General features: G+C 69.0%; 96 protein-coding genes and 3 pseudogenes (2 of these 99 only partly in view). 51 read left to right on the top strand and 48 right to left on the bottom strand.

The genetic code is table 11. The features are described from left to right. From GTY96_RS38765 to GTY96_RS38750, 3 genes and pseudogenes are all read left to right on the top strand, one after another. Positions 1-1,927: pseudogene (locus tag GTY96_RS38765) on the top strand (condensation domain-containing protein) (its annotated part extends 1,562 nt beyond the left edge of the window); the annotation flags it as partial. 114 nt (positions 1,928-2,041) lie between these two features. After that, positions 2,042-3,406 (top strand): annotated as a pseudogene (locus GTY96_RS38760) (amino acid adenylation domain-containing protein); the annotation flags it as partial. Positions 3,407-3,418: 12 nt separating this feature from the next. Further along, positions 3,419-6,991, top strand: a complete 3,573-nt coding sequence (locus tag GTY96_RS38750; protein WP_456318755.1) for an amino acid adenylation domain-containing protein — start codon at positions 3,419-3,421, stop codon at positions 6,989-6,991. A 159-nt stretch (positions 6,992-7,150) separates the two neighbouring features. On the opposite strand, the gene GTY96_RS05495 is transcribed toward GTY96_RS38750, so the two are convergent. Beyond that, complete coding sequence (locus tag GTY96_RS05495) at positions 7,151-8,179, bottom strand: hypothetical protein (protein ID WP_161664048.1); 1,029 nt, start codon at positions 8,177-8,179, stop codon at positions 7,151-7,153. 247 nt (positions 8,180-8,426) lie between these two features. Here GTY96_RS05495 and GTY96_RS05490 point away from each other — a divergent pair, with 247 nt between their 5' ends. The 3 genes from GTY96_RS05490 to GTY96_RS05480 all read left to right on the top strand — a co-directional run bounded on the left by GTY96_RS05490 (position 8,427) and on the right by GTY96_RS05480 (position 11,660). Continuing rightward, the gene (locus tag GTY96_RS05490) at positions 8,427-9,449 is read left to right on the top strand and encodes a hypothetical protein (protein ID WP_143898936.1); all 1,023 of its coding nucleotides are present in this window, start codon (positions 8,427-8,429) and stop codon (positions 9,447-9,449) included. Between the two features lie 230 nt (positions 9,450-9,679). Continuing rightward, positions 9,680-10,057 carry a COG4315 family predicted lipoprotein gene (locus tag GTY96_RS05485; protein ID WP_143898935.1) on the top strand — a complete coding sequence of 126 codons (378 nt, stop codon included), beginning with the start codon at positions 9,680-9,682 and terminating at the stop codon, positions 10,055-10,057. A gap of 190 nt (positions 10,058-10,247) precedes the next feature. Next, the gene (locus GTY96_RS05480; RefSeq protein ID WP_143898934.1) at positions 10,248-11,660 is read left to right on the top strand and encodes an aminotransferase class V-fold PLP-dependent enzyme; all 1,413 of its coding nucleotides are present in this window, start codon (positions 10,248-10,250) and stop codon (positions 11,658-11,660) included. A gap of 52 nt (positions 11,661-11,712) precedes the next feature. On the opposite strand, the gene GTY96_RS05475 is transcribed toward GTY96_RS05480, so the two are convergent. The 9 genes from GTY96_RS05475 to GTY96_RS05435 all read right to left on the bottom strand — a co-directional run bounded on the left by GTY96_RS05475 (position 11,713) and on the right by GTY96_RS05435 (position 21,385). Then, a complete protein-coding gene (locus GTY96_RS05475; RefSeq protein WP_143898933.1) occupies positions 11,713-12,609 on the bottom strand; it encodes a sulfotransferase in 897 nt (298 codons plus the stop codon). Between the two features lies 1 nt (position 12,610). Beyond that, complete coding sequence (locus tag GTY96_RS05470; protein ID WP_143898932.1) at positions 12,611-13,603, bottom strand: cupin domain-containing protein; 993 nt, start codon at positions 13,601-13,603, stop codon at positions 12,611-12,613. Positions 13,604-13,670: 67 nt separating this feature from the next. Then, complete coding sequence (locus GTY96_RS05465; RefSeq protein WP_143898931.1) at positions 13,671-14,714, bottom strand: MAC/perforin domain-containing protein; 1,044 nt, start codon at positions 14,712-14,714, stop codon at positions 13,671-13,673. 57 nt (positions 14,715-14,771) lie between these two features. Continuing rightward, positions 14,772-15,614, bottom strand: coding sequence for a hypothetical protein (locus tag GTY96_RS05460; protein WP_143898930.1), 843 nt, complete (start codon positions 15,612-15,614; stop codon positions 14,772-14,774). A gap of 354 nt (positions 15,615-15,968) precedes the next feature. Further along, entirely contained in the window at positions 15,969-16,541 is a 573-nt protein-coding gene (locus tag GTY96_RS05455; RefSeq protein ID WP_235685345.1) for a GNAT family N-acetyltransferase, read from the bottom strand. Between the two features lie 150 nt (positions 16,542-16,691). Further along, complete coding sequence (locus GTY96_RS05450) at positions 16,692-18,578, bottom strand: chloride channel protein (RefSeq protein ID WP_161664047.1); 1,887 nt, start codon at positions 18,576-18,578, stop codon at positions 16,692-16,694. After that, positions 18,565-19,047 (bottom strand): MarR family winged helix-turn-helix transcriptional regulator, encoded by a 483-nt coding sequence (locus GTY96_RS05445; protein ID WP_161664046.1) that lies wholly within the window; start codon positions 19,045-19,047, stop codon positions 18,565-18,567. Before GTY96_RS05445 ends, GTY96_RS05450 begins: the two co-directional genes overlap by 14 nt. 544 nt (positions 19,048-19,591) lie before the next feature. Further along, positions 19,592-19,957, bottom strand: coding sequence for a hypothetical protein (locus tag GTY96_RS05440; protein WP_235685344.1), 366 nt, complete (start codon positions 19,955-19,957; stop codon positions 19,592-19,594). A gap of 498 nt (positions 19,958-20,455) precedes the next feature. Beyond that, positions 20,456-21,385, bottom strand: a complete 930-nt coding sequence (locus GTY96_RS05435; protein ID WP_161664045.1) for a metallophosphoesterase family protein — start codon at positions 21,383-21,385, stop codon at positions 20,456-20,458. Between the two features lie 104 nt (positions 21,386-21,489). Here GTY96_RS05435 and GTY96_RS05430 point away from each other — a divergent pair, with 104 nt between their 5' ends. Beyond that, the gene (locus tag GTY96_RS05430) at positions 21,490-22,482 is read left to right on the top strand and encodes a tetratricopeptide repeat protein (protein ID WP_161664044.1); all 993 of its coding nucleotides are present in this window, start codon (positions 21,490-21,492) and stop codon (positions 22,480-22,482) included. On the opposite strand, the gene wzy is transcribed toward GTY96_RS05430, so the two are convergent. Further along, entirely contained in the window at positions 22,464-24,008 is a 1,545-nt protein-coding gene (gene wzy, locus GTY96_RS05425; RefSeq protein WP_161664043.1) for an exopolysaccharide repeat unit polymerase, read from the bottom strand. The two genes, GTY96_RS05430 and wzy, sit on opposite strands and share 19 nt — an antisense overlap. 236 nt (positions 24,009-24,244) lie before the next feature. On the opposite strand from wzy, the gene GTY96_RS05420 reads away from it, so the two are divergent. The 4 genes from GTY96_RS05420 to GTY96_RS05405 all read left to right on the top strand — a co-directional run bounded on the left by GTY96_RS05420 (position 24,245) and on the right by GTY96_RS05405 (position 32,001). Continuing rightward, entirely contained in the window at positions 24,245-25,621 is a 1,377-nt protein-coding gene (locus tag GTY96_RS05420; protein ID WP_143898923.1) for a sigma-54-dependent transcriptional regulator, read from the top strand. A 10-nt stretch (positions 25,622-25,631) separates the two neighbouring features. Then, positions 25,632-27,500, top strand: a complete 1,869-nt coding sequence (locus GTY96_RS05415; protein WP_161664042.1) for a HAMP domain-containing sensor histidine kinase — start codon at positions 25,632-25,634, stop codon at positions 27,498-27,500. Between the two features lie 244 nt (positions 27,501-27,744). Then, on the top strand, positions 27,745-28,509 hold the full coding sequence (locus tag GTY96_RS05410) for a hypothetical protein (RefSeq protein ID WP_143898921.1): 765 nt from the start codon (positions 27,745-27,747) through the stop codon (positions 28,507-28,509). A gap of 390 nt (positions 28,510-28,899) precedes the next feature. After that, positions 28,900-32,001: a hypothetical protein gene (locus tag GTY96_RS05405; protein ID WP_161664041.1), complete on the top strand. Its 3,102-nt coding sequence runs from the start codon at positions 28,900-28,902 to the stop codon at positions 31,999-32,001. Between the two features lie 91 nt (positions 32,002-32,092). Here the strand turns inward: GTY96_RS05405 and GTY96_RS05400 are convergent, their stop codons facing one another. Continuing rightward, positions 32,093-32,917: an alpha/beta fold hydrolase gene (locus GTY96_RS05400; protein WP_161664040.1), complete on the bottom strand. Its 825-nt coding sequence runs from the start codon at positions 32,915-32,917 to the stop codon at positions 32,093-32,095. 391 nt (positions 32,918-33,308) lie between these two features. Here GTY96_RS05400 and GTY96_RS05395 point away from each other — a divergent pair, with 391 nt between their 5' ends. Then, on the top strand, positions 33,309-33,716 hold the full coding sequence (locus tag GTY96_RS05395) for a hypothetical protein (protein ID WP_143898918.1): 408 nt from the start codon (positions 33,309-33,311) through the stop codon (positions 33,714-33,716). A gap of 138 nt (positions 33,717-33,854) precedes the next feature. Here the strand turns inward: GTY96_RS05395 and GTY96_RS05390 are convergent, their stop codons facing one another. Beyond that, positions 33,855-34,517 carry a TetR/AcrR family transcriptional regulator gene (locus GTY96_RS05390; RefSeq protein ID WP_161664039.1) on the bottom strand — a complete coding sequence of 221 codons (663 nt, stop codon included), beginning with the start codon at positions 34,515-34,517 and terminating at the stop codon, positions 33,855-33,857. An 82-nt stretch (positions 34,518-34,599) separates the two neighbouring features. On the opposite strand from GTY96_RS05390, the gene GTY96_RS05385 reads away from it, so the two are divergent. From GTY96_RS05385 to GTY96_RS05370, 4 genes are all read left to right on the top strand, one after another. After that, entirely contained in the window at positions 34,600-35,451 is an 852-nt protein-coding gene (locus tag GTY96_RS05385; protein WP_161664038.1) for an SDR family NAD(P)-dependent oxidoreductase, read from the top strand. 256 nt (positions 35,452-35,707) lie between these two features. Beyond that, positions 35,708-36,913 carry a hypothetical protein gene (locus GTY96_RS05380; RefSeq protein ID WP_161664037.1) on the top strand — a complete coding sequence of 402 codons (1,206 nt, stop codon included), beginning with the start codon at positions 35,708-35,710 and terminating at the stop codon, positions 36,911-36,913. 84 nt (positions 36,914-36,997) lie between these two features. Further along, positions 36,998-37,624, top strand: coding sequence for a DUF2306 domain-containing protein (locus GTY96_RS05375; protein WP_143898914.1), 627 nt, complete (start codon positions 36,998-37,000; stop codon positions 37,622-37,624). 79 nt (positions 37,625-37,703) lie between these two features. Further along, positions 37,704-38,222, top strand: a complete 519-nt coding sequence (locus GTY96_RS05370) for a putative immunity protein (RefSeq protein WP_143898913.1) — start codon at positions 37,704-37,706, stop codon at positions 38,220-38,222. 141 nt (positions 38,223-38,363) lie between these two features. Here the strand turns inward: GTY96_RS05370 and GTY96_RS05365 are convergent, their stop codons facing one another. The 3 genes from GTY96_RS05365 to GTY96_RS05355 all read right to left on the bottom strand — a co-directional run bounded on the left by GTY96_RS05365 (position 38,364) and on the right by GTY96_RS05355 (position 40,759). Beyond that, positions 38,364-39,086: an ArsR/SmtB family transcription factor gene (locus GTY96_RS05365; RefSeq protein ID WP_201755786.1), complete on the bottom strand. Its 723-nt coding sequence runs from the start codon at positions 39,084-39,086 to the stop codon at positions 38,364-38,366. Beyond that, positions 39,080-39,718: a DUF6058 family natural product biosynthesis protein gene (locus tag GTY96_RS05360; RefSeq protein WP_143898912.1), complete on the bottom strand. Its 639-nt coding sequence runs from the start codon at positions 39,716-39,718 to the stop codon at positions 39,080-39,082. Before GTY96_RS05360 ends, GTY96_RS05365 begins: the two co-directional genes overlap by 7 nt. Positions 39,719-39,850: 132 nt before the next feature. Next, complete coding sequence (locus tag GTY96_RS05355) at positions 39,851-40,759, bottom strand: helix-turn-helix domain-containing protein (RefSeq protein WP_235685343.1); 909 nt, start codon at positions 40,757-40,759, stop codon at positions 39,851-39,853. Between the two features lie 111 nt (positions 40,760-40,870). On the opposite strand from GTY96_RS05355, the gene GTY96_RS05350 reads away from it, so the two are divergent. Next, positions 40,871-41,851, top strand: coding sequence for an alpha/beta hydrolase (locus GTY96_RS05350; RefSeq protein WP_161664036.1), 981 nt, complete (start codon positions 40,871-40,873; stop codon positions 41,849-41,851). Here the strand turns inward: GTY96_RS05350 and GTY96_RS05345 are convergent. Further along, a complete protein-coding gene (locus tag GTY96_RS05345; protein ID WP_201755785.1) occupies positions 41,811-42,731 on the bottom strand; it encodes a LysR substrate-binding domain-containing protein in 921 nt (306 codons plus the stop codon). The two genes, GTY96_RS05350 and GTY96_RS05345, sit on opposite strands and share 41 nt — an antisense overlap. Before the next feature lie 144 nt (positions 42,732-42,875). On the opposite strand from GTY96_RS05345, the gene GTY96_RS05340 reads away from it, so the two are divergent. Together GTY96_RS05340 and GTY96_RS05335 are read left to right on the top strand one after the other, a co-directional pair. Next, positions 42,876-43,754, top strand: a complete 879-nt coding sequence (locus GTY96_RS05340; protein WP_143898909.1) for a PhzF family phenazine biosynthesis protein — start codon at positions 42,876-42,878, stop codon at positions 43,752-43,754. A gap of 22 nt (positions 43,755-43,776) precedes the next feature. Further along, entirely contained in the window at positions 43,777-44,202 is a 426-nt protein-coding gene (locus GTY96_RS05335; RefSeq protein ID WP_143898908.1) for a nucleoside deaminase, read from the top strand. Here the strand turns inward: GTY96_RS05335 and GTY96_RS05330 are convergent. Both GTY96_RS05330 and GTY96_RS05325 read right to left on the bottom strand, forming a co-directional pair. Continuing rightward, the gene (locus GTY96_RS05330; protein ID WP_143898907.1) at positions 44,199-45,671 is read right to left on the bottom strand and encodes a condensation domain-containing protein; all 1,473 of its coding nucleotides are present in this window, start codon (positions 45,669-45,671) and stop codon (positions 44,199-44,201) included. The genes GTY96_RS05335 and GTY96_RS05330 overlap by 4 nt on opposite strands. A 516-nt stretch (positions 45,672-46,187) precedes the next feature. Further along, complete coding sequence (locus GTY96_RS05325; protein ID WP_201755784.1) at positions 46,188-47,609, bottom strand: hypothetical protein; 1,422 nt, start codon at positions 47,607-47,609, stop codon at positions 46,188-46,190. A gap of 185 nt (positions 47,610-47,794) precedes the next feature. On the opposite strand from GTY96_RS05325, the gene GTY96_RS37475 reads away from it, so the two are divergent. From GTY96_RS37475 to GTY96_RS05310, 4 genes are all read left to right on the top strand, one after another. Continuing rightward, positions 47,795-47,974, top strand: a complete 180-nt coding sequence (locus tag GTY96_RS37475; RefSeq protein ID WP_235685342.1) for a hypothetical protein — start codon at positions 47,795-47,797, stop codon at positions 47,972-47,974. 5 nt (positions 47,975-47,979) lie between these two features. Further along, entirely contained in the window at positions 47,980-48,213 is a 234-nt protein-coding gene (locus tag GTY96_RS37470) for a hypothetical protein (RefSeq protein ID WP_235685341.1), read from the top strand. A gap of 173 nt (positions 48,214-48,386) precedes the next feature. Beyond that, positions 48,387-49,451: an alpha/beta fold hydrolase gene (locus GTY96_RS05315; protein WP_161664033.1), complete on the top strand. Its 1,065-nt coding sequence runs from the start codon at positions 48,387-48,389 to the stop codon at positions 49,449-49,451. Then, complete coding sequence (locus GTY96_RS05310; RefSeq protein ID WP_143898904.1) at positions 49,448-50,275, top strand: MerR family transcriptional regulator; 828 nt, start codon at positions 49,448-49,450, stop codon at positions 50,273-50,275. The genes GTY96_RS05315 and GTY96_RS05310 overlap by 4 nt, the downstream gene beginning before the upstream one ends. A gap of 354 nt (positions 50,276-50,629) precedes the next feature. On the opposite strand, the gene GTY96_RS05305 is transcribed toward GTY96_RS05310, so the two are convergent. The 3 genes from GTY96_RS05305 to GTY96_RS05295 form a co-directional block, all read right to left on the bottom strand. Further along, complete coding sequence (locus GTY96_RS05305) at positions 50,630-51,424, bottom strand: GNAT family N-acetyltransferase (RefSeq protein WP_161664032.1); 795 nt, start codon at positions 51,422-51,424, stop codon at positions 50,630-50,632. A gap of 81 nt (positions 51,425-51,505) precedes the next feature. Then, complete coding sequence (locus GTY96_RS05300; RefSeq protein ID WP_235685340.1) at positions 51,506-52,480, bottom strand: RNA polymerase sigma-70 factor; 975 nt, start codon at positions 52,478-52,480, stop codon at positions 51,506-51,508. After that, entirely contained in the window at positions 52,477-53,073 is a 597-nt protein-coding gene (locus GTY96_RS05295; RefSeq protein WP_161664031.1) for a carboxymuconolactone decarboxylase family protein, read from the bottom strand. Before GTY96_RS05295 ends, GTY96_RS05300 begins: the two co-directional genes overlap by 4 nt. Positions 53,074-53,506: 433 nt before the next feature. On the opposite strand from GTY96_RS05295, the gene GTY96_RS05290 reads away from it, so the two are divergent. The 3 genes from GTY96_RS05290 (at position 53,507) to GTY96_RS05280 (ending at position 57,556) form a co-directional block, all read left to right on the top strand. After that, positions 53,507-54,397, top strand: a complete 891-nt coding sequence (locus GTY96_RS05290; RefSeq protein WP_161664030.1) for a zinc metalloprotease — start codon at positions 53,507-53,509, stop codon at positions 54,395-54,397. A gap of 139 nt (positions 54,398-54,536) precedes the next feature. Beyond that, complete coding sequence (locus GTY96_RS05285; RefSeq protein WP_161664029.1) at positions 54,537-56,222, top strand: peptide-N4-asparagine amidase; 1,686 nt, start codon at positions 54,537-54,539, stop codon at positions 56,220-56,222. A gap of 191 nt (positions 56,223-56,413) precedes the next feature. Then, positions 56,414-57,556 (top strand): hypothetical protein, encoded by a 1,143-nt coding sequence (locus GTY96_RS05280; protein ID WP_161664028.1) that lies wholly within the window; start codon positions 56,414-56,416, stop codon positions 57,554-57,556. 81 nt (positions 57,557-57,637) lie between these two features. Here GTY96_RS05280 and GTY96_RS05275 read toward each other — a convergent pair whose 3' ends face one another. The 5 genes from GTY96_RS05275 to GTY96_RS05255 form a co-directional block, all read right to left on the bottom strand. Next, positions 57,638-62,356, bottom strand: coding sequence for a hypothetical protein (locus GTY96_RS05275; protein WP_161664027.1), 4,719 nt, complete (start codon positions 62,354-62,356; stop codon positions 57,638-57,640). Between the two features lie 43 nt (positions 62,357-62,399). Then, positions 62,400-63,338, bottom strand: coding sequence for an alpha/beta hydrolase (locus tag GTY96_RS05270; protein ID WP_161664026.1), 939 nt, complete (start codon positions 63,336-63,338; stop codon positions 62,400-62,402). Positions 63,339-63,488: 150 nt separating this feature from the next. Further along, the gene (locus GTY96_RS05265) at positions 63,489-64,667 is read right to left on the bottom strand and encodes a metallophosphoesterase (protein ID WP_161664025.1); all 1,179 of its coding nucleotides are present in this window, start codon (positions 64,665-64,667) and stop codon (positions 63,489-63,491) included. Beyond that, complete coding sequence (locus GTY96_RS05260) at positions 64,664-65,407, bottom strand: SDR family oxidoreductase (RefSeq protein ID WP_161664024.1); 744 nt, start codon at positions 65,405-65,407, stop codon at positions 64,664-64,666. The genes GTY96_RS05265 and GTY96_RS05260 overlap by 4 nt, the downstream gene beginning before the upstream one ends. Then, on the bottom strand, positions 65,404-65,733 hold the full coding sequence (locus GTY96_RS05255; protein WP_143898895.1) for a putative quinol monooxygenase: 330 nt from the start codon (positions 65,731-65,733) through the stop codon (positions 65,404-65,406). Before GTY96_RS05255 ends, GTY96_RS05260 begins: the two co-directional genes overlap by 4 nt. 112 nt (positions 65,734-65,845) lie before the next feature. On the opposite strand from GTY96_RS05255, the gene GTY96_RS05250 reads away from it, so the two are divergent. Then, positions 65,846-66,742, top strand: coding sequence for an AraC family transcriptional regulator (locus GTY96_RS05250; protein WP_161664023.1), 897 nt, complete (start codon positions 65,846-65,848; stop codon positions 66,740-66,742). A gap of 57 nt (positions 66,743-66,799) precedes the next feature. Here the strand turns inward: GTY96_RS05250 and GTY96_RS05245 are convergent, their stop codons facing one another. Next, the gene (locus tag GTY96_RS05245; RefSeq protein ID WP_143898893.1) at positions 66,800-67,351 is read right to left on the bottom strand and encodes a TetR/AcrR family transcriptional regulator; all 552 of its coding nucleotides are present in this window, start codon (positions 67,349-67,351) and stop codon (positions 66,800-66,802) included. 105 nt (positions 67,352-67,456) lie between these two features. Here GTY96_RS05245 and GTY96_RS05240 point away from each other — a divergent pair, with 105 nt between their 5' ends. Next, a complete protein-coding gene (locus GTY96_RS05240) occupies positions 67,457-68,371 on the top strand; it encodes an NmrA family NAD(P)-binding protein (protein ID WP_161664022.1) in 915 nt (304 codons plus the stop codon). A gap of 37 nt (positions 68,372-68,408) precedes the next feature. On the opposite strand, the gene GTY96_RS05235 is transcribed toward GTY96_RS05240, so the two are convergent. Beyond that, complete coding sequence (locus GTY96_RS05235; protein ID WP_235685338.1) at positions 68,409-69,755, bottom strand: amidohydrolase family protein; 1,347 nt, start codon at positions 69,753-69,755, stop codon at positions 68,409-68,411. Positions 69,756-69,954: 199 nt separating this feature from the next. Continuing rightward, positions 69,955-70,683 (bottom strand): helix-turn-helix domain-containing protein, encoded by a 729-nt coding sequence (locus GTY96_RS05230; RefSeq protein WP_161664020.1) that lies wholly within the window; start codon positions 70,681-70,683, stop codon positions 69,955-69,957. Between the two features lie 198 nt (positions 70,684-70,881). Here GTY96_RS05230 and GTY96_RS05225 point away from each other — a divergent pair, with 198 nt between their 5' ends. Further along, entirely contained in the window at positions 70,882-71,931 is a 1,050-nt protein-coding gene (locus GTY96_RS05225) for a serine hydrolase domain-containing protein (protein ID WP_161664019.1), read from the top strand. A 27-nt stretch (positions 71,932-71,958) separates the two neighbouring features. Here GTY96_RS05225 and GTY96_RS05220 read toward each other — a convergent pair whose 3' ends face one another. Then, a complete protein-coding gene (locus GTY96_RS05220) occupies positions 71,959-74,418 on the bottom strand; it encodes an ABC transporter permease (RefSeq protein WP_161664018.1) in 2,460 nt (819 codons plus the stop codon). 340 nt (positions 74,419-74,758) lie between these two features. On the opposite strand from GTY96_RS05220, the gene GTY96_RS05215 reads away from it, so the two are divergent. Beyond that, entirely contained in the window at positions 74,759-75,088 is a 330-nt protein-coding gene (locus GTY96_RS05215) for a YnfA family protein (RefSeq protein ID WP_143898888.1), read from the top strand. Between the two features lie 55 nt (positions 75,089-75,143). Here the strand turns inward: GTY96_RS05215 and GTY96_RS05210 are convergent, their stop codons facing one another. Then, the gene (locus GTY96_RS05210) at positions 75,144-75,494 is read right to left on the bottom strand and encodes a DUF3088 domain-containing protein (protein ID WP_143898887.1); all 351 of its coding nucleotides are present in this window, start codon (positions 75,492-75,494) and stop codon (positions 75,144-75,146) included. A gap of 194 nt (positions 75,495-75,688) precedes the next feature. On the opposite strand from GTY96_RS05210, the gene GTY96_RS05205 reads away from it, so the two are divergent. The 8 genes from GTY96_RS05205 (at position 75,689) to GTY96_RS05170 (ending at position 84,411) form a co-directional block, all read left to right on the top strand. Then, the gene (locus GTY96_RS05205) at positions 75,689-76,519 is read left to right on the top strand and encodes a hypothetical protein (RefSeq protein WP_235685337.1); all 831 of its coding nucleotides are present in this window, start codon (positions 75,689-75,691) and stop codon (positions 76,517-76,519) included. A 26-nt stretch (positions 76,520-76,545) separates the two neighbouring features. After that, complete coding sequence (locus GTY96_RS05200) at positions 76,546-77,247, top strand: response regulator transcription factor (protein WP_143898885.1); 702 nt, start codon at positions 76,546-76,548, stop codon at positions 77,245-77,247. Between the two features lie 135 nt (positions 77,248-77,382). After that, entirely contained in the window at positions 77,383-78,789 is a 1,407-nt protein-coding gene (locus GTY96_RS05195; protein ID WP_235685413.1) for an ATP-binding protein, read from the top strand. A gap of 88 nt (positions 78,790-78,877) precedes the next feature. Continuing rightward, positions 78,878-80,665: a serine hydrolase domain-containing protein gene (locus GTY96_RS05190; RefSeq protein ID WP_161664016.1), complete on the top strand. Its 1,788-nt coding sequence runs from the start codon at positions 78,878-78,880 to the stop codon at positions 80,663-80,665. A gap of 159 nt (positions 80,666-80,824) precedes the next feature. Next, positions 80,825-82,288, top strand: a complete 1,464-nt coding sequence (locus GTY96_RS05185) for a hypothetical protein (protein ID WP_161664015.1) — start codon at positions 80,825-80,827, stop codon at positions 82,286-82,288. A 119-nt stretch (positions 82,289-82,407) separates the two neighbouring features. Next, positions 82,408-83,076: an SDR family oxidoreductase gene (locus GTY96_RS05180; RefSeq protein WP_161664148.1), complete on the top strand. Its 669-nt coding sequence runs from the start codon at positions 82,408-82,410 to the stop codon at positions 83,074-83,076. After that, entirely contained in the window at positions 83,076-83,852 is a 777-nt protein-coding gene (locus tag GTY96_RS05175; RefSeq protein WP_161664014.1) for an SDR family NAD(P)-dependent oxidoreductase, read from the top strand. The genes GTY96_RS05180 and GTY96_RS05175 overlap by 1 nt, the downstream gene beginning before the upstream one ends. A gap of 142 nt (positions 83,853-83,994) precedes the next feature. Beyond that, positions 83,995-84,411, top strand: a complete 417-nt coding sequence (locus GTY96_RS05170; protein WP_161664013.1) for a hypothetical protein — start codon at positions 83,995-83,997, stop codon at positions 84,409-84,411. 134 nt (positions 84,412-84,545) lie between these two features. Here the strand turns inward: GTY96_RS05170 and GTY96_RS05165 are convergent, their stop codons facing one another. From GTY96_RS05165 to GTY96_RS05145, 6 genes and pseudogenes are all read right to left on the bottom strand, one after another. Continuing rightward, entirely contained in the window at positions 84,546-85,547 is a 1,002-nt protein-coding gene (locus tag GTY96_RS05165; RefSeq protein ID WP_161664012.1) for a hypothetical protein, read from the bottom strand. A 270-nt stretch (positions 85,548-85,817) separates the two neighbouring features. Beyond that, entirely contained in the window at positions 85,818-87,212 is a 1,395-nt protein-coding gene (locus tag GTY96_RS05160) for a hypothetical protein (RefSeq protein WP_235685336.1), read from the bottom strand. Positions 87,213-87,224: 12 nt separating this feature from the next. Beyond that, positions 87,225-87,719 (bottom strand): annotated as a pseudogene (locus GTY96_RS38680) (CBM96 family carbohydrate-binding protein); the annotation flags it as partial. A gap of 133 nt (positions 87,720-87,852) precedes the next feature. After that, on the bottom strand, positions 87,853-89,802 hold the full coding sequence (locus tag GTY96_RS05155; RefSeq protein WP_161664010.1) for a CBM96 family carbohydrate-binding protein: 1,950 nt from the start codon (positions 89,800-89,802) through the stop codon (positions 87,853-87,855). Between the two features lie 176 nt (positions 89,803-89,978). Then, positions 89,979-91,589, bottom strand: coding sequence for an alpha/beta hydrolase family protein (locus GTY96_RS05150; RefSeq protein ID WP_143898877.1), 1,611 nt, complete (start codon positions 91,587-91,589; stop codon positions 89,979-89,981). A gap of 140 nt (positions 91,590-91,729) precedes the next feature. Then, a complete protein-coding gene (locus tag GTY96_RS05145) occupies positions 91,730-92,668 on the bottom strand; it encodes a Kdo hydroxylase family protein (RefSeq protein ID WP_143898876.1) in 939 nt (312 codons plus the stop codon). A gap of 290 nt (positions 92,669-92,958) precedes the next feature. Here GTY96_RS05145 and GTY96_RS05140 point away from each other — a divergent pair, with 290 nt between their 5' ends. Together GTY96_RS05140 and GTY96_RS05135 are read left to right on the top strand one after the other, a co-directional pair. Continuing rightward, complete coding sequence (locus GTY96_RS05140) at positions 92,959-93,246, top strand: autorepressor SdpR family transcription factor (RefSeq protein WP_143898875.1); 288 nt, start codon at positions 92,959-92,961, stop codon at positions 93,244-93,246. After that, entirely contained in the window at positions 93,243-93,926 is a 684-nt protein-coding gene (locus tag GTY96_RS05135) for an SdpI family protein (RefSeq protein ID WP_161664009.1), read from the top strand. Before GTY96_RS05140 ends, GTY96_RS05135 begins: the two co-directional genes overlap by 4 nt. 447 nt (positions 93,927-94,373) lie before the next feature. Here the strand turns inward: GTY96_RS05135 and GTY96_RS05130 are convergent, their stop codons facing one another. After that, entirely contained in the window at positions 94,374-95,432 is a 1,059-nt protein-coding gene (locus tag GTY96_RS05130) for a hypothetical protein (RefSeq protein WP_143898873.1), read from the bottom strand. A gap of 258 nt (positions 95,433-95,690) precedes the next feature. Continuing rightward, positions 95,691-96,551 carry a haloalkane dehalogenase gene (locus GTY96_RS05125; protein ID WP_186001763.1) on the bottom strand — a complete coding sequence of 287 codons (861 nt, stop codon included), beginning with the start codon at positions 96,549-96,551 and terminating at the stop codon, positions 95,691-95,693. 133 nt (positions 96,552-96,684) lie between these two features. Here GTY96_RS05125 and GTY96_RS05120 point away from each other — a divergent pair, with 133 nt between their 5' ends. Then, on the top strand, positions 96,685-97,614 hold the full coding sequence (locus GTY96_RS05120; protein ID WP_328700768.1) for a LysR family transcriptional regulator: 930 nt from the start codon (positions 96,685-96,687) through the stop codon (positions 97,612-97,614). 131 nt (positions 97,615-97,745) lie between these two features. Here GTY96_RS05120 and GTY96_RS05115 read toward each other — a convergent pair whose 3' ends face one another. Continuing rightward, positions 97,746-99,017 (bottom strand): SBBP repeat-containing protein, encoded by a 1,272-nt coding sequence (locus tag GTY96_RS05115; RefSeq protein ID WP_235685335.1) that lies wholly within the window; start codon positions 99,015-99,017, stop codon positions 97,746-97,748. Positions 99,018-99,686: 669 nt separating this feature from the next. Here GTY96_RS05115 and GTY96_RS05110 point away from each other — a divergent pair. Both GTY96_RS05110 and GTY96_RS05105 read left to right on the top strand, forming a co-directional pair. Further along, positions 99,687-100,454 (top strand): hypothetical protein, encoded by a 768-nt coding sequence (locus GTY96_RS05110; protein WP_143898871.1) that lies wholly within the window; start codon positions 99,687-99,689, stop codon positions 100,452-100,454. A 217-nt stretch (positions 100,455-100,671) separates the two neighbouring features. After that, positions 100,672-102,045, top strand: a complete 1,374-nt coding sequence (locus tag GTY96_RS05105) for a ferritin-like domain-containing protein (RefSeq protein ID WP_161664008.1) — start codon at positions 100,672-100,674, stop codon at positions 102,043-102,045. Between the two features lie 118 nt (positions 102,046-102,163). On the opposite strand, the gene GTY96_RS05100 is transcribed toward GTY96_RS05105, so the two are convergent. Then, positions 102,164-103,447 carry an ELWxxDGT repeat protein gene (locus GTY96_RS05100; protein WP_161664007.1) on the bottom strand — a complete coding sequence of 428 codons (1,284 nt, stop codon included), beginning with the start codon at positions 103,445-103,447 and terminating at the stop codon, positions 102,164-102,166. A gap of 342 nt (positions 103,448-103,789) precedes the next feature. Between GTY96_RS05100 and GTY96_RS05095 the strand changes: the two genes are divergently transcribed. Further along, a complete protein-coding gene (locus GTY96_RS05095; RefSeq protein WP_161664006.1) occupies positions 103,790-105,208 on the top strand; it encodes a galactose oxidase-like domain-containing protein in 1,419 nt (472 codons plus the stop codon). A 12-nt stretch (positions 105,209-105,220) separates the two neighbouring features. On the opposite strand, the gene GTY96_RS05090 is transcribed toward GTY96_RS05095, so the two are convergent. Then, positions 105,221-106,006 (bottom strand): helix-turn-helix transcriptional regulator, encoded by a 786-nt coding sequence (locus GTY96_RS05090; protein WP_186001761.1) that lies wholly within the window; start codon positions 106,004-106,006, stop codon positions 105,221-105,223. A gap of 89 nt (positions 106,007-106,095) precedes the next feature. Between GTY96_RS05090 and GTY96_RS05085 the strand changes: the two genes are divergently transcribed. Then, positions 106,096-106,782 (top strand): hypothetical protein, encoded by a 687-nt coding sequence (locus GTY96_RS05085; RefSeq protein WP_201755783.1) that lies wholly within the window; start codon positions 106,096-106,098, stop codon positions 106,780-106,782. Between the two features lie 56 nt (positions 106,783-106,838). Here the strand turns inward: GTY96_RS05085 and GTY96_RS05080 are convergent, their stop codons facing one another. Then, positions 106,839-107,618, bottom strand: coding sequence for a DNA/RNA non-specific endonuclease (locus GTY96_RS05080; protein ID WP_161664005.1), 780 nt, complete (start codon positions 107,616-107,618; stop codon positions 106,839-106,841). Between GTY96_RS05080 and GTY96_RS05075 the strand changes: the two genes are divergently transcribed. Further along, positions 107,611-108,084 carry a DHCW motif cupin fold protein gene (locus GTY96_RS05075; protein ID WP_201755782.1) on the top strand — a complete coding sequence of 158 codons (474 nt, stop codon included), beginning with the start codon at positions 107,611-107,613 and terminating at the stop codon, positions 108,082-108,084. The genes GTY96_RS05080 and GTY96_RS05075 overlap by 8 nt on opposite strands. Before the next feature lie 51 nt (positions 108,085-108,135). Here GTY96_RS05075 and GTY96_RS05070 read toward each other — a convergent pair whose 3' ends face one another. After that, entirely contained in the window at positions 108,136-109,002 is an 867-nt protein-coding gene (locus GTY96_RS05070; RefSeq protein WP_235685334.1) for an MBL fold metallo-hydrolase, read from the bottom strand. 68 nt (positions 109,003-109,070) lie between these two features. Next, positions 109,071-109,301, bottom strand: a complete 231-nt coding sequence (locus tag GTY96_RS38525; RefSeq protein ID WP_255441885.1) for a cupin domain-containing protein — start codon at positions 109,299-109,301, stop codon at positions 109,071-109,073. A 247-nt stretch (positions 109,302-109,548) separates the two neighbouring features. Between GTY96_RS38525 and GTY96_RS05060 the strand changes: the two genes are divergently transcribed. The 5 genes from GTY96_RS05060 (at position 109,549) to GTY96_RS05040 (ending at position 113,177) form a co-directional block, all read left to right on the top strand. Next, a complete protein-coding gene (locus GTY96_RS05060; RefSeq protein WP_186001759.1) occupies positions 109,549-110,469 on the top strand; it encodes a LysR substrate-binding domain-containing protein in 921 nt (306 codons plus the stop codon). Between the two features lie 187 nt (positions 110,470-110,656). After that, a complete protein-coding gene (locus tag GTY96_RS05055; RefSeq protein WP_328700767.1) occupies positions 110,657-111,502 on the top strand; it encodes a lipase family protein in 846 nt (281 codons plus the stop codon). A gap of 120 nt (positions 111,503-111,622) precedes the next feature. Beyond that, the gene (locus GTY96_RS05050; protein ID WP_161664003.1) at positions 111,623-111,769 is read left to right on the top strand and encodes a hypothetical protein; all 147 of its coding nucleotides are present in this window, start codon (positions 111,623-111,625) and stop codon (positions 111,767-111,769) included. A gap of 83 nt (positions 111,770-111,852) precedes the next feature. Further along, entirely contained in the window at positions 111,853-112,341 is a 489-nt protein-coding gene (locus tag GTY96_RS05045; protein WP_161664002.1) for a DUF1801 domain-containing protein, read from the top strand. Between the two features lie 104 nt (positions 112,342-112,445). Next, complete coding sequence (locus tag GTY96_RS05040; RefSeq protein WP_161664001.1) at positions 112,446-113,177, top strand: hypothetical protein; 732 nt, start codon at positions 112,446-112,448, stop codon at positions 113,175-113,177. 19 nt (positions 113,178-113,196) lie between these two features. Here the strand turns inward: GTY96_RS05040 and GTY96_RS05035 are convergent, their stop codons facing one another. Continuing rightward, the gene (locus GTY96_RS05035; RefSeq protein WP_143898859.1) at positions 113,197-113,616 is read right to left on the bottom strand and encodes a DUF1801 domain-containing protein; all 420 of its coding nucleotides are present in this window, start codon (positions 113,614-113,616) and stop codon (positions 113,197-113,199) included. A gap of 115 nt (positions 113,617-113,731) precedes the next feature. Beyond that, a protein-coding gene (locus GTY96_RS05030; RefSeq protein WP_161664000.1) for a DoxX family protein crosses the window boundary here: on the bottom strand, positions 113,732-114,024 show its 3' portion. 130 nt of this gene lie beyond the right edge of the window; 293 of the gene's 423 nt are visible here — the last part of the coding sequence; its start codon lies beyond the right edge, outside the window — the gene reads right to left on this strand; it ends in the stop codon at positions 113,732-113,734.

Below are 114,024 nucleotides of genomic sequence, written 5' to 3'. Positions count from 1 at the left end.
GGCCATCCGTCAGGCCGTGGCGGACAGCCATGGCATCGACTTGCATGCGGTGTGTCTGTTGCGGCGCGGTGCGCTGCCGAAGACGTCGAGCGGCAAGGTTCAGCGTCAGGCGTGCCGGCGCGCCTTCCTGGAGGGCACCCTCGAACAGGTGGGGGAGGTCCTCCTGCGGGAGGAGCCCGCCGCCCCCGGCCTTGTTCCTCCCACCGCGCTGGCCTCCGCCGGACGCGAGGAGCGGCCGGCGCTGCTTCAAGCGTACCTGCTCGGCCTGCTCGGCCAGAGGTCCTCCGCGAGCGCCGGCCTGTCGCCCCAGGATGACCTCCTGGCCTTCGGGCTGGACTCACTCGCGACGGTGCAGTTGGCGCAGCAGCTCGAGGGCGACCTGGGCGTGCGCGTTCCCACCAGCAGGCTGCTCGATGGGGCCTCCATCGAGTCGCTCGCCCTGACGCTCTCCTCCCTGATGGAGGACGCGCGGCGCGCGCCCCGGCAAGCCAGCCCCGGAACCCCAGCGGAGCCGGGTGGTGCCTTCGCGCCGGCGGGGGCCCTGCTCTTCCCCGGCGCCCCAGCGGAGCCGGGTGGCGCCTTCCCGCTGTCCGCTGGCCAGCGGGCGCTCTGGCTCCTCCAGGCACTGGACCCCGCGAGCACCGCGTATCACCTCTCCCTGGCCGTCGACCTGCGCGGCCCCCTGGAGCCGCCGCGGCTCACCGCCGCCCTCCAGACGCTGGTGGATCGCCACGAGGCCCTCCGGCTCCGGTTCGGAGAACACGAGGGCGAGCCCTTCCAGGAGGTCCTCCCGCGCGAGGCGCTGGTGCTCGGCACGTCGGACCTCTCCGGGCTGGACGAGGCCCGCCGCCGGGAGCGGCTGGCCGACGTGGCGCACCAGCCCTTCGACTTGAAGGAGGGGCCGGTCTTCCGCGCGCACCTCGCCTCCCGGGGGCGCGACCACCACGTCCTGCTGCTCTCGGTCCACCACCTCGTAGCCGACTACGGCTCGCTGTCCCTGCTGCTCGACGAGCTGCGCCAGTTGCTGGCCCGCGCGGAGCATCCCGCCGCGCTCCCCGCTCCGGCCTCGGGGCTGGCGCGCTACGTCGCCTGGCAGCAGGCGCTGATCGCGGGCCCGGAGGGTGCCCGGCAGCTCGAGTACTACCGGGAGCGGCTGGGCGGAGCGCCGCCGCTGCTCGCGCTGCCCACCGACAGGCCCTGGCCGCCCGCCCAGACCTTCGCCGGGGCGAGGCACCCGGTGAGGCTGGAGCCGGCCGTCCTCTCGGCGCTGGCGGCCCTCGCCCGCGCCGAGAAGACGACGCTCTTCGTGGTGCTCCTCGCGGGCTTCCAGGCCCTGCTGCACCGCCACACCGGACAGGACGACCTCACCGTCGGCGCGCCGTTCCACGGCCGGACCCGGGCGGAGCACACCCACCCGGTGGGCTACCTCGTCAACGTCCTCCCCTTGCGCTCCCGCGCTGGCGGCCCGACGCGCTTCCGGGAGCTGGTCCAGCACGCGAGGCGCGAGGTGCTCGGCGCGCTCGACCACCAGGAGCTGCCCCTCCCGGTCATCGTCGAGCGGCTGCGCTTGCAGCGCGACCCCAGCCGCCCCCCGGGCTTCCAGGTGCTGTTCGCGCTCGACCGGGCGCCCACCGCGCCGGGCGACGTGGCGCTGATGCAGCCCGAGGACGTCGCGGCCCCGTGGAGGCTGGGGGCGCTCGAGGCGCGCTCGCTGGCGCTGCCCCACCGGGGCGCCGCCTTCGAGCTGTCCTTGTTGCTGGAGAGCGCGGGTGGGGCGGTTGCGGGCTGGCTCGAGTACAACACCGACCTGTTCGACGCGAGCACGGTGGAGCGCATGGCGGGCCACCTCAATCGGCTGCTCGCCTCCGCCGCCGCCGGGCCAGACCTGCGGCTCGCGGAGCTGGAGCTGCTCTCATCCCAGGAGCGCCACCAGTTGCTGGAGGGCTGGAACCCGGCCCGCGTCCCGCTGCCGGAGGTCCGGAACCCGCTGCTGCACCACGGGGTCTTCGAGCAGGCCCGGCGCACGCCAGAGGCCATCGCGGTGAGCGCCGCCGACGGTCCCCTGACCTACTCGCGGCTGGCCTCGCGTGCCAGTCAGCTCGCCCATCACCTGGCCACCCTGGGCATCGGGCCGGACGTGCCGGTCGGGGTCTGCCTGCGCCGCGACAGCCACCTGCCCGTGGCGCTGCTGGGCGTGCTCGCGGCGGGCGGGGCGTATGTGCCCATCGACCCGGACCACCCCGCGGAGCGCATGGCCTTCGTGCTCGCGGACGCGGGGATCCCGGTGCTCATCACCGAGGCGGCGCTGGTGCCCCGGCTCCCGGCTCACGGCGCCCGGGTGGTGCTGGTGGATGGGGACGCGGCGGCGCTCGGCGCGTGGCCCGAGCATCCGCCCCAGGACACGGCCCGGCCAGGGAACCTCGCCTACGTCATCTACACCTCGGGGTCGACGGGCCGGCCCAAGGGCGTGATGATCGAACACCACAGCGCCACGGCCTTCATCGCCTGGGCGCACGGCGTGTACTCCGAGGCGGACCTGTCCCGGGTGCTCGTGGGAACGTCGATCACCTTCGACCTGTCGGTGTTCGAGCTGTTCGCGCCCCTGTCGCGCGGTGGCCGGGTGGAGCTCGTGGAGAACGTCCTGGCGCTCGCGGACGGGCGCGCGCGCGAGCCCATCACCCTGCTCAACACCGTGCCGTCCGCGATGTCCGAGCTGGTCTCGCTGAAGGCAATCCCCCGCTCGGTGCGGGTGGTGAACCTCGCGGGCGAGCCGCTGTCCGGCCACCTCGTCCGCGCGGTGCATGCGCTGCTCCCCGAGTGCCGGGTCTACAACCTGTACGGCCCCACGGAGGACACGACGTACTCCACCTTCGAGCACGTCCCTCGGGGGGAGGACCGCCCGGCCATTGGCCGTCCGCTGGCGCACCGGCGCGCGTACGTGCTCGACGCGCGCATGGAGCCGGTGCCCCCAGGCGTCACGGGCGAGCTCTACCTCGGGGGCGAGGGCGTGGCGCGTGGCTACCTGGCCCGCCCCGAGCTCACCGCCGCGGCCTTCGTGGCGGATCCCTTCTCACCCCGAGGGGGCCGGCTCTATCGGACGGGGGATCTGGCCCGCTGGCGGCCCGATGGACGGCTCGACTACCTGGGCCGGAACGACCACCAGCTCAAGCTGCGCGGACACCGGCTCGACCTGGGGGAGATCACCGCCGTGCTCGCGGAGCTCCCCGGCGTCGTGGAGGCGCTCGTCAGCGCCTTCAAGAGCGCGGCGGGGGAGCCGGCCCTGTGCGCCTACGTCGTGCTGTCCGGGACGGCGGAGCTCGCGGCGGTGCGCGACGCGCTGCAAGGGCGCCTGCCCAGGTACATGGTGCCGGCGGCCTGGGTCCGGCTGGAGGCCCTGCCCCGGCTGCCCAACGGCAAGGTGGACCGCGAGGCCCTGCCCCTTCCCGCACGGGGGGCCGCCCACGCGCCGGGGACGCCTCCCCGGGATGCCACCGAGGCCCGCCTCGCGGGCGTGTGGTCCGAGTTGCTCGGCGTGTCCGGCGTCAGCGTGGACGACGACTTCTTCGCCCTCGGGGGCCACTCGCTGATGGTCGCCCGCCTCGCGGCGCGGATCCGCGGGGTCTTCGGGACCGACGTCCCCCTCGCCCGCCTCTTCCAGGCCCCGACGCTGGAAGGACAGGCGAGGGCCCTCACGGAGTCCAGCGCCTCGCACCTCGCGCCGCTCGCTCCCGACGGACCGCGCGAGGCGCACGCTCCGCTCTCCTTCGCCCAGGAGCGCCTGTGGTTCCTCGAGCAGTTCGAGCCGGGCAGCCCGGCCTACAACATCCCCACCGCGCTGCGGCTGCGGGGGGAGCTCGACGTCCCGGCGCTGCGGGGCGCGCTCGACGCCATCCTCGAGCGGCATGAAGCGCTGCGCACCGGCTACGTGCTGGACGGCGGCCGGCCATTCCAACAGGTGCGGCCCTTCGCGCCGCTGGAGCTGCCCGTCCACGACTGCTCGCACCTGCCCGGTCCGGAAGCGGTGAGCGAGGCGCTCCAGCGGGCCTCGGAGCTGGCGGCCCGCCCCTTCGACCTGAGGGAGGGACGGATGCTGCGCGCGCGGCTCATGCGCGTCTCCGCCCGGGACCATGTCCTCGCGCTGGTCACCCACCACATCGCCTTCGACGGCTCACACGAGCCGTTCGCGCAGGAGCTCGGCGCCCTGTACTCCGCGCTCCAGGAGGGCCGGCGGCCCGCGCTCCCCGCGCCCCCCGCGCAGTACCCGGACTTCGCCGTCTGGCAGCGGAGCTGGCTGCGGGGCGAGGTGCTGGAGGCGCACCTCGCCTACTGGAAGCGCCAGCTCGCGGGCCCGCTGCCCACCCTCCAGCTCCCAACGGACAGGCCCCGCCCGGCGATTCGCGGCAGCCGCGGCGGGCGGCTCGCATTCCGTCTTCCGGCGCCGCTCGTCGAGCGCATCGACGCCACCAGCAGGGCCGCGGGCACGACGCTGTTCCAGACCTTGCTGGCGGCGTTCTGGGCGTTCCTGGGCCGGCTGTCGGAGCAGGAGGACATCCTGGTGGCGGCGCCGATGATGGATCGCCCCCACCCCGAGGTCGCGGCCTCCATCGGGAACTTCGTGAACACGGTGGTGCACCGGGGAGACCTCCGGGGGGACCCCTCGCTCCGCGCGCTGTTGGGCCGGGCGCGGGCGGTCTCGGTGGAGGCGCAGGTCCATGCCGGCCTGCCCTTCAACCTGCTCGTGGAGGCCCTGCAACCGGAGCGCAGCACGGCCCGGACGCCCATCGCGCAGGTGATGCTCTCGGTGCTGCCGTCGATGCCCCCGGTGCATTTGACCGGGCTGTCCTCCGAGTGGATCGGGCTGGACAACCCCAGCGCCCGGTTCGACCTCCTGCTCGCCTTCTCGCGGGATGACGGGGAGCTGTCCGGGCTGCTCGAATACAGCAGCGACCTCTTCGACGCGGAGACCGCGGTCCGCCTGCGCACCGGGTTCGAGACCTTCTTGTCGGGGGCGGTGGCGGCGCTGGACCTGCCGGTCTCCCGGCTGCCGCTGCTCACGCCCGCCGAACGCACCGGGATCCTCGACGGCTGGAACGCGACGCGGGCCCCCTACTCCTCCGGGCTGTGCCTCCATCAGCTCTTCGAGGCCCGCGCCGACGCGCGGCCCGAGGCGGTCGCGCTGGTGCTGGGGGAGCGCTCCGTCACCTACGGCGAGCTGGAAGCGCGGGCGAACAGGCTGGCCCACCACCTGCGCGGGCTCGGAGTGGGGCCCGGCGTCCCGGTGGCGCTGCTGCTCGAGCGCGGCCTCGAACTCGTGCCCGCCATGCTCGCGGTGCTGAAGGCAGGTGGCTGCTATGTCCCCCTGCCGGCCAGCACCCCGCCCGCCCGCGTGCGAAGGATCCTCGAGGACCACGGCATCGCCACCGTGCTCTCCGATGACGTCACACACCCCACGCTCGACACCCTCCGGGGCTCGCTGCCCGGGCTGAAGAACGTGCTGTGTCTGGATGGGGAAGGCCTGCCGGAGCGGCTGCCCCACACGAGGCCCAGCCGGCTCGCCACCGCGGATGACCTCGCCTACATCATCTTCACCTCGGGCTCGACCGGGACGCCGAAGGGCGTGGCGGTGCGGCACCGGCCGGTCATCAACCTGGTGGAGTGGGTGAACCGCACCTACCGGGTCGGCCCGGACGACCGCGTGCTCTTCGTGACGTCCATCGGCTTCGACCTGTCCGTCTACGACGTGTTCGGGCTCCTCGCGGCCGGAGGCTCCATCCGCGTCGCCACCCAGGATGAGCTGCGAGACCCGAGCGCCCTGGCACGGGTCCTGGAGACGGAGCCCATCACCCTCTGGGACTCGGCCCCCGCCACGCTCGTGCAGTGCGTCCCGTACTTCAAGGGCGGGAGCGGCGGCCGGCTCCGGCGGGTGTTCCTCTCCGGTGACTGGATTCCGGTGACCCTCCCGGAGCAGCTCCGCTCCGCGTTCCCAGCCGCCGAAGTGGTGAGCCTGGGAGGCGCGACCGAGGCCGTCATCTGGTCGAACCACTACCCGATTGGGCGTGTGGACCCTTCCTGGGCGAGCATTCCGTACGGCAAGCCCATCCAGAACGCCCGCTACCATGTCCTGGACCGCCACCTCGAACCCTGCCCGGTGGGAGTCCCAGGAGACCTGTTCATCGCGGGGGACGTGCTCGCGGAGGGGTACGTGGGGGATGCCGCGCTGACGGCGAGCAGGTTCATCGCCGACCCGTGGCGGGGAGAGCCTGGAGCGCGGATGTACCGCACCGGCGACCGGGCCCGGTACCGGCCCGATGGGAACCTGGAGTTCCTCGGGCGGCTCGACCAGCAGGTCAAGATCCGCGGCTTCCGCATCGAACTGGGCGAACTCGAGACGGTGCTCTCACAGCACGCCGGGGTGCGGGCGGCGGTGGTGCTGGCGCACGGCGAGCACTTCGCGCGCGCGCTCTGCGCCTACGTCGTCCCGGCGTCCGGCCGTGCCCCCACCGCCGCGGAGCTGCGCGCCTACCTGCGCGAGCACGTGCCCGACTACATGGTGCCCGCCGCCTTCGTGTTACTGGCTTCGATTCCGCTCACCCCGAGCGGCAAGGTCGACCGGAAGGCCCTGCCCGCCCCGTCCGCGCAGGCCGCCCCGGAAGCCTTCGTCGCTCCCGGTAACGAGCTCGAAGCCCTCGTCTCCGAAGAGTGGCGACAGGCCCTGGGCGTGGACCGCGTGGGCGTGCACGACAACTTCTTCGACCTGGGGGGAAACTCCCTCCTCGTCGTGCAGCTCCACCACCGGCTGGAGCAGCGGCTGGGACGTCCCCTGCCCCTCGTCGAGCTGCTCCAGTTCACCACCGTCCACACGCTCGCGGCGCACCTGCGGCAGTCCCAGCCGGAGCCGAAGGGCGTGGAGGTGAGCGCGGCACGCAGTGATGCCGTGGCGGAGGGCAAGAACCGGCTCCGAGCGCAGCTCGAACGGAAGCGGCGCGGGTAGACCTGCGTCCGCCCGGAATCCGGCCGCTGCGTCAGCGCGTCAAAGGGAGCAAGGCGCGCGGCCGTCGACTCTCGGTGTGGGCGAGGCAGGCGGAATCTCCCAGGGCCCAGCACACCAGGCGCGGGGCCCTCCGGAAGACGCGCACCTCATCCGGCGGTGCTACAGGAACTCGTCCCCGGCCCCAGTCTCCGGCTCCTGCGCGGAGAGGAGCACCTCTCCGGGCCGCTGCTCCACGCGGAGGCCCAGGCCCAGGGCCGTCAACTCCTCGAGCGCGGCCAGGGCCTCCATGACGGGCTGGACATCGGCGACCCGGGCAGGCACGGCGATGCGCTCGAGACGCGAGCCCATCCGCTCCAGCAGCACATGCGGGGGAAGTGCCTCGACGTATCGGCCATACAGATAGGCGGGCGCGCTCAGTTGGGCGACGTCGGAGGGTGAGACGGCCGCGACCATCGTCTCGAAGCACGCCCTCACCTCCTCCACCGGAGTGTCCTGACGCCACAGGCCGAGCAGGGAGCGCAGGAAGCCCCTCAACGGTCGCGACCGGGACGAGCCCACCTGGGCCGAGGCGATCTCCAGCGCCCGCTCGGCGCGTGCGGGGTCCGGCTCGACGAAGAACAGCGGCAGCACCTCATCGACGCCTGGGGTGTAGAGGGGCTCGGCGAGCCGCTCCGGCGCTCCCGCGAACGAGCGCAGCGTCTCGGGTTCGAGCGGCTCACCCGCCAGCCAGCGGCACCACAGCGCCTCGAGCGAGCCCGCGGCGAGCGACGCGCGGCGCAGCAGATGGGGACGTGCCTGCTCCACGCCCCCGAACAACAGGACGGTGATCAGGTCCTCGGCGCAAGGCCCCTCGGGGAACTCGAGCGCATCCGCTCCCGTCCAGCGCGCGTACCGCTTGCGCTTCAGGTCGCGCTGGACCTCGCGCGCCACCTCGCTCCACGCGGACCAGGGAACCCCGAGCGCCGCGTAGTCCCGCCGGAGTCCCTCGTCCGCGGGGGCCGAGACCGCGTTGGGGCGCTTCTGGAAGTCGGCCCGCACGCGCTTGAGCTCCTTCGCGAGCGCGGGCAGCTCCTCCGCCGGACAGCCGCCGGTCAGGAGCCGCAGGCGGGCGATGGGAATGCCGGTCAACTTGAGCAGCCAGGCTTTGAACGCCGACCAGGCGGGTGCGGAGAGGTGTCGGAATTCCACGGTCTGTCCTCACGCAGGCGCCAGGCCTGCTCCCCAGCGATGGGGCGTCGGGTGTGCCTATCCGAACTTCGGTCGCCGTGTCACGTGCATGGCACGGCTTCCCGCGGACGCTCCCCCCAGGGCGTGACCCTCCGAGGACAGTGCAAGCCTTGCACGATGCTCGGAGCAGGAGGCGCGCAAGAGTTGCACGGTGACGGGAGTCCCTCGCCGTGGAGCGCCGGGTACGGACCGTGCAAAGACGCAGCCCATGTCCAACTCGTGGGGTGACGTCCGGTTGCCGCGGTGGTGTCTGACCTTTCTTCATGCGCTCTGGAGTACGGGGCTGGTGTTGCTCGCGGGAGGCGCGCACGGGGAGCCCCCGACGACGACCTACAGGCGGGAGGCACAGGCCCTGTTTGGTCGGTGCAAGGCGACGGCGGACGGGTCGACAGGTCGTCGATACCTGTGCCCCAACCTGAGCGCGAGCATCGGTTGGTTGCCCATTCCCATGAACCACTCCAACGAACGGGTATTCGAGGGCATGCGAGACTCCATCATCGCGTCAGCCGACGGTGCGGTGGAGTCGAAGAAGACGACGCTCGTGCTGGCTGGCGTCGAGCGCGAGGCGTTGGAGGTGACGATTCGCGAGGAAGGGACGGGGGAGCTCAAGAGGACGGGGCACGTCATCATCGAGGAGCGGACCGAGAAGGGCTTCTGGGCCTATACATGCATGGAGGACGTTCGGCGGCGAGGGGCGACGCGTCCATGCAAGAGCGTGCTGGAGTTCTTCGCGTCCCAGAAGGTCCCCGAGCCCCTCGACTTGCGGAACCGGACGGTGCTCACGAAGGCGATGATGGGGACGCGTGAGTTGATGGTTCCGGATGGCTGCGACCTGACGCCAAGCGTCGCGCCGGAGGTGGGACGTATCAAGTGCCCCAGCAGCTTCCTCGAATGGGCGGTGTTGGCGCCGGAGGTCGACTTGAAGAAGTGGCTTTCGCAAGAGACGGAGAAGGCGGGCCGCGACCTCCGGCAGCGATTCGCCGCGAGCGGTGCCTCCGTGAACGGCCAGGAGGTGGCCTGCCGCGTGTTGGAGCAACAAGGGCTCTGCCATCGGTATCGGGTACAAACACCCCGGAGCACGCTCTGGCTTCTCCTCGGAGCGGGCCGGATGGGGAAGGAAGGCGTGCGGCTGGTGTGCTCCTTCACGGGTGAGTCCGAGGCCCTTCCGACGGTCTGCAATGGCTCGCTGGAGCTCCAGCCAACGGACGCTCCTCGGATGACGCCTCGGTGACGGCGGGCACGGAGCGCCCCCCTGCCCCGCTTCATGGGAGGAATTGCGCAGCGGCGGTGCGCGATGAGCGGGACACCCAAGCAGCAGACGACGCTTGTTTACCGCTGGATGGTCCAGCGTCGCGCCTGCCGCGCGCGATTGCGCACGTGTCCCTCGCCACCTAGAGAGCCATCGACTGGAGACAGCTCCGGTTCGCCAGGAAGTCTCCTGGCGAGTCACGAGGACAGACAATGACGCGACACGCTTCGACCCGGATGGCGCTGTATGCCGCAGCCGCTTTGCTCCTTCCTCTCTCCGCGCTCGCTCATCATGCGATGGAGAAGGACGGCATGTGGGTTGATCATCACGGCATGACGCTCTACACCTTCGACAAGGACGGCGGCGGCAAGTCCATGTGCAACGGCGAGTGCGCCAAGAACTGGCCCCCACTGCTCGTCAAGAAAGGTGACGAAACGGCACAGGACAAGTGGACCCAAATCAAGCGTGACGACGGGACGATGCAGTGGGCCTATGACGGCAAGCCCCTGTACACCTTCATCAAAGACAAGAAGGCCGGCGACAAGACGGGCGACGGAGTCAAGGACGTCTGGCACGTCGCCAAGCCTTGAACGATTCGTTTCGCGAGACCTGTCTCGCGAGGCCAACGCTCACCCCGGAAGGACGGACTGAAACAGGCACCCTGGAGTCGAAGTTCACCCTGACATGTCCGATCCCTGACGGGCGCGGTGCCCCGCGGGGGGATGTCCCGGAGTCGGCACCTGGTGCACGGTGGCCGACCCACCCCTTCCGGAGCGCCCCTTGTTCAAAGCCAGCAACTCCGACATGGCCGCCAGCACGGCCGAGCCCGCCGACAGCCTCTCCCTCCTCACGTCGCTGACCGACGTAGGCCTCCTCTCCAAGGCGAGGGGACGCGCGCTGACGGACAAGCTGAACCGCTTCTTCCAGGCGGTTCGCGCCCCTTCCCAGAAGACGGACGAGGCGTTCTGGACAGCCTTCCAGCAGGAGTTCGGCTTCGCCACGGTCGCGCCCTCCGAGCGCGTCACGCCGATGAACGCCGCCAACCTCTGCCCGGAGCCCACGGCGCTCATCGAGTCGCTCAACGAGCTGCGCCTCGAATACAACCTCAACGTCTCGCAGCAGATGCGCACCGCGCAGGGCGAGCGGGTGCGCCAGTTGGAGCAGACGCGCAGGAGCCTGGCGCTCGGGCTGGGGCTGACGGACCCGAACGACCTGGCCATCATGCGCAACGCCACGGAGGCGAACAACGCGGTCAACTGCGGCTTCCGAGGCTGGAGCGCGGACGGGAACGACACGGTGGTGATGTGGTCGGAGAACCACCCCACCAACCGCGAGGCATGGAAGATGCGAGCCGAGTGGTCCGGCGGCCCGACGCGATTCAAGGTGGAGGAGGTGAGCTTCCCGACGAACGCCTCGGAGGCGGACATCGCGGCGGCCTTCATCAGCCGCATCACCCCGCGCACGCGCTTCGTGACGTACACGGAGACAGCCAACAGCAACGGCTTCCGCATGCCCGAGTCGGTGATGAAGGCCATCTGGGACCACGTGAAGGCGAACCGTCCGGACTGCCACATCCACATCGACGGGACGATGGCGTGGGGCGCGCGCCCGCTCAACCTGGCGGACGCGTACTGCCACAGCCTCGTGTCCAGCGCGCACAAGTGGTTCCTGGGCCCCAAGGAGACGGGCATCCTCTTCATGCGCAAGGAGAAGACCCGGAACTTCATGCCGAGCGTCTACGGCTACGACTACCGCATCGTCATCGTGCCGTACCGGGAGCTGCCGGAGAACGCGCTGCGGTTCGAGCTCATCGGCCAGCGCGACGACGTGAACATCATCGCGCTCGACCTCACCCAGAGGATGTGGACGGCGCTACAGCCGCGCAAACCCCACGAGCGCATCGCCCAGCTCGCCCAGCACCTCATGTCACGGCTCCAGGAGGCGGGGAGCCGGTGGAGCCTCGTCACGCCGAGCGACCCCGCGCGCAGTTGGGGCGTGGTGCGCGTCGAGGCGCCGAAGGAGCACCGGGAGAAGACGCTGTACGACTGGCTCTACCAGGACCCGCGCTACCGCGTCGCCGGCTCCGGGGACGACAAGACGTTCCGCCTGTGCCCTCACATCTACAACACGATTGCCGATGTGGACCGGGCCGTGGATGGGATGAACGCCTGGTACGAGGACAGGCGCTCGTGACGGGCGGGCCGTGACGCGGTGGACCGACCGCGACGCACGACGAGGCCCATGCTCAGAGCCAGCGCTTCACGGCCTCCCGCATGGCCTCCGTGGCCTCCGCCCGCTTCGCCTCGCCGTCGGGCACGAACGGCTGCCGGGTGTTCCCCTTCGACCGGTAGCGGCCCTTCTCCTCCATCCGCGCCCGCTGCGACACATCCGCCTCCAATCCGAAGTGGGCCAGGATGTGACGGGGCACCCCGCCGGGCAGCTGCGCGTAGTCCACCCACAAGCCCCGGGGGCCCGCGTGCCGGCGTGCCGCCTGCGCGTAGCGCGCCAGACACCACGCGAAGAATGCCTCCGGAGCCCCTCGTGCCTCACCGGGCCAGTCCGGGAAGCACGCCTTGAACCTCGGGTCGCCGCGCCGGTACCACCGCAGGGGCGCCGACGGGCTGCGGAAGTTGGAGGCCATCACCTCCGTCGCGTCACGCGTCAGGAACACCCAGGGCACGTCCGGCAACGCGCCCCGGATCCAGTCCAGGAACAGCAGGTTCCATGACGAGAACTTGATGACATAGCGCCCGCTCCCCCGCCCCAGGACCTTGATCAACCGGCGGAACACCTCCGCGTCGAAGGCACAGGCCCCCTGGGCGCAATGCAGCAGGTAGAGCGACAGCACCTCGGGCTCGCTCACCGCCCGAAGCCCGGGAAGCGTCCCCAGCATCTGGCTCACCAGCGTGCTCCCGCACCGCGACACGTGGAAGAGGAGCCCCGCCGGCAGCGCCCCGTCCTCCGGCAGCTCCTTCACCGCGGACACGCGGTAGCCAAGACCCGCCTCCCCGGCCTCCAGCGCGTGCCGGAGGCCGTCGCTCATGAAGGGGGCTTCGTAGACAGCGGGAGACAGCTCCGCCGTCTGGAGCATGGCCTGCCCTCCCTGGAGGTACATCCGGGTGGGGACGGGGACGCGCTCCATGTCACCCGCCCCCCGTGGCGACCGCGCGGAGCCGAGGCCGCGCCTGCTCCGCGAAGGACCGCGCCATCCTGTTGATTCCGGCGGAGGCGCTGCCTCCCGCCTGCCGGCCCAGGTATTCCTCCACGAGCGCGTCCAGCTTCGAGTCCAGGCCCGCCATCACCGCGGCCTTCAGCGCGTCCTTGAACGCCGCCAGCTCTCCCTGCTGCCACACCGCCAGCGGGACGGTGTTGCGCATGAAGTCCTCCTTCTCGAGCTGCTCCACCGCCCGCCGGAACAGCGCCTGCCAGGGGCTGGTCAGCAGGCCCACCGTCAGGTGCAGCGAATGCACGTCCGTGGCGCTCACGTCATGGAAGTGCCCTCGGGGTACGTACAGCAGGTCTCCCTTGCGCAGCACCTCGTCGAACACGCAATTCAGCGAGGGCCGGTGCTGCTCCGGGTTCTGCATCGGCTCGCCGTCGAAGGGCAGGTGGATGGGCTTGTCGTACAGCCGCCAGCGCTTCTCCCCCTCCAGTTGCAGGATGAAGGCATCGTGCGTGTCGTAGTGGAGCGTGAAGCCCTGGGCGCCCGCGGGCGTCATGTACAGGTTCGCCTGCACCCGCACCCGCCACTCCTGCTCCAGCACGTCGCAGAACCGCCGGAGGGGCTCCAGCGCCGTCTGCGCCTGGTAGACAATCACCGAGTGTCCCTGCTCCAGGAACAAGCGCGAGACACGCTCACGGTTGATGACATGGTTGAAGTTGACCCGGGACTCCTTGTACGACATGGAGGACGAGAACTCGTTGTACGACGTCTCGCGGCCGTCCTTCACCATCCGCACGTGGGGATAGGCGTTGTTCTCCTTCTGCAGGAACGCCAGCATCTCCTCGATGCCGAAGAGGCCTGAATAGTACTCCGCGTCTCCCCGGCGGATCAGCAGCCGCTCCTTCTCGAAGTACGTCCGCAGGAATGCGTCCGGAGAGACAGGCTTCAGCAGGTGCTCGGTCGTGTATTTCATGGCGATCGTCACGGGGGAGACGTGGCGGGGCGGCGCACGGGCGCATGCGCCGCCCCGGGGGGCCACATCAGTCGTTCAAGTCGTTCTGTTCCGCGTTGGAGATGTCTTGCGTGTACGGCGTGACGCCGTCCTTGTTGATGAGGATGGCCGCGACCTGGTTGCGCAGCGCATCGTCGGGGATGAGGTTGATGACGGGATCCAGCGTGAGGGTGTTGATGATGTGCCAGCTCACGTAGTTGTCGTTCAGGGAGGCAGCCCAGGCGGGGTACTTGCCAATGAGCGACCCGTCGCCGCCAATCACGTTGATGGTGACGTTGTTGTCCGCCTCCACGGAGCTGTCGTTCGAGGAGGACCCCGTCCCATGACCATTGTCGGCTCCGCCGGAGATGGGCACGTCCTCCAGCTCCAGCTTGACCTCGAAGCCCTTGGACACGCTGTCCGAGAAGCTCTGCCCCTGGCTCATGCTGGTCACCTTCTTGGTGTCCGTGCCGAACAGGAGTCCGCCCAGGTCCAGCTGCTTCACGTAGTAATGGCCCCACGCGTTCAGCACGTTCACGATCCGGTCGTAGGAGCGTGAATCGCCGACGCCGAGCTTCGCGGCGTCCCGCAGCGCATCGACGAAGTCAGCCGTCAGCGTCATCGCCCCGTCGCTGAAGCCAATCCGCAGCTTGGGGACGCGGTACATGCTGGTGACGAAGTAGTCCGTCTCCGAGAACGACTGGTCATTCGTGTACTCGTGCTCGTGCTCGAACTTCAGGCTGAAGATGCCGGGGACGCCGATGTCCGCCTTCTTCACGTCGTAGCCCTGCTCGTGGTACGTGTGCTCCGTCTGGAAGAAGGTCTCCACCGTGTGCAGCTGGGCGGTGAGGTTCGGGATGAGCCACTGGAAGGTCGGGTTGTTTCCCGGGTTGGTCGGATCCGGGAGGACCAGGGTCGGCGACGTGAGCTGCAATCCCTGATGGATGCTGAACACGTTGGTGGGGTTCACCTCCTCGGTGATGATCATGGCGTGGAAGAGGCCACGGTCCTCGAACAGGTGGAGCCAGTCCTGGGCGGTGAAGTCATGGGGATCGCTGGGCAGATCAGCGCTCTTGAGCTGAAGCATGGGCATTGTCATTGTTCCTTCGTGGAAGTGTCTGTTCCGTGAGAAGACAGCAACCCGGCGTCCCTAGTCGTTCAGCCCGTCCCCGCCATTCGACGTGAAGAACTGATAGGTCTGTGAGTTGTAATACTTCTGATTGACCACGAAGACGTCGAACACCATCGAGACAGCCAGGTCGTCGGCCGTCTCGTAGCCGTTGCAACCTCCGTACGTCTGCCCGGAGGTGCCGGAACCGGTGACGGTGCCGCCATGCACGTTGATGTTGGTGTCCCCCCCGCTCTCCGCGTCCATCCTGCCGGACAGCTGCAACGTGCTCTGGGGAGGATCCAGGTTCGGCCGGGGCGCGGAGTACTTCCTGTTGCCGCTGTCGGTCCAGGACTTCAACGGGGTGCAGGTGACGCGAATCTGGTAGGAGTTGGCGGCGATCGCCTCGTCCAGCGGATGTTCGCCAAAGTTGTCGTCGTAGACATAGACCATGTCCCCGTTGTACTTATTATTCGCAAGGAACGCATACTGAGTGGCGGTAGCCCATTGATTGACGGAGGGCTCGGACGCGCGCGGCATGATGGCGGCGTTGTTGTCGAAGATGGCGATGTTGCTCGGGAGGATCTCGATGCCAAAGCCAAACCCCACCTGACAGCCAAAGCCAATCTGGAAGCCGATATAGGTGTCCGGCGGGATGATGACCCCCTGGCCGTTGTCCACCAGCTGGCCGTTCTTGGTGTTGATGACGTTCTCCACCATCAGCGGAGTGGAGAGGTCCGGCAGGCCGTTGAGGTTCGAGTAGGCCTTGATCTGCTTCTCATTCGCCTGCTTGGCGACGGCGTCCGCCATATTATAGCAGACCTTGACGGTCATGATGCCCTTCTGGAAGAGCTGGTTCTGCGCATTGCAACTCACGATCGACATGCGGGCGTCCCTGGCTGGGGTTGGGTGTGCAGCCCTCCATCGCAAGGCCAATGCCAGCCGTCTGGCTTCACAAGAAGCCGGAATCACTGCAAAACCCATATGCGCCAGGATTCCCCACACGGCGCCCTGACGTGTCATGGCCCGGCGGTGACGCGTCAGCGCTCTGCCAAGGGCACGCCCGTCCAAATCCTGGGGGAAGGTAGGACATCACCATCGGCGTGGAGCGACCCTCCCTGCCTGACTCCATCGACAGGGTGGGCCCCGAGAGAGGAGGTGCTCAGATTCGCGCCCGAGCCCCGGCGCAGAGCCTCTCGCCCCCGCTCTGCAAATCCTCCTGCGCGGCAGCGTCCAGCCTTAGCGAGACGCCGCACCACCCGTCAGGTCGGAGTCCCTCAAGCCCACCAGGCGAAGGCGCGCATAGAGGGCCTGATCGTGGACTTTTCCGTCCTTCACGGCGCTCTGCCGCATCAGACCCTCGCGCTGGAAGCCGGCCTTCTCCAGCACCCGGCACGACGCGGCATTGTCCGCGAAGGGGAGCGCGAACAGGCGGATGAGGTCGAAGCACTCGAAGGCCCAAGCGCAAAAGCCCTCGAGCGCCGCGGCTGTGATGCCCCGGCCCCAAAGTGACTGGCCGAGCCAATAGCCCACCTCTGCCGAATAGCGCTCGATGTCCGTGCCGAGAATCAGCCCCATGGAGCCCACGGCCTCGCTCGCCACCTCGATTGCGAAGTTTGTCGGAGAAGGCTCGCTGGCCGTGTGGCCTACCCACCATGCGGCATCCTCGGGCGTGTAGGGGTGGGGAAACCGGTCGCGAAGGTGGCGCCACACTTCGCGATTGTTGGCGTGTCGGACGAGGGCTTCCTCATCCCCGCGCCGCCATGGGCGCAGGATGCAGGGACCACACTCGATTCGGAGGTGCGCAGCCATGGAGCGCACCATCCCAAGAAGGCACTCTGAGGTGCAAGGCGGCCCAACACGCGATGCGCGACAGAGGACTCCGCGAGGCAACTGGGAGGGCGCCTCACTCATTTCGACCTGGGGCGCCCATGTCTGAGATATTCCAAAGGGCCACCCGTTTCAGGCCGGCGACGGCCCCGTCCGCCGGGGGCCTCCCACGCCGCGCTCCATCCGCCGCGAATCCTCCATCCGCGGCCGGTTGGCGCCGAGCAGATCACTGCGCGTCAGGATGCCCACCACACGCGTGGGAGCGTCACGGTGCACCACCGGCAGCCGGCCAACGCCCACCTCCACCATCAGGTCCGCCGCCTCGCGCAGCGAGCTGTCCGCGTACGCCACTGCCAGAGGACGCTTCACCAGCTCGCGCACGCGCCGGCCCGCGGCGTCGCGGCCATCCAGCAGGTCGCGGCGGGTGACGACACCGACGAGCCCCCCACCGGCCACCACCGGGAAGCCTTGATGCGTGCTGCCCGGCGTGCCGGAGGCGAGCCACGCGCGCACCTCTCCCAGCGGCCGATCCGCCTCCAGCGACACCACGGGCCTGAGCCCCACGTCGCGCACCAGCGCCTGTCCCAGCGCGTCCACGCCGTACTCGGTGACGACGCGCCCGCCGCGCCGGGCCAGCTTCTCCGTCATGATGGAGTGACGCATCATCAGCGCGGATACGAGATAGGCCGCCGCGCAGCCCCCCAGCAGCGGCAGCAGCCCCATGGGCTGGCGCGTCGCCTCGAAGGCGAACACCACCGAGGCCAACAGCGCACGGGACGCCCCCGCGAAGATGGCCGCCATGCCCACCAGCGCCGCCACGCGCACGTCCACGCCCAGCCCCGGCGACAGGTGGGTCGCCAGCAGCCCCAAGCCGGAGCCCAGGGCGCCGCCCAGCGTGAAGAGCGGCGCCAACGTGCCGCCCGAAGTGCCGCTTCCCAGCGCCACTGACCAGGAGAGGAACTTCATCGCGCAGAAGAACAGCATCGCCGTGCCCACGAAGCGGCCGGAGAGGATGTCCTCGATATTGGTGTAGCCCACGCCCAGCGTGCGAGGGGAGAAGAAGCCCACCACGCCCACCACGACCGCGCCCAGCGCGGGCCACCACATCCAGTGCAGCGACAGTCTCTCGAAGGCGTCCTCGATGGCATACACAGCGCGGGTAACCAGCGTGGACGCCACGCCCATCACCGCGCCCAGCACGATGTAGAAGGCGAGCGCGGAGCCGCTCGGGGGCAGGAGGTCCGGCATGACGAACGCGGGTGCGCCCCCCACGAAGGCCATGCGCACGCCCGTCGCGGTGGCGGTGGCCAGCGCCACGGGGATGACGGAGCGGGGCCGGTACTCGAACAGGAGCAACTCCACCGCGAGCAGCACCGCGGACACCGGAGCGCCAAACGTCGCCGCCATGCCCGCCGCAGCGCCCGCTGCCAGCAGGGCCTTGCGCTCATCCGCGGTGACGTGGAGCAGCTGCCCCACCAGCGAGCCCAGCGCGCCGCCCGTCGCGATGATGGGTCCCTCCGCGCCGAAGGGGCCACCGGTACCGATGGCTACCGCCGCCGACAACGGCTTGAGGAATGTCATCCGCGGCGGAATGCGGCTCTGGTTGTAGAGCACGTTCTCCATCGCCTCGGGGATGCCGTGCCCGCGGATGGCGCGTGAGCCATAGCGCGCCATGAAGCCGACGATGATGGCCCCCACCACTGGCACCACGATGACCCACGGGCCCAGCGTGTTGTCCGCCGGAGACACAGGCGCCGTGGTGAAGCGGCCGAAGAAGGCGATGTTGGTGAAGAGCCCGATGAGCGCACTCAGCGCCTGCGCCACCAACCCCGCGGCCAGCGCCAGCACCACGGCGATGGTGCTGATGAACACCACGCGCCGATCCACCGACTCCATCACATGCGGCGTGCGCACGCCCACGAGCGCCGGCCCCATCGACGGGGCCACCGGCAACGTCTCCCGCGCCTCGGGGCCTCCGTCCAGGCCCGCCTCGACGCGCTCCACCTCAGGCCGCTCCATTCGACTTCTCCTTGCGCCGCCCGCGCGGCTTCGCTTCTTCCTCGAAGAAGAGCGGCGGCGAGTCGCCGTCCAGCCCCAGCTCCGACACCAGCGCGGACAGCCCGCGTGCAAACCCCTCGCGTACGTCCGGCTTCAGTCTCCGCAGCCCGGCGATGAGCTGGGCCTGGGCCATGGGCGGAGCCTCACGCAACAGCGCCCGGCCCGCGGGAGCCAGCGACACCTCCACCCGGCGGCCATCCCGCGGCGAGGGCCGGCGCGTGACGAGCCCTCTTTCGATGAGGCGCGCCACCACCGTCGACACGCTGCTCTGGTGCGTGAGGGTTTGCTCGGCCAGGGTGTTGATGGAACAGGGGCCGGCCTCCGCCAGCCGCTGCAGCACGAAGAGCTGCGCGCCGCTGATGCCCACCAACTGCTCGGACGCTCGGGCCGAAACGCGCAGCAGGCGCACCAGACGGCGGATGCCGTCCATCACCTCCCGCACCTCACCCTGCTCCGCGCTCGCGACTCTTTTTATATGGGAGCCCATTCAATTGACGCTGAAGGTACGCGCCGGGCATGCCCGCCGCAATCCATGCGCGCGGCGCCTGTCAGGCGGGCAGGTGCTCGGACTTCCGGTGTGAATCACCCGAACTGATGGGAGCCGCCCCCCAGCCTGCGGAGGCCAGGCAGCGGAGCGCCAGACAGTCCCACGTCTGTGGCCGGCCGAAAAGCAAGGTGCGCACGGGGCCCATCAGGTCAGCGCGGAATCGCCGAGCCAGCGCCTACGCCGTCCCGTGCACACAAGGGACTGTGCGCTCGTGATGAAGGGAGGGCCAAGCTGCGTGGTGCAGCCCCCCGTTTCGACCGGACGGCTCCCCCTCACATGGGACCAAGCCAGGGACTGGCGCCGGAAAGGTCGGAACAGATGCGCAACGCCAAAGGCAAGTACGCCCATGCCCCCTGCGCAAAGCTGGCTGCCCCATCAAGAGCGGGGCTCAGCGCGACAGCGAACGCCCCCCCTCCAGCCCCTTTCGTCACGCAAGCGTCTCAAGACCTGCCCACTCGTCATCGACGTCCGACTCCCAGCCACGTCGACACCATTGGTCTTCGCGCCATTCGAGCGCCAAGTAACACATGCCCTGTTCTGCGACGCGTCGCTTATCAACGAAGAAAAACACGAGCGCCCAAACAGTCACACTACCATCGTCCTTTTGGGCCACGAGCAACTTCACAACAAGTTCAATAACGATCCCCGAATGCAGAGCCCCAACCATTCCCTCCAGTGTTGCGGAGGCTGCGTCAACCTCAACCGTTTCGCTCCCATGAACGATCCGCAGCGAGCAACCCAGAAATAGCGATAGCGACTTGAGCCATTCAGCATGTCCCGACCAGAGGTCCATATCCCTCATCGTTAAGACTCCCTTACACTCAGGAACTACTCAACGCAGCTTCTCAAAGGAAACACCCTTGAGGAGCGGACTGGCTGAGTTCCCCGTCCCGCACGTAATTGGACGGCCTTCATCGGCTTTCGTCGCGAGCGTACCAAACACAGCAATGACGCGCGGCGGCGCACCTTGTCCGTAGACGACCGTCGTCCTGTTACGATGGGGAGGAAGGGCCCTCCTTCCAGCCTGATTCGCGGGCCTCGTGGAAGATCCAAACCCCCAGGGGAAAGTCGAGAGGCGCTCGTGCGCGTAGCACCCGGAGACAATGCGCATCACCTGCAGCCAGAGCACTTTGTCCGTCGGGTCGCGTCGCTCGTTTGCCTGCGTCCACGCGATGGACACTCCACGGGGCCCGCATGCCAGGGGCCGCCCCACGTGCTGGCTGAGGGCACAGGGGTCGACCCACGCGCCCCCCAGCCCTCAGCGATTCCGCCTCTGGAACACGTGCCCCCGTCATGACCGCGAGGGCAGACCGGCGGACACCGTCTCCAACCGCACGCGTCCACCCACGAACTCGACCACGGCGTGACCATCCGGCGCATCCGGGAGGTTGACGTGGAAGGTGCCCCGGTACCAGCGGGCCCGGCCCTCGTCTGACGCGGGCGCGGGGAGCCGTGCCCGCAGGGCCTTTGGGAGCACCGCCACGGCGCTGGCGAGCCGCTTCTCGGCCTCGGAGGGGCCACGCACCGCGAAGTCATCCCAGACACAGCCATAGGGCGAACCCATGTGCCCGGAGACGGTCAGGTCCGCGTCGAGGGCCGTCGCGAGGAGTCCGACCAGCGGCTCCTTCCCAGGGCTCACGTGGGTCACGAGCACGCGGACCTCCCCCGCGACCCTCGGCGGCGCGGAGTCGAGCAGCGCTGACAGCTCCCGCTCCGTCGTGAGGATCTTCCCCCGGCCCCCATCGAGCGGCGCGTTCTCTCCCAGCAGCGCCGGGAGGAGGTTTCCCCCCAGGCCGAAGAAGCGGAAGGGGCCACAGGTCGCCGTCCCCAGCAGCGTCAGGTTGGGGACGCGCCTCTTCCCCTCCAGCAGCGCGGAGACCACGGCGCCATCCTCGTGATTGCCCCACACCGCGAACGTGGGCAGGGAGAATCCCCGCCCGGAGTCCAGCCACCCGCCGAGGTCGGACAGCGGCAGCTGCTCGCGGACGAAGGCGCGCAGGGCGTCGCCCTTCAGCTTCTTGGCCCGCGGCTTCGCGTCGCCGCGCAGCTTCGAGTGGACGACCCGGAGGAACAGCTCGCGCGACTCGATGCGCTCCACGCTACCGCCGTCGTAGAAGCCGAAGTCCCCTGCGTGCAAGACTGCGTCGGCCCGGGACTCCTTCGCGAGCCGCTCGATGATGTCGAGATGTCCATGGGTGTCGGAGATGAGCAGCAGGCGCATGGCGCGTGTCCTTTCGAGGCGAGGCTGACGACACGATGGCACCGGGGCGGTCCCACGGGAGCGGACAGAAAACCGGACAACGCGCGGGCGAGGCCCAGGCCCCCGTGGGCTACACGTGGGACGACTACCTCAAGGCCCTGGTGTCGGAGCACGGCACGCTCACCGCCGTCGCCTGGAAGCTCGTCGAGCGGGGGCTGTCCGAGGAGGTGACCTCCGTGGAGCGGGCGCTCCGGCGCCTGCGCGGACGGGGACAGCGCGACGGCGGCCTCATCGGCCAGCGGCTCCTGCGGGTGTTCGGCGTGCCCGCGAGCGTCGAGGCCCAGGCCCGCTGGATGGGGACGTACCACAGCCCCTTCGGGGACCTGCCCATCCAGCTGTGTGTGGACCAGCTGCGCTTGTGGGAGCGCCCACCCCTCTCGGAGTCGAGGGCACGCGTCTGGATCCTCCTGGGGCTGGCGGGTGTGGCGCTGCGCAGGCGGGCCTTCACCGAGGCCCAGCCATTGCTGGAGAGCGCCGCGGCGCTCGCGGACACGCCGGCGGCGCGGTTGGAGCATCACCTCGCGACGAGCTATCTGCTGACCCGTTTGGAGATGGACGTGGAGCGCGCGGAGGCCGCCGCGCGTCCACACCTGGAACGGGCGCGGCGACTGCTCGACACGTCCCGCGCGGAGCTGGAGCCCGCGGATGCCGCGTGCTTCGAGGCCCGCCTGGTCGACCACGCGGCCTTCGACGCCAACCGGCGCGGCGACTTCGCGCGGGCGCTCGCGCTGTACCGCGCCCTGCCCACCGACGACGTCCATCCCTTCGCCAGCTACCGCCGCGACGCGGGGCTGGCGTTCGGCCTGAATCAGCGCGGCGAGCGGGACGCGGCGCTCGAAGCGGCGCGCCGGGCCTGCGAGCACGCGGGCGATGGCGGCTACGTGCGCCTGCGCGTGATGGGCCTGCTGATGCTCGCGCGCATCCAGGGCGCCCCGGACGACGCGAGCACGCTCTCACGGGCCGCCGCCATCGCGAACAGGCTCGCGGACCCGGAGCTGCTCGTGCGTGTCGAGCGCGCCAGGGGACGCTCGACGCGGGCTCACGCCACTTCGCGGTGATCCGTCACAGGACGGAGCCCCAGCGCCCGCTCGCGCCCTGGCCACGGCCAGGCCCCCGTCACCATCGCCATCTTCCCGGTCATGGTCACACTCACCGCCACGAGCATGGTGCAGATGTACGAGATGATGCCCATGTCTCCGAACACCTGATTCAGGTACGACGCCACCACGCCGATGATGACCAGCGCGGCGGACCGGTGCTCCGCCGCGTAGCTGCGGTGGTACGCGCGCGCGGTCAGGTACACGGTCGCCACCAGGTACATCCAGATGCCCGTGAATCCCAGCACGCCACCAAACGCGAGCAACCCCAGCAGCGAGTTGTGCGGGTGATACCGGAACTGGGGGAACACGAAGGCAATATCCGGCATCGGGTAATCCAGCACGAACTCATGCCCATAGCCGACCCCCACCAGCGGATGGCTGCTCCACGTGGCGATGAGATTGAGATTCTCGATGTCGCGGTAGTCCAGCTCCCCTTCCGCGTGCTGGCCCTCGACGAGGGAGCGGAACGTCTGCACCGGCTTGAAGACGCCACTGCTCGAGTTCCAGCCGACGCCCAGATACACGACGCCGAGCGGAAGCATCAGGATGGCCGCGCGCGTGACGAACTTCTTCAGCGGCGTCCACGGATTGAACAGGTACGCGGCCCCCATCGACCCCACCATGCTCACATACGCCAGCCGACGGTCGTTGTAGAACATCCCGACGAACACCAGCACCGCGACGACGATCCCGCGGATGGCATGGGCCGCCTTGGGTCGCTCCAGCCATCGGGTGACACACACCATGAGCGCGAAGATGAAGGTCATCGAGTCCGAGTGGCACGTGGTGTACTCAATCTCCTTGCCGATCTCCGGGATGACGACGACCGCGAAGTACGTGCTCACCGCGGACTTGGTGAGCGCGCCAGCGATGACCGTCCGGGCCACGGCCGGCCAGTCCTGGGGCCCTCGCAGGCTGTAGTGGAACATCATGACCATGAGCGGCATGCACGCCGCCTGATGCCACTGCCACAGCGAGTTCTTCACGTCCCCGCCGTTGAGGATGCCCCAGACCTCCATCCACAGGATGGTGACGGCCGACAGCGCCACCAGCACGATGAGCGGCCGGGGCAGCGGCACCACGGGTGGGTCGATGGTGGACTTCGTCGCTCGCCGGTAGATGCCCAGCCCAATCAGGCCGATGATGAGCACGTCGATGAGCGGGAAGCGCAGCGCGCCAATGCCCACCAGCTCATGCAACTGGGAGAACAGCAGCTGCCCCAGGGGAAAGAGGGGCGACTTCCAGAACATCGACTGTGGGCGCTCGGGCGTATAGTCCACCGCGAGCACCAGGTAGAGGACCGCGAGCGCCTGGTAGCGCAGCGGGGCCTTCGTCATCCCCCACACCACGGTCGCGGCCACCACCGGCGCCACGGTGATGATGGGATTGCCGTCGCTCACCGCGGCACCGCCAATGCAAGCCAGCCCCAGGCCCACGAGCAACGCGGCGTAGCGCCAATAGGAGGGGTTCGGTGGAGCGTACATGGGGCGCGGCGTTCGACTCGCCGAAGGTGGAGCACGCAGAGCGACTCACGCCGGGCCGCTTTGCGACACACGTGCCAGGGACTCCTCCGAGGGCACGGACCACGCGCGTCCAGGCATTCCGCCGCCTGGGCGGGATTCGGAACCGGCGAAATGCCTGCTCGCCCTGGGGGCCCGCCCGCGCCTCACCCTCCGCGTTGCTTCTGACGCCTCGCCCCACACGCTAGGCTGGCTGTTCCATGCCTCCTCCCGAGCGACATGACGTTCCCTGGACCGCGCTGGTGGTGGACGACGACCCCGGCGTCCGTCAGTCCCTCCGGCTGTGTCTGGAGGCGGCGGGGGGACGGGTGCTCGGGGTCGGGACCCCCAGCGCCGCGCAGGAGGCCCTCGAGCACGGACGGTTCGACGTCGTCTTCCTCGACCTGTGGCTGGGCGCCGAGTCCGGGCTCGACGCGCTCCCCGAGCTGCTGCGCCGGCAGCCCGACGCAGGGGTCGTCGTCATCACCGCGTTCGCCACGTTCGAGAGCGCCGTGGAGGCGATGAAGCGCGGCGCCGCGGACTACCTGCCCAAGCCCTTCACCCCGGACCAGGTCCGGCTCGCCGCGGATCGCCTCCTGCGAGCCCAGCGCCTGCGCCGGCGCGTGGTCGAGCTCGAGCAGCGGCTCGACGACAGCGATGTCGGGCATGTCTTCACCTCGAAGAGCGCGCTGTTCCACGGCTTCCTGGAGACCGCGGCACGCGCGGCGGCGTCGGACTCGGTGGTCTTGCTGCGCGGGGAGAGCGGCACCGGCAAGAACGTGTTCGCCCACTGGATTCACGAGCACAGCCCGCGCGCGGGCGCTCCGTTCGTGAGCGTGAACTGCCCGGCGCTCTCCAACGACCTGATGAGCAGCGTGCTGTTCGGCCACCGGCGCGGCGCCTTCACGGGGGCGGTCTCGGACGTCGCGGGCAAGGTACAGGAGGCGGAGGGCGGCACCCTCTTCCTCGATGAGATTGGCGACCTGTCTCCAGACGCCCAGGCCCGCCTCCTGCGCTTCCTCAATGACCGGACCTATGAGCGGCTTGGCGAGGCGCGCGAGCGCAGGGCCCATGTCCGCATCCTCGCCGCGACGCATCGTCCCCTGGAGGACGAGGCGCGCGCGGGGCGGTTTCGGGACGACCTCCTCTATCGCATCAACGTGTTGATGCTCACGCTGCCGGCCCTGCGGGAGCGCCCCGAGGACGTGGTGCCGCTCGCGCGCCACTACCTGGCGTTCTTCGCGCGCCAGCAGCGCCGGCCAGGCCTCGCGTTCTCTCAGGAGGCGGAGGCCGCCATCGCGGCGCACCCCTGGCCGGGGAACCTGCGCGAGCTGCGCAACGCCGTGGAGCGCGCCGTCATCCTGGGCGCCTCCGCCACGCTGGGGCCCGGAGACCTGGGACTCACCGCCACGCGCGCGCCCCTCGGCGGAGGCGGAGCGCGGGTGCGCGTGGGGGACATGGTGAGCCTCGACGAACTCGAGCGGGAGCACATCGCGTCCATCATCACCCAGGCCCCCACGCTGGAGGCCGCGGCGCGGGTCCTCGGCATCGATGCCACCACCCTCCAGCGCAAGCGCAAGCGCTACGGGCTCGTCTGAGAAGAACTGCATGCCCATGCCTCGACACTGGGGCCTTCGGGCCAGATTCCTCGTCGCGTGTGTCCTGCTCGTGCTCACCACGGTGAGCGCGAGCTTGTGGACGCTGGCCACGCTCACCCGCCTCAGCGGCGAGGTGGGCGCCACGGTGAAGGACAGCGACGAGGCCACCGCCGCCACCGCGCGGCTGGGCAGCGCGCTGGAGCGAGAGGACGACGCGCTCCTGCTGGCCCTCACGGGCGATGACCACGCGCTGGGTCCGAAGCGCCAGAGCACGGACGAGGCCCTCGCGCAGCTGGCCGCGCTGCTGACCACGCGGCCCGAGCATCAGGCCGCCACCCTCCTGCGCGAGGAGGTCGAGGCCTATCGCGACGCCGCGAATCGCATCGCGGCCGGGGCCGGCACCCCCGATGCGCTCGGGCGCTACCACCGCGAGGCCAACCCGCTGCTCCGACATGCCGCCGCGACGACCCTGAGCATCCGGGACCACCACTTCGATGCGACGCGGCAGGTGGCCCGCTTCGCGCACGAGGAGTCCATCCGAGCGCTGCGCGTGGTGCTGACCATCACCGTCGTGGCGCTGCTCACCTCCGCCCTCCTGGCGCTCCACCTGGCCCGCTCGGTCATCCTCCCCTTGCGCCGGCTGACACGCGGGGCGGAGACCATCCGCCGCGGCGAGTTCGGAGAGGCCATTCCCGTGGAGTCGGGCGATGAGCTGGGTCAACTCGCGAGTGCCTTCAACCAGATGGCGACCGACCTCGCGGAGTTCCGCCGCTCGAAGCTGGGTGAGGTCCTCCAGGCCAAGGCCGCCCTGGAAGCCACGCTGGAGGCGCTCCCCGACGCGGTGGTGCTGCTGGACGTCACGGGCCGCGTGCTCTCCGCCAATCGCAGCGCCCACGAGCTGCTCATCGCCTCGGGCATCCCATCGCTCGAGAACATCCACGAGCTCACGCTCAGTGGCTTCGACCCTCGTGCCGTGCTGGAGCTGGCCTCCTCGCCGCACAGCGCGCCGCCCCTGGCGGACCTGGGCCGCGCCCTCCGCATCACCCGGGACGAGCGAATCCACCGGCTGCTTCCACGCGTGGTCCCCGTGCCAAGCCTCTCCGCGGAGCGCGACGCGGCGCTGCTGCTCCTCTATGACGTGACGGAGCTCGTGCGCCTGGACGAGATGCGCGCGGAGCTGGTGGCGGTGGCCTCCCACGAGCTGGGCACTCCACTCACCACGCTGCGGATGACGCTCCTCATGCTCCAGGAGTCCGCCGCCTCCCTCTCCCCCCGGAACCAGGAGCTCGTGCGGACCTCACTGGGCGGCGTGGAGCAGCTCGCGGAGACGGTGGACGAGTTCCTCGACCTGACCCGCATCGAGGCCGGACAGCTCAAGCTCTCCCGGGAGCACTTCTCCCCCGCGGCCCTGGCCTCCGAGTGCGTCCGCCGCTGTCGCGCGCGCACCGAGGACGACGGCCCCCACGTGGAACTCTCCGTGGAGGGAGCCCCCTCCACGTTCTGGGCGGATCCAGTCCGCCTGCGGGTGGTCTTGGACAACCTGCTGTCCAATGCCCTCAAGTACACGCCCTCCACCGGGCAGGTCCGGCTGACCGTCGGAGTGGTGAGCCAGGACGGACAGCGGACCGTGCGCATCTCCGTCACCGACAACGGCCCCGGCGTCCCCGAGGAGTTCCGCGAGCGCATCTTCGACAAGTTCTTTCGCGTCGAGCACCACCGCCCCGGAACGGAGGCGGGCACCCGAGGCTCCGGCATCGGGCTGTACCTCTGCCGGCAGATCGTGGAGCTGCACGGCGGCAGCATCCGCTGTCAGCAGGGCGACGACGGCGGCGGGGCCTGCTTCCTCGTGTCACTGCCCGCGGCGGATGCACGGGCCTGACGCGGAGCACGGGATGTCCGCGACTGACGCGAAGCAGAGGACGCCCTGGAGGCCGCGCCAAGACCAGACATGACCCTGAAACAGGCGCAACAGGCCCTGGCCATCTTTTCTGCCTTTGCGCCTCTGGTTTGTCGCTCCCGAACCGCGAGCATCAACGGCCGCGCGCGGAGGCGGATACAGGCGGCCTGAAGACAACCCATCTGGTATCCATCCGGTGCGGAATTCTTCCGACACGGAGCGAGCCATGCGCAGCCTCATTTTCTGCACCCTGTTGTTGTTCTCCACGACGACCCTGGCAACCGAGACCCGGCTGGTGGTGAGGGCTCGCGCCCGGGACGGCAAGTTCGTCGGGACGTCCATGGGAGGCGTTCGGGTGGTGCTCCGGGATGCACAGTCCGGCCAGGTGCTGGTCAGCGGTGTCATCGCCGGCTCGACAGGCAACACCCAGACGCTGATGAAGCAACCGCAGGTGCGCGGGGCACCGCTCGCGGACGAGTCCTCCGCGAAGTTCACGGCCACCCTGGACCTCACCGAGCCGCGGCTGGTGACCGTGGAGGTGTCCGGCCCCCTCGCGCAGCGGCAGGCACTCGCCACCAGCACGACCCAACTCTGGATGCTGCCCGGCAAGCACATCGAGGGCGATGGCCTCATCCTGGAGCTTCCCGGCTTCGTGATGCATGTGGTGACCCCGTCAGCGCACGAGTTCCTCAAGCTCCCAGCCGACAAGAAGCTCACCGTTCCTCTTCGCGCCAACCTCACGCTCATGTGTGGCTGCCCTACCGAGCCCAACGGGCTCTGGGACTCGAACCGGTATGAGCTGCAGGCCACGGTGAAACACAACGGGAAGCCGCTCACCCAGGTCCCCCTGAAGTACGCCGGGAAGACCAGCACCTTCGAGGCAGCGCTGTCCGTCCAGCAGCCGGGCATCTACGAAGTCACCGTGACGGCATACGACCCCATCACGGGAAACACCGGGGTGGACTCCACCACCTTCGTCGTCGAGTCGTGACAGGAGCGCCGCCGGGAAGCCCTCACGGACCCGAGCGCCTCCCCCTCCGCGAGAACGCGCCTGCGTCCGCGCTGGACGCAGACGCCGTGGCTCCGAGCGAGGAGCTCCAGGCGCTCCCTTGGGAGGAGCCTGCCTCCACCGCTGGCCCTGCGCTTGCTACGGCACCCGCCCGATGACCCTCGCCACCACGATCGCGCTCCAGGACGACGCAGGGTGTCCACTGGTCCAGATCCGAGAACAACGTCACGTCCCCACCCGGGACAGATGACGAGCCGGTTGCCGCCGACTCCTCCTGGAGCGGCTCCAGTCGTTCGACGGCGTGGTCATTCGCGGGCGCTGAGCACAGCCGCCAGCGCGCTCGCGGTCTCTCCACCACAGAACGGAACCTCCGTGTCCACCACCTCGACTCCTCAGCTCCCTCCCGTCCCCCCCACCACGGATGTCATCAGCATTCCCGTCGCCGGACCGCTCGACGTCGATGGCGACAACGGAGAGTTCCGGCTCATCCAGACCGGCTCCTCCCTGGTCCTGGTCGGCGTCGACGATGACCAGAAGCTCCAGGGCTACTTCAGCTCGTCGACCGTCGCCTACCTCAGCCGCCCCCAGGGGAACCCGAAACGGCTGGATCCCTGGACCCAGTTCACCATCGAGAAGGACTCGACACAGTCCACCCTCGACTTCGAGACGCAGAAGCGCATCGGCGTCGTCGCGCTCCGGGATCTCGTCTACGTCTTCTGGATCGACACCGCGAACAACAGCTTGTGCGCGGCGCGGGTGGCCCCCGGCTCCGGGCGCGCCACGACCGATTGGTGTCAGATTTCGCTGCCCGCCACGACGGGAGGCAGCTCGACCCCTGTGAAGGTCCTCGCCAAGGGCGTGTCGGCGTGCGTCGGCAAGGGCCCGACGGAAATCCTGATCAACTACCTCGCCTGGGACTCCTCGCACAACGCGCTCCAGGTCTGCCACCTCGTCCTGGACACGGATGGTTACAACCCACTCACCAATGACTGGGTGTCCCGCGTCGCGCCCTGGTCCGTGACGGCCCCCGCCACCAGTCCCACCCAGACGTCCTCGAACCTCTCGCATCTCGACGTCCGCACCATCCTCGTCTCCCAGCCGGGAGCCACCGGCACCAGCGCTCCCGTCAATTGCGTCATCGCCGCGCTGTGGGATGAAGCCCACTTCACCGCGACCACCTTCTCCTGGACGCTGGACGCCGAGTGCCACGCCAGCCCCAGCCCCGCGCCAGCGCCGATGCTCCTCACCTGGCCGGGCAGTTCACCCAGGAGCCGCAAGGCCCTGGGCATGGGTCTGGCCGTGGACCCCGCGGGTCGGCTCGTCGCCTTGTTCGCTGACAACAACAAGGGCAACGTGATCTCCATCGCCGTGATTCAAGACATCCTCCCCCTGCGCCAGCTCGGTACGTCGGCCACCGCGCCCGTCTGGAAGGAGTACGGCAAGATCTTCACGAACGCGACCGAGGACACGGAGGGACCTCTGTCGATGTGCTTCTCCATCGGAGCCATCCCCGAGTCGACGAGCCAGGACACCTCCACCCTCCCCATCATCCTGGGGATGGCATGGGTCCGCAGCGAATACTCGGTCGGCTCACCCATCCAGATGTCGTCCCTGAAGTATGGTGACTTCAAGCTGCAGACCGCCCTCCATCCGCCGAAGCAGGAGAACATGGGCGGGCGCCTGCTCACGTCGATTTGCGATCCGTTCCCCATGCCCCTCCCCGCGCCGGAGGTCTGGGGGAACGCCAGCCCCGACGGCATGGCCGACTGGAACATGTTTGATTACGAGATGGACACGACCCAGGAGGACGTGGTCCTGGATGAGATCAACATCGCCGCGAGCCTGGGAGTCCAGTACTCCTCGAAGGAGACGGCCTCCGTGGAGGCGTTCGATGGCCTCAAGGCAGGCGCGAGCTTCGGCCTCTCCGTGAAGGCCGGAGTCTCGGGGCGCATCGCGTGGCAGGGCGGGAAGTTCACGGCCCAGAGCATCAAGGTGCAGACGAAGGCCTACCGTCATCCGTACTTCCCGCTCGACGACGCGTCCCCCTACCTGGTCCGCCCCTACGGGTGCTACTTCGGGCGGTCCCTGTTCTGGTTGCGCTCCCAGTACGGGACGGCGACGAACCTCGCATTCAACCAGGATGCCTCGTTCAGTCCGGCGCCGTTGATCGTGGCCCACTGGCCCGTCGCCTCCGAAGACGCCGATGAAACCGCGGCGGGCGACTTCTTCAGCTACGCCTGCACGCCCGGCGTGGTCGACTCCTACACCGAGGCGGCCATCAACGCCCGGATGTTCAGCCTGTATACCGAGTGCGTGAACAGGCTCGCGACCGCCGGCAATTCACAGGAGCAGATCCGGCAGATCTTCACCGCTCCGGATGGAACCGACCTCAGCACGTTCTACACAGGCCAGAACTACGTGGCGGCCGTCGTCAAGAAGTACGGCACGGAGACCAACATCAATGGCCAGAAGTACCTCAAGTTCGCCATGAGCGGCGGCTCGGTCTGCGACGGCCAGTACCGGGTGTCGAGCGGCCAGAGCACCGGCTTCGGCGTCCACCTGGATATCAACGCCTATGCGGGGTTCGTTCAGTCCGCGGAGGTCGGGACCCCGATGGGCATCTCCGCCACTGGAGAGACCTACGTGGGGGCGTCGCTCGACTTCTCCTTCTCGTACAAGCGCGAGTCGACGAGCAACTCCTCGAGCGGCGTCGGCGTCTACACCTACCTGAACACGCTGGCGCCGACGCAGTCCATGTCAGCCCGGCTGTACATCCTCAAGGAGGCATACCTGTGGGCGCTCGAGCTGAAGTACTTCCCGGCCATCGCGCGTGATTGGTACCTCCAGGCCCTGCGCAACGCCAAGGCCCAAGGGGAGTTCACCTCTCCGACGGAAGAGCCGAACCTGGACATGCTCGCCGGCACCACGACGGCGGACAGCCTCCTGCTCTACGAGCAGTCGCTGCCCACGCGCTTCCTGTTCGTCGTCACGGGCTGGGACCAGGGGCCGCTCCAGCTGGCGCCCACCAACGTGCCCAAGGACCTGCCCGGTGGATACGATATCGCCACCTTCAACGCCGGCGTTCCGGATGGCAGCACCTTCAACCTGCCCGGGCCCTGCGACGTGGCCTACGGGGCGAACGGCCACTACCGCTTCATCCCAGGCGTGACGGGCACCGTCACGTTCAACGCGGCGACCTTCGGCGATCCGCAGTCCGGTGGCGCGAACCTCGGCTACTACCGGCAGCTCGGTTATCCCAACCGCACCACGTACAACGTGCAGCAGAACTTCACCCGGCTCTGCTCCGAGAATGGGACCGTGAACCTGGGGACCACGCCGACGACGGTGGCGTTCGGAATCGACACGCGCTGGAACGTGGTCGGTGGGTTGACAGGTTCCGTCACCGCCTCGGACTCCACGTTCGGAGATCCCGCACACGGGAGCGGCAAGGAGCTCCGGGTCCTGAGGGGCTGACGGAACACGGGCTGCCGGTGACGGCCCCGTCGTCCTGTACGGCCCAGAGGTCGGGCGGCCCCCTGGACCGTCCGACCTCCAGCCGTGCGCGCTATCGGCTCGGGCGCCCATCCAGCTCACGGCAGAACCGCTCGACACGCTCCAGCATGTCGGGCGAGGTCAGCTCGACACGGACTGGATGCCGCAGGTGCCGCAGATAGAGCTCGGCGACCTCGGCGGGATGCTGAGGATCAATCCCCGGCAACACCATGACCGGGACGTCGAACGATTCGAGCTCGCGGACCGAATGCATTGGTTGCTCCCTCCGGGCCAGAAAACGCGTGGAGGCAGCGACGCTGCCAGCATCGAATCCGAGCATCATCTCGAGGGCGACGTCACGCACGGGTGACGGCAAGCGCTCGAAGAGCGGACGCAGCGACTCGACTCCCTGCTCCAGCGCACGCTCCCCGGCCTCGCCCATCGCCCGCAGGGCCGCGGTGACGGCTTCCGCCATGGGCCTCTCCGCTCCCGGGTACAGCGGCGACATCAGGATCAGCCCCCGGAGCAGCCGCGGGTGGCGCAGCGCCACCCGAAGAGCCACCGCCGAGCCCATCGACGTTCCGCCGATGACCGCGTGCTCGACACCGAGGTGTCCGAGCAACGCGGCGACGTCATCGGCCAGCCGATCCCAGCTCAACGGGCCTGTGTGGATGGAGCGGCCGCTACCACGGAGGTCGGGGCAGAGCAGGCGGTGCGTGTCCGCCAGCTTCGCGACGCGGAAGAGCGCCGCGCGATGGTCGGCGAGCCCGCCGTGGAGAAACACGACGGGGTGTCCTTGGCCGACGTCGAGGGCGAAGAGCCGTGCGCCATCGCTCTCGAACCAGACTTCTCGTCGAGGGGTCGTGTGGGGAGGGTGGTCAAACTTCGAGGGGGTCATCGTCGATCTCCATCTGGACGCACGGCCCCAACCGCTCAGCCGTGAATGGCTGAACCCCCTGGGGAGTGGCGCACTGGCGCTGCGGTTGGATTGGCGCGGCGAGCGTCCGAAGCGCCGCGTCGAAATAAAAAGCGCCAGACGAGGACACCCTCGCTGGCGCACGATTCAGAACTCCAGCCTGACCTCCGACCTCCGTCAGCCCCCAGATACTCCCAGCGGGTCCGCCCACCCCGAACGGCACTGCGAGTGGGAGCCCAGCGCGCACGCCGATGCGACGACCTCCCTCACGCAGAAGCCATCAGCGTGCCCGTCCGGCACCTCCACCGGGAGGTGGCGGTCGATTTCACGCAACGATGTCGCCCGGCCTGTCTCTCCCCGTCAGGGGGCGTTCATGCCCTCCATGACTCTTCGGGTGGACGACATGACAGCGACGACGCGGTACCTGGTGCTTCTCTCCATGCTGGTGGTGGGCTGTGGTGGCTCGAACGAAGACCCTGTGAAGGAGCCCGTGGACGAGAACACCCACGTGTTCCCGGAGACCCTGGAGTGTGGCGACACCACCTGCAAACGCGCCACCCAGTACTGCGCGACCCTCGTCACCGCGGAGACGAGCCATCTCTGTCTGGAGAAGAAGGCGACCTGCAAGAGCTGCGACTGCGTGAACCTGGACACGGACCTCACAGCCCAGACCGGGCGGCAAGACTGCACCGCGACCGCCAAGCTCGACGTCTACTTCTCATGCGCCTACTACGACGACGTGGACTACATCAAGACCTCCTGCACCGTACGCGCTCGCTGAGGGCCTCGGACGGAGAGTGACTCCAAGGAAGCACGCGTGCGCCGCACCCCAGGAGATGGGCCGACTCAATACACCGAAATCAGGCCCCTCCTCTGGCTGCGATGAAGGTCCTCGCCATGGTCGCCTTCCCGGTCCCCTTCAGCCCTTCAAGGCGCGCGGTGACGACCGGCGTCCGCGCCTGCCGCGCGGGCCGAAGAGGTAGCCCATCACCGCCTCCGTGGCCTCCTCCTCCAGCCGCGTGGCGTCGATAAAGTCTGGCTGCTCGATGACCAGCCGGTGCGTCAGGGACTCGATGAGGGTCTCGACGACGAAGGCCGCGACCTTCAGGTCTGGAACGACGAGCCGGCCTTGGTAGGGGCGGAGGAAGTGTTCGAGCTTCACGACAATCGCCTGGCCGGCCTCCATCACCTTCGCCAGCCGGCCGATGCGCGGCACCTGCTCGAGCAGGACCTTGTGCAGCGCGGGCGCGATGCGGTGGGAGTCGACACCGGCGCGCACGAGCGCACGGATGGCGGATTCGGGATTGGACGGGTCCGCGCCTGAGAGCGCGTCCTCGACACAGGTCATCAGCTCGGCCACGTGCCGCTCGGCGAGCAGCGCGACCAGCGACTCCTTGTTCGGGAAGTACTGGTAGAGCGAGCCGACGCTCACTCCCGCGCGCTCGGCGACCGCGATGGTCGTCAGCCCGTCGTACCCCCGCGCGAGCAGAACGCGAACCGTCGCCTCCAAGATCGTCTCCACCATGGCGCGCGAGCGCTCCTGCCGCGGCATCTTCCGAGGGTGGAGCTTGGGTCGAGCCATGCGAGGTCCTCCTGGAGCCAATGCGAATACAGAACGCGAATGAACATTCGTATTCTACCTCGCACCGAAAGGAAACACGCACATGGACTCCACCGCTTCTTCTCCCGTCGTCCTGGTCACAGGGGCGTCCTCCGGGCTTGGCCGCGCCACCGCCACCCTGCTCGCCTCCCAGGGGTACCGCGTGTTCGGCACCAGCCGGACCCCTTCACGCGCACCCGAGGCCCCCTTCACGCTGCTCCCCCTGGACGTCCGCGATGACGCCTCCGTCGAAGCCTGCGTCGCGGAGGTGCTGCGCGCCGCCGGGCGCATCGACGTGCTCATCAGCAACGCCGGGTGCGCCTTCGTCGGCGCCGTCGAGGAGACCTCCATCGCGGAGGCACAGGCCCAGATGGAGACCAACTGCTTCGGCGCGCTTCGGGTGATGCGGGCCGTGTTGCCCGCGATGCGGGTGCGCCAGCGGGGGCGAATCGTCGCCATCAGCTCGCTGGCGGGCCTGCTTCCCCCTCCCTTTCTGGGGGCGTACGCCGCCAGCAAGCACGCGCTCGAAGCGCTCTCGGAGTCGTTGGCCTACGAAGTCCGTCCGCACGGCGTTCATGTCTCGCTGGTCGAACTGGATGGGATGCGCACGGGCATCCCGTTCGCGAGGCCCTCCAGGCGCGAGCCCAGCTACGCCGAGCCAAGTGCGCGAATGCTCGCGAGGCTCGAGCGCATCACGGGCGACGCGGGCGGTGACCCGGCGGAGCTCGCGGGCTGCGTGCTGGACGTGCTCGCGAACCCCGCCCCCGCGCTGCGCTACGTGCTCGGGAAGGAGGCCACCCTGGCGGTGGCGGCGCGTCGGCAGCTCTCGGAAGCGGACTACATCCGCACGATGGTCGGCCGACTGGGCCTCTGGGATGCTCCGACGGGTGCCGGCACGCGGCGGGAGGGCGCATGAGCAGCATCGGCCTTGCCGGGATGGACGTGGCTTGAGTCCGTCGCCCTCGGTGACCCGAAGCCCCCGTCGCTGCGCCACGGGCGGAATCCACACCTTGATGAGCAAGCACCTTCTCTCCATGAACGGAGAGGCGACGTCATGGGCGCGTCAATGCGAAGCACAGACGACGGCGCGCGGTGATGGTTCGCACACGCGCACCCTTGCTATCTTCCCAGACGCCTCTCGGACCTCTCCGGGAGGCTGGAAGAGGCCAGACATGCCCAAGTCACTCTCACCCGCGCGGCTCGATGAAGACCTGGAGGCGTTGAACGACCTGGAGCTGTGGATGACCAGGCTTCAGCATCTGGCCAACGTCGCGGTCGAGCGACAGATGCCGCCGATGGCGCGCTCCAGCCCCAAGGTCCCCAAGCACAGCGCGAACTTCTTCGAGAACCTGGGGGCCAGGGTCCTCCGCTGGCGCGCCACCGACGACTCCGGGCACAGCGGCGCGGTGGGCCTCATCCAGGGTTCGTGGTTCCAGAGAAGCTCCAGCTACAACTTCGCTCCAGATGCTCGGGCGATGATCGTGGACCTGCACAACGACCAGGCCATGGCATACCTGCTCCGAAGCGCGAGCCAGGGCCTCGAAGAGGCGCGCGTCGTGGCCGCCGCCGCGGGCGAGGAGGGCTCCCCCGTCCCCGTGGCGCGAAGCATGGCCGAGTACGTCCGCAAGGCGGTCGAGGCCCGCTTCGCGTCGTACTGGTTCCTCGAGCCCGCGAAGGCGAAAGCCGCCCGCAAGTGGGTGGACGCCCAGCCGCTGCGCACGGAGCCCACGTTCTCGGTGGAGATAGAAGCCGTGGAGAACATGGGCGCGGAGGCGCTGCGCGCCCAGCTCCTCGCGTGGCTCTCTCCGAGGCGCCGCAAGGTCCTCGCCACCGCCGCGGGCGTGGATGCCGCGGACTGCGCCACGCTGGCGCGGACCATCGCGACGGTGCTCGACACCGGCAAGCCCGCGGCCCGCGCAAGGCTGCAGGCCCGGCTGAGCCAGTTGGGTGGCTCGGAAGATTGGCGGCAGGACTTCTTCCTCGATGCGCTGCCCAAGAATCTGTGCGCCGTGAGGCTCCGTGCCACCCGCCTGGGGACGGCGTACCACTCCACCTATCGGGTGAGCGTTCCCCTGCACGGGCTCCAGCTCCTGCTCGACGCTCCGGGCGCCCAGGCCCTTCATCGCCACGTCAACGTGGATCACCTCCGCTTCTGTCGCTCGCGAGGGTTCGACCTGGCGGAGAGCATCGCTCCGAGAAGCTTCGCCCAAGAGCCCGAGCGGACCCTGCGCAGGGGCACGGTGCCCGGCGAGGTCCACTACGTGCTCATCCTCCCCAAGGCCCTGGTCCCCAAGGGGTGCAAGCCGGGCGCGACGTTCCGGTCCATCGCGCCCGCGAACGACGGCAACCTGTCAGGACGCAAGCTGCGCAGCGCCTGAGCGAAGCAGAGGAACACGGCACGCGGCTGCTGGTGTTTGAATTCCCGCATGGCGCTTCCCTCCTCCGAACCACGAGGCTCCACGATGGCAAGCAAGGGGCTCTGGGTCCTGTTCGCCGCCCTCTGTCTGGCCGTAGGCCTCTATCCCGGCAGCTACTTCCTCGCGGCCTCCAACTTCGGACTCCGCGCCTCGAAGAGCAGCGAGCTGCTGACCGACCCCGTCTGGAACGCGGCCTTCTACACGCACATCGCCCTGGGGGGACTCGCGCTGGCCATCGGCTGGACCCAGTTCGTCGCGAGACTGCGCCTCGAGCGCCCAGGCGCCCACCGGTTCCTCGGAAAGGTCTATGTCGGGGCGGTCCTGCTGAGCGGGCTCGCCAGCGTCTACGTTGGCTTCTTCGCCACGGGTGGCGTCATCGCCGCGTCGGGCTTCGTCAGCCTGGGCATTGTCTGGCTCTACACCACGGCCTCCGCCTATCGGCTCGTCAAGGGCCGGCGAATCGAAGAGCACCGGCTCATGATGACCTACAGCTATGCCGCCTGCTTCGCCGCGGTCACGCTGAGACTCTGGCTGCCCTTCCTGGCTCACGCGCTGGGCGACTTCGTTTCGGCCTACAGAATCGTCGCCTGGCTCTGCTGGCTCCCCAACCTCGGCGTGGCCTACCTCATCTCGCGCAGGCGGCTCCAGGCGCGCGAGCTCGCGCCTTCGTGACGGGACCTCGGTCCCGAGGCGCCCCCTCCGCCGCGCCGACTCCATCGCGTCGACGAGGAGGATGGGCGAGGATCCGCCCATGCCGATCCTGCCGAAAGTGCGAGACCCCAGGTTGATCACGATTCGTCGTGGCGGGAGCCTGTCCGACGAGGACCATCACCTGCTCGCGGAGTGGGCCGCGCTCTGCGCGGAGCACGTCCTGCCCTTGTTCGAGAGTGCGTGCCCCGCGGACACGCGCCCTCGTGACGCCATCGCCGTAGGGCGGGCGTGGATCCGGGGTGAGGTGCGGATGCGTGAGGCCCACCAAACCGCGTTCGTCGCCAACGCCGCGGGCCGTGGGTTGCCTGACCCGGCCAGGTTCGCGGCGCTCGCGGCAGGACAGGCGGTGGCCGTCGCGCATGTCGCCGCGCACTACCTGGGCGCGGCGGCGTACGCCATCCGGGCCGCCGCCGCGGCGGTCGCCGTGGGTGACGCGGAAGGGGCTCGCCTGCGGGAGCTCGGCTGGCAGCGGGAACGGATCCCCGCCCCCCTCCGTGAGTGGGTCCTCGAAGACCAGCGAGCGCGGAACGACATCTGCTGGGGCGTCTTCACCAGGTGACGCAGGCCCGAGACCTCAAGCTTTCGCGGTGCCGGGCCGAATCGCGGGGATGGCGCTCCCATCCTCCACCGAGAACCCACGGCGCGGCTGACGGGGCTGCCCCGACAGCTCCTCGGTCGCGGGCAGCCCGTGCCTCTTCCATCACGGCTCGGGTGTCCACGAAGCCGGGCCGCGCTCAGCCATGGACATCCCCCATTCGCCGCGCAGCGCGACCTGCCCTCGCTCCGTGAGCCGGACCGCGCGCGTGCCGCGCAACCGCGTGAGCCACCCGCGCTCGAAGAATCGCTTGGTCAGCGCCGCGCCCAGCGCGCCCGCGAGGTGGGGGCGGCGCTCGCTCCAGTCCAGGCAAGCGCGCGTGAGGGGCCGGCGGCCTGCGCGCAGTCCATCCAGGGAGATGCCGAAGTCGCGCAGCCACGTGTCCCCGGTCCTCGTCACCTGGAACGCGTCACCCTGGAGTCGGAGGAACTCGCGCTCGAGGAGGAAGTCCGTCACGCGGATCCCCAGCCGGCCCGCGAGATGGTCGTAGCAGGTCCGCGCCTCACGAAGCGCCGTGGCCCCGCGCCCATCCGTCACGAGGTGGGTGGGGGTCCTTGGCGCCAGCACCGCGAGGGCCTCCAGCAACGTGACGACCTCCGGTCCCGCGAGTTGGAACAGCCGTTGCCGACCCTGCGCTCGGGACGTCAGGAAGCGCGCTTCCACCAGCCGCGCCAGATGGCTGCTCGCGGTCTGCGCGGACACGCCCGCGCGTCGTGCCAGCTCCTGCGCCGCGAGCGGAGGGCCCTCCAGCAGCGCCACCAGCATGGCGGCCCGCGACGGCTCGCCCACCGCCATCGCGACGGATGCGATGTCCGGATCCGTCAACACGACAGGTTCGGTCCCGAAGGTGTCCCCGCACGAGCGAAGAGGTGTGGGTAGCGCAGCCGAGGGGCGGCGATGAGCCGGTCACGCGACACCGGTCCCCCGAAGCGGATCCGGTCCCACGGCGCGAACTCGCGCTCCAATGCGTCCAGCGCCTCCACGTCGGTGCACAGCCGCGCGCACCAGGCCTCTTCTTCCGGAGCGGGCGCTGCCAGGGCCTCCGTCAGTCGGTGAACGAGCCGCTCCTTGCAGAAGATGTGCTCCGGAGTGACGACGCGCAGACACGCGCCGTAGTGGCCCTTCAGGTATCCACGCCACTCGGCGTCGAGCCGTTCCTGGGTGAGGGCCGTCCCGAAGCGGGCGGCCATGCGCAGCAGCCGCCCATCGAAATGGGCGCGCACCGCGTCCGGACTCCCGGCCGCGTCCAGGAGGCCCAGCAGGTCGCGCGGGTACATGCCCGTGCCATCAGCGAGCGTGTACGTGGGTCGGGGCAGGGATCCCGAGTCGATGAGGGCCAGGAGCGCGTCCGGGGCTTCAGGCCGCCCCGCGGCCACCGTGTCGAGCGGGACGAAGTGTTCGGTGATGTAACGCACGTCCGCCGGGGTCAGCGCCCCAGCGCCCGAAGTGTTTGGGTCCATGGGCCGGTGGTAGCACGCGCTCGCTTCGGCCCGCATCGAAGTGTCATCGCGAGGAGGAGCTCGAGCGGTCCCATGCTCCCACTGCGGGTGGACACGGCTGGGTCTTCAAGTCCTCGAAGCCTGCCCTGCGGGTCACTGAGCCGAACCCGCGATTTGCGTGGGGCTCAGCCCCAACACGCGGCGCATGCAACGGGCCATGTGGCTCGAGTGCGCGAAGCCTGCCTCCAGGGCGATCTCCGTCAGGCTCATCCTTCCTTCGAGCAGTCGCATCCGTGCGCGCTCCACGCGCCGACCGAGGACGAAGCGATGAACGGGCACCCCCGTGGCTTTCTTGAACAGGGGCTTGAAGTGGGAAAGGCTGAATCCCGCCACGCTGGCGAGCTGGGCGAGCGTGAGGTCTTCATCCAGGTGCGCCTCGATGTACTCGAGCACGTGACGCAGCCGCCAGGCAGGCAGCGCTCGCGCTGGCTTGGAGGACGAGTCGCCCTTGTGCGATTGCAGGGCGAGGAGACGCGCGGCGAGCGCGGTGGCGAGGCTGTCCGCGAACAGCCGGCCTCCCGGATAGTCGTCGTGGTCCTCCGCCTGCATCATCCAGCCGATGCGCTCGATCTGGGCATCCCGGACGTGAATCGAAGGATCCAGCTCGGCGCCTCGGACGCCCAGGCCCATGGTGTCCGAGGCGTCCTTCACGAGCGACGGCCTCAGGCGGAGCAGCAATGAGCGCGCGGGACGCGACACCGTCCAACGGGTGCTCGATCCAGCGGGAACGACGCAGAACTGGCCATGGAGCCGTGTCCCCTGCCGCTCGTGGCTGCCCACCCGATAGGTGACCGGGACCGGGTCGCCCAGGTGGAGACAGAGGACATGACGCTCATCCACCGGTGACTGGAACACTCCGGAGGGCACCGGGGAGGTGAGCACGTCGAGCAGCGGCAAGCGCTCTGGCCCTGTGCCCGGTAGCAGCGCGGCCGGAGGGCTCGGGTAGCAGGAGGGTCTGTCGGTCATCGCCTCGAACATCTCCGTGGCTCCAGCTTTGCGCAAGCGCGGAAGATCATCCGTTCGTGCCCGGAACCGGCCATCCGTGCGCGCGCGACAGCGGCTGCGGTGCGAGCGTGTTCGCATTCGGAAACACCCGCTGCTGGGAGACTCGCCATGAGACGGAGACAGTTCCTGCACTGGACCGGCGCCGCGTTCGCCGCCAGTGTTGTAGGTGCATGTGCATCGCACGTGGACGCCGGCCACGGAGCGGTGGGCCTGGCCCCGTCGCCATGCTCCGCCGCGGAGGCTTTTCGCGCGGCGCGGCGCTTCGCCGACCTCTCGTTCGGCCAGATTGCCTACGTCGAACGCGGCGTGGGGGATGCGGCCTTGTTCCTGCACGGCGCTCCGCTCAACGGCTTTCAGTGGCGCGGCGCGATGGAGCGACTGTCCGCTCACCGGCGCTGCGTCGCCCCCGACTTCATGGGCCTTGGATACTCCCGGATTCCCGAACGCCAGTCACTCGCGGCCGACGCGCAGGCCGCCATGCTCGTGGCCTTGCTGGATGCACTCGCGATACCCCAGGTCGATATCGTCGCCAGCGACAGCGGCGGCGCGGTCGCGCAGCTGCTCGTGGTCCATCATCCCGAGCGTGTCCGGACGCTGCTCCTGACGAACTGCGACACCGAACCCAACAGTCCGCCCCCCAAGGTCAAGCCGGCCATCGAGCTGGCACGTGCCGAAGCACTCGCGGATGCCACCGCCCAGTGGCTGACCGACAAGGCGCTGGCGCGCGCGACGTTCGGCGCGGCTGTCTTCCGGGACCCCAGCCGTTTCGCGGACGAGACCATCGAGTACTACGCCGCGCCGCTGGTGAGCTCGCCGCTGCGCAGGGCGCAATACCACGCCTTCCACCTCGCGCTGGAACCCAACCCACTGGCCGGGATCGAGGCACGGCTCCAGCACAGCAAGGTTCCAGTGCGAATCGTGTGGGGGGATGGCGATGATATCTTCTCGCCAGAGGATGCCCGCTACCTCGACCGCACATTCCCCCAATCCCAGGGCATCCGCTTCGTCCCCGGGGCCAAGCTGTTCTTTCCCGAGGAGTTCCCGGAGGTCATCGCCGAGGAGGCCCTGCGCTTGTGGCGTCTTGGCTGAGTTCGGCCTCCTGTGGGGGTGTAATCAGGTTGCGCTGAAACCACTCCCGGAGGGCGACGACGTCGGCGCGGGTGCTCAGGCTCGGCGCGCAAACGAAGTGATAGGTCTCGCCGCGAAGGACCTTGGCGAACGGCTGGACCAACAGGCCTGCGGCCAAGGCGTCGGCCACCAAGAGCAGGCTGACGATGGCGACGCCCTGGCCCGCGAGCGCGGCCTGGACTGCGTGCAGACTGTCCGTGAACCGGACGCCCGCTTCGGTATTCACCCCCGTGACGCCAGCCTCGGCGCACCAACGCGCCCAGGTCGTCGGCGGTCTGGGCACACGCTGACCATCGATGTGGATGAGCTTGGCGCGGCGCAGGTCGCTGGCGCGCGAGAGCTTCAGGCTGGGACTGCACACGGGGGCGAAGGCGTCGCGCTTCAGCGCGGTCGCCGCGGCCCCCAGGAACGGCCCCTTGCCATAGCGGATGGCCACATCGACTTCGCCTGCTTTCAGCACAACGGGCGCGTCACCGGCATGCAGCCGAAGCTCGATGTCCGGCAGGAGGCGGCGGACCCCGTCGAGACGCGGAACCAGCCACTGGCTCAAGAAACCCGGGGTGGCGGAGAGTGTCAGCGTCACGGGAGTCGGCCCCTGGCGCAGACGTGACACGACCCGGCTGATGTCCGTGAAGCCCGCGGCGACCGCCTCGTACAGCTCCGCGCCGGCCGGCGTCAGGGACACGGAGCGCGGCGTTCGATCCAGCACCCGCACGCCCAGATAGGCTTCGAGCTGCCGGACCTGGTGGCTGATGGCCGTGGGAGTCACGTAGAGCTCCGCGGCGGCGGCCTTGAAGCTGGAATGTCGGGCTGCCGCTTCGAAGGCGCGCAGCGCGTTCAAGGGGGGAAGCGCGTACGGGGGCATGCTGAATTCATTTCATCTTCAGGGTGAGAATTTCGCTTTTGCGACACTTTCCAAGCGCCACTATCTTCCGTCAGGTCAGAGCAAGGTGAGCGTAGCTCATCTACGACCGAGGGACGATGCATGGTGGAGCTGACGTCCGGGCTGATCGATGTGTTCGCTGACACCCCGCTGAGCGGCAACCCCCTCGCGGTCGTCGACGGCGCGGATGCCTTGCCTGACGACACGCTTCGGCGCATCGCCGGTGAGTTCAATCAAGCGGAGACGACCTTTCTCCTGAAGAGCACGCGCGCCGACTGGAAGTTGCGCTCGTTCACGGCGAAGGGCGCGGAGATCTTCGGCGCGGGGCACAATGCGCTCGGAGCCTGGCTGTGGCTCGCCGAGCATGGGGCCCTCGGTGCGCTGACGGTTCCGAAGACCTTTCAACAGGAAATCGGTCCAGCCGTCTTGCCCATCACGCTCGAGACACGGGCGGGCCGCATCCATGGGCGGATGAAACAGTCACCGCTGCGGCTGTCGCCACCGCTCGGCGCGGTCGGTCCCTTGGCCGAGGCGCTTGGCCTGCCCACAGCGGATGTCCTGACGCACCCCGCGCCCCTCGTCGCCAACACCGGCACAGGTCATCTCCTGGCTCGCGTGCGTGACTCCCTGACCGTTGATCGCGCGCGCCCCGTGACCGACAAGCTGCTCGCGGTGCTGGCGGAGGCTGGGGCCCAGGGCTGCTATGTCTACGCGTTCGACCCGGCCGCGCCACGGACGGCCTACGCACGCTTCTTCAATCCCACGGTGGGACTCTGGGAAGACGCGGCGACAGGCACGGCCGCCGGGCCGCTGTGCGCCTACCTGGGTTCGGAGGGCCTGCTCGCGGACGACAAGGCACTCGTTGTCGAGCAGGGGGTTCACCTGGGCAGGCGCAGTCTGTTGCATGTTCGCCTGACACCGGAGCCCGAAATCTCCGGCTTTGGAGTCGTGGTGCTTCGCGGACTGCTTACCTTGAGCTGACAGCTCGCATCGGAGGAGAACAATGAATCGCGACGATGAACGATTTCTGCGCAGAGCCATTGAACTCGCAGCCAAGGCGCGGGCGACCGGAGACGCGCCCTTTGGCTCCCTGCTCGTCGGCCAGGATGGCACCGTGCTGCTGGAAGCGCACAACACGGTGCTCACCGACCATGACATCACGGCACACCCGGAGCTGAAGCTCGCGAGGTGGGCGGCTCGCGAGCTTGCTCCGAACGCGGCGGCGGCGAGCACCCTGTACACGAGCTGTCAGCCGTGTGGCATGTGCACGGGCGCCATCGACCGCTCCGGGATTGGCAGGGTCGTCTACGCCCTCTCCACGGACCAACTGACGGGACTCAAGCCCTCGGGCGGTCCGCCCAAGGTCCCTCAAGACGGCCCGGCGTTGTTCGACGAAGCCCGCGCACCTGTTGATGGCTACTATCGCTAACCTGGTACCCCGCACTCCACGCCCACCGGCGGCCGCGGGTGCCCCCCGTGCGGCATGGCGGGGGCTTCGAGGGCACCAGTCCGGTGAATGAGCGCATCGAGCGTGGACGCGATGGCGGTGCGGTACCGCGCCATCGCGTCCACGCTCTTGGGCACATCGCAGAAGATCGAGTTGAGGAAGAGTCCGTTCGCATTGCGGAAGAACCACATGTTCCCGGTGTTGGAGTGCGACGACTCGGGAATGGTCTTCGGCCGCGAGACGTCGAAGTGGTCGGCGCCGGGCATCTTCCGGTAGTCGATGAAGGAGAAGAAGTTGACCGGGAACGGCCAGGTGCGCAGGTGATAATACTGCGGCGCGAGGAGTTCCCAGACCTTCACGAAGGGTACGTCGACGTTGCGGATGAGCTGCTTGAAGCCAGCCTGCACTCCTTCGACAACCTCCGGGAACGACATGCCATCAGCGATTGGAAAGGTGATCGCCAGGGTATTGACGAACCAACCGAATGAATTGCGCCAACGGGGCTCCTGACGCTCGCTGATCGGAAGGAACCCGTGGTACGTCTGACTTCCGGAGATGTCTCGGAGGGCCATGCCGACGGTAGCGAGCAGGCCCATGAACGGCTTCGCGCCATGCTGCCGGCAAAGGTTCTCGAAGGCCAGGGCGCCGGCGTCGTCGAGCAGCTGGACGGTGAGGTTGAGCGCTGGATACATCCGACCGTATTCAATGCCCAGATCGAGCGGGACGCGCGGGAACAAGTCACCCGCGTCAGCGATGAAGGACCTCCAGTAGTCCAGCTCGGAGCTGTCCGCGGTGAGCGTCGAATAGCGACGGCGCTGGGCATCACCGAAGTCGAGATAGCTTCCCGGCTCCTCGATCTCCAGTCGTTGGCCAACCGACAGGGCCGCGTAGTCCCGCTGCACCTCGTCGACCGCGACCACCAGGGAGAGGCCGTCACACAAGATATGGTCAAATCCCATGTAGACGGTGGACTGCGAGCCCTCTATCACCACGCCCATCAGGAACAGGGGCCAGGACAGCGTGTCGATGTCCCGGTCGAACGTGGTCTGGATATGGGCGGTGACCTCGTCGTTCGAGGAGAAGGGCCCCAGGTCGGTGTGCAGCAGCTTGACCTCCGCTGGAGTCATGACATCGCAGCGCAGGTCTCCGGCGATGAGTTGATCGAACCCGCATCGAAGCACCTCGTGCCGCTTCACGAACAAGAGGAGCGCGGCCTCCAATGCGGACAGGTTGAGGGGGCCGGGGATCCTGAACGACAGACCGACCCAGTAGTCCTCCGCGGCGTGCTCCTTCCGGGCGGCCACCGCGGCCGCGAAGTGCTTTTCCTGGTTGTAGGAGGCGGGCCTGTCGCCGGGCGAACGGATGTCGAAAGTGTTCAGCGGAGGGCTCAGTCGCCATTCGTGGATGTGTCCGGCGCGGAAGCCCGCATCTGCAATGGGAATCTGGTGCATGAAGGAAATCCTTTATGTGCCTTGTCGTGTGTGCGTTCTCCGCGAAGGGCTTGGAGCATCCCCTCCGACGCGTCCGCCTGCTCCTGGCTCAGGAGCGGAGAGACCACGACCAGCGTCTATTGGCCGGCCCGTGGCGGTGGCAGTGCGTCCCCGACCTGCCGTGCCAACGCCTCGGGATCGGCACGCCCGTCGGGAGAGTGCTTGAAGGAGAACAGGAACGCTGCGCTCATCACCTGTGCCGGCCCGGCCCCGTCTTTTGATGGCATAGGTACAAGCTTACGAACCATGCCGCAAAAGCTGTGGATGCCCTTGAACCCAGACAAGCCCTGCCCTGGCCCTCCCCAATGACAGCAAACAAACCATGGCATCAGGGCCAACACGACGACTGGCGTTGCCTCCTTGCAGGACTGGCATGGAACGCCAGACCAGGAGCACTGTGGTGCACCCCCCATTTCGAACGGACAGAAGACGAGCCCCCGCATCCGTCCAGCGACCGGATGGGGGGCGGCACAGGGGTCACTTCGTGGCGGGCACGGGATTGGCGGTGGTGACCTGGCGCGGCGCCTGGAGCACGGGAGGCGATGCGGTCAGCGCGCCCAGGTAGAGCCGGCCGTGGAAGCCGTGGGGCTGCTGGGCGGTGAAGAGCTTCAGGCCCACAGCCTGCTTGGAGGACTGCCGTACCTCGAGCGGCGGGCTGATGCCGAAGACGTCGCACTCCACCTCCTCGTCCCAGATGTTGTAGCGGCAAGCGAACTGGGTGCCGCGCTGGAAGCCCACGTCCAGGACACGCACCGAGGGCAGCGCGCGCGCCACGCGAGAGCCCATGGGCTCGAAGTCGCCGTCCCAGTTCACCTCCGTGGTGCGAGCGTGGACGCTGCCCGTGATCACCAGCGTCCAGGCCTGGGGGCGCTTCGCCTGGGCGTCCAAGAGGTGCTGGGCCATCTGCGCCTCGCGCTCATTGCCGTGGGCCTTGTCGGAGTCGATGGCGGCCACGGCCACGTCCTTTCCGGAGGCGCGCAAGCGGCGGGCCTGCTCGACGAGCCACAGCATGGCACGGCTGCTGCGCCCGTCCTGGTATGTCCGGCGCCAGAAGGCGCTCCCCGAGAGGAGCTCATGGACGGTCGCGGGCCCCCCGTCTCCAGCGAAGTAGGCATCGAGGAGCGGCTGTTCGGAGACGGGGATGGACAGCGCCAGCGTCACCGGCAGGTCCTGGGCCGTGGCCTCGCACACCATCCGCAGCGCCGCGGATGGCACCTCCTGCGTGCCTAGCGGGTCCGCCACGAGCAGGACGCCGCCCGCGGAGAGCAGGGGTGAGGCTCCCTCCACGGGAGCACCACAGGCGGGAGCGGCGGCGGCGGCGGGGGTCTTCCCCTCCTCGCCCGAGCCCTCCATCACCACCGAGCGCAGGGGAACGGGGGGATTGCCGCCCACCAGCTCCAGCGCGGGAACCATCTCCAGCCGCTCCAGGATCTTCTGCTCGACGCTCATGTCGCGGTAGCCGCGCGCCGGCCGGTAGCCCTCCAGCCCAGGGACGTTGGTGAAGGCATCCGGCACGGAGACCTGCTCGTTGGTCCACCCGGGGGCCTCCGCGCCGAAGCTCCCCACCTGGGTGTACCTGATGCGAAAGACCCGGACGAGCGACTGCCGGGGCCCGATCCGCTCGCCCTGGATGTAGTAGCGCTCCGGGGGGACGACGTCCGGAATGAAGGAGGAGAACATCTCCAGGCCCCCCTTCTTCTCCATCACGTCGTAGCGACTCTTCTCCAGGATGTACCGGGCCGTCAGCATCGCGTCCTCGGCGGGCACCTGATAGACGAGCTCGTGCGTGGGCGTCTCGTACCGCCCCGTCTCTGGGTTGTACTGGGTCGCGATCCCTTGCATGGGGGTGGCGCAGCCCACGCACCCCAGGAGCCCCAGCATCATTCCATACCGTCGCATCACTTCCTCCATGAGCCACAGGCCCTGGAGGCGGGTTTCGAGCCTCCTGGCCGCGTCGCGCGCTGAAACGCTCGGGGCGGGTGGGACATATCGACATCGCTCGGCTCACGGTGTTATCGCGACGTGCCCCCCACGGGCCGAGGACAAGAGCAGGTCGGCGGTTCGCCATCCGTCTCCCGGAGAAGGTGGAGAGGTTCCTCGAGCGGTGGCGGAGCCACGGCTTCGTGCGCAATCCGGTGCTGCTCGTGCTTCACGGCGGCCCTGGCTGGGTGGCGATGCCGACGCGCTGGTATTTCGCGCACGGCTGGGACGAGTTCTTCACCGTCATCCAGTGGGACCAGCGCGGCTCGGGCAAGACCTATTGAAGCGGTTGAAGGCGCCGCTGTTCCCGTTCCTCGGACGCCATGACCGAAATGTTTCGGCGACGGTCGCCGCCGAATGGTTCGCGGGCGTCAAGGCACCTGCCAGGCGGCTCGTGTGGTTCGAGCAGTCCGCGCACGAGCTGATGGCCGAGGAGCCGGGCAGGGTGCTGCTCTCACTCGTTCGCGATGTCCGTCCGATCGCCGAGCGCGCCGGTGATGTAGCGCCCGCCAGCTCCAGATAGAGCAGGCCCCCGCGGTCTCCAGGAGGATGGCGCCCATCCCCCCGGATGGGACGCGTCCGGCCGCGGGCGATGCATTCCATGCCGGCGTGGACCGCCTCCGCTTGACTCTCCCCCAAGGGGAGACCGCCACCCTCCGCTCCATGTCACCCGGAACGACGTCTCGGAGGAGGGTCATGGTCGGAGTCATTGGAACACTCGTCCTGCTGGCTGGAGCGGCGGCGGGCATCTGGTGGTGGATGGGGCGAGCGCTCTTCCAACCGGGCACCGTGGAGCAGGTGCTGGCCGCGCGGGGCGAAACCCTGGAGGTCCCCCCGGGACAACGTGCGGACGCGCCGTCCTGGCAGGTGTCGCCGGACGTGCGGCTCCGCCACCTGGCCGTGGGTGATGGGCGGGACGTCGTCGTCGTGCATGGCGGTCCCGGACTCCCGCCGGCGGAGCCCTGGCGCGGAGCGACCATGGCGGGCGAGTCCCTGCGCTGGCACTTCTATGATCAGCGAGGCTGCGGCGCCTCCTCGCGGCCCTTCACCCACGCGCCCCCTGGCGGCACCTGGCAGGCGATGCAGGCGGTGGAGGCCCGACTGGGACTCGCCGCGCAGCTCGCGGACCTCGAGCGCATCCGGCGCCTGCTCGGCAAGGAGCGCCTCACGCTGGTGGGACACTCCTTCGGAGCCCTGGTGGCCGCGCTCTACGCCGCGGAGTGGCCTGAGCGGGTGGAGGCCCTGGTGCTGGTCGCGCCCGCGCCGTTGGTGACAATGCCCGCGGGCGATGGCGACCTCTTCACCCAGGTGCGGGCCCGGCTGGACCAGACAAGCCAACGCGAGCTGGATGCCTGGCTGAAGCACACCTTCGACTTCCCTGCCCGTCTGAAGGACGACGAGGCCCGGCTGGCCGAGCACTTCGCCGCCTTCAGGCCGCTGTACGTCCAGGCAATTCGGCGCGAGCGCCCCGATGCGAAGCTCGCCGGCACCGGTGCCACGGGAGGCTTTCTGTCGCTGGGGCTCTACCTCAGCCTGGGCCGGCATCACGACTGGAGCCACTGGCTGGGCCGGGTGCGCGCGCGCACGCTCGTCATCCATGGCGACCAGGACCTCCAGCCGCGCTCAGCCACCGAGCGCGTGGTAGAAGTGATTCCCCACGCGCGGCTGGTGGAGCTGGCGGGCAGCGGGCACTTCCCCTTCGAGGAGCAGCCCGAGGCCTTCGCCGCCACGGTGAGCGCCTTCCTCTCGGAGGAGCGGTGAGCGGACTGCTGTATTCCATTGGCGAGGTTTCGCGCATCACGGGCCTGACCGTGAAGGCCCTGCGCTTCTACCAGGAGAAGGGACTGCTCGAACCCTCGCGCGTGGACCCCTCCTCCGGCTACCGCTACTACACCGAGCGCGACATCTCCCTGGCCCACACACTGCGCGCGCTGCGCGACCTGAAGCTGTCCCTGGAGGAGATTCACGGCGTCCTCGCGGAGCTGGATTCGGGCGCCTCGCTCGCGGAGCAGCTGGCGCGTGCGCGGGCCCGGCTCGCGGAGGAGGCCGCCAGCGCGCAACGCTCCGTGCTCGCGCTGGACACGCTGCTGCGGCACCAGGCCCAGGCGGAGGCGTACCTGCGCGCACCACCGCCACTCCTCGAGCGCTGGCTCTCCCCGGCCCGCGTCGCCGTGCACCGGGCGCGGGGACGGTACTCCGACGCATCGGTGGTCTTCCCCAGGCTGCTCGCCGCGTGCGGCCCCCACATGGCCGGGGCGCCCTTCTGCCTCCTGCACGAAGCGGAGTACCGCGAGGAGGACGCGGACCTGTCCTGGTGTGTCCCCCTGGCACCGGGGGCCACTCCGGAAGGCGTCTCCATCGAGGAGGTGCCTGAGGTCCAGGCAGTCACGCTCGTCCACTCCGGGGCGCCCCGGTCGGTGGGCCCGTCCTGGGCCCGCCTCTTCGCATCCGTTCATTCGAAGGGGCGCACCCCATCCACGCCCCTGCGCGAGACCTACTTGCGCGTGGACCCGACGGACAGCGCGTCCTGGCTGACCGAACTCGCGCTGTCGTGGGAAGGGAACGGAACGCAGAGCAGCCGCTGAGGCGGACGAGCCCGCGTGGCGACGCCGAGCGGCGATGTCTGGCCCGACATCAGTCGCCGCATGGTTGCCGCGACAGGATGTGAGCCAGGCTCGGCATCGCCTCGCTCCCCGACACGCAGGCCGAGTCCCCTTCCATCGACATGGCCGCCGACGAGAACCCCTCGTCCCCATGACCCGCCAACTGGCTGGGCGTGCTCAATCCCAGCCAGGCGACACTCCAACGCCTGCACCCGCATCCGCAGGAGGCGCATGACCTCCAGGCGCAGCGGACCGGCCGGCGCTGATTTCACAGTGCGCGGCGCCCCCCGCTGTGCCATCCCAAGTCATCTGAAGGTCCGCGTCATCGCCGCGGACCTATGGCAGGCGATAGCACTTCGAACGGAACAGCGTCTCGAAGCCGAGATGCGTGAGGATCGGCGCGGAGGTGGCCTCGCGGGCCTGCGTCACGGCGTAGTCGACACCTTGGTCGCGGAGGAACTCCAGGCGCGCCGTGACCAGCGCCCGGTATGCCCCCTTCCCACGGGCCGCCTCCAGCACCTGCGCACCGAGCAGGTAGGCGTAGCCGTCACGCAGGACGAGGCCCGCCGTGCCGACGACCTCCTCCCCGAGGCGCGCCACGAACAGGTGCACCCTGCGGGGGCGGGCGCGCAGGGCGGCCAGGTAGACCCCTCGCTGGAGCCCGGCATCGCTCGCAGGGAGAGACCAGCCCTGCTGCTCCACGGCCACGTAGGAGTCCAGGCCCTGCTCCGTGACCGCTTCGACCGTGACATGCCGTGCGTCCGTGCGCGCCACGGTGGTGTCACAGCCCATCCCTCGCACATCCCAGCTCGAGAAGCCGCGCCGCGCGAGCCGCTCCCCGAAGTCCTCGAGCTGGGTCCAGAAGCCCACACACCACTTCGTCGGGTGCCCGGTCGCCCGATAGGTGGCGAGGGTCTCGTCAATCACCTGCTCCGCCACCGGGGCCTCCACCTGGGAGAGGATGACCTCGTTCAACACGCTGCCGGGCGCGGAGGGTGTGACCACCTGGTACCAGCCCGGGCGCGCGATGATGCGCGTGTCCGGCCGTACCAGGTCGTCGCCCATGGGCGCGCGCAGACACGCCTCGCGTTTCTGCTCCAGCGTCAAGGCCATCGCTCTCGTGTCGTGCATCTGGAACCATTCCTCCTCTGAGTGGGTGTGCTTCGAACCTTGCGAGGATGAACATGCGACGGCGGAGACTCGGGCTGTCCGCTACCGCCTCAGTGTCACCTGCTCGTCGAGCCTGCCCATCTTGTGCGGGTTGCGCATGGCATAGATCCGGGAGATGCGGCCGCTCTCGACGACGACGCTGATCGCCGTGTCGAAGTCGCCGGCGGCGTCGACCCGAAGCGCGGGCGCGCCGTTGAGCCAGACGGTCGCGATCCGAACGCCAGGCGCGAGCGCGGGGAAACGGGACAGGACCCTGGCCACGCGATCTCCACCGACAACCGGGCGCCGGACCGCCGTCACGATACCGCCACCGTCGGCGACCAGCACCACGTCGGGGGCGAGCACGTCGAGCAGGCCCTGCAGGTCGCCAGAGCTCACGGCGGCCAGGAACCGCTCCAGGACCACCCGCTGCTCCGCCTGGTCGACCTGCATCCGAGGCCGGCGCGCGACCACGTGCGCTCGCGCCCGGTGCGCGATCTGCCGGACAGCGGCTGGGGTCTTGTCGAGCGCCGGGGCGATCTCGTCATATGGCATGTCGAAGACCTCCCGGAGCACGAACACCACCCGCTCGGCCGGGGTGAGGGTCTCCAGCACGGTGAGCATCGCGATCGAGACGCTCTCCGCGAGCTCGACATCCTCGGCGACGTCGGGGCCGGTGAGCAGCGGCTCGGGCAGCCACTCTCCGACGTACTCCTCCTTGCGGCGGGCGAGCGTGCGCAGCCGGTTGAGCGCCTGCCGGGTGACGATCCGGACGAGGTAGGTGCGCGGATCACGCACCTCGGCCCGCCCCGCGTCACCGATGTCCGCCCACCGCAGCCACGCCTCCTGCACGACGTCCTCGGCGTCGGCCGCGGAGCCGAGCATCTCGTACGCGATCGTGAAGAGCAGGCTGCGGTGGGTGACGAAGGGGCCCTCCGAGCCCAGCGGAGCAGGGGCCGCATCGGGCGAGGAGGTCGAATCCGTCCCGTCGCCGGGAGGCTCGCTTCCTGGCGCCGTCGGGCGCATCGAGGCGGTCATGGCGCGGACGCCTCCCTCAACCGCGCACTCGGCTGGGCCATCGGCTTCAGCCCACACGAGGCGGCGAAGCCCTCCGACTCGATGCCCAGGGCCGTGTTGGAGCGGGTCGTCAGGTTGGCGAACCCAACCACCGTGGTGAGCTCGATGAGCGCCGCGTCACCCAGCTGCGCCCTCAGCCTCGCGACCATCTCATCCGTCACCGTGGGCGGAGTCTGGCTCATCGCCTCGGAATACCCCAGCACCTCCCGCTCCAGCGAGGTGAACACATCCGACTCCTTCCACCGCAGGATCTCCCGCGCCTTGCCCAGGTCCAACCCATGGTTGTGGGCCATGAAATAGTTGAAGTCGAGACAAAATGAGCAGCCCACCAGCGAAGCCACCGCCATGTGCGCGTACGACTTCAGGCTCTCATCGCACTGGTCCCACTTCTGGAGCTTCTGCCCGAAGCCCATGCTGGCCTTGAGCACGGGCAGGTGGTGCCACATCACACCGAGCGACTTGGGGACGAGACCGAACGTCCTGCCGGCGAACATCTTCACGATCGCACCGTAGAGCCCGGTGAGCTCCTTCGGGGGAATCCTGGTCGAGGTCATCTCTTCTCCGGGTGTCGGCAGCGGATGCCGCCGGCCTGATGACACCGGGCGCCCGCGGGATGTGACATCCCCGAGGAGACCCCACCTTTCACCCACCTCTACCCACCCAGAGCCCGGTCGCGGCGTCATGACGGCGAGCGATGCGCACGGCGCGCCGCCGCGGCCGTACGGCCAACGACCCGCCCAAACACTTGCGGGAGCAACGAAATGCCTCTCACGCCGCCCAGTGACTGCGATTGCCCGCTCCGTCACGGAATCGTCACATAACGTAAACACCATTTACACACACATCCAACGCATGGACTGACCATGTCTCATAAATCCAGCCAGCAACCCCACCCGCGCGCTGTATTTCAAAAAATGTCTCAGCCCCATTGACGCACTCAGACCAGCTCCTGTATCCAATCAATCACCACCTTCCGAGGAGTGGGCAATGATTGGCAACGTCGCGCGCAGGACGGGTCGTCTCGCTGTGTTCGCTGGTGCATTGATGGCGCTGGCTGGCTGCCAGGACCCGGAGGCCACGGGTGAGACCCCGGCAGACGAGGCACCGACAGAACAGACGGCGTCACTCCGGGGTTGTGTGACGGTGGAGCCGTCCGCGCAGGAGAAGGAAGGCATTGAGGCGCTCCTGCGCACCCGCAAGAGCCAGCAGCGCGCGGTGGGCTCGGTGACGGTGCCTGTGTATTTCCACGTCATCAACCAGGGCACGGGCCTCGCCAACGGCGATATTCCGGCCTCGCAGATCGCCGCGCAGATCGACGTGCTGAACGCGGCCTACGCCACCACGCCGTTCAAGTTCGTCCTCCAGGGCACGGACCGCACGACCAACGCCAAGTGGTACGCCCTCAAGGACAACAGCGCGAACGAGCGAGCCATGAAGACGGCCCTGCGCAAGGGTGGCCCCGAGACGCTCAACATCTACAGCGCGAACCTGAGCGGCACCCTGCTCGGCTGGGCGACCTTCCCCTCCAGCTACGCCAGCAACCCGAAGCAGGACGGCGTGGTGATCCGGTACACCACCGTCCCGGGCGGCACCGCCGCGCCGTTCCACCTGGGCGACACGGGCACGCACGAAGTCGGCCACTGGCTGGGCCTGTACCACACGTTCCAGGGCGGCTGCACTGGCGCGGGGGACTCCGTCAGCGACACCCCGGCCGAGGCCTCTCCCGCCTACGGCTGCCCGACGGGCCGCAACACCTGCGCCAGCGCGGGCAACGACCCCATCACCAACTTCATGGACTACACCGACGACGCCTGCATGGACAGCTTCACCGCTGGCCAGTCGGCGCGCGCGGATCAGCTGACCGCGGCCTACCGCTAGGTCGTCCTCGACATCGCGGATGTCGGCGTCGCGCCGGAGTCTCCCACGGAGGCTCCGGCGTTGTCGTTTTCAGGGCCCCTGGCGCAATCCCTGGCAAGAACCTAGTCTTTCAGAATTCACGGCTCAAAAAGGAAAAGCCGTGAGAGCCATTCCCCGAGCCTTTGTCGCCGTGGTCCTCGTGTTTGGCGCGGCGGTGCCCGCGCTGGCCGTCGAGCCTCCCCCTGAGTTCGGCACCGACTGGGACGACCCTCGCACGGCCGTCCCGGCCCTGGAGCGACCCGCGACGCCCTCGTGCACCGTCCGCATCGTCGACGAGAAGTTCGACGACTTCACGCCCTACACCGGGACCTTCACCCCGCCCGCGGCCTGTCCGGGCCCGTGGCACAAGGTCGTGCTGCGCATGGAGGGCAAGGTGCAGGGCGTGCAGTACGACCGGCTCGGCCATCTGGAGGTAGGCGGTGTCACCCTCTTCAAGACGTCCACGCCGGAGCCGTCCCGTGACGGCATCTCCTGGGCGGTGGAGAAGGACGTCACCGCGTACGCGCCCCTGCTGCGCCAGCCCCAGCCGGTGTGGATGCTGATTGGCAACGTGGTCAACGAGACCTACACCGGCGTGCTCGACGTGCAGGTGTCCCTGACCTTCTACACGGCCCAGGGCAGGCGCTCGCCCCCCGCGGAGACGGCGAGCGACGTGCGGCCCCTCACCCACCCACGCCGGGAGGGAAGCGCGCTGGTGGGAGAGGTGACGGTGCCCCGGAACACGGCGCGGCTCGTGGCCGAGGTCTACGCGACGGGCTCCGGCGGAGGCTGTGAGGAGTTCTGGTACTTCACCGCGCCCCCTGTCGTGCCGTACTCCTGCCCCGCGGATGACGGCCCGTACCGCGAGGTGCGAATCGAGGTGGACGGCAAGCTGGCCGGCATCGCGATGCCCTTCCCGCATGTCTACACGGGGGGCTGGTCCAATCCGTTCCTCTGGTACGTGCTGCCGGCGCCGCGCGCCTTCAACATCCGCCCCCTCCGCTATGACCTGACGCCGTTCGCCGGACTGCTGACCGACGGCCAGCCGCACCAGCTCAAGGTGAGCGTGCTGGGCGTCCCCGAAGGCCGCCCCGGCTGGGATCTCCCCACCAACGTGCTCATCTGGACGGACGCCCGGTCCACGCGCGTGACGGGTGGGCTGCTCCAGCACCAGGTCGGCACGCTGACGAATGACTCCGCGCACTCGCTGGTGGAGGGGTGGCATCAGGTGGACACGCGGGGCGAACACTCGCTGAAGGTGTCCGGCTACGTGCGCACCTCGCGCGGATGGGAGCTGACGACGGTGGAGCAGTCGGTCTCCAACGCGAGCATGCACCGCTGGCTGGGCGACACGGAGAACCCGGACGCGCTGACCGCGACGTGGACGGACACCAGCACCGTCACCGTCGTCGGGCGTGACGTCTTCCCGACGGTGAGTCGCTCCCACAAGCGCTTCGTGCTCGACGGGCTCATCAGCGTGACGCCGGAGAACCGGCTCACCACGACCCTCGGCATCAACGACGCGGATGATTCGCTCACGCTGGGAGGGCTTCGCACGCTGGAGCACCGCGAGCTCAGCGACGTCTACACCGGCGAGGCCGCCTATACGCTGGGCGTCCCGCGCGCGCAGCGCAACGCGGTGGGGACCTCCACGCATCGCTACCGGCTGACCGGACAGCCCGGTGACTGCTACGACCGGAGCATCTCCACCCGGAATGGCTTCGTCACCGAGGACCTCCAGCGCTGCGACCGAGGAGCCACCCCTTCGTCGCCGCTCGGCGACACCCCACCAGGCGCGGGGGGATGACTGCTGTCCCGGCCCTGATGACCGCGGTCACCAGGGCCCTGACATCACCTCCGGGCCCCCCTCTCGCCAACCCATTGAAACCAGGGAGGCGGCGTGTCCACATCGTTCGACATGAGCATGGCATGTCGGATGCAAACGGACAGGGCATCGCTGTACCGACCCCATCCGCCGCCCCTCTTGAGGAGCCTCCCATGCGTCTCTCCCGCCTCGGTTCGTCCCTGCCCCGCGCCTCGACCTTCCCGTCCTCCGCGGTGTCCAAGCCCAAGCCTCCGGCGCGCGCCTCCACCCTCCCCCCCACGGCGCCCTCCTCTCAGACCGTCAAGCCCGCCGCGACCAGGCCCCCCGCGAAGGCGCCGGCGGCCCCGGAGCCCAAGCCTCCGAAGCACGCGGGCATGCCCGAGGGTGGCCCCTCCTACAGCCCCTGGGAGAAGACCACGGGCCAGGCCTCGGACGTGATGGTGAGCGGCGGTGACAACAAGCTCACGCCGCCCCCGGGGGCCCGGCAGGACGTGCTCGTGGACCGGCCGGGCAGGCCCTTCGAGAAGGACACCTTCGGTGGCGGCAAGCTGAGCGGCAACGTGGGCTCGCTGCAGGCCTCCACCTCCAGCTACAGCGGCGGCGGCGTGCGCCACTACTCGGCCCAGACCGAGGTGAACGGCCCCCACGCCGCCTACGAGCTGCAGAAGACGCACGCGGGGCGGCTGGGCGTGACGAGCGGCCAGCTCACCGCGGAGGCGAACACGTTCAAGGGGCAGGCCCAGGCCGGTGTGTCGCTCGACCGGAACGAGCACGCCTACACGGGCGCGCTGACGGCGAAGGCGGAGACGGGCGTGGGCGTCACGGCGAGCGCGAGCCATGACTTCAACCGGCACGTGGGCGGGTACGTCAAGGGCGAGGCCAAGGCCTCCGCCACCGCCTACGCCGAGGGCGTGGCCAGCCTGGATCCGAAGACGGCCACGGCGATGCTCTCGGGCCAGGTGGGCGCGGCCGCCACGGCGGGCGCGTACGCCACGGCGGGCGGGCACGTGGGCCGGCTGCACGGCTCGGTCACCGCGGGCGCGGTGGCGGGCGCGGCGGCCCAGGCGGGCGGCAAGGTGGGATTGGAGAATGGCTTCTTCAAGCACTCCGCGGACTTCAATGCCTCCGCGGGCGTGGGCACCCACCTGAAGTCCGACGTGGCGGTCGACCTCCGCCACCACATCAAGCCGGGCGTCGCGTCGGGCCTGCGCCCCGCCCTCGCCAACGCCACGGGCGTGGCCTCGCCCGCGAACACCCTCCAGCCCGAGAAGTCGCGCATCGAGAACTTCTTCGCCAAGGCCTTCCACAGGGCCTGAAGCTCCGCGACCACAGGGGGCAGGTGACGAAGGCCCCCAGGCGCGACGCGTGACGGGCGGGAGGGTCCCCGCCCGTCGCGCTCAATCACGTGCCCCTGGCTCCAGGCTCGAAATGACCTGGGCGAGCTGCGCGCGGCGGTCCGGGCGGGCACGGGCCAGCTCCCCCCGGAGGATGGGCAGCGCGGCCTCTCCCATGACGCGCAATCCGTCCAGGGCGGCGCGCGCCACCGGATTGCGGCGGTCGTGCAGCAGCGCCGCCATCTCCGCCACCGCGGGAAGGTGCCCTCCAAAGGCGAGCGTCCGGAGGGCTCGGACGACGTGCCCGGCCTCCGCGTCCCGGAGCAGCGCCCGGGTCAGCTCCAGGTAGGCCTCACGGGGCACCTGGTCCTTCAGCAGCCGGTGCGCGTGCAGGCGCACCGGGGACTTCCGGTGGGCCAGCAGCTTCGTCAGTCGCTCGACGAGGTGAGGCGTCCCCCGGAGCGCCATCCACTTCATCGCCCTCGGGTCGGGCTCCGGGACCTCCCAAGCCAGGGTCTCCAGCTTTCGCTCCACGTCGCGCATCACCTCGGCGGTGAGGCTCCTTTCGAGCGACGGGTCATCCAGCAGCAGGGGCGCGAGCGCGCTGACGACGTCCGTCCGCAGCGCCGGCGTGGTGACCCGCGCGAGCAGCGCGGCTCGCACCTCCGGGCCCTGCCGTTCGAGGCCTCGCGTCATCGCCGCGAGTGCCTGGGCGTCGTCGTCGCGGTTCGCGAGCGCGATGAGCCCCTCTCCCAGTCGGAAGGCGTCGTCGCGGTTTCCCCAGGACGCAAGTCCACCGAGGACCCGCAGCGCCACCTCGCGATGACTGGCGTCCTCGTGGACGATGCGCAAGAGCGCGTCCTCCAGCGTCCGGCCGTCGCGGCCTTGCGCGAATCCCCCTCGCTGAAGCCACTCGAGGAAGTGCGTTCGGTCCAGGCCCTGTGCCTGGACGAACAACGCCATCAGCTCGGGCCCCCACACCGTATCGCCCGGCAGGACTTCGAGCACCGCGGTGTGGCCTTCTCGAAGCATCGGGAGGGCGAAGGGCAGCACCTGCGTGGCCGGGAACGCGCGAAGCATGGCCGCCGCCCTCTCTCCTGTTCGACTACGGCCCAGCCGCCACACGTCGAGCAGGAGCAGGACCTGGGTCGGGAGCAGGCGCGGCGTCGGGCGGAGACCGTCCAGCAGCTCCAGCAGCGCCTCCAGCCAGAGCTCTCCTTCCACGCCCTCTTCCAGGGAGCCCATCCGCTCGCGGAGGGCGTCCAGGTCCTGCCGGTCCACGGCCCCCGGAGGAACCCACCGGAGCGGCCGCGCTTCGCCAAGGGTGTCCAGCAGCTTCTGGAGGCGAGGCAGTCCCCGCACCCTCCAGAGTTGTCGCGCGGCCTGTCGCCGGACCTCGACGTGCGCATGGGACAGCAGGTCGACAAGCAGCGCCTCGTCGTCGCCCGATGTGGGCACCGCGAGCGCCGTGAGCGCCTCGAGCGCGATCCCCCGTTCAGCGTGGCGCGCGAGTCGCCGCAGCGCCGCGCGGGCCGCCTCTGTCCCGACGTCCGCCATCCACCGCACCAGCGTTCCGACCTGCGCGGACGCCCCCACTCCAACGGCGTCAGCAAGCGCTTCAAGCAGTGCGTCCTCTGGACCCCGCGCGTCCCATGCCTTCCGGACGGTCTCCAGCAGGTCCACGTCCGGCCCCCGCGCCACGGCGGCCAGCACCTGGAGCGGTGGCACCTGCCGCAGCGCGTATGGCACGAAGAACCGCCGGACCCTGGGTGAGCGGGCCTGGGTCAGGGCCTCCAGCAATCGCGGGCCAGCCAGCTCCTCCGCGAGGACGAGTCGCTCCGCTCCCCAGAGCGCCACGGGCTCCTCCGGGAGCGCGGAGGCCATCCGCGCCTCTTCCAGGGAGGGCACGGCCCCCAGTTGATGCAGCACGGTGAGCGCTTCGTGAGGCTCGATGCGCGCCCCCGTCCACGCGCGGCGGACCTCCGCGAGCACCCCCACGCGCTCGGACTCGGACAGCCGCCCGGCGAGCGCCCTCAACAGGCCCAGGGCCAATCGCCGCGAGGCGGCGCTGGGGCTGTCCAGCAAGGTGCGCAGCCCATCGAGGTGCCGCGTCAGGACGGCCGCACGCGAATCCGTGAGACCCGCGCTGGCCAACGCGGAGAGCCGCTTCAGCAAGTCCTCCGCCTCGGCTTCAAGGACGCCCGCGTCCCCGGAGGACAGCACGTCATCCACCCACGCCAGCTCCACGTCCAGACGCCTTTCACGGAGCAACCTCGCCTGCTCGGGATCGTCGGACGTGGCGGGGATCCAGCGCGACAGCGCATGGCGGCGGAGCAGCACCTCCAGCTCCGCGCGCGCTCGCGGCGAGAGTTCGATGACTCCGCCGTGGACCGCGTCGTTCAGCGCCGTCGCGGAGCGCGCCCCCCGCCGCAGGAGCGTCACGAGCGCCTGGGGCGAGAGCACGCCCGAGAGCGCTTCGCACAGCAGCTCCTGCTCACGAGGCGAGCCGGCGTCCTGGAGCGCATCGAGGACGGTCGCCACGTAGCCCCGGCCGCAGGTGGCACGAAGCGCCCGGACGAGCGATTCGCGCAGGCCCGGGTTGTCGTGGCGCCGGAGCCAGCCCAGCATCACCCCGATGGGCGCCGGCCAGCCGGGGCCCGTGTTCGTGAGCGCATCAGCGGCGGTCTTCTTGATGTTCATGTTGGGATGGTCGAGCCCCGCCGCGAGCAACGGCACGCCCCACTCCACCTTGAACGCCCCGAGCCCGCTGAGCGCCTGCCGCAGGCGATAGATGTCCTCCGAGCGCGCGAAGGGCACCAGCCAGGCCACGGCCCGCGCGTCTCCAGATTGCGAGAGGCACTCCAGCGCCAGCTTCTGCACCTGCACACTCCCATGGCGGAGCAAGCGCCGCAGCCGCCGCGCGAGCGCCGGATGCCTCCGCCCGACGAGCTGGCCCAGCACGCGTTCGAGCTGCGCGTCACTCAGGTCCCGCTGCTGGAGTTGTTCGAGCAGACATTCCGTGACGACCCGTGCGCCGGCTTCGTCCTCCGAAGCGCAGGCAGGCAGTCCGTTCAGACGCATGCGGCCACTGGCATGGAGCCCGCGCCCCACCTGGACAAGCGCCTGCTGCGCCGAGGTCCGGACCTGCTCGTCCGCGTCGAGCAACAGCGCGCCCAGCGGCACGAGGGCGCGCCGCCGGGCCTCCCGACCGAGCTGGCCGATGGCCTGGATCCGCAGCGGGTGCTGCGTCTGGAGGGCGAGCCGGGAGACCTCGGCGAAGGTCGCGTCGTCGTGGACCGGCTGAAGGCTCGCCAGCGCCTCCCGGCCCAACGCACCCCCTTCAGCCCACGGCATGGCCGCGGGTGCGTCCTCGAGCATCGCCACCAAGCCAAGTGCCTCGGCGCGCCATGCGGCAGCAGGCAGGCCCGGATGGGCGCGAAGGAACTCCACGGCGCGCGCGCCTCCCAGGCAACGGAGCGCACCGAGGCAGGCCCAGGGCTCGGCATCGAAGCAGCGGAGCAGGTCCTCCTCGGCGGACGCGTGTCCCTGGTGTCCGAGTGCCTCGATGATCTCAGGCCGGAGTGGATGCGCTTCGGGCCGGACGAGCAGCGCGCGGAGCAGGCCCAGCGCCTCGGGGCCGTCCAGCTCCCGCAGGAGCGTGAGGTGCCGGGAGAAGTCCGCGTCCGTGGCGGACAGCGTCCACAGCGGTTCGACGTACTCCCGCTGCCGGAGGCTCAACACCTCCGCGATGACGGCGGGAGCGACCGATGGACTGGAGAGGAACAGCTCGCTCACACCGGGAACGTCGTCAGGCTCGCACCGCACGCCCCGCCGGTAGAGCGTCTGGAGCAGCCCCGCGCATGTGGGCCCGAAGAAGAGGGGGTCCTCCCGCGAGAGGTGGAGCGCCAGCCGCAGCTCCGAATGGCCCGCGAAGGGCGCGAGCAGCGCCATGGCCTCGCGCCGCACCGGGCCCGACTGCCGCCCGTCCTCCAACACGAGCCGCAGCGCCGCGGCGTCGCCTCGACGGGCGGCGACTCGCAGCGAAGCGAGCGCGAGCCGCTCCGAACGACCTGTCAGCGGATGGAGCGGGCGGGTGGGGGGAGCGAGCTCGGGCCTGGCGGCCCAGGGCTCGGCGAGCAGTTCCGCGGCCTGGAGCGCCACGCGCGCATCCGTGGCTTCAAGCGCGCGGACTCCCAGCGCCAGCGCGTGCGTCAACGTCACGAGCCCCAGCTCGAGCGCGTCGCCCAGGTGGCGAAGGCCCTCGAGTTGGAGCTCCGGATCCGCATGGGAGCACAGCGCGTCGATCAATGCTTCCGCGTCGGGAGCCTCGGCCGGGGAGAGCCGCTGGACGGCACGCAACACCCGCCCTCCCACCGGCAGGGAGGCCAGCCTCGCGGGCTCACGGAGGATCTCCGCCACGAGCCACGCCACCTCGGCCTCGACGGGAAGGGGTCCCCATCCCTCCGACAGGGACGCCAGCCTCGCCAGCGGAACCTCCAGAGGAAGCAGGCGGGCCAGCTCGGCGAGGAGGACGTGCGACTCGGGAGGACACGCGCCAAGGGCCGGCGGAAGCGCCTCCATCAGCGACGACGGTGTGTCCCCGCCCTCCAGCCGCTCCAGCCGCCGCTTCAGATGCAGCAGCGCTGCGTGGACCTCCTCAGGCTCGGGCGCGGCGAGCAGTGCGTGGAGCTCCGTGGGCGCCAGCCGCTCGGTGCGGAGCCGCTGTGAGAGGAGCGCGCGGCGGCGGCGCGGGGTGAACGATTCCGAACGGGGCTGAGGCATGGAGCCCTTTATAGAGGGTCGCCTGCCCCGTGCCCCTCCCGCATCATCGAAGCAGGCGCGCGAGCGCACTCCGAAGGTCAGCGACAAACCGGGCCGCGGAGGCGGTCGGGAACAAATCAAAGCCATGGATGCCGCCTGGGTAGACGTGCATTTCGACGGGCACGCCCGCGCGGGACAGGCGCATCCCGTAGGCGACGTCCTCCTCCAGGAAGAGGTCCACGCCCCCCACCGCCAGGAACGTCGGGGGCAAGCCCTCGACCCCGGACGCCAGCGAGGGCGAGTAGTGGCCCTCGCGCTCCTTCGGAATCGCGGCGCCGCCCCGCAGCGCCTGCCACGCGAATTGATTGAGCGGACGCGTCCACCCGAACTCGCCAGTGCTCGGGTTGTCGACCGGAGCGTCCGGCGTTCCGGTGCGGGCGTCGAGCATCGGATAGATGAGCACCTGTCCTGCCAGGGGAGCGCCGCCGCGGTCGCGGTGCAGGAGCGCGGTCGCCGCCGCGAGCCCTCCGCCAGCGCTGTGCCCCATGATGACGACCCGTGACGTGTCCACCCCGAAGGCAGGCGCCTCCCGCATCAGCCAGCTCAACGCGGCGTAGCAGTCCTCGATGGGACCGGGGAAGGGCGTCTCCGGCGCGAGGCGGTAGTCGACGCTGACGACCAGCGACTGGTACTCCTCGGCGAGCTGCACACACGCCGCATCGGTCATCTCCGCGACGCCCGCGATGTAGCCGCCGCCGTGCACATAGAGGATGGCCCCCTGCACCGCGGGCGGGTTGCCCGGTCGATACACCAGGACTCGCACGTCGGACTGCCCCGGCACCCAGCGCTCCTCTCGTGCGTGAGGCATTGGGGCGGCAATCTGCGCATAGCTCGCGAGGAGCTGAGCACGGAACGCTTCCAGGGGCTCACTCGCGGGATCAAAAGCCTTCATGGAGGCAACGATGTCGCGCACGGCGGGGTCGACCAGATGGAGCGTCTTCATGGCTTGCATGTTCTCCAGATTCGAGCGTGGCCGCGATGAAGGCGGCGCTCATGGGGATGTATCGACATGGCCTGGCTCAGACCTTCCAGGCCTCAAATCCAAACGCTTCTATTCCAAGACAAGAAACGAGCCGCCGACTTCCAAATGCCGTCAGGCTGCTCGCAGGACGAGCTGCGTAATCTCCGCGGGAGCGCCGAGCCGCATGGGAGGCCCCGAGAAGCCGGTGCCGCTGCTGACGTAGACCCAGGTCTTGCTGAACCTGGCGAGCCCCGCGACCACCGGTTGCCCCAAGCGCTGAAGCCACCCCAGCGGCCACATCTGCCCTCCGTGGGTATGCCCTGACAACTGCAGGTCGACCTCGTGCAGAACGGCTTCGTGGACGGCCTTGGGCTGGTGCGCCAGAAGAACCAGCGCTCGACGCGTGTCTCTGCCCGCCACGGCCCGTGGGAGGTCTACCCGATGGCCGATGTCGAACCTGGCGGACTCGTAGTCGTCGATACCCGCCAGGTGAAGCACCTGCTCACCGCTCCCCAGCTCCACGTATTCGTTGCGAAGGACTCGCACGCCGAGCTGCCCGAGGTGCTCGCACCACCGACTCGCATCCGCGTGGTACTCGTGATTGCCCGTGACGAAGTAGGTGCCATGGGTGGAGGTGAGGTTCGCGAGCGGCGCGACGTGCTGCTCGAGGTCTTCGACGCTGCCGTCCACCAGGTCGCCCGTGATGGCCACGACGTCTGGAGCCAGCGCATTCACCGTCCTCACGACGTGCTCGACGAACTCCCGACCCACCATCGGCCCGATGTGCATGTCCGACAGCTGGACGATGCTCAGCCCGTCGAGTTCGGGCGGCAGCTTCTTCAGCGGAACCTCCACCCGCTTGACGCGAACCCGGCGGCCTTCTCGAAGCCCCCAACCGCTGGCGACGACGCCGACCGTCACCGCGACCAACGCGCTCATGCGCGCCAACGCCTGCCGGCGGTCTGCGTCCATCGGCTCGGAGTCCCAAAGCGCCATGGAAGCGCCGACCCGCAGCACGTCCACCACCCCGAGTGACATGAGCAACAGCGTGGACACGCCAATCCACACGTAGACCGGCGTGAGCCACCACACCGACAAATCGGGAGGCACCAGGCGGCTCGCGAACACGCCCACGGGAACGCTGACCGCGAGGACAACCAGGCTCCACGTCAGCGTCCACGCAGCGGGCTTGGGGAGGCCGACATCCCGGACCAGCCGCGCCCACAAGTAGTAGTGCTCGAACGCGAGCCACCCAACGCCGAGCAGCAGAAACCCGCTCAGCGAAGTCCATGCCTCACCGAGCTTGCTCATGCCGACCGGGCCAGGGCGACCGCGTCAGGGCCCGCGGGATAACGGAGCTTCGCCGACATGTCGTTCGCGGCAAGCCACACCACCTCAGCCACGTCGGACTCGCGCGTCACCGCGGCCGGCTGCCCCAATGAAGCGAAGATGTGCTGCGCGAAGGGCGCATATGCCTCGGGGAACAGCCCTTCCATGCGAGCGCCGCCGTTGCTCGTGAAGCGGGTGGTCGGGCCATAGCCCGGCTCGACGAGCTTCACGCGCAGGTTGAAGGCTTCGAGTTCGAACGCCAGCGACGCGGTGAAGCCTTCGATGGCCACCTTGCTCGCGGTGTACACGGCCACCAGCGGCATCGGCGCCAGCGTCGCGCTGGACGTCACGTTGACGATGACGCCCGACTTGCGTGCGCGAAACTGGGGCAGCACCGCCTGCGTCATCGCCATCACCCCGAAGACGTTGGTCTCGAACACCTCACGCACCGTCGCCATCGGCGTGGCCTCGAAGGGCCCCATGAGCCCGATGCCCGCGTTGTTGACGAGCACGTCGATGGGCCCGCTCGCCTCCAGCGCCGCCGCGATGCTCTCCGGCTTCGTCACGTCGAGCGGCACCACGCGCATCCGGTCCGAACGAGGGAGGACATCCTCGCGAGGGGCTCGCATGGTGGCGACCACGCTCCAGCCCTGCGCGTGAAAGTGGCGCGCCGTCTCGAGTCCGTAGCCGGAGGAGCAACCCGTGATGAGCACCGTCTTCATGACACCACCCCCGCGCCGAGCTTGCCGCCAGCGGGCACTTCGTCCTGGTACTGAGCCTCGCCGGTGACGAGCGGGGCGAGCTCGGCGATGAGTGCCTGGGCCCGCGGGCTCGCGAAGTTCGCGGCGTGCGCCTCCTTCGTGGTCCACCCCTCCGTGACGTGGACGACGTCCGGATTGCTGCTGGAGCGCCCCACCAGATAGAGGACGCAGTCCTGGTTGGTGACGAGACCCGTGCCGCTCACCGCGGAGAGCAACAGCGCCGCCAGCTCATCGCCTCGTCCCGGCAGCGCGGTCATCGTCGCCCGGAACCCATACGTTGCCTTCATGTCGACCCCTTGGTTGGCCGCGGTTCATGCGGCGCTGATGGTCCCAAGGTACGTGCCGCCGACAGGACTCTCCACCACGTGCGGTCCATATTTCTTTTGCTAGAGTCCAGACATGACCGATCCACTCTCGGAAGTCATCGCCCTGCTTCAGCCACGAGCCGTCTTCTCGAAGGGCATCAGCGGAGCAGGCCGTTGGGGGGTTCGCTACTCGGACTTTGGCCAGCCGAGTTTCAGTGCCGTGCTCGAAGGGAGCTGCCGACTCGCTGTCGACGGCCAGCCTCCCCTCACGCTCCAGGCGGGTGATTTCGTGCTCCTGCCGGCGACGCCGGGCTTCACCATGTCCGGCTTCGAGCCGGTGGTGCCCGAGCGCATCGACGCCAAGGCGGCGCCCACTCCGAAGGGGGAGATTCGTTACGGCACGCGCGGCGGCCGTCCCGACGTGCGCACGCTCGGCGGCTACTTCGTCTTCGACTCGCCTGACGCGGCCCTGATGGTGTCGTTGCTCCCGGCCCTGGTGCACGTGCGCGGCGTGGAGCGACTCTCGACGCTGGTGCGACTGGTCCGCGACGAGACGAGCGAGCAGCGCTCGGGCCGGGACCTCGTGCTCACGCGTCTCGTGGAGCTGCTGCTCATCGAGGCGCTGCGCTCGACACCGGCCGACGACGCGCCCCCAGGGCTCCTCCGCGGCCTGGCGGATGCGCGGCTCGCTCCCGCGATACGGCAGATGCACGCGCACGTCACGCGACCGTGGACGGTGGCCCAGCTCGCGAAGAGCGCGGCCCTCTCGCGCTCGGCGTTCTTCGATCGCTTCACGCGCACCGTGGGTCTGCCGCCGATGGAGTACCTGCTGGACTGGCGGATGGCTGTTGCCCGCGGGCTGCTTCGCCGCCGGGAACTCGCCATCTCCGAGGTCGCCGAGCGCGTCGGGTACAGCTCGGCGAGCACCTTCACCACGGCCTTCAGTCGACGTGTGGGCCAGTCTCCGGGCCGCTATTCGCGGGCAAGCTAGGCGGCCTCCCCCGTCGCCGAGCCGCAGCGGGGGCGGGAGGAGGTGCTCCCATGGCGTTCACGACCGGATGCCGGCGAGCGCGAGGCGCAGCACCCGGCGCGCGGTGAGCGGATCGTCTTCGTTGGCGATGGCGATCGCGTTCGCCAGCATCATCAGATCCTCCGTCGTGGCGCCGGAGTGGATCGCGCCCACCGATGACGCCCGTGTCACCAGCCCCTTCAACACGTCGAGCAGCATGTCGGTGCAGCAGAGCTCCTCGGGTGTGAGCCCATCCGGGCCAGCCAACAGCGCGGCGGCAAGCCCGCGGTTGGTCGCGGTGTAGACCGTCACCTCCTCGAGCCAGGTCACCAGCTCGGCGGCGGGATCCTCACCCGTTTGCGCGGCGGCCCGCGCACAGAGCTGCGCGACGCCATCGCGGAAGACCGCCTCCAACAGCGCCTGCCGCGACGGGAAGTGCCGGTGCAGGGTCGCCGAGCCGATCCCCGCCCGCCGCGCGATCTCTTCGAGCGACGCCTGCGCGCCATCCCTTCCGACCAGCTCCGCGGCGGCGGCGACAATCCGCTCCCGGTTGCGTCGCCCGTCCGCGCGCAACGGCTTCACATGACTCACGGCGCTCGTCTCCTCATGGGGACCTTCCTTGACAAACGGGGCCCCCCCCCATATTCAACCACGAAATTAAACGGTGGGGTCCCCCACTTAAAAGAGGAGCGGCCCATGGGCAGCACTGATTCCGTTCTCGTGACCGCGGCCACGGGGCGCCAGGGCGGCGCCACCGCCCGGGCGCTGCTGGCCGAAGGCAGCTCGTCGGTGCGCGTGATGGTGCGCAATCCGGAGGCGCCCACCGCCAAGGCCCTCGCGGCGGCTGGCGCCGAGGTGGTCGTCGGGGACCTCGACGATCCGGCGTCGTTGCGCGCCGCCTGCGCCGGGGCGCGGGCGGTCTTCTCGATGCAGTCACCGACCCTCACCGCGACCGGTGTCGACTTCAGCAAGGAGCGACAGCAAGGGAGGAACCTCGTCGAGGCCGCGCTTGCCGAGGGCATCGGGACGTTCGTGCACACCGCGACGTCCGGCGTCGGTGACCACCGCAACGTCGAAGGGTGGGCGGAGGGCCGCTGGAAGTCGCACGAGGAGTACTGGGAGAACAAGCTCGCGACCTGCGATCTCGTACGCCACGCGGGCTTCAAGCGCTGGACCCTCATCCTGCCCTCCACCTTCATGGATCATCCGATGTTGGAGCCCTCCGGCTTCGTCGACGGGCGCCGGTTGATCACCGTGATCAGGACCGACCGGCCCATCCCGCTGATCGCGCCGGAGGACATTGGCAAGGCCGCCGCGGCGGCGATCAACGATCCCGAGAAGTTCAACGGCGTGACGCTGCAGCTCGCGGGTGACCTGCTCACGCTCCCTCGGATCGCCGAGATCCTCTCGCGTCTCGACGGCAAGGAGTACACGGTCCAGTCCGGCACGGTCGAGGAGGCCGTCGCGGCCGGCCTGCATCCCGGCGTGGCGAGTGGCCTGACGTACATGAACGTCGCCCCGGTCCTGGCGCGGCCAGAGCTCGCGCGTTCCTACGGTCTTTCGCCCATGAGCTTCGAGACCTGGGCACGCCAGCGTCGCGAGCCGACCTGACTGCGGCCCTGGCGTCGCGGTTCCGAGGGCGCGGTGCTCAGAAACGGACCGCTTCATCCACCCGCTTCGGCTGAGCCCGTGCGTCCAGGACCACCTGTCCGTCCTTCATCACGAACCGCACCTGCTTCAGCGCGCGGATGTCCTTCAGCGGGTCACCCTCCACCGCGAGAAGATCCGCGAGCTTGTTCGGCTCGAGCGAGCCAACCCGGTCCTGCATGCGCAGCAGCTCCGCCGCGTTCACTGTCGCGGCGCGCAGGATCTCCACGGGCTTGAGGCCCGCCTCCGCATAGGCGATGAACCACCGCACGCTGGCCTGCCCTCGGGTCAGCCCGCGCAGCACGATGTACATGTCCGAGCCCGCGGCAATCCGAACGCCAGCGGCCACCGCGCGGCGGAGGCGGTCCTGGGCCTTGGTGATGTTCCTCCGGCAGCGCTCCTTCATCTTGCGCTGGCGCTCCACGTTGCCCACCTTCTCATCGAAGGAGTCGCACACCTCCAACGGGCCGTCGGTGGGGACCAGGAAGATGCGCTTGCGGACCATGGGCGCCACCACGTCGTCGGGGAGGGAATACCCATGCTCGATGGAGTCGACGCCCGCCTGGACCGCGATGCGGATGCTCTCGTCGAGGGTGGTGTGCGCCGCCACCGGCCGCTTCTGGCGGTGGGCCTCCTCGGCAATGACCTTCAGCTCCTCCAACGAGAGGAGGTTGTGCCCGTTGTCGACGATGACCTTGATGCAATCCGCGCCGTCGGCAATGGCCTGCCGCACGGCGCGCCGGGCCTCCTCCGCGCCGGAGATGGTGACGTACTCCTGTTCGATGAGGGGCTGAGCCGCGAGCTGGAACGTGGGGAACTGCCCGCCATGTGGAGCGAGCGCGCGGGTGCAGGCGGAGATGCGTGGGCCTGGCACCCAGCCGCGCTGGATGGCGTTGCGCAGCGCCACGTCCCCGTTGACCCCGGAGTTGCCGACGTCGCGCACCGTGGTGACCCCCGCCTCGAGCATCTCACGGCCCAGCTTCGCGCCCAGGAGCGCGCGCTCGGCGGTGCTGCGCTGGAGGAGGGTGCTGAACACGCCGTCACCTCCGTTCTCCGTGTCGTCCTCCATCAGCAGGTGCGAATGCGCGTCGATCAGCCCCGGAAGCAGGGTGACATCCCCCAGGTCCACGACCCGTGTCCCCGCGGGGATGGCGAGGCCGGTGCCCACTGCCTGGATGCTCGAGCCTTCGATGAGCACGACCGCATCCGGCAGGACTCGGTCACTCTTGCCATCGAAGAGCCTCGCGGCGCGCAAGGCGATGCGCGTGGGCTTCTCCGCGGAGGGGGCCTGCCCCCACGATGAGAGGGGAAGGCTCCACAGCAGGGCCGCACCAATGACAGTCGTCAAAAGTCGTCGGGACTCATGGAACAAGGCGTCGCTCCTGGGTGCGCGGTGCGCAGCCACTGCACGCTCAAAGAGAGTCGACCTGCCCGCGAGAGCGGAGCGTATCCAGCCACGTCAACGATTGTACATAGGACCACGGCTTCAAACTGGAACCCCTCGGTGCTGGCTCCGCATCCGGCCGCTGCGTCATGAGCACGACAGCTCATCCGTGCGAGGCGAGCGCGTTCGCCAGTTGCCGGGGCGTGTAGCCCGCGAAGCGGACACAGGTCCGAGTCAGGTGTGCCTGGTCCGAGAAGCCCGAGGCCGCGGCCGTCTCCGCGAGGCCGCCCGCGCGCAGCAGGGGCAGTGAGCGCAAGAGGCGACGCCACAGCAACCAGCGCCGCAGGGGGATTCCCACCCTGGCATGGAACAGGGTCGAGACATGTCCCGTGGACAGCTTCAGGCGGGCCGCGTGCACCGGGAGGGGGTGCTCCTCCTCCCCTTCCAGCATGTCGAGCAGGCGCGCGATGCGGCCATCCCCCACCGGGGCCGAGCCCATGGGAAGCAGGCCCGCCACGGCCTGCTCGGCGCCGCGCGCGACCGCTCCCTTCCCGCGCGCCACCACCGCCACCATTTGAGCCAGGGCGCTGGAGGACTCCAGGGCGAAGGGCAGGCGCCGCGCCAGCGCTCGGAACGTGGCGCGATGGTGGTCCGCGTCCAGCACCACGCTGGCCAGCGGTCCCCGGGACGACGTCACGTGCGGGACATCCCCAGGCACCACCACGATGCGGCCTCGCGCGCTGCCCGAGGCGTGCCGCACCGTCACCGCGCCCTCCAGTCCGAAGAGAATCGCGGTGCCCCACTGACGGTGGGGCGCGGAGTGAGCGTCGTTGGACCGCAGGACGAAGATGCCGGCTTCCGGGGCGAGGACGAAGAGAGGTAGGAGGTTCATTCTTCCGAAGAGCGTTCAAGCGCCGCCGGCCCTGGCCACGACACAGTGGAGGCTCCACATCCCGGAGTCTCCATGGCGTCACGCAGGTCCCCAACATACGCGGCATGCAGCGCGCTCGCCGTCACGAGTTGTCTCCTCCTCGGCTCGCTGGCCTGCCGGTCGGATGCCCCTGACGTCCCCACCTGTGACGCCGCCGCCGTGCGACAGTCGCTCCAGCAGACGCTGCAGGAGGTCCAGGAAGCACACCCCGGCAACGCCGGCTGGCTGATGAGCGTGCGCATCCCATCCGCGGGGCTCGAGTTCTCAGGCGCGGTACAGGCTCCCGGCATGGAGTCGCTCGACCCAAGGGCCCCGTTCCGGATCGCCAGCGTGACCAAGACATACATGGCCGCGGCCATCCTGCGGCTGGTGGAGGACGACAAGCTGTCCCTCGATGACACCGTGGCGGCGGTGGTCCCCGCGCCCTATCCGGAGCTGCTGCACGCAGGAGGCTATGCGCCCGAGCGGATGACGATGGCGCAGCTCCTCACCCACACCAGCGGCCTGTTCGACTACGCCCAGAGCGAGGACTACCTCACGACGGTCCTCGATGCACCGGAGCACGTCTGGACCCGCGAGGAGCAGGTCCGCTTCGCGCTGGAGCATGGCGCGCCCGTGGGCGCACCGGGCGAGCGCTACGCGTACTCGGACACGGGCTACCTGTTGCTGGGGGCCGTGCTGGAAGCGAGGACCGGTTGGGGACTCGCTCAGGCCTACCGGAGCCAGCTCGGCTTCGAGCGGCTGGGGCTCCAGGCCACATGGCTCGAAAAGCTGGAGCCGCCCCCCGCGAACCCTGTCGTCCTGGCACCGCAGGCCTATGACGGACTTCCGCTCACCCGCATCGACGCCACGGCCGACCTCTTTGGCGGTGGAGGGCTGGTGTCCAACACGACGGACCTGGCCCGCTGGTTCCAGGCCTTGTTCTCCGGAGAGGTGTTCACCCGGGCCTCCACGCTCGACACGATGTCGCGGGTCCCCTCCACGAACACCGAGGACGGCGGGGGCATGGGCATCTTCCGGCTGGAGCGCGCCGATGGAAGCCCTTGCTGGCTGCACGAGGGCTTCTGGGGTGTGGCGGCGATGGTGTGCCCAGACCTCGACCTCGGTGTCGCCGTCGCGGGGATGGATGCGACACGAATGGGCACGGGAGCGAACGACCTGCTCCGGGCCGCCGTGAAGGCCGGCATCGACTGCAGGCCCGCCCCCTGACCTGAGCGCACCCGTGGCGCCCGCCTTTCAGGCACCCGAGCGAAGCACCGTGTTCGGGTCCACGCGCGAGGCGCGCCGGGCCGGCAGCCAGCTCGCGAGCAGCGCCACGCCGAGCAGGAGGAGCGCCACCGCGACGAAGACGAGCGGGTCCGTGGTGCTGACGCCATACACGAGCCCCGCGAGCACCTGGCTGAGCCCCACGGCCCCCAACACGCCGAGCACGATTCCCAGCCCCGCGAGCCGCGCGGCCTGCTGGAGCACCAACCCCAGCACGTCCTCCGCCGTCGCGCCCAGCGCGAAGCGGATACCGAACTCCCGTGTGCGCTGCGCCACCGCGTAGGACACGACGGCCGCGAGCCCCGCCACCGACAGCAGCAGCGCCACCGCACCGAAGGCGCCCAGCAGCAGCAGGCTGAAGCGCCTGGGCGCGAGCGACCCCGCGAGCAGCCCCTCCACCGTGGACAGGCGCGAGGGCAGCTCCGGGGCAAGCTCTCGCAGCACCGGCCTCGCCGCGGCGACCAGGGCCGCGGAGCCCATCGGACCATGCACGGCGACGTGGAAGTGGGAGGAGAGCCGCAGACGCTGCCGGGAGCAGCCATAGAACATGGGACTGGGCGCGTCATCCAGCCCTTGCTCCCGCACGTCCCCCACCACGCCAACGATGGTGAAGGGGCGCAAGTCTCCGTCCATGTTGCCGAACTGGATGAGCTTGCCCAGCGGATCCTCGTGGGGCCAGCGGGCCTTCGCCAGCGACTCACTGATGACGGCCACGTGAGGCGCGTCGAGGGTGTCACGGGCATCGAACAGGCGCCCGCGCACGAGCGGGATGCCGAGCGCGGCGAAGTAGCCCTCACTCGCCACGCGGTACTCGGCGGAGCCGGTGCGCTCGCGCTCGCGCGCCAGCCGCCCGAAGTCCTCGAAGTCCCGCACCTCGTCCGAGCGGTTGAGGACGATGAAGGTGCCATCCCCCGCCGCGCTTCCTTCGAGCGGGAAGTTGCTCACGGCGCCCACCGCGCGCACGCCGGGCAGCGCCGCCAGTCGCGAGAGCAGGTGCTCCTGCTGTTGCACGTTGCGCCGCCCCTGCGCCTCCTCCTTGGCTGGCGGGAGCACGAGGCTGAGCACCGCGACATCCTCGGTGCGGTACCCCGGGTCCAGCGAGAGCAGCCCCATCAGGCTGCGCCCGAGCAGCGCCGCGCCCACCAGGAGGATCAACGCGAGCGCGAGCTGTCCCACGACGAGGGCCCGGCGCGTCCGCTCGGCGCCCCCTCCTCCGCTGAGCGTGCGCCCGGCGCCCGCCAGCGCGGCCCCTGGAGATTGCCGCGCCGCGCGCAGCGCCGTCACCAACCCCAGCCCCAGCGCGAGCACCAGCGAGAGCCCGAGGGTGAAGAGGAGCACCGTGGCGTTCACCTCCACCTCGTTGATCCGTGGCAGGTGGCCCGGCTCGGCCGCGAGCAGGGCGCGCACGCCCCAGGCGGCCAGCACGGCCCCCAGTGCGCCTCCCGCCAATGACAGCAGCAGCGACTCCATGAGGAACCGCCGGATCAACGCGCCGGGCCCCGCCCCCAGGGCCACGTGGATGGCGAGCTCCCGGGCACGGGTGGCCGCACGAGCGAGCAGCAGGTTCGTGACGTTGGCGCCAGCCACCAGCAGCAGGAAGGCCGCGGCGCCCGACAGCAGGTACAGCGTGGGACGCACGCGCCCCACCAGGCTCTCTTGCAACGGCTCCACGGCGATGTCGCGCATCGGCGTCTCCTGGCCGTACTGGGCCGCCAGCTCGCGAGCGATGTGTGTGAGCTCCACTCGCGCGGCCTGGAGGTCAACGCCGTCCGACAGCCTCCCCACCACCCGCCAGTTGTGCGCGGAGCGGCTGGGCAGCCGGGCCTCCAGCTCGCGAGGGATCCACAGCTGCGTGCCCGCCGGATGGTCGAAGGACTCGGGCATCACCCCCACCACGGTGTAGGCGCGTCCCTCGAAGGTGAGGGTATTCGACAGGGGCAGCGGCCGCGCACCCAGGTTGCGCTTCCAGAAGGCGTGGCTCACCACCACCACGGGCTCCCCTTCCATCTGCTGCTCCTCCTCGCCGAAGAGGCGGCCCTGGACGGGCCGCACCGCGAAGGCGGAGAAGAAGTCGCGCGAGGCGAGCACCCGTGTGGCGAAGGTCGGCTCGTCGGCGCCCGTGACGACGACGCTCTCCGTGCCCGATACCTGGGCCAGCGCCGCGACGGTATGAGCGCGCGTCCGCACATCCTCGAAGTTGGGGTCCGAGAACCGCATCGTATGGCCGTCCGCCGCGCGCTGGGCGAGTTCCACGAGGCGCTCGGGGCGCGGATAGGGCAACGGGCGCAGCAGCACCCCTTCCACCACGCTGAAGAGCGCGGTGCTCGCGCCGATCCCCACCGCCAGCATCAGCACGCATCCCAGCGTGAAGCCGGGGCTGCGGCCCAACGAGCGCAGGCTCTGACGCAGTCCACCCAGAACGGTATCCATGCAGGACTTCTCCCGAGGCCGGACAGCGGCCTCCGGGGCGGCTACGCCCAGGCCGACCGGCGATTGCGGCTCCCCCACGAACCCCTACTGGGAGGCAGCGCCGGTCAGCCAGCCAGTAAAGGGACACGGCTCAGGGGACGACCGCGACACCACTGCCGGTGCTCCTTGGAAGAGCGGAGCGGAGAACTCCGTCCACGTGCTGTGCTGGCGCGCGCCACGGAGGCCCGTGACACTCGGCGCCCGGAGGCGCGCTCGAGGCGCGGTTTCGCTCGGACTTGAGAGCCCGCCTGTAGTACCAGGACACCCGCCGCGTCCCTGGTCTCGTGGGAGGTACCGCACCGTGCTGCTGCGCGCCTTCGGGCTCTTCGTCCTCACGGCAGTGGCCGAAGTACTTGGCTGCTACCTGCCCTACCTCTGGCTGCGTGAGAACAAGTCGGCGCTGCTGCTCCTCCCCGCGGCCGCGAGCCTGGCTGCCTTCGCGTGGCTCCTGACGCTGCATCCGGCCGGCGCCGCGCGCACCTACGCCGCGTACGGCGGGGTGTACATCGCGGTGGCGCTCGTCTGGATGTGGCTCGTCGAGGGCGAGCGGCCCTCGGCCTGGGACCTCGTCGGCGCACTCGTGGCCATCGCGGGCATGGCCATCATCGTCCTCCAGCCCCGGCGCGGATGAGCGTCGGTGACATGAACGAAGCGGGATGCACGTCCATCCGCGCGACGCACGTCGCTCAAGGATGTGGCACGGCGATGCCGAAGCGGGCCGAGAACCAACGGGCGATGCCGTCCTTGCCAGAGATGAAGCGTCTGCCCTCATGGACACCCGAGGCACAGCCGTGGTCGTCCGAGCCCTCGCCGAGCACCACCAACGGCAACCACTGGTTGTCTTCCCCCACGAGCGCGACGACCGCCGCGCGAGGCCGCGGCCATGAAATGCGCCGAACCTCCATCACGCGCGCGACCTGCGGGTAGTAGCTCAACACGCCTTCTATCTGTGCACAGTGCTCGCAGTAGAAGCGCGTGCCTGGATATGCAGGGTCCGCGAAGTCGGGAGCGAGCAGGAACAAGGTGTCGACAGGCATGGGCCCGCAGCTACTCCTGGACCCGCCCAGAACTCAAGTCGCCGCGACCTGTCCCCTGAAGCGGCTGCCACTCCTGGAAGGACGCGACAGGCACTGCCAGCCCGGCCCCCTTCTGCGAGGCGGGAAGTCCGTGCAGACTCCGTGAGGCGATTCTCTCCGAGGCTCGAACGTCCATGCCCCATGTCCCCAGGTCCATGCGCCGACACTCGGCCGCATTCCTCGTCGCCACCGCCCCCCTGCTCGCCGGAGCCGCGCCGGGGCGCGCCCAGGAGCAGGTGCTGGGGTCGACGGGGAGCGCCCCTCGCATCGAGGCCGTGGCGCTACCGTGCGTCAAGGACCAGCGCGCGCTGCGTGTTCGCAGCGGCGACGCGAAGCGCACGGCGACGCTGTCCGCGCCGTACAACACGCTCACGTGCGACGTGACGAAGGGCACGGGGCCTGGGTCGGACTGGGCTGGCGGCGAGGAGTCGACCTCCTGGTCCCTCCAAGTCCGGGCCGTGAACCTCCGGGAAGGGCCGACGGCGCTCCTCATCACCCACTCGGCCGGCTTCGAGCATGTGCACCGCCTGCATGGCCTGTTCATCGCGGACGCGGAGGGCGTTACCCGAGCCTGGGAAGGGAGCGAGGGTCAGGGGCCCACCTCCTCCGGCGTGGAGGAGCAGGACGGACGGCTCCTCTTCTCTCGCGCGCTCGACATCGGCGACGGAGATCAAGCGGACCTCTGGTCCCTCTCCGAGCTGCGTTGGGATGCCAGACGCAAGAAGGTGGTGGAGAAGCCCGCCGAGGCCTGGGCCGTCATCCTCCGCACGGAGGACTCGGTGCTTGCAGCGCGCGCGGCGGAGGCGCGGTTGGAAGCGGGATGCAAGGGCTCGACGCTGCTCGCGGTGGACACCAACGACTTCCCTCGGCTCACCCGAGACAAGTGGGTGGTGGCCAGCTTCCTGACCTCACGCCAGGGCGCCGACGCCGCGCTCAAGCAACTGCGGTCCTGCGCCCCGGACGCGTACATCAAGCGCGTCCAGTGACCGGATGCTAGATGCTGACGCGAGCCATGGAGAACCCTCGGTCCATACTCCTCGTCGAGGACGATGAACGGCTGGCCGAACTGGTCAGCACCTTCCTGAAGGGCCAGGGCTTCCAAGTCAGGACCGTGACAGAGGGTCCCGCCGCGCTCGCCGCCCTCCGGAGCGACCCACCGGACTGCCTCGTCCTCGACATCCTCCTGCCCGGCATGGATGGCATCGAGGTCTGCCGGCAAGCGCGCGCCATCTTCTCGGGCTGGATCCTCATGCTCACCGCCCTGGACGAGGACATTCACGAGGTGGTGGCACTCGATACGGGCGCGGACGACTACCTCACCAAACCCGTGCGCCCCCATGTGCTCCTGTCCCGGCTGCGAGCCCTCTTCCGCCGTACCACCCGAGGGCCCGCGGTACCGGCTCGCGACAGTCGGTGGCTTCCGGCGGTGCGGCTGCGCATCGACAGCGTCCTGCGCACGGTGAGCCTCGCGGACGCCCCCGTGCACCTGACGGATGCCGAGTTCGACCTGCTGTGGCTGCTGGCACGCAGCGCCCCGGAGGTGCTCAGCCGGGATGACCTGCTCTCGTCACTTCGCGGCATCGAGCACGATGGGCTGGACCGCTCCATCGACATGCGCATCTCCAAGCTGCGCCGGAAGCTGGGCGACGAACAGCCGCCACACCGGATCATCAAGACGGTGCGCGGCCGTGGCTACTTCTGCACGCCGGATTAGGACGAGCCCCGGGGCACGCACTGCCCGACCCAACCCATGACACGTCCAGAGGCACGTGACGCGACCCTCGCCGCCCAGGGAGTCCCCTCGACGCCAGGACCGCCTCGGCACGAGAGCGGAAGAGGCGCTCGCGTGATGAATCCGCGCGTGGGCCCACCCCACCAATGGGGCGGGCTCTTCTTCCGGATGTACGCGGGCATCGTCGCCGCCATCATCGTCGCGCTCGTCGTGATGGTGCGAATGTCCACGCAGCGGCTGCCGCCCCAAGCGCTCGACGCGGAGCAGGCAGCGGCCCACGCGGAGACCTCGGGCCGCGAGCTGGAGGGCCTCACCCAGGGGCTGCAATGGCTCATCGAGCAGGAGCTTCTCTCCCAGCCTCGGGAGCGGTGGGGCGAGGTCGTGGCCGAATGGCGGCGGCACTTCGACTACCCCATCGAGCTGCGCGCCCAGGGCGAAGTGCTGGGCATGAATCCGCCAGAGCGCGTCCGACAGCGGCTCGCGCGGGGCGTGCCCTCGGCCTGGATGAAGTCCTCGGGCGTCACGGGGGACCGGGTGTTCCTGGCCCTTCCACTTCGCGGCTCGGAGCAGGTCGTGGTGCAGGAACTCCGGCTCGGCCCCAGCCCAGAGCGGGCGATTGAGTTCCTCGCGCCAGAGACCGCCGTGCTGCTCGCCGTGCTCGGGCTCGCGGTGCTGGCGCTCACGTGGCCGATGTACCGGCACGTCACGCGGCTGGCGGCGACCGCGAGCACCTTCGGACAGGGTGACCTCCAAGCCCGAGCGGAGGCCCGAGGGCCAGAGCCCATGGGCCACCTGGCGCGGACGTTCAACGACATGGCGGAGCGAATCCAGCGCATGAGCCAGGAGCAGCAGGCCAGCCTGCAGGCGATCTCCCACGAGCTGCGCACCCCCATCTCCCGCCTGCACTTCGCCCTGCACCTCGCGCGCGAAACGCAAGAAGTGGCCGCGCTCCACGCGCAGCTGGCCGACATGGAACAGGACGTGGACGAGTTGGATCAGCTCACCGAGGAGTTCCTGACGTTCGCACGCCTGCATCGCGACGCGCCCCCTCTGGAGCGGGAACGCGTGGACCTGACGGCGATGGTGACGGAGCTGTTCCGCCAGCTCGCCGTGTTCAGCCCGGACCTGAGGCTCCAGCTCCATGCGGAGGGCACCGTGGAGGCGGAGGGCTCCGGGCGCTATCTGCGCCGGGCGCTCGGCAACCTCCTCCGGAATGCGCAGCGCCACGCCCGCTCGGAGGTGCACGTCCATGTGAGCCGGGATGCGGCCCACTGCACCATCGCCGTGGATGACGACGGGCCTGGCATTCCTTCCACCGAGCGTGAGCGACTGTTCCTCCCCTTCACCCGTCTGGACGACAGCCGCAACCGCAAGACGGGGGGCCACGGCCTGGGGCTGGCCATCACCCACCGCATCATGCAGGCGCACCGGGGCCAGGCGTGGGTGACGGAGTCCTCCCTGGGGGGCGCACGCGTCGCGCTGTCCTGGCCCGACGCCCAGGCGGTGCGCGGTGACAAACGGTGACAATCGCTGACGCGACTCCCACGGCGCCGGGCGCCACGCTCTGAAAAGAGTCTCCGCGAGCCCGAACCCCGGGCCATGGGAGACGTCGATGCACCCACACCCGCTTGCCCCACGCCGCGGCCTTCTGGCGCTGCTGCTCGCCTGCACCTTCGCCGCGGCCTGTGCTGACGCCCCACCTCCCTCCAGCCCGGACTACGCCGCGCTGAAGCGAAGGTTCGAGCGAGAAATCCCCCTCGCCCTGACTCAAGCCGGAGTGAAGGGCCTGAGCGTCGCGCTGGTCGATGGCGACAAGGTGGTCTGGTCCCAGGGCTTCGGCATGGCCGACGCAGAGGCCGGGCTCCAGGCCACGCCCCAGACCGTCTATCCCTTGGGCTCGGTGGCCAAGGTCTTCACGGCGTCCGCCGTCATGCAGCTCGTGGAAGCGCGACGCGCCCAACTGGACCAACCCATCGAGGAGGTCATCCCAGCGTTCAGCATGCAGGCCCGGTTCTCCAGCGGCCCCATCACCCTGCGGAACCTGCTCACGCACCACGCGGGCATCCCCGAGCAGGTCGGGGGCGGCTTCTCGCCCCGCCCCCTCACCCTCGCCGAGCGCGTGGAAGCGCTCCGGGAAGAACACCGCGCGTGGCCCGTGGGCACCCTCCACGCCTACAGCAACACGGGCTTCGTCATCGCGGGCCGCGCGGTGGAGACAGCCTCGGGGAGTGACTTCGACACATTCATGCAGCAGCACCTCTTCGGGCCGTTGCGCATGGAGCACTCCGCGTTCCGCGTGACACCTGCCATTTCAGAGCGGCTGGCCAAGGGTTATGGCGCCCTGCCGCCAGAGAACGTTCCCCCGTACTGGCTGGAGAGCGAAGGGCCCGCGGGAGGCTTGCGTGGCTCGGTGGAGGACGTGAGCCACTTCGTCCTCATGCTCCTGGATGGCGGCCGCTTCGACGGCCAGCAGGTCCTCCAGCCCGAGTCCCTCCAGGAGCTGTGGCGTGAGCAGAACGCCGGCCATCCGCTCGACGTGGGCACACGCATCGGGCTCGCCTGGTACCTGCACGACGTGCCCCTGAAGGGCGGAGGATCCGTGCGGATGGTGGAGCACGACGGCGGTGCACTCTATTTCAACGCGATCGTGGCGTTGGTGCCGGAGCACCGCCTTGGCGTGGTCGTGATGTCCAACACAGACAGCGCGGGTGGGCTCGTCAATGGTCTCGCGCGGGAGGTGCTCGCGCGCGCCCTGAAGGTGAAGACGGGCCAGGTGGTTGCCCAGCCTTCGTCGCCCACCGCGCAACCCGAGCCGCGGCCCCCCGAAGCGCTCGCGTCATGGGCGGGGCTCTACTCGACCGACGCGGGCCCGATGCACATGGAAGTGCGGGGGGAGAATCTGGTGGCGACGGTCGGCGACCTCGTGCTCGAGCTGGTGCCGCACCAACAAGGTCTCTTCAGGGCCCAGGTGGGCGACGCCCCTCTGTGGCTCACCTTCCAGCAGTCGGGGAGTCACACGCTGCTGATTGGCTATTCGGAGACGCAAGGCGAGGGCCTGTTCGGGACCCGCATCGCCCCATCCCCCATGCCGGAGTCGTGGCGTGCGCGGCTGGGCGCTTACCGGATTTCACCCGGCCACCCTCGCGAGCTGATTGACGAGGTCGTGCTGAGCGAGGCGGGCGGAATGCTTCTGCTCTCCTACAGGGGCCCGCTCTACGACGGAGCGGTGACAGCGGTGCTGGATCCAGCAGGTGCTGACCTCGCGGCCGTCGCGGGCCTGGGCCGAGGCCGGGGAGAGGTGCTCCGCGCCACGGACGGGGCGGACGGGGCGTCGCTCACCTTCAAGGGCGTGCGCCTTCACCGCCCGCTCGGAAAACGGGATGCGGCGCAGACGCCGTAGGCTGCACCGGGGGCGCGGCCACTGGCTGGACCCAAGCGCTCCAAGGCGAGGCAGTACGGCTGTTGTTGGAGGCGGGGAAGACGACGTCTCGGGTTGCCAGGCGCCTGGGGTCTCCGTCCCACTTATGCGTCCGCCCGTGAACCATTTACACTGAGAGTCATGTCACGATGGCTGATCGCGGTGCTGGCGCTCTCGGGGTGTGTGGGTTCCTTCACGTCCCCCGACGCGGGGGCTTCGAGCGACGCGGGCGAAGTGCTCGACGCGGGTGTCGACGGCGGCGTTGACGCGGGCACGCGGGACGCGGGGCAGCCCTTCGATGCGGGCGTGCGTGATGCCGGCGACTCCCCCGGCTGGGGTCAGGGCACCAACACCGGAACCTTCGTCGACGACGTGTGGACGCCCGGGCGCGACAACGAGGGCCGCGTGAATGAATCGAGCTGGGCGCTCGTGCCGCACGGCCGGTGGGTGAGCGTCGCGGGCACGAAGCTCGAAGTCCTCGGGGCGCAGGTGCAGGCCGCCATTCCCGGGTGGAGGGACTACGGCAGCATGGGCTGGGGCGGCGTCACCGAGGCGTGGAACGCGCCAGCCTTCGACCTCGCCGGCCGCCGGCTGTGGCGTCACGGCGGCGGTCACGGTGACTCGAGCAACAATGGCATCTACCGCTTCGATCTCGACCTGATGCGCTGGTCCATCGAGCACATGCCGAGCGACACCAACCTCTGGAGCCAGGCATACCGTGAGTCCGGCACCTTCGCGGGCTGCCCCGAGTCGCGCGCGGCCTACGACGCCGAGGTCGACGCGGGCACCTGGGCGCAGCGCGACCGCTGGTACTACGACGAGATCTTCTGGGACCGCACCGTGAGCAATCCCATGGGCAATCCCACGGCGCGGCACGTGTATGACGGCTTCATCTACGTGCCGGAGAGCAACGAGCTGGTCGTCGCCTGCCGCCGGCTGTGGCGGTACTCCCTCGCAGGCCACCAGTGGACGATCAAGACGCACCCGCGCGCCGACGGCGACAGCACCGCGCTCACGGAGGAGGTGATCGCGGTGCTCGACCACGACTCGAAGCTGGTGATCGGCTCTTGCGGCTCCACCGGCCCCTTCGCGGCCGACTACGACCTGCGCACCAACACCTGGCTCGCGCCTCGCGCGAGCTGGGGCAGCTGGGACTGGAGTGGCGCCGCCTACACACAGGAGGGCGACATCGTGACGCTCTTCGTGCCGCCGAACAGCGCCGGGAACTACGCCTCCCCTGGCCGCTGGCAGCGCTACGACGTGGCCACCCACACCGTGCTGTCGTCGGGCGCGACGTGGAACTACGAAGGGGGCCTGTCGCTCGCCTCGTTCCCCGACACCGATCACGCCACCGACGGACACGGCATGGTCTGGGTGCCGACCGAGGGCCTCTACTGGGTGTACACGAAGCTCAACAGCGGAATGACGTGGCTGGAGCTCGACCTCAAGACCACGCCCGCGACGCTGCGGCCGAAGACCTTCGCCAACGCCGCGCCTGCATTGCAGAGCGGCATCGCGCGGCGCCGGGCGATCTACTTCCCCAGCCTGGACGCCATCGTGTGGATGAGCCCCGCGGACAAGGACGTCCTCGTCTTCCGTCTGTGATTGTCCGGCGGGGTCGGGGCTCGAATGCGTCGGGCCCCACGGGGCCCCGTGCGGCGGGTGAGGTGCGCAGCGGCGATTGCCCCTGGTGTCGGGGCACAGCGGCCGATATCTCTCCCGACATGAGCGTTCAGAATGCGGTCGTCGTCGGCGGGACGGGCAGCATCGGCAGGGCCGTCACGAGCAGATTGAGGGCAGAGGGACTGCACGTTGTCTGTGCCTCCGATGATGTGCTGACGGAGTCATCCGACTCGATGCGGGTGGACGTCACGGACGAGGCTTCCGTGAGGTCGCTGTTCGACAGGACGGATGCGTCAGGCCCCCTCTCGCTTCTGGTGAACTGCTCAGGCTTTGGATGCTTCACCTCCATCGAGGAGACCTCGCTCCAGGACTGGCGCAAGACCCTCGACGTGAACCTGACCGGGGCCTTCCTGTGCGCGCGCGAGGCGTTCAAGCGGATGAGAGCGCATGGCGGCGGGAGGCTCATCCACATCGGCTCCGTGAGCGACCACCTCACCCTGCCCATGAATGGGTCCTATGCGGCCTCCAAGCATGGCGTCCGCGGGCTCACGGGCGTCTTGAACGAGGAGGGGAAGGCCCACGCCATCCGGGCCACGCTCCTCTCGTTGGGAGCCGTGTACACGGACTTCTGGAGGTCGCGTCCGGAGTTCAGCCCCGCCGACATGCTGTCCGTGGAGGACGTAGCCGAGTGCATCTGGGAGATCGCCCGCAAGCCCTTGCACATCCGCGTCGATGAGCTCCGCCTCGTCCCCTCCAAGGGGGTCCTCTGATGGAACGGCCATCGAGTGGGAACCTGGCGCTGGTCACCGGAGCCAACCGGGGGATTGGCGCGGCCATCGCGGACGTCCTCGCGGAGAACGGCTTCCGGGTGGTCCTGGTGGCGCGTGACGAGGAGGCCCTGTCCCGACAGGAGAAGAAGCTGCTCGCCTCTGGTGCCCGGACATGGGCGTTCGCGTGTGACCTCTCCGACGAAGCGGCGGTGGACGCGATGCTCGCCAGGGTGGAGGCCACGGTGGGCGTCCCCGGGGTCATCGTGAACAACGCCGGCTTTGGAGGGCCCTTCCATCGCGCCGACGAAGTCTCCAAGGCCGAGTGGGATGCCTTGTTCAGCGTGAACATGGACGCCGTCCACCATCTCTGCCGGTGGGCCCTCCCCCGAATGAAGGCAGCCGGGTTCGGGAGGGTCGTCAACATCTCCTCCATCCTTGGGCTGTCCGGCGGGGCGCTCTCCTCCACTTACGCGGCCACCAAGCACGCCCTGGTCGGCTATTCCAAGTCCATCGCCGCCGAGTGGGGCGCCCATGGCATCACCTGCAATGCCATCTGTCCTGGCTACATCGACACGGACATGTTGGCGAAGGCGGATCCCGCGTTTCGAAAAGAGCTGTTGCGGAGGATCCCCGCGGGAAGGTTCGCGAGTCCCGACGAGGTGGCCCGCCTGGTGGCCTTTGTCGCGGGGCCTTACGGTGGCTACATCAACGGCGCGACGCTGGTGGTCGATGGGGGATTGTCATCCCATCTGGCCAACGACCTGCCTTCGTTCTGAGCTCCGCTCGTCGCGCCTCCCCAAGGCCCAATGACAACTGTCCAGCACTCGACAGACGCAGCCCCCAGACATCTGGGCCTGGCATGACAATCCAGACAGAATCGAATTCCCAATCAACGCGGTACTCACTCAGGAGGTATGAATGAGGCATCGTCTTGTTGTCGTGGCATTCGCGCTGGTGACCTGTGCCTGTGGCGGCCCGACCACCAGTCCGGAGAGCGACCCCAGAGCAACGGAATACGCACTCATCCCCTCTCCTCAAGCAACCGCGAGTTGCGCCGTGAGCTTCCCTGGCGAAAACCAGCAACTGAATTGCCTGGGCAAAGTCGAGGGAGGCGTGGCGCCCTATCAATACTGGTGGCAATACCTGATCACGCGGAACGGCGTCGAGGAGCCGTATGGCTGGTTCCAGGGGTCCACGACCTTCAGCATTCCGTGCGACAACGGCCTCTATCCCGACGCCGAGTACTTCTTCATCAAGTTCCAATACAAGGTCGTCGACGCCAACACCTACGAGTCGAACACAGTGACCTCCAGGACCTTCCGCTGCGTCGATTGATTCTGCCGCAAGCACACAGCCTGGACGGCTCCGCGTCAGCTCCGCCCGCCGAGCCCCCGCGAAGACAAGGTTGAGAGCGAACTCAACGAGTGGCCCGGCTTCCTGCCTGCGAACCGGGCCCCTTCCCCACCCTGCTAGAACTCCGCCGACAGCTTTCCTCCGGTGAGCGTCTCCATGGTCTGGCGCAGCGCCGCACGCACCTGCTTGCTGTACTCGAAGTTCAGGTCCTGCCGCTTCACGAGGAGGACCTTCTCCGGGAGCTGGAAGGACACCTCGCGCTGACAGAGGACCTCGTGTTTGCGCACGTCCACGAGCTTCACCACCGCGGCATAGTGCCCGCCGGAATAGCTGCTCCCCGCAACCCTCAGCGGAAGCTCGTCGATGTCGTCGATGACCACGACATGGCTGATGAACTGGTTCGCCGCGCACGGCCCCAGGTTCAGCCCCTGCCCCTTCATCGCGGGGATGCACTGGTAGCCGAGCATGTCTCCGGTGCGCGTGGTGCGCTCCATCCGCGCCGAGAGGTCGTCACCGAGCAGGTCCGCATCCAGGACCAGCACGTCGCGCCTCGACAAGGCGGGAAGGCCCTCGCAGACCTCCTTGTCCGACCCGGGGCGCGTCAGCGCCTCTCGCACCGCCGCGAACGCGTCGTCCATCCAGGCGCGCCGGCGCTGCTCCACCTGCGCAAGGGCCTCCTTCGCCAGCTCCGGGCCCGTCGGAGGATCGAACTGGCAGTCCAGGAGCTGGTGCGAGCCCCCCGCGACCTCCCAGCCCCGTGGGCCCTTCGAGAGACACAGCGTCGGGACGGAGCCTCCCCCCAGGACCGCATCGCTCCATGCGTCGGCCACGACCAGCCCCCGGAACTTCATGACCCCGGGGCGCGTGGCCTCGATCGTGACGTTCCTACACTCCGCGGTGAGGACCTTCGCCCGCTTCATGTAATAGCCCTCGACGACCAGACACGCATCCTCGGGACTCAGCGACTCCACGGCCGTCGCCCTCGCGAGCAGCGGCCCCAGGGCCTCGACGCGTGCCGCCCGCGCCCGCGACACGCGCTGCATGCCCCAGACGAACGCTCCGCCCAGCAACAACGCCACGACCAGCACGCCACCAACGAGCCTCTTCAGGATGCGCACCGAGAACCGCTCCTCTTCGACCACCATGGGAAGGCGCTGTGTTTAGCCAAAATCCGTACGCCGCGTCATGAACTCGTTGAGGCGACAGAGCGCGGCCGCAGACGAGCGCATGTCGCGCGCGGACACGCGCCAGCCAGTGACCGCGGAGCGAAGGCACGGTTCGCGGAGTGGAGACAGGTCGAGCGGCTCGCACCTGCCACGGAGGGAAGGCCCGCTGGGTGCTCGACGCATGGATTCAGGCGTGGCCGGCCCGCCCCAGGCTCGGTCACTTCAGGGTGACATGTTCAGGAGCATCACATCCGAGCCGCCCGCGGAGCCATGGGTCATCGAACGCAATCGCAATGATCCACTGAACGACCCACCGACGCGCACGCCTCCTGTCGATGTCACGCCCAGCAACGCGGGCTCCATGCCGAGTGGCAGCGCACGCGACCAACGGTGCGCGCCGCTCCCCGGGTCATAGCTGGCCACGAACCCATTTCCCTGGCTCGAAATAAACCCTCCGCCCACATCAGAACCGCCCGCGAAGTCACCCAAGATCACGATCCGCCCCTGCGAATCCGCCACCATTCGCACAGCGTGCTCATGGTTCTCGGAGCCAATCGCACGCGCCCAGCGATCCGCTCCGCCAGGCTCAATCACGCCCAGCATCACATCTGGGATTTCCCGATACGGGTCGTTCTCCCAGGTGTAGCTATAGATCCACTGTCCGCCGAAATCGAACCAGGGCCTGAAGCTCCCGCTGAAGGCCACGGCGTCTCCCGGGAGGATGGCGAGTCCATTGACCCTCCCGTCTGGCTCGTTCAGGGCGCGTGCCCAGAGCGGAGCCCCCTCCGGAGAGAACTTGGCGATGAAAGGCACTCCCGCATACATCGCGCCCAGGACCACTTCGCCCGTGGTGGAGTCGCCACTCGCGACCCCGCCCGCGACCACGTTGCCGACGCTGTCTGTCACGACTCGGAACCCTTGCGTGTTCCCCCCAGCGAGCCCTGGAAAGGCCTTGGACCAGAGGTGGGTCCCCTCCCAGGAGAAGCGCGCGAGGAACATTCCCGGCTGGGGACGGAGCGAGTCACGACTCGAAGGTCCCGCGTCCAGCGTCCCTCCCCCCAGGTTCATGGTTCCATGGAAGGAGCCGGTGACGATGAGGCTCCCCTGCGCGTCCGTGGCCACCGACGCCGCGCTCGCGGGCACGCGCCGCGGAGTGCCCCCCTGCGCGAGGCTGGCCACGAAGCCCTTCGCCCAGACAGGCGTCCCATTCGGAGAGAACTTCGCGATGAACATCGCTGGGACGGTGGCCTCCACCGCTGTTGGCAAGGGACCCGTCCCCAGGTTCGGCGTGCCCGTGTAGCTGCCCACCACCAGGATGTTCCCCAGGGACGTCAGCGCCACGTCCTCCACCGTCATCACCGCCGACTCCTGGGCGTAGCCCCGCGACCAGTCGTGGCTGCCGTCCGCGCGGAAGCGGCCCAGCATCAACCCTCTCTGCCCGGGGAAGCCCACGGGCCCCAGTTTGCCGCCCGCGCCATAGGCCCCGGCGAGGACGAAGGCTCCCGTCCCATCCGTTGCCATCGCTCGCGCCACCTCGTCTCCAGCGCCGCCATAGCGCCAGGGCTGCCCCAGCGCCCCGCCGGTCCCGCGATAGGTGCAGTTGGACCAGTCGAACAAGACTTCGAGGCTCGGGACGCCAGTCCTCCACATCTCTCGCGAGTTGAAATCCATTCCGTCATTTGACTCAGGAATGAGCGCGAAGGAGTAGACACCTGGCGTCGTGACCACGTCGCTCAAATCATATCGGGCCTGACCTCCAGAGGTGACTGGCCCCACGCTCGCCAACAACCCGCCCATCAGGTTCGGTCGAGTATTCCAGGTCGTCGCATACTCAGCCCAGTTCGTCTCGGTGGCGTAGAGGGAGGGACCCTTGGACGTGCCCTCCACGACGGGCACCCTGAGCCAGGCACTCAGGATGTCCTCGCCACCAAGGATTTCGAAGCGCTGGTAGACCTCTTTGCGTGGGCTGCCATCCACACTGAGCACCGTGTCACTGCCATGACTCTGGTCCGGCGAAGCCTCCTCGACGTACGTATCTGCTTGAGGAGTCCAGGGGTACCTCCAGAAGCGAAGGTCAGGCTCGCACGCCAAGGGCACCGTTGAGGCCACCGCGACAGAAGGCATCCCGCCTCCCAACAGCGCGCCGCACAGGGGCAACGCCCCAAATACTCTCAACCCTGAACGCATCAGCATACGGAGCCCCCAGCGCGACTGACCACTGACACTCTCATTTGTCTCAAGCTCGCCCTGCATGGCCTCAAGGCGACAGATTCAGGAGCATCACATCCGCGCCCCCCTGGGAGGTGTAGGTCGCCTGACGCACACGCAATGTCCCGGTGAACGAACCCCCGACGCGCACGGCTCCCGTCGGCGTCAGCCCCAACAACGCGGGCTCCAGCCCCTCTGGCAGGGCACGAGACCAGCGATGCGCGCCGCTCCCCAGAGCATAGCTGGCCACGAAGCCCCTTCCTCCGGTCGAGATGTATCCCCCGCCCACATCCGAGCCCCCCGCGAGATCTCCCAACACAACGAGCCGGCTCTGTGCGTCCGCCGCCATGCGCAGTGCCTGTTCACGAGCCGTATCCCCCAGCGCCCGCGCCCAGCGATCCGCCCCCCAGGATTCGAGCACCCCCAGCATCGCGTCTGGAATGCCTCCAGAGAGGTCTCCTCCCCCTCTGGAGCTGTAGACCTTCTCATTCCCAAAATAGAACGAGTGCCTGAAGCTCCCGCTGAAGGCCACCGCGTCTCCCGGGAGGAGCGTGAGTCCATTCACCCTCCCATCGGCAAACTCCAGGGCCCGCGTCCATTGCATCACCCCCTCCGGAGAGAATCTGGCGATGACCGGCGTATTCCAGACTCGGGCGTCCAGGACCTTGTCGTAATCGCCAGCCCCACTCGCCACGCCGCCCACCACCACATTGCCGACGCTGTCTGTCACGACCCGGAACCCTTGCGTGGGCCCTCCGTCGAGCCCTGGAAAGGCCTTGGACCAGAGGTGGGTCCCCTCCCAGGAGAAGCGCGCGAGGAACATTCCCGGCTGGGGATTGCGCGCGTCGCGGCTCGAAGGTCCCGCGTCCAGCACCCCTCCCCCCAGGCTCATGGCTCCATGAAAGGAGCCGGTGACGATGAGGCTCCCCTGCGCGTCCGTGGCCACCGACGCCGCGCTCGCGGGCACGCGTCGCGTGACGCCTCCCTGCGCGAGGCTGGCCACGAAGCCCTTCGCCCAGACAGGCGTCCCGTTCGGAGAGAACTTCGCGATGAACATCGCCGGGACGGTGGCCTCCACCGCTGTTGGCAAGGGACCCGTCCCCAGGTTCGGCGTGCCCGTGTAGCTGCCCACCACCAGGATGTTCCCCAGGGACGTCAGCGCCACGTCCTCCACCGTCATCACCGCCGACTCCTGGGCGTAGCCCCGCGACCAGTCGTGGCTGCCGTCCGCGCGGAAGCGGCCCAGCATCAACCCTCTCTGCCCGGGGAAGCCCACGGGCCCCAGCCTGCCGCCCACGCCATAGGCCCCCGCGAGGACGAAGGCTCCCGTCCCATCCGTCGCCATCGCTCGCGCCACCTCGTCTCCAGCGCCGCCATAGCGCCAGGGCTGCCCCAGCGTCCCGCCAGTCCCGCGATACGTGCAGGTGGACTGTCGAACCGGGATGATGAGCTTCGGGGTGTCGGCGTTTCGAGCATCCAGCGCACGGATGTCCATTCCATCCGTGGATTCGGGAATGAGCGCGAAGGAGTAGACCCCTGGCCCCGTGACCACCTGCCCCAGGTCGTATTGGATATGGCTGCCAGAGGGAGCCTGTCCGACGTTTGCGACGGGCCCGCCCAGAAGCGCCGGGCGGGTCATCCAGGTCAGCGTCCCCTCATCCCAATCCGGCTGGGTGAGGTGGAGGGCAGGCGCGTTGGAGGTGCCATCCAGAACGGGGACATCCAGCCAGGCCCCGAGTCGACCGGTGGTATCGGCGACGCGGAAGCGCATGTAGATCTCCTGGCGAGGATTGCCGTCCGAGACCAACACGGTACTTCGCCCGTGAATCCTGTCTGGAAAAGCCTCCTCGACGTAGGTGTCCGCCTCGGGGAGCGAGCTCGTCTCCCAGTCGTGCGTCTCTGGCTCACACTCCGGAGGGACGCTGGGAGCGGTCCCGATGAGAGGGGCACCGCCTCCCAGCAGCAGGATGCCAAGGGACAGCAGTCCAAACGCTCGCATCCACGGCTTCGTTGGCATGTGGGGCTCCCGGGAAGAGTCGCCGCCGGAAAGCCTCACATGCCTTGCAGGGAGCGCAGGATCGGCCCCAGGTCATTCCTATCGAAATCACGACACTGCGCGCTGGGAAGTGGCCAGCAGACCACGCTCATCCCGTACCGCAGCGAATTGATGAGACATCAGGGGCGGTGGACGACCAGCTCGACCTCCGGGTACTCCGGTGAGGGGCCGTCGAGCAACGGGGTGGTTCCCTCGCGAAGGTGCTTGTCGAAGAAGGCGCGTAGGTACGTGACGGTCAGGGCGAACGCGCGCGTGCCCTCCAGGTTCCCGATCTGGATGTCCGTGCCTGTCGCCTGCGGTGCGTAGGTCCGTACCAGCGGCAGGGCCAGGGCGATGTCGCTGAAGCTGAAGTGGCCGGTGCCATGGATGCTCGCGTCGTAGCCGGTGGCGCGCAGCTTCTGGAAGAAGGCGGCCCGCGTGGAGTCCATGGCCGCGCCATCGCTGTTCATCACGAGGAACGGGACATGGACCTCCGCGTCCAGGTCCCCGTGGAAGGACCCGTCCATGTTGAGGCCCGCCTTGAAGCGCGCATCCGTGCGACAGGCATCCGCCGCCGTCGAGCCTCCGAAGGAATGACCCCACATGCCCACCCGCGAGAAGTCGAACCGGCCGACGAAGGGGCTCCCCGACGCCTCGGCGCCGAGCTTCTCCAACTGGTCGAGCACGAACCGGGCATCCCCCGTCCACACCCCTTGGATGTGGGCGTTCTGGGCGGCGTCGAACGGCGAGATGTCGACGGTGTGCGGCGCCACCCGGCCGTCCGGGAACACCACGGGGCCCCCGGTGAAGGGGTGGGAGATGGCCGCCACGACGTAGCCCTGGCTGGTCAGCTCCTCCGCCGCGCCGCTGTAGACCGCCGTCCCGGTGCCATAGCCAGGCGAGAGGAGCAGGACGGGGAAGCGCTCGGAGCCCTCCGCCAGGGGAGCGTCGCGCACGGAGTGGGCGAAGAAGAACCCGAACAGCTCTGGCGGGAACCCCTGCAAGGCGGCCAGCAGCTCCCCCTCGTACGGGTTGAGGAAGTAGGGGGACGGCTGCGCCCGCGGCATCCGGCGCGCGGGGTACCACAGCCGCACCTGCAGCGCGCGGCGGTCGTCGGGGGACGCCGTGAACGTCTCCTCCCGCGCGGGGTCCGTCCAGGTGAACTCGGTCGTGCCCACCGCGTAGGGCCCGGTGGGGACGGGAAGGTCCACCACGACATGGTGTGCGTCGTGCACTCCGTCCTGCGCGGAGACGACGGCGCCGCCCTGGGTCTTCGCATCGAGGAGGACCCGGGTGGTCTGCGGCGTCAGCACGCCCGCGTCGCGCAGGGCCGGCAGGGGAAAGCTGAAGAGGGCATCCAGGCGGCCGTCGCCATTCACGTCCCGCGGCGTGCCCACGCCGCTCGCCCGCACCTTCCCCGTCCCCTTGGGATTCGTGAGCACCACCGTGGTGAGGTCGAGGGTCTTGGCATCAAGGCCCTCGGAGCTCAGCACCGCGACCTGGAGGTCCCCCGTGTCCGAACCGTCAACGGCGTTGGGGTACACGCCCGGCATCACGTCCAGGGCCGCGTTGTCGACCCGCGTGTACATGGGCGTGGCATTCGGGTCCTCCGGGTTCCGAGGTCCCTCTCCGCCACAGCCGGCGCCGGTGAGGATGCAGAGGCCCAACGCGGCCGGAGTCCCCAACCACGAGCAGCAACGGCGCCACGCGCCCTGGAACGTGGACGCCAGCGACGAGCATGACGGATGCATGGGCTTTCTTTCCTTGCGAAGTGCCGCCACGGCCCCGCGAAGCGCGGGGGGATGGCGGACACACCTCAAGGGAACACCGGAGCCGACGAGGACTGTCACCGCCCCAATTCAGCGTCGCGCGGCCACCGGCCCGACAGACATCACGCGGCTTCGCGTCGTGGCGACCGCGCGGGTGCGGATTGCAGCAGGTGATACGGCGCGATCTCCGGGAGACGGCAGCTCGAGAGCCGGATGAGGAAGGTGTCCACGAGCGCGTACTGGCCGGACAGGCACGCGTGGCTCACGGTGTCGGTGAGCACCATCCAGGCGGAGAAGGGAGGGAACCCGAACTCCTCGTAACCCTCTCGTGACGCCTGGAACTCTGGCGTGTCCTTCATGTAGTTGTGGAAGCGCCGCATCACCCGGTCATACGGAGAGGTGTCGACGACCCGCGCCATCCTCAATCCGAGCCGGGATGCCCCTCGCAGCAGGCTCGAGTACATCCGGCCCGCGCCCCCAGGCCGCAACGGCCTCTCGCCCCCATTCGCCGGGGCGACGCCCGCCATGTCGCCATAGCGGAGGTAGAGCGCTTCGAACGTGCCTCGCGTCGCCCACCGCCGCTCCTCGGTGGAGTGCAGGTTGATGAAGAAGCGCAGGATGCGGTCGCCATGGGTCGCGCCGTATGCGCCAGCGTCCACATGGATGAGCTCGTTGCTCGCGTGAGGCTTGAGCTTCCGCCCGCGCTCCTGGAGTGGCCGAAAGCTGGAGGTGCCCACGCTCCAGTCCTTCACGAAGCCCGGCATGGTCGCCGTGAGGAAGTCCGTCACGCGCCGCGAGTGGTCTCTCAGGATTCGATGCGTGCGCGCGGCGAGCTCTCCTCCGGAGGCAAGCCCCACCAGCCGCTGCGCCTCGGGGTAATAGCTCACGTTCTTGCGCTTCAACTGTGAGGGAAGCTCCTCTCGCAGAAACGCCGCATCCTCCGGCGAGGGGAGGAGCACCGGACTCTCGGGAAAGTAGACGATGCGCCCGCGCTCGAGCGCATCCGACAAGGTGGTAGGGCCCGCGCTCTTCAGCCGCGCGGCATCGAAGGTCTCCAACATGGCTCCCCCCAGGGACTTCACATCCAAGACGTGAAGTCTGCAGGCGGGCGACGGAACTATCCGCTCGGTGCAGCGTCAAGCCTGACGCCCAGCGAAGGTGTAAGGCACTGGACAGACCACCGGCCGGAAATCGCCACAACGGCAGGAATGGATTGGGGCCCGTCCCGCACCACGTGCGGTCCGCGCTCCCCCTGCCCCTACGGCGAAGGAGGAGGCGTGCTGGCGAGAGCCCCTTGACAAGATTTCTCCGGTCGTTATTTTGAAAGTCGTCAAACAATCAAGGGACGGGGATGCGAACGCAGGAGGTCTTCAAGGCGATTTCGGATCCAACCCGGCGCAGTGTGCTCAAGCTTCTGCAGGGTGGGTCGAAGACCGCGGGTGAGCTCGCGGAGGCGTTCGACATCACGAAGGGGTCGCTATCGCATCACTTCAACGTCCTCAAGGCCGCCGACCTGGTGCGCTGCGAGCGGCGCGGGCAGCAGCTCGTCTACTCCCTCAATACGACCGTGTTTGAAGACGTAGCGGCCATGCTTCTCGACCTCTTCAAGGTCGACAAGCGGAACGGAGAGCAGCCATGAAGATCAGCCGTGCGAACTTGTTGAGCCTGGGGCTCGTCATCGGGTCGTTCGTGATGGCGGCGGTGCTCTACAACCGACTCCCTGAATCGATGCCCACCCACTGGAATGCAAGCGGGGTGGTGGACGGCCACGCGTCGAAGCCCTGGGGCCCCTTCCTCCTGCCGTTGGTGATGGCCGGCATGTTCCTGCTCTTGGTGGTCGTCCCCCGGATCTCGCCGCAAGGCTTCCGCGTGGACCGGTTTCAGGGCGTCTACGAGGGCATCCAGGCGGCGATTCTCGCGTTCATGTTCCTGGTGACGGCCCTGGTCATGCTCGCAGGCATCGGAGTCCCCGTGCCCATGGACCGCGTGCTCGTCTGCGCCACGGGGCTGCTCTTCGTGGTCTTGGGCAACTTCATGGGGAAGTTCACCAAGAACTTCTTCTGTGGCATTCGGACGCCCTGGACGCTCGCGAGTGACGAAGTCTGGCTCCGCACGCACCGCCTGGGCGGAAGGCTCTTTGTCCTCGCCGGGGGTGTCAGCTTCGTTTCGGGGCTTCTTGGCGGCGGCCCGATTCCCCTCCTCGTGGCCATCGCGGTGGCGGTCGGAGTCCCTGTGCTCTACTCGTACATTCTCTATCGCCGCATCGAGGGGTTCAAAGACGGGTCGACGCACGGCGGAGGCTCGCGACGCTCCGCGTGACAGGTGGACCGCGAGAGTTCCGCGGCGGGGCGGCGCCTTGGATTGGAGACACACTGGGAGTACCCTCCCAAATGCCTCTCAACCCCAGGAGCCCCAGATGCTGCGGAATCTTGTTTCCGGAGTCGCCCTGAGTTTCGCCCTCGTGGTGGGAATGGCTGTCCCCTCTTCCTCGCAGCCCGCCCCAAGCGCGGTCGTGAATGAAGAGCCCGTGCTCGTATCGACCGCCCCCCGCGGCGCGGTTCCTGACGAGTCCGCGCGACTGCTCGGCTGCTGCACGGGGGATGGCTTGTTCTGCACCGGCACGGCGCAATGTCAGGCCCGCGGGGCTGGCGTCTGCGGCGCGCCCTGTAATTAGGGGCCCGGCGGCCTCGCCCGGGGGGCCTGACGGGGCCCCTCCAGGCCAAGCGCTTCCACCCGGCGGATGGCGTTGAGGATCGCCTCCTGTCTTTAGAACAGGTTGGCGATGTCCTTCACCGGCTGGGGAGCGGCCTCGGTGCTCCCCAGCGCGCCCATGACGCCTCCAAAAATCATGGAGGCCGGATTGGCGCGGCCCTTCGTGATGGACCCGACGACACCCTCCGCGGCGCCCTTCAAGGTGTTGAGGTAACCGGTCGCGGCACCCTTGAGGACTCCCCCGAAGCCCCCCTCCGAGTTGCCGACCCCCGTCAGGACGTTGCTGACCACCGGCAAGAACCACAGGTGCTTGCCCGCCTCGCCCGCGAACCACTGGAAGTTGTCCTTGTTGCTCCCGTCCGCCTTGACGTGGGTGTCATTCGTGGTCGGCAGCTGGTGTTCGCCCAGGAAGGAGTACCCCTTCTCGGCGAAGTCCTTGACCATGCCGGCCTCCGTGCCGTGCCGCGCATCGCCATCCTTGGTGATGCCCTCGATGTTGCCGTCTCCCTGGGCGTTCTGGACCTTGTTCGACCGGTCCCCGCCATTGGAGGCCTTGGCGCTGTCGATGAACTCCAGCACCTTGGCCAGCCGGTAGACGCCGTCGGGGTTCTGCTTCGAGTCCTTCAGGTCGAGCTTGGGATCGACTCCCGTCTGCTTGCACAGCTGCTCGAACTTGATGTCCTTCTGGCGGCCCAGGTTCTTCAGCACGGGGGTGTCGTCGACGATCTGCGCCGCGGACCGGTTGTCCCCGGCCGGCCGCTTGTCGTTGGCGCTGGGGACGCCAGAGCCGGAGGCCTGCGGAGCCGGAGCCACCTCCTGGAGCTGCTGGGGGAGCCCCCGGGGGGCGTAGGTGAGCGCCTCGCTCGTCGCGCCCAGCGCCCCCTCCAGCCTGGACGCGGTGTTGGGCTGCCTCCTGTTGATGACAGCGGGCTCGAACGAGTCCACCTGCGTGAAACCGCGTGCGGGCGTGCGCGGGGCGCCTTGGAGGGTTCGGGCTCCCGTGTCCTGAACAGGCCCCGCCGAGAGCAGCTGCTTCGGGTTGACGGAAGAAGACTGAGCAGCGCCCTGACGCATCGAGGAGAGGGGGAGGGCCGTGGCCTTGACGTTGATCATCGGTATCACCTGGTTCTTGGCAGCGACGGAGGACCGCCGCGGCGAGTTCACACCGCCTATGCGCTGCTTCACTGCAGCGCGCATGCCACCCACAAGGCCCCCGTAACCCGTGGATTTCTCAGGGATGGGATGACTCCGGGGCCCGCACATCAGGTGCCCCGGCGGTGACAGCAGTCACCAGGAGGATGGCGCCAGTCACCACGGGCAGGAGCACCCGCCCATCCAAGCTTCGAGCGCGGCCTCGTGCGCAGGCGGCGTTCACAGCGCGTGGCGCTCGAGCCAGCCGCGGATGGCCTGCGCGATCTCCTCGGGCGCATCCTCGGGCGCATGGTGTCCCGCGCGGGCGAGCGGGACGATTTCGAGCGCGGGGAGCGTGCTTCGTGCCCACTCGACAATGCCCGGCGCGCTGAGACCGGTGTCCCCGAACGTCAACAGGAGCGCTGGCTTCGCGGGGGTGCGCGCGAGCCACGCGTCGTAGGCTTCGATCACCGCGCTGACGTCAGCGGGCTCGCCGTCGATGGGGATCTCCCGAGGCCACTGGAGGAGCGGCCGGCGGGAGGCCGGATCAGGATAGGGCGCGTAATAGGTGGCGCGGTCGTCCTCCGACAGGCCGCTCAGGACTCCGTTCGCGAGCGACCTCGCCAGGAACTCGTTCTGTTCGAGCACCCGCTGTTCGCCGACCCCTGGCGTGCGGAAGGCGCGGAACAGCTGCTCCCCCTGCGGAGGCCAGTCGCTCCAGCGCATGGGCCGGAGGAACGTCTCGAACACGACCACGCCGCGCACGCGCTCCGGGTGCCTCCGCGCCCAGTCGAGGGCGAGGACACCGCCCCAGTCGTAGCCAACGAGCACGACCTCGCGCAGGTCGAGCGCCGCGAACCACGCATCCAGGTAGCGCGCGTGATCCGCGAAGCGATAGGGGATGTCGGGCTTGCCCGAAGCCCCCATGCCAATGAGGTCGGGCGCGAGGCACCGCCCGAGGTCGGCGAGCCGTGGAGTCACGTTGCGCCACACGTGCGAGGACGTGGGGTTGCCGTGCAGGAACACGATGGGCGAGCCGGTCCCGGCGTCGCGGTAGGCAATGAACGAGTCGAGGACCTGGATGCTGGACGTCGAGGGCATGGCAGTGCTCCGAGGAGGAATGGGGGTGGGGGCGTGGCACGCGAGGAGCGCGCCCGCGACAAGACCGCCGAACAACCTGTGCATGCCCGCATCATGGGTTCGTCGAATCATCCGCGTGAGTGATGATTCGTGAGTGATAACCTCACGAACCGTGAGCAATCCCATCGCCTCCCTGGACCTCAATCTCCTCCTGGTGCTCCACACCGTGCTCGCCGAGCGCGGCGTGGCGAGCGCGGCCCGCCGGCTCCATGTCACTCCGTCCGCGATCAGCAACGGCCTCGCGCGCCTCCGCTCCGTGCTGGGCGACCCGCTCGTGACGCGCAAGGGCCGTGGCATCGTCCCCACGCCGCGTGCCCTCGCGCTCGCGCCCGCCCTCGCGCGGGGCCTGCGGGAGCTGGAGCTCGCGATTCACGAGCTCCCGTTCGATCCGACCGGATGCACGCGCGCCTTCACCCTGGCCGTCGCCGACGCCGGGCAGCTCACCTGGGTGCCTCGCATCGTTGCGCGGATGACCCAGGAGATGCCCAAGGCAAGCCTCGGCGTGGTGGGCATCGACTCGCTCGTCTCACTCGGCGACCTGGCCTCGTCCCAGGTGGATCTGCACATCGGCATGCCCGGAAGAGGCACGGGGCTGCACATCGAGCCGTTGCTGGAGGAGCGCATGGTCCTCGTCGCGCGGAGCGGCCACCCCGCGCTGGGTGCTCGCCTGTCCTCGCGTGCGCTCGGCGCGCTCCGGCACGTCGGCGTGGAGATGGTGCCGGGAAGGGCCTTTCGTGATCGCGTCGGTGCCGCGTACGCGCGCGCGGGCATCCACCGTGAGGTCGCGGTGACCGTGCCCTCGTTCACGGCCGCCGCGGCTGTCGTGGCCGCGACGGATTTCGTCGCGACGCTGCCGGAGTCACTCGTCGCGGCGCAGGGCACGCGCCTGGGGGTGCGCCCCCTCGACGCTCCGCTCCCCGCGCACACCGTCAAGCTCGCGCTGTGCTGGCATGAGCGCACCCATGTCGACCCCGCGGCGCGGCACCTGCGCGGACTTGTCCGGCGAGCGGTGCTGGGGACCTGACGGGAACGGAAGGTGGGGTGCGCCACTGGATGCCGTGGCGGCTCCCCCGACGACGCTCGACGAGACACTCCCGTGCGACGTGAATCCGGCCGACATGGAAGCCAGGGCCGGATTCGTCGGAACGGGATGCGTTAGAAGCGGATGAGGAACGAATCGTAGCCGCCGGCGTTGGCGGTGCTCCCCAGCCCGCCGTAGGTGTAGCCCGTCACATAGGCATTGCCCGCGGCGTCCACGGCCACGCCTCGGGTGACCTCGAGCGAGGGCGTCCCCACCGTGCGAGTCTGGAGCAGGGAACCCAGGGCGTTGTAGCGCGCCAGGAACACGTCATCCCAGCCCGCGTGGGGGTTGCCATTCAGCGAGGCTCCCGCCCGGCCCGCGAGGTTGATGGTGCCGTCGGCGGCGACGGTGACGGCGTGCGCGTAGTCGGCCCCGGTGCCTCCCAGCAGGCGGCTCCACTGGCGATTGCCGGCGCTGTCATAGCGAGCGAGCAGCGCGTCGAAGAGGCCATTGTTGACGTTCCCGTCGAGCTCGCCAAACGTGTAGCCGGCCAGGTAGACGTCGCCGTTCGGGCTCACGGCCACGCTGGTGCCGTGGTCATTGCCAGACACGTCCAGCTGCCGCGCCCACTGCTGAGCGCCCAGGATGTTGAACTTCATCAGGAAGATGTCGGTGCCCACGGGCGTGGTGGTGCCGTCGACGCTGCCCGTCGTCTCTCCCACCACGTACACGTCATGCGTCGGCGTCACGGCGATGCCCGTCGCCACGTCGCCGTTGGGCGAGCCGTACTGCTGGAGCCAGTACGGGTTGCCGTCGGTGTCGTAGAGGCCCACCATGACGTCATAGTTGTTGGGGTTGCCGCCGTTGGCGAAGCTGCCGCCGGTGTAGCCCGCGATGTAGAGCGTGTCGTTCTCGCCCACGGCGACGCCGGTGGCGAAGTCGTCCATCTGCGTGCCCCGCTGGCGCAGCCAGAGCCGATTGCCTTGGGCGTCGTACTTGGTGATGAAGAAGTCCAGGCCGCCAGCATTCACGTAGTAGTCGAAGCCGCCGAAGGTGTGGCCCACCACGTACACGTTGCCCGCCGCGTCGGTGGCCACCGCCGTGGCGCGGTCCGTCGCCGGCGTGCCGAGCTGGTGAATCCAGAGCTGCGTGCCGCTGGTGTCGTACTTCGCCACGAAGATGTCCTGCCCACCGGCGAGCGGCTCTGGGCCAAGCTGATTCGCGGTGTGACCGACGACATAGACGCTGTCTCCCGAGACGGCCACGGCTTGAGCCATGTCCTCATAGGTCGAGCCAAACTGGCGGACCCACGTGGGCGGAGAGGCCTGCGCCAGGGCCAACGACGGCGCACCCACCGCGCACACGACACTCGCCAGTCCAAACATGCTCCACAGGGATTGCTTCATCGCGAACTCCTTTTCGAGGGGGGAATGCCTGCATCGTGGGACCGGAGCGGGCGACTGTCGTCCACTCACGCGTTGAGACGCGTCACCACGGTCCACATGCAAGTCCATGGGACGCCATGCGCGTAAGTGGGTAGCGAAAGACACGCGTGAAACGAAGTGACCCGGCCATGAGGCACCATGGACCCCGGTCAAATGTGACGCAGGTGCAACTGCGTCAAAGATACGAATGAAGCCGTATCACACGGGGACATTCCCGGTGGGCGGCCGACACGCGAGTGATGCGAAGACGCGCGAAGATGAGCCATATCGAGACGATTCCCTGCTTTTGAGCATCTGGATGAGAAATGCCTCGCGGGTGGGGCGCGGCTGGAAGCCGGAGCCGCCGCTCTTGTCCCCCTTCCACCAGGAGGACGGCAGCGAGTGCGTCACGCTCGATGGGCAGTGGACGGCGCCATGGGTGTTGCTGGCCTTGGGGGGGGCGCCTCCATGGCGTACGTCGTGCTCGGAGGACTCACGGGGGGCTTCAACTCACCGCGCAAGGTGGACGAGGCCGCGCTGGGAGAGCAGCGCTCCGCCTGACTCAGGTGGGCAAGTGGGGCTGATGAGGGCGCCGACCTGCTCGAGCCGGCTCCTTGCACGGGGAGGCTCGGCCGTGTAGCTGGGAGTGCGATGCCCATCGATACCGAGAGTCTCCTCCGCCGACTGAGCAACCTCGACACACTCGCACGCGCAGGCTCGGCGATCGCTGGCTTCCCGTGGGAGTCGATCGCTCCGTTCGCCAACCTCTGGTCGCAATCCTGGCCCGGCGAAGTAGCCGAGGCGCTTGGCGATGTAGACGAACTCGCTGTCGCGCTCGAGGAGGATTGTCCTGCGGGTGGGCCTCAGTGGATCGCGCTCGCGCTGCGCGACGGTTCGACGGTGCCGCGGGCGCCGGACGACGAGACGAACGATGTGGTCCTCTGGCAGGGAAGCGCTGTTGTCAGCGAAGGTCTGGATGCGGCTCCGCTCTTGATTGTCGGTGGATCGCTCACGGTCGATGGCTGGCTTCGCGTGAACGACGGCAGCACGGTCGTCGTGGCCGGTGGGCTCAAGGCGCATGGGGTTCGCTGCATTGGAAATCTCGTCGTCCTCGGCGATATCGAAGCAGACTTCGTGCGGGCGGAGGGCAATGGCGGCATCCTCTTCGCGCGCCAGGTCTCGTGCCGCCTCTACGACAACCCACACCTGGCCGTGCATTCGCGCGTCGTCGCCGAAAGCGCGGTCTACGAACGAGGCAGCGAGAAGACGCGGCCCTCGGGCGTGCAGGGGGTCTCGCCGGAGTCGCTCTTGGCGGAGGGACTCGTTCAGAAAGAGCCCGGGAGCGATCGCGCCATCCTTGACTATGAGGAGATCGAGCGGCGTGGCGCGACAAGGCAGCCGGTGTTTCGCGGCGCCTGAGTGAAGGCCCCTGGTTCGCGCGCGGCGGCGTGGAGGGCCTCGGCCTGGGAGACGGCACGCTCCACGGCCTCCCTGGCTCCTGGAGCCACCCCGAGGCCAGCGGCCCACGCGCACTGAACGCCAGGGAGGCGTCGCGCCGACCTCGTGTCCCACGACTCCGGGGTCGAGTGTCGAAGGAGGGCGGGTATCGGGCCCGTCATCTTTCTCCGAGGAATTCATGAACAGGGTCCGGCTGCGCCGCCTCTTCTCCCACGCACTGCGGACAACGCTGGCCACGCCGCTGCTGCTCGCGGGCTGCCAGGGGGCTCCGGACGAGGGGGCGCCGGCGCCGGATCCGGGCCCCGTCGACCTGAGCCAGTACTCGGAAGTCGAGTGCGCGAACGGAGCGCCCGTCATCGCGGGGCTGACGATCGAGCCGGCGCCCGACGTGATCCAGATCCGCACCCTCCTCGAGATGGGCATGCCCCCCGGCTCCGGAATCCAGCGCCGCAGCTCCGAGGGGGTGGAGTGCGCGACGGCCACCGACCTCCAGGCGTGCCGGGATCAGCTCGATTCGCTGACGGTGTTCCGCGGCTTCCCGGGGATCTGCGGCAACTTCATGGGCGGATGCGATCAGGACTTCATGGTCACGACCCGAGGCAACGAGGTGTCGGCGTACACGACCGCCCAAGCCGTGGCGACGTTGCTGGGCCACATCGACACCCCCCGGGAGGCCGCCATCCTGGCGTACGCCTCGGGGTACGCCCTCTGCGGCCATCCCGCGCTCGAACCCGGCAAGGTGAGGGCCTTGCCCGATGGCACCTTCAGCATCATCAGCACCCATGCGTCCGACTGCGACACGAAGGTGGGGCCGACGCGGTACGAGCTGAGCATCACCGCGTCCGGAGCGCTCACCGAGACGCGGCGGGTGGCGGTGACCGGCCCGCCCCCCGAATGCGTCGCGATCGGCCGGAGGCCCGTGGGGCTCCAGGCCGCGGACGCGGGAGCCTGCGAGGACGCCCGGGGCCACTACTTCGCGGACGCCGCCCGGCTGGAGGCCGCGTCCATCCACGCCTTCCTCCGGCTGCGTGAAGAGCTGGCCCTGCATGGCGCCAGTCAGGCGCTCCAGGACGCGGCGCTCACCAGCGCGCTGGATGAGGTCCGGCACGCGGAGGTCACCACCCGCCTTGCCCTGCGCTACGGAACCACCCCACCGCCGCCCTCCGTGGCCCCCCTGCCCTTGCGGCCCCTGCACGAGGTGCTGCTGGACAACACCGTGGAGGGCTGCGTGCGGGAAACCTATGGCGCGCTCCTGGCGCACCACCAGGCCCTGCACGCGCGCGACCCGGAGGTCCGCGAGGCCATGGTGCGCATCGCCGAGGATGAGACCCGGCACGCCGCCCTGTCCTGGGACATCGACGCCTGGGCCGAGTCCCGGTTGTCCCCCGGGGAGCGCAGCGCGCTTCAGGAGGCCCGGAGGCAGGCCGTCGCGGTGCTGCGGTCGGAAGTGGCCGTGCCGTTCGACGCGGAGCTGAGGGTCGACGCGGGCCTCCCCTCGCCCGAGGTCGCGGCGGCGCTCCTGGACTCGCTCGAGCAAGGACTCTGGGCCTGAAGAGGCCGCCGCGCAGGCCTTCCCGGGGGCAGCGCGCCCTGGCGAAGCACGGAGCGAGGGCGCGTGGCCCTGGCTCCGTCGCGGCGCGTCCCCTCGGAAGGCTCACGGGTTCATGGGCTCAGGGAGGGCACGTCCCGTCAGGCCGGTAGGTGATCGAGAACAGCCGGCGGACACCCCCTGCGTCCTCCCCCGTGATGAACACGTATCCGCCGGAGCGGACGAAGCCCCTGGGGTTGGAGGACAGGGGGCCCCGGGCGAGTTCCGTGAGGGCCACCGTTCCGAGCCGGTCCCCATTGCTCACCCAGGGCTCCGCGCCCCGTCCTTGGACCTCGGCGCTGAAGAAGAACTGGTCCTCGACGACGGTCAGCGTCCGGGGGGACGAGCTTCCCGCGCCGACCTCCAGGTCCGCGAATCGATGGGTCCCCGCCGCCGTCCCGTCACTCACCCAGAGCTCCACGCCATTCGTTCCTTCCGTGGCGGAGAAGAAGAGCCGATTGCCCAGCACGGCGAAGTTGTCGGGGGATGAGCCCAGGGGGCCCGGGCGCAGGTCCTCCAGGAGCCTGGTGCCCGCCACCGTTCCGTCGCTGATCCACAGCTCCCTGTCACTGCTCCCCTTCTCGGGGGTGGCGCTGAAGAGCAGCCTCCCGCCCAGCGCGGCGAGTGCCCTGATGTCTCCGAAATGTCCCAGCGTCACGGGGGTGGCGCCGGAGTCCGTCATCATCAAGGACACGTCGCCTCCATGGGACATGCCCACGACGAAGAACAGCTTGCGGCCCACGGGCGTCAGGGGCCTCAGGAAGCCCGGGTCGGTCGTCGTCCGGAAGATCTCGGCCGCGTCGGAGATGCCGTCCGTGCGCATCAAGAGCGTGAAGGTGCCTCGAACATCGATGAGGAAGTAGAGCCCGCCGTCGCCGCCCGCGGCGAACTGGTTGGGGGAGGAGTCCTCGACGCCCTCGGTCAGCTCCTGAACCAGGATGGTGCCCGCGGCCGTGCCATCGCTGCGCCACAGCTCCCGACCGTGCGCCACGTCTCCCGCCGAGAAATAGACCATGCCCTTGAACGCGAACAGCGAGTTGGGAAACGAGCCGAGCGGGCCGGGCCAGATGTCTTTCACCAGTTGAGTGCCGGCGGGCGTGCCATCCGTCACGAACAGCTCATTGCCCACAGCGGGGTCATCCGCCGTGAAGAACACGCGATCTCCCACCCGCGTGAACTGCGTCGGGTTCGAGCCTGTCGGCCCGGGAAAGAGCTCCTTCAGCAGCCGCGTCCCCGCTCCGGGGCTTCCGTTGCTCACCCATGGCTCCCGTCCCAGCACGCCATCATCCGAGCTGAACACCAGCCCCGCCGGGCTGCGCGCCATGTCCGGGACGCGCGGCTGGACCTCGACCGGAGTGACCCCCAACGAGACAGCGGTCCTCGTACAGATTGCCCAGGGATTCACGACTTGAGGCGTGGGCGTCCCCGCCGGGTCCTGCGTCGCCGCATCCGAGGCCCCTCTCACGAGCAACTGCGCCAGCAACATCAGGAAACAGCAGCTGTATCTCATTGGGACTTCTCCTCCATCCGCGCGAAGCGGCCGCGGGGGGCGAAGACGAAGCCACTTCGCGTCCAGAGACAACGCCCCTCCGGTAGGAGCGACCCGTCGCGCAGCCGTCAGCCGCTCCGACGCGGGAACAGATCAACACCCGTGCCTTCGCGCTTACGTTCCGGCCCCTCGCTTGTCAGGCGGCCTCTTGGAGATGCCATGAAATGGAACCACGACGTTCTCTCGCCGGGCGTGGTCGTCGCCGGGCTTCTCGGATTCGTCGTGCTGGCATCTCCTGCTCACGCCCAGTCCGCCGCGCAGGTCGGGCAGTGGTCGAGTGTGATGACCTGGCCCATGTCGGCCACGCACACCAGCCTGCTCCCCGATGGCAAGGTGATCTTCATCGGCGAGTACGAGCAGGGGCTCCTGCCGCCCGGGCGCTGGGACCCCACCACCCAGACGCTCTCCCAGTTTCCCGCGCCGGGCTACAACGTCTTCTGCTCCGGACAAACGTTCCTGTCGAACGGAAAGCTGCTCTACAGCGGCGGACATATCGCGACGGACGAGGGGCTCCCCCATGCGAGCCTCTTCGATTTCAACACCAGCACCTGGACCCGCGTGCCGGACATGAACGCCGGTCGCTGGTATCCCACCAACACCACGCTCAACAACGGTGACGTGTTGACCTCCTCCGGTGAGATAGACGGCCCCGGAGACATCAACCAAATCCCCCAGCGATTCATCGCGGCCACCAGCGCCTGGCGGACCCTGATCGGGGCGCAGCAGGACATTCCCTTCTACCCCAAGATGTTCCTCGCCCCGGATGGCCGGATCTTCTACGCCGGGCAGCTGCGCAACTCGCTCTGGTTGGACCCGACCGGCTCGGGCGCCTGGAGCATGGGCCCCCTGAGCAACTACGGCAGCCGCAGCTATGGGCCCGCCGTGTACCTGGACGGTAAGATCCTCCTCATCGGCGGGAGCCAGCCGCCCACCGCCACCGTCGAGGAGATCGACCTCACCACGGCGTCACCGGCCTGGCGCTACCTGGCGCCGATGAGCATCGCCCGACGCCAGCACAACGCGGTCATCCTCCCGGACGGCACCGTGCTGGTCGTTGGAGGCAGCAGCGGTCCCGGCTTCAATTCGTCCGACTTCCCCGTCCTCTACGCAGAGCTCTACAACCCGGTCACGAACACCTGGACCTCGCTCTCGAGTGGGGCCCGCTACCGTGGCTACCACTCCACCGCCCTGCTCCTGCCGGATGGGCGGGTGCTGTCGGCGGGTGGCTATGAGGATACGACCGCCGAGGTCTACTCCCCACCCTACCTCTTCAAGGGTCCGCGGCCGGTCGTCACGGCGGCGCCCACCACCTCCTTGCCCGCGGCGACCTTCACCATCACCACGCCCGATGCGGCGAACATCACCCGGGTGTCGCTCATCGCGCTGAGTTCGGTGACGCACACGTTCGACCAGAACCAGCGGCTGCTCACCTTGAACTTCACACGCGGTGCCGGGAGCCTGACGGTGACCGCTCCGGCCAATCGCAACATCGCGCCACCCGGGTACTACCAGCTCTTCATCGTGAACGCCGCCGGGGTGCCCTCGCTCGGGCGGCGGCTGCGCATCCCTCCTCCGTGAGGAAGGACACGTTCACGGACTCACATCCTGCATCAACAAGCGGGGCGGCTGAGGCAGGGCACGGGCTCGCGCCAGCAGCTCCGCGCGGCTGCGCGCCTTCAAACGCCGGTGCAGGGCCTTGCTGTAGTCGTGCACCGTCCGAGGGCTGATGCCCAGCCGATCCGCCACCTCCTTCTCGCCGCAGCCCGCTTGAAAGAGGGTCAGGGTCTGATGGAGCCGGCGCGGGAGCCGCACCGCACTCGCCTCCCGCCACAGCGCGCCCAGCTCGCCGTGAAGATGGTGGACCAGCAGACGCTCCCGCTCGCTGAAGGGAGCGTCGGACTGCGTCTTGAAGAGAAACACGAAATGCATCGCCCGATGTTCGGGGACGTGGAGGGCCGACAGGAGATAGTGGTTGAGCCGGGCGGGCCGGTAGTGGTCGTTGAAGATGACCGACCTGTACCAGCTTCGATCACTCGCGAGTTCGTGCCTGCGGTGCGTGAACGACCCCACGCCCAGCCGCATGATGCGCGCGTCGGAGGGGTCCAACTCCGGCTCCTGGCGCTCACAGACCTGCATCCAGGCGCGGCGGTCGGACCCGGTCCCCCAGCCCACATCCACGCCGCCCACGTGGCGTGACGGGTCCAGGAGTCCCCCTTCCGGAGTCTCCGCGGCGAGGCCGACCTGGGCCCCCACGAGGGCGTTCAAGCCGGTGAGCAGGTGGCGCCGCCACGCCAGCGTGTCGTGGCTCAACTGCTTCAGCTCATCCAGCAAACGAAAGACGCCGCGAGCGTCTTGCCACGTGACGAGGTCCGACATGCCCGCGGACTCTATCCCCTGTTCAGGGGAATGGTCATCCCAGGGGCAAAACCTATCCTCGGCGGCCTCATGTCACGGAGGCACGCACGATGAAATGCATTCTCGGAAGTCTGGTCTGCGCGGCGGCTGTGTTCGGGGGTTGTGGCGCGGAAGAGCCCCGCGCCCAGGTGCTCTCGGCGCAGGATTCCATCGAGGGTCGCGGCATCACGGAGTGGACCGAGTCGTGGTTTCACTGGAACTTCGCGGTGCCGGCCAGCCAGAACCCCGCGCTCGTGCTGGAGGCGGACTGCGGCGTCGGCCAGAGCGAGCCCGTCTTCTTCGTCCCGCTCTACGACGGCGCCAAACGCTATCAGCGAACCTGCCATGTTCCGGCGGGCCGGCCCGTGCTCGTCCCGCTGTGGGCCGTCATCAACGACTATCCCTGTCCTGACTCCAGCTTCGAACCCGCTCCTGGGCAGTCGCTGGAAGACTTCCTCGCGCAGGGAGCCATCGCTTACAACGCCCTGGTTCGGGAACTCGCGGTGACGCTGGATGGTGAAGCCATCGACCCCACCGCGCACCGGCACACCACGGGCCTGTTCAACTTCACCGCGGATCCGAGCCTGGTCGGCAAGCTCCCCGATGCTTGTCTCCAGGGGACGTCCCAACCAGGAGTCAGCGACGGGTGGTGGCTGATGCTCTCCCTGCCCCCCGGTGACCATGTGGTCCACGTCACCGGCGTGGACCCCAGCAACGACGCCATCGACTACACGTATCGCCTCGCGGTCAGCCCATAGCGTCCAAAGCCGGGTCCCTCCTTCGGCGGGGAGGGAGCCCGGCGCGGCCCGACGCGTCAGTTACAGCCCTGGCTCGCCAGCCAGTTCACGCCCTTGGTCCGCTCGCTGGTGCCGTTCGAGCCGCCGCTGTCCGTGTTCGAGAAGGACATGGACACGGTGGCGCCCGAGGACTGGTTCCGGAGCTCCATCGTCATGTTGTTGGGGACGAGCGCGGTGGAGTTCGGGTAGTTCGCACCGATGGTGTAGCGCAGCCGGTTGCTCGGCAGGCTCCCGCACTTGGCCATCTTGTTCTCCAACTGCAGCCAGTTGCCACGGTTGAAGTTGGCATCCTGAGGCACCAGGTTCGCCCGCCCGCCCCAGCCCCCGAGCTGCGAGCCGATGAGGTGTCCCCCGTCATAATCGTTGCTGGGGTCTTCCGCGTCGCCCCACTGCCCCACGTTCGTCTGACAGGAGTCGACGCGCGGCGCGGCGACAATCGGTGGCAGGTTCTTGTAGGCCCGGTTCGGCCGGCCCGCGCTGTCGATGAAGTAGTACTCGCCGTCGAAGTTGTGCCAGATGTTCCGGTCACCCGCCGGGAAGTACTTCGGACAGTCGCTGATCACCGCCTGGGTGACGCCTCCATGGAGGGTGTATCCAACGCCGTACGGCTTCATCGCCTCCCGGATCTCCTGCTCCGTGTGGCTGTCGAAGAACTCCATGAGACCGCTCGGGCCGCCGAAGTCCTGCTCGAGCTGACTCGCGACGTCTTCGCCGCCCAGGTCCGTCTCCGACGCTCCGCAACCGCCGAGCAACAGGGCAAACACCGCCGCGATGGGAAGCTTGTTCACGATGCGCATTCTCTGGGTTCCTTCCTCAGCCGGTTTTCACTACTTTCGCGGCCTCGATTATCGAGAAAGCGAGAAGCGCTTTGCAACAATTCCAAGAAATGAGGAGGCTGGGGCGCGCGTCCCTCTCCGTTGGAAGGAGCCCCTTCTGAAAATCGCGAACATTCCCTTCTGCACCACGGACTGGAACACCCTCCAGCCCACCGAGCATCCGGGGGTCTCGGGCAAGGCGCTCTGGCGGACGATCCAGGCAGGAGACATCCGGGTCCGGCTCGTTGAGTACACCCCCGGATACGTGGCGGACCACTGGTGCCGCCGCGGACATGTCCTGCTCGTGCTGGAGGGGACGCTGCTCACGGAGCTGCAGGATGGCCGGCGCTTCGAGCTCGGGCCGATGATGAGCTACCAGGTCAGCGATGACGACGGAGCGCACCGCTCGTCGACAAAGACAGGGGCCAGGCTCTTCATCGTGGACTGAGGCAGGTCCGCGAGCCGGAGGCGATGAGAACCATCGCCACGCGGCCCCGTGTCAGGTCCGGGCCTGCCAGGTCAGCCACTCCCCCGGACGTGCCAGCTCCACGTTCACCTTCCGCGAGCGCGCGGTGCCCAGGAGCAGCGCTTCCGCGTCCGGAACCTCCCGATAGTCCTCAGAGGCCGCGACGCCGTAGTGGATGGGCACGAGGAGCCGTGCCCCCAACACGACGGCCGCGGCCACCGCCTGCTCCGGCGTCAGGACGGAGTGCACGTCGCTCACGGGCTTCCGCCAGCCGAAGCGTGCCCCGTTGATGGGCAGGAATGCCGCGTCGAAGGGGCCGAACTGACGCCCGATGTGCCACCAGGCCCCGTGCCACAGCGTGTCGCCGCAGTGGATGATGCGGCGGCCTCCGCCGGAGACGACCCACGAAACCTGGGGATCCCCATAACCATCCGCCGCGGGGACGGCGGTGGCCGTGAAGTCATTGAGCAAGAGGGGCTCGTAGAGCGGGGCGGACCGCACGCGGAACCCCGAAGCGGCAGCCGCCGCGGCCATGTCCGGAGGGCACACCAGCGTCCCGGTGTCCCCCAGGGCCTGACGGACAGCCACCCTGTCGAAGTGGTCGGGATGGCGATGCGTCACCAGGACAAAGCGGCTCCCGCTGCTCGCGTCCACCGAGACGAGCGGATCCTTCAACGCGGCCCCCCAGACGGTGGGGTCGACCAGCGGATCCAGGAAGAGCGTGTCCTGTCCGAGCAGCAGCCGCACCCCGGCCCATGCCAACCGCTGGGCACGAAGCGCGGCGCTGTCGACAGGCCCCTTCGCGCTGCCCATGCCAGGGGGGAGCAGGACCGCGCCCGCGGAGAGCGCGACCGCGGTGCGCAGGAAGTCCCGGCGGCTCCTCCGCTCGGGCCCAGCCATCGTGTCCTGCCTCTCCGGGTTCGATGACCTCATCAGGGACGCGGAGGCGGGGTCCTGGACATCCTGGCTCACCGAGCCCCCGAGGAGGCCACGAGATTGATGCCGAAGAGGCGCACGCCGGTCTCGGTCCGCGACTGATGACGGCTTCCCGGCGAGAAGAACAGGTACGAGCCCGGCCCGAAGCGCCGCTCCCCCTCGATGACCTCACCGCTCACCACGAAGACCTCTTCGCCGGTGTCGTGGAAGTCCACGGACGGCCACTGGCACCCGGGAGCCATGTCCACGACCCAGACCCTCACGTCGGGAGTACTCGGCAAGTCCCTCCGAAGGCAGCCTGGGCCGACGACGACTGGCTCAACGTCGTCGATCCGCACGGAGGACCAGGTGGAGACAACAGGGTTCCGCGTCCTCGGGGAGTCTTCTGTCTGGGGCATCGGTCCGCCCTCCTCGCTTCGGGGTGCCGACACACTAGGGACGCCGAGGTCATGAGCACAGCGAAACGATTTCACGAAGATGCTGAACAGACTTCATGTGAAAATCTCCGGCATGCTCGAGCTCCGTCACTTCAAGCTGATTGCCGCGGTCGCCGATACCGGAAGCCTGGCCGCCGCGAGCCGGCAGCTTCACCTCACGTCCTCGGCGCTGAGCCACCAACTCCGCGATGCCGAGGAGCGCCTGGGCGTGCAGCTCTTCCAGCGGCGCCAGCGACGCCTGCTCCTGACCGGCTCGGGAGAGAAGCTGCTCGTCTCCGCACGGCGGGTCCTGAGCGAGGTGGCCCAGGCCGAGGCCGTCTGCCGCGCGCACCCGCAGGACGACCTGCTCCGGCTCAGCACGGGCTGCTACACGGTGTATGGCTGGCTGCCGCCCATCCTGGGGCAGTGGCAGGCCGCACACCCGCGCGTCGAGCTGCGCATCGTCCTGGAGGCCACGCGTCAACCGCTGGGGGCGCTGCTGAATGGCGAGCTGGACCTCGCCTTGACCGCGGACGTCCCCCGGCAGGCCCGACTGGCCCAGACCGCGCTCTTCGAGGACGAGCTGCTGCTGGTGGTCCCCGCGGACCACGCGCTGGCGCGGCGCGCGCATGTCACGGCGACGGACCTGGCGGGGGAGCACCTGCTCACCTTCGCCGCGCCTCGGGAGCAACTGGATGTCTTCACGCGCGTGCTCTGGCCCGCGGGCCTCGAACCACAGCGAGTCTCCCCCGTGCCCCTCACCGAGGCGCTGATCGAGCTGGTGCGTGGCGGTATCGGCGTGACCGCGCTGCCTGAATGGATGCTGCCGGCAGAGCGCCACGGGCTCCAGACCGTCCGGCTCACCCCTGGGGGGATCCGACGCCGCTGGAGCGCCGTCACCCGCGCGGCCCGCCAGCGCCCCGCGCCGCTGACCCACTTCATCCAGCTGCTCCGCGAGCGCTTCTCCCACCACGGCAAGGCAGGGCCACGGGCTGCCTCACCGAGAAGGGGGTGAGCCCCGCGCTCCCTGCGCGTGATACATGAAAATCCATGAATCATCCGCCGCCAGGCAACTCGCGGTCGGCCGGGGTGATAATGTGGGCGGCACGCCGGCCCCCAACCCCCCAGGGTGAACCGTCATGACGACGCGCATCTCCAGCCCCCAGTCCCCCGCTCCCCTGGCCCGGTCAGGCGATGTGAACGTGTCGAAGAGTTCGCGGTTCTCGAACGACTTCCAGCAGTGGCTCCAGACCCACGGATACGGCAAGTACGACTTCGCCAAGGGGAACGTGCCCGCGTTCGGCGGCAAGAGCGGCTCGGGCGAGAAGGTGACAAAGGAGCCGGTCATCTTCATTCACGGCAACTCGGACAGCGCCGCGGGGTGGAAGGGCTCCATCGAGACGTTCGCGAAGAATGGCTACAAGCCCTCGGAGCTGTACGCGATGACGTGGGGGCCAGCGAACCCCATGCTCGCGGCCAACCAGGCGCACTCAGAGAAGTACCTGGGAGAAGTGCGCGCGTTCATCCAGGCCGTGAAGGAGTACACGGGCGCGGAGAAGGTGGACGTCATCGGTCACTCCATGGGCGTGACGCTGGCGCGCAAGGCCATCCAGGGCGGTGACGGCTTCGACCCGTACGCGGGAGGGAAGTTCAACCTGGGCAAGCCGCTGACGGACAGCGTGGACACCTTCGTGGGCATCGCCGGCGCCAACCACGGGCTGGCCGCGGCGCGGTGGACGGGGGACCTGGTGCCCACCACCAACCGCACCACCGGACTGCACCCCGACTCGGCCTTCTTGAAGGACATCAACGCGGTGGGTCATGCCGAGGGAGCGCACCTCTACAGCATCTGGTCCAGCGTCGATGAGGTGGTGGGCGTGGGGCTCGCGGGCCGGACCTCGCCCATCCCCCAGGAGGATGGCTCCAAGGTGTTCCACACCTTCCCCTATGGCCACATGGGTCTGAAGAACCTGACGGGCGAGACCCAGCTCGCCATGGTCCGCGACCACAAGGTCGACCCGAAGGGCTCGGGGACTCCGGAGAAGTAGCGGCCTCGGGATCCCCGTCGCCCCCCTGCCCTGTGCTAGATCCCACCGTGCCCCGAGTTCGTGGGGCCGTGGAGTCGATTAGGGGGAAGCACGTATGGGATTGAAGGACATGCGGACATCGTGATGGTCAAGAAGAAGCCTTTCGCCCTCGGCTTCTCCCGCCTCAGCACCATCGTCCGGTCGGGGAAGGGCATCGACTACAACTTCGCCAACAAAGTGGCGGCCACGGGACAGGCGCTCATCGAACGCCTGATGAAGCAGCAGTAGACCGCTCGCGCGGCCGAAGCAGCCGCGCGGTCCACGCTGAAGCCAATCCCGTGTCGTCGTCACCGCCCCCTGGAGCGAACTCAATGCCCGGCAAGACAGCCCAGAAGAAAGTGAAGGTCGCGAAGAAGACCGCCGCCAAGAAGAGCACCGTGAAGGCAACCAGACCACGCAAGGTGGCGCTCCTCTCCGGCGGCAATCCCCAGATCGCGAAGGCCTACGGCGACGCCCCCGTGCAGGCCTACATCGAGGCCATGCCGGGCTGGAAACGCGACGTCGGGCTCCGCCTCGACGCGATCATCTCGCGAGCCGTCCCCGGCGTGCACAAGGCGGTCAAATGGAACTCGCCGCTGTATGGAGTCGAGGGCCAGGGCTGGTTCCTCGGCGTGCACTGCTTCACGAAGTACATCAAGGTGGCCTTCTTCCGCGGCACGTCGCTGCGGCCTGTCCCTCCCGGTGAGTCCAAGAACGAAGGCACGCGCTACCTCGACATCCGTGAGAGCGACGCGCTCGACGAAGCCCAGCTCGCCGCTTGGGTGAAGCAAGCCAGCCAATTGCCCGGCGAACGCATGTGAGCGGCCAGGGCGGGGAGCGACGGAGGAGCGGACCGAAGCTCCCTGACCGTCACATCGCCACGCCCCACGCAGGGTTGGCATGGATGCTGCTAAATGTCTGAGGCATGAATCTCTTCGAGCTGGCCGGGCTCCTGGGCGCAGGCGTGGGTCTCGTCACCGGTGCCTGGCTTGGCCATGACCATGCTGGCACCGTCGGGCTGATGGGGGGTGCTGTTGCCGGAGTCGTCGGGGGGTTTGCTTCTGGGATTGGCGCGGTCGCGGGCATGTTCGGCATCGCCATCTTTCAGGAGCGGTGGACCAAGCGATTCAAGCTCGCGCCACGCTTCCGCCGCTATTGGGCTCGTCGACAAGCGGCCTCCTGGGCCGCCGTCAAGGACCGGCTCGTGGGAGGAGAGACCGTTCGTGGGCGGGTCGTGCTCGAAGCCCACTACGGAAGGTTTCTCGATCTGGGTGTCGGCTTCCCCGCCCTCCTCCAAGCAGTGGATAGCGGAGGCCTTGTGTCGGACCTGCCGCACCTTGGGGATGACGCCGAAGCCGTTGTTCTCGAGTTCGACGATGCGGACCAGGAGATCGTGCTCACCCGGAGCCACCGCTGGTGGCTCGCGATGGACGGGGTGCCCGTCGGATACCTCGCGAGCCCCCCTCCCGAGGGGGAGAATGGAAGCGCTTACTACTTCGCGCTCACCAACAGCGCCCACGCCGAATTCCGGGAGCGCCTGGCGCGCGAGCAGCGCGTCACCTGCTCGCTGATCCACGCCCAGGAGGAGCCAAGGAGCGTGTGGATCGAACAGGGATCCGGTCGTCCAGGCGGCTCCATCACGATGCGCCCGCGGTAGGGGGCCGCCGGAGTCCGGGCTACTTCTTCTTCGCGGATGCGCGTCGGGGACGCGCCGCGGTGTTGGCGGCCACCGCTGACCGGATCAACTCCTTGAAGGCGGCCTCGTTGAGCTTCTCGCCTTCGCGAATGTCGATGGCCCGGCGCGTGTTTCCCTCGAGGCTGGAGTTGAACAGCTTATGGGGGTCCGGGAGGGATGCGCCCCGGAAGAAGGTCAGCTTCACGACCTGCTTGTAGGACTCCCCGGTACAGACGCCGCCGTCATGAGCCCAGACCGGAGTCCCCATCCACTTCCATTCCTCCTGGATCTCCGGGTCCGCGTCGTGGATGAGCTGGCGAATCCAGGCGAGCGTCCCGCCTCTCCAGTCCCCCAGCTCCTGAATCTTCATCGTGATGTTCTTCGAAGCATCCACGTTGTCCGGAGCACGTTTCGTCGCCATGGTTTCTCCGCTCGAGCCGGCACGGCTCCGAGGATAAGTCGTTCAAGGGCGGCTCGAACGCACAAGGAGGCGCGCTCTGTTGAATCGCGCCTCCTTCCGCGCATCGGGCCCGCCCTCAGGCGCGCGCCGGCGTGACCTGCAGGCGGCGCCAGAAGAAATACGAGAGCCCCCAGAGCACGCTGGTGCCCACCGCGAAGCCCCATGCCTCCGGGCCGTCTCCCACCGCGAGGTGGGCGATGACCGCGGAAACGAGGTTGATGGCGAAGCCCGCGTAGGCCCACTCCTTGAGCCGCGCCGGCACCGGCGCGAGCAGCAGCGCGATGCCAATGAACTTGGCCCACGAGAGCTCCACCCGGAAGTAGGCGGGGAAGCCGAGGTGGGTGAACGCCTCCGCCACCTGCGGCAGGT

The organism is Corallococcus silvisoli (genome assembly GCF_009909145.1).
Taxonomy (GTDB): domain Bacteria; phylum Myxococcota; class Myxococcia; order Myxococcales; family Myxococcaceae; genus Corallococcus; species Corallococcus silvisoli.
The sequence above is the reverse complement of the archived record's forward strand: the minus strand, read 5'-3'. Positions and strand labels throughout refer to the sequence as shown.

What these genes read in the sequence shown, in the direction of transcription:
- GTY96_RS05210 (WP_143898887.1), bottom strand. Translation starts at nt 75,494, where the DNA reads ATGCCTGTCGACACCTTGTTCCTGCTCGCTCCCGACTTCGCGGACCCT.
- GTY96_RS05125 (WP_186001763.1), bottom strand. Translation starts at nt 96,551, where the DNA reads ATGCCCTCGACGTCCAGCATCCAGGTCCTCGACTCGTTCATTGCCTAC.
- GTY96_RS05475 (WP_143898933.1), bottom strand. Translation starts at nt 12,609, where the DNA reads ATGGAGCGCGTCCCCGTCCCCACCCGGATGTACCTCCAGGGAGGGCAG.
- GTY96_RS05105 (WP_161664008.1), top strand. Translation starts at nt 100,672, where the DNA reads ATGAACAGGGTCCGGCTGCGCCGCCTCTTCTCCCACGCACTGCGGACA.
- GTY96_RS05140 (WP_143898875.1), top strand. Translation starts at nt 92,959, where the DNA reads ATGCGAACGCAGGAGGTCTTCAAGGCGATTTCGGATCCAACCCGGCGC.
- GTY96_RS05465 (WP_143898931.1), bottom strand. Translation starts at nt 14,714, where the DNA reads ATGCCCATGCTTCAGCTCAAGAGCGCTGATCTGCCCAGCGATCCCCAT.
- GTY96_RS05435 (WP_161664045.1), bottom strand. Translation starts at nt 21,385, where the DNA reads ATGCGCCTGCTGCTCATCTCCGACACCCATGGACATCTCGACATCATC.
- GTY96_RS05035 (WP_143898859.1), bottom strand. Translation starts at nt 113,616, where the DNA reads ATGGCGACGAAACGTGCTCCGGACAACGTGGATGCTTCGAAGAACATC.
- GTY96_RS05270 (WP_161664026.1), bottom strand. Translation starts at nt 63,338, where the DNA reads ATGAAGACGCTCCATCTGGTCGACCCCGCCGTGCGCGACATCGTTGCC.
- GTY96_RS05185 (WP_161664015.1), top strand. Translation starts at nt 80,825, where the DNA reads ATGTCACGATGGCTGATCGCGGTGCTGGCGCTCTCGGGGTGTGTGGGT.
- GTY96_RS05085 (WP_201755783.1), top strand. Translation starts at nt 106,096, where the DNA reads ATGAAATGCATTCTCGGAAGTCTGGTCTGCGCGGCGGCTGTGTTCGGG.
- GTY96_RS05400 (WP_161664040.1), bottom strand. Translation starts at nt 32,917, where the DNA reads ATGACCCCCTCGAAGTTTGACCACCCTCCCCACACGACCCCTCGACGA.
- GTY96_RS05490 (WP_143898936.1), top strand. Translation starts at nt 8,427, where the DNA reads ATGTCCAACTCGTGGGGTGACGTCCGGTTGCCGCGGTGGTGTCTGACC.
- GTY96_RS05190 (WP_161664016.1), top strand. Translation starts at nt 78,878, where the DNA reads ATGCACCCACACCCGCTTGCCCCACGCCGCGGCCTTCTGGCGCTGCTG.
- GTY96_RS05090 (WP_186001761.1), bottom strand. Translation starts at nt 106,006, where the DNA reads ATGTCGGACCTCGTCACGTGGCAAGACGCTCGCGGCGTCTTTCGTTTG.
- GTY96_RS05455 (WP_235685345.1), bottom strand. Translation starts at nt 16,541, where the DNA reads ATGGCTGCGCACCTCCGAATCGAGTGTGGTCCCTGCATCCTGCGCCCA.
- GTY96_RS05255 (WP_143898895.1), bottom strand. Translation starts at nt 65,733, where the DNA reads ATGAAGGCAACGTATGGGTTCCGGGCGACGATGACCGCGCTGCCGGGA.
- GTY96_RS05195 (WP_235685413.1), top strand. Translation starts at nt 77,383, where the DNA reads ATGAATCCGCGCGTGGGCCCACCCCACCAATGGGGCGGGCTCTTCTTC.
- GTY96_RS05325 (WP_201755784.1), bottom strand. Translation starts at nt 47,609, where the DNA reads ATGCGACGGTATGGAATGATGCTGGGGCTCCTGGGGTGCGTGGGCTGC.
- GTY96_RS05450 (WP_161664047.1), bottom strand. Translation starts at nt 18,578, where the DNA reads ATGGAGCGGCCTGAGGTGGAGCGCGTCGAGGCGGGCCTGGACGGAGGC.
- GTY96_RS05445 (WP_161664046.1), bottom strand. Translation starts at nt 19,047, where the DNA reads ATGGACGGCATCCGCCGTCTGGTGCGCCTGCTGCGCGTTTCGGCCCGA.
- GTY96_RS05335 (WP_143898908.1), top strand. Translation starts at nt 43,777, where the DNA reads ATGAATCGCGACGATGAACGATTTCTGCGCAGAGCCATTGAACTCGCA.
- GTY96_RS05060 (WP_186001759.1), top strand. Translation starts at nt 109,549, where the DNA reads ATGCTCGAGCTCCGTCACTTCAAGCTGATTGCCGCGGTCGCCGATACC.
- GTY96_RS05415 (WP_161664042.1), top strand. Translation starts at nt 25,632, where the DNA reads ATGCCCATGCCTCGACACTGGGGCCTTCGGGCCAGATTCCTCGTCGCG.
- GTY96_RS05130 (WP_143898873.1), bottom strand. Translation starts at nt 95,432, where the DNA reads ATGATCAACGTCAAGGCCACGGCCCTCCCCCTCTCCTCGATGCGTCAG.
- GTY96_RS05175 (WP_161664014.1), top strand. Translation starts at nt 83,076, where the DNA reads ATGGAACGGCCATCGAGTGGGAACCTGGCGCTGGTCACCGGAGCCAAC.
- GTY96_RS05110 (WP_143898871.1), top strand. Translation starts at nt 99,687, where the DNA reads ATGCCCATCGATACCGAGAGTCTCCTCCGCCGACTGAGCAACCTCGAC.
- GTY96_RS05040 (WP_161664001.1), top strand. Translation starts at nt 112,446, where the DNA reads ATGAATCTCTTCGAGCTGGCCGGGCTCCTGGGCGCAGGCGTGGGTCTC.
- GTY96_RS05350 (WP_161664036.1), top strand. Translation starts at nt 40,871, where the DNA reads ATGAGACGGAGACAGTTCCTGCACTGGACCGGCGCCGCGTTCGCCGCC.
- GTY96_RS05370 (WP_143898913.1), top strand. Translation starts at nt 37,704, where the DNA reads ATGCCGATCCTGCCGAAAGTGCGAGACCCCAGGTTGATCACGATTCGT.
- GTY96_RS05240 (WP_161664022.1), top strand. Translation starts at nt 67,457, where the DNA reads ATGGGCAGCACTGATTCCGTTCTCGTGACCGCGGCCACGGGGCGCCAG.
- GTY96_RS05075 (WP_201755782.1), top strand. Translation starts at nt 107,611, where the DNA reads ATGCGCATTCTCTGGGTTCCTTCCTCAGCCGGTTTTCACTACTTTCGC.
- GTY96_RS05135 (WP_161664009.1), top strand. Translation starts at nt 93,243, where the DNA reads ATGAAGATCAGCCGTGCGAACTTGTTGAGCCTGGGGCTCGTCATCGGG.
- GTY96_RS05340 (WP_143898909.1), top strand. Translation starts at nt 42,876, where the DNA reads ATGGTGGAGCTGACGTCCGGGCTGATCGATGTGTTCGCTGACACCCCG.
- GTY96_RS05275 (WP_161664027.1), bottom strand. Translation starts at nt 62,356, where the DNA reads ATGCCTCAGCCCCGTTCGGAATCGTTCACCCCGCGCCGCCGCCGCGCG.
- GTY96_RS05420 (WP_143898923.1), top strand. Translation starts at nt 24,245, where the DNA reads ATGCCTCCTCCCGAGCGACATGACGTTCCCTGGACCGCGCTGGTGGTG.
- GTY96_RS05460 (WP_143898930.1), bottom strand. Translation starts at nt 15,614, where the DNA reads ATGTCGATCGTGAGTTGCAATGCGCAGAACCAGCTCTTCCAGAAGGGC.
- GTY96_RS05315 (WP_161664033.1), top strand. Translation starts at nt 48,387, where the DNA reads ATGGTCGGAGTCATTGGAACACTCGTCCTGCTGGCTGGAGCGGCGGCG.
- GTY96_RS05045 (WP_161664002.1), top strand. Translation starts at nt 111,853, where the DNA reads ATGCCCGGCAAGACAGCCCAGAAGAAAGTGAAGGTCGCGAAGAAGACC.
- GTY96_RS05145 (WP_143898876.1), bottom strand. Translation starts at nt 92,668, where the DNA reads ATGTTGGAGACCTTCGATGCCGCGCGGCTGAAGAGCGCGGGCCCTACC.
- GTY96_RS05440 (WP_235685344.1), bottom strand. Translation starts at nt 19,957, where the DNA reads ATGGACCTCTGGTCGGGACATGCTGAATGGCTCAAGTCGCTATCGCTA.
- GTY96_RS05205 (WP_235685337.1), top strand. Translation starts at nt 75,689, where the DNA reads ATGCGCCGACACTCGGCCGCATTCCTCGTCGCCACCGCCCCCCTGCTC.
- GTY96_RS05115 (WP_235685335.1), bottom strand. Translation starts at nt 99,017, where the DNA reads ATGAAGCAATCCCTGTGGAGCATGTTTGGACTGGCGAGTGTCGTGTGC.
- GTY96_RS05155 (WP_161664010.1), bottom strand. Translation starts at nt 89,802, where the DNA reads ATGCGAGCGTTTGGACTGCTGTCCCTTGGCATCCTGCTGCTGGGAGGC.
- GTY96_RS05290 (WP_161664030.1), top strand. Translation starts at nt 53,507, where the DNA reads ATGATTGGCAACGTCGCGCGCAGGACGGGTCGTCTCGCTGTGTTCGCT.
- GTY96_RS05395 (WP_143898918.1), top strand. Translation starts at nt 33,309, where the DNA reads ATGCCCTCCATGACTCTTCGGGTGGACGACATGACAGCGACGACGCGG.
- GTY96_RS05330 (WP_143898907.1), bottom strand. Translation starts at nt 45,671, where the DNA reads ATGCACCAGATTCCCATTGCAGATGCGGGCTTCCGCGCCGGACACATC.
- GTY96_RS05360 (WP_143898912.1), bottom strand. Translation starts at nt 39,718, where the DNA reads ATGGACCCAAACACTTCGGGCGCTGGGGCGCTGACCCCGGCGGACGTG.
- GTY96_RS05230 (WP_161664020.1), bottom strand. Translation starts at nt 70,683, where the DNA reads ATGAACCTCCTACCTCTCTTCGTCCTCGCCCCGGAAGCCGGCATCTTC.
- GTY96_RS05265 (WP_161664025.1), bottom strand. Translation starts at nt 64,667, where the DNA reads ATGAGCAAGCTCGGTGAGGCATGGACTTCGCTGAGCGGGTTTCTGCTG.
- GTY96_RS05095 (WP_161664006.1), top strand. Translation starts at nt 103,790, where the DNA reads ATGAAATGGAACCACGACGTTCTCTCGCCGGGCGTGGTCGTCGCCGGG.
- GTY96_RS05470 (WP_143898932.1), bottom strand. Translation starts at nt 13,603, where the DNA reads ATGAAATACACGACCGAGCACCTGCTGAAGCCTGTCTCTCCGGACGCA.
- GTY96_RS05390 (WP_161664039.1), bottom strand. Translation starts at nt 34,517, where the DNA reads ATGGCTCGACCCAAGCTCCACCCTCGGAAGATGCCGCGGCAGGAGCGC.
- GTY96_RS05280 (WP_161664028.1), top strand. Translation starts at nt 56,414, where the DNA reads ATGCGTCTCTCCCGCCTCGGTTCGTCCCTGCCCCGCGCCTCGACCTTC.
- GTY96_RS05260 (WP_161664024.1), bottom strand. Translation starts at nt 65,407, where the DNA reads ATGAAGACGGTGCTCATCACGGGTTGCTCCTCCGGCTACGGACTCGAG.
- GTY96_RS05485 (WP_143898935.1), top strand. Translation starts at nt 9,680, where the DNA reads ATGACGCGACACGCTTCGACCCGGATGGCGCTGTATGCCGCAGCCGCT.
- GTY96_RS05410 (WP_143898921.1), top strand. Translation starts at nt 27,745, where the DNA reads ATGCGCAGCCTCATTTTCTGCACCCTGTTGTTGTTCTCCACGACGACC.
- GTY96_RS05380 (WP_161664037.1), top strand. Translation starts at nt 35,708, where the DNA reads ATGCCCAAGTCACTCTCACCCGCGCGGCTCGATGAAGACCTGGAGGCG.
- GTY96_RS05170 (WP_161664013.1), top strand. Translation starts at nt 83,995, where the DNA reads ATGAGGCATCGTCTTGTTGTCGTGGCATTCGCGCTGGTGACCTGTGCC.
- GTY96_RS05200 (WP_143898885.1), top strand. Translation starts at nt 76,546, where the DNA reads ATGGAGAACCCTCGGTCCATACTCCTCGTCGAGGACGATGAACGGCTG.
- GTY96_RS05150 (WP_143898877.1), bottom strand. Translation starts at nt 91,589, where the DNA reads ATGCATCCGTCATGCTCGTCGCTGGCGTCCACGTTCCAGGGCGCGTGG.
- GTY96_RS05070 (WP_235685334.1), bottom strand. Translation starts at nt 109,002, where the DNA reads ATGGCTGGGCCCGAGCGGAGGAGCCGCCGGGACTTCCTGCGCACCGCG.
- GTY96_RS05295 (WP_161664031.1), bottom strand. Translation starts at nt 53,073, where the DNA reads ATGACCTCGACCAGGATTCCCCCGAAGGAGCTCACCGGGCTCTACGGT.
- GTY96_RS05250 (WP_161664023.1), top strand. Translation starts at nt 65,846, where the DNA reads ATGACCGATCCACTCTCGGAAGTCATCGCCCTGCTTCAGCCACGAGCC.
- GTY96_RS05080 (WP_161664005.1), bottom strand. Translation starts at nt 107,618, where the DNA reads ATGCGCATCGTGAACAAGCTTCCCATCGCGGCGGTGTTTGCCCTGTTG.
- GTY96_RS05305 (WP_161664032.1), bottom strand. Translation starts at nt 51,424, where the DNA reads ATGCACGACACGAGAGCGATGGCCTTGACGCTGGAGCAGAAACGCGAG.
- GTY96_RS05180 (WP_161664148.1), top strand. Translation starts at nt 82,408, where the DNA reads ATGAGCGTTCAGAATGCGGTCGTCGTCGGCGGGACGGGCAGCATCGGC.
- GTY96_RS05300 (WP_235685340.1), bottom strand. Translation starts at nt 52,480, where the DNA reads ATGACCGCCTCGATGCGCCCGACGGCGCCAGGAAGCGAGCCTCCCGGC.
- GTY96_RS05385 (WP_161664038.1), top strand. Translation starts at nt 34,600, where the DNA reads ATGGACTCCACCGCTTCTTCTCCCGTCGTCCTGGTCACAGGGGCGTCC.
- wzy (WP_161664043.1), bottom strand. Translation starts at nt 24,008, where the DNA reads ATGTACGCTCCACCGAACCCCTCCTATTGGCGCTACGCCGCGTTGCTC.
- GTY96_RS05220 (WP_161664018.1), bottom strand. Translation starts at nt 74,418, where the DNA reads ATGGATACCGTTCTGGGTGGACTGCGTCAGAGCCTGCGCTCGTTGGGC.
- GTY96_RS05375 (WP_143898914.1), top strand. Translation starts at nt 36,998, where the DNA reads ATGGCAAGCAAGGGGCTCTGGGTCCTGTTCGCCGCCCTCTGTCTGGCC.